Below are 115343 nucleotides of genomic sequence, written 5' to 3'. Positions count from 1 at the left end.
CGCTAATTCGTCAGACGCGCCGGGACGAACTGGAGCGGCTGCGCAACGAGAGGCAGGAGCGTCTAGCGGAAGCGGAAAAGCAGCGGGATGTGTTTGATCGGGTGAAGGTGCTGCTGCAGGAATCCGCTGAACACGCACGCTTACAGGCGAAAGCGCAGTTAGAGGGCTTGGTGACCAATGCCTTGCAGTATGTGTTTGGGCCACTGTTTCGCTTTGAAATCGATCTCTCCGATCATGGGGGAAAACCGGTCGCTGAGTTTTTTGTGGTGACGGATTGGGAGGGAACCCCGGTAAAGACGAAGCCGCAAGAAGCCCGTGGCGGTGGGATTGTGGATATTACTTCTCTCGCATTGCGGGTGGCAATGATAGAAACGTTTCGCCCCCGTCGGTCGGGACCGCTGATTTTGGATGAACCGGGGAAGCATATTAGTGCAGAATATGTGGTTCCCATGTTGGAGTTTTTAAAATCGACGACGGAGATGTTTGGCAGACAAGTGATTCTGGTCACCCATAACAACCATTTGACGGAAGGAGCTGACCAAGCCTTTGAAGTAAGGTTATCCAACGGCGAGACACGTGTGCGCCCGGTGGGTCTTCTTGACAATGGAACAGGTTAAAGATTACAATTGGTGTGCATCCTTCATCCTTAAAATTGTCGGATGAAGGATGTTTTCATGACTAATGTTTGGTGCCGTTTAAACGGGTGTGGAGCTTGCTGCGGGTGACGCGGTTCCGACATCCTTTTACCCAAGAAATCCGTCCGGTTCCGCCGGAAAATGAGCAGATCTTTAGACGGACCGAAGTGAGAGTCGGTCTTGTTTTGTAATTGGAGAAGGGGGGAGGTGGGTAGCGATCAATGGCTGATTTCCTGTCATGGTTACTCCTGTTCCTCCTGGGATCCGGAGCCGGGCTTGCCGTCGGTTACTGGTTACGAAAGTTGACGGCGGAAGCCCGCATCGGAAGCGCGGAAAAAGAGGCGGAACAGATCATGGATAAAGCCCGCCACAATGCGGAAGCATTAAAGCGGGAACAAATTCTGGAAGCCCGGGATGAAACACATCGCTTGCGTACGGAAGCAGAACGGGAAATCCGGGAACAGCGCAATGATCTCGCGCGCCTGGAACGACGCTTGATGCAAAAGGAAGAGACTCTGGATCGAAAACAGGAATCACAGGAGAAAAAGGAAGAAGCCCTCTCCCGCAGGGAAAACCGCATACAGGACAAGGAACGGAAGGTGGAATCCCTGTATCGGGAGCAGGTGGAAGAATTGGAACGATTGTCCGGTCTTACGACCGAAGAGGCCAAGCAGTTGATTTTGGCCAAAGTGGAAAGTGAGATGCGGCATGAAACCGCCCAGCTGATCAAGGAAATGGAGAGCCAGGCCCTGGAAGAAGCGGACAAGCGTGCCCGCAGCATTCTCTCTTTGGCTATCCAACGGTGTGCAGCCGACCATGTGGCGGAAACGACGGTTTCGGTGGTCACCTTGCCCAACGATGAGATGAAAGGGCGTATCATCGGACGGGAAGGGCGCAATATCCGCGCATTGGAAACATTGACCGGGATCGATCTGATCATCGATGATACACCGGAGGCAGTCATACTGTCCGGATTTGATCCCATCCGGCGGGAAGTGGCCCGTGTCGCCCTGGAGAAATTGGTAGCGGATGGGCGCATTCACCCGGCGCGGATCGAAGAGATGGTGGAAAAATCACGTCGGGAAGTGGATGAACGGATTCGGGAATATGGAGAGCAAGCCACCTTTGAGACAGGGGTACACGGATTACACCCCGATGTGATCAAGATTTTAGGGCGGTTGAAATTCCGGACCAGCTATGGCCAAAATGTATTGAAGCATTCGATGGAAGTGGCTCATCTGGCTGGGCTGTTGGCAGCGGAGCTGGGGGAAGACATTCATCTAGCTAAGCGGGCTGGATTGCTGCATGACATCGGAAAAGCGATTGACCATGAAGTAGAAGGCTCCCATGTGGAAATTGGGATTGAATTGGGTAAAAAATATAATGAACACCCTGCTGTGATCAATGGGATTGCATCACACCACGGCGATGTGGAAGCGACCAGTGTGATCGCTGTGCTGGTGGGTGCTGCCGATGCGTTGTCCGCAGCACGTCCCGGTGCGCGCAGAGAAACGTTGGAAGCTTACATCAAGCGGCTGGAAAAGTTGGAGGAGATCTGCGAATCCTTTGATGGTGTGGAGAAATCCTACGCTATCCAAGCGGGGCGCGAGGTACGAATTATGGTTCGTCCTGAGGAGATTTCCGACAATGAATCGGTTAAACTGGCGCGTGACATTAAAAAGCAGATTGAAAACCAATTGGACTACCCTGGGCATATCAAGGTGACAGTGATTCGAGAAACACGTGCGGTTGAATATGCAAAATAAAGCGGCCCTGTCGCCGCTTTATTTTTTTACTATGGACGAATACCTTGATGGGTAACCTTCGTCCGAATGGAGGAAGACGAGATGCGAGTGTTGATGATCGGGGATGTGGTGGGTAAGCCGGGGCAGGAAACCCTTTTTTCTTATCTACCCCGCCTTAAAGGGACTTACCAGCCTGATGCCATTGTGGTCAATGGAGAAAATGCCGCCAATGACGGACGGGGGATCACCCGTGCCATCAGTCGTGAATTTTTTGGTGCAGGCATCGACGGCATTACCTTGGGAAATCATACATGGGCCAAAATGGAGATTTTTGATTTTATCGATCAGGAAGAGCGGATGGTCCGACCCGCTAATTTCCCTGAAGGCACACCGGGGAGAGGGATAACTCGCTTGCCGCTCAGCCAGGGGCGGGAACTGGTGTTGATCAATCTAATGGGCCGTTCCTTTTTATCCACCTTGGATTGCCCCTTTCGTGAAATCGATGCCTTGCTCTCCCAGATTAAGCAGGGGACGCCTGTATTGGTCGATTTTCATGCGGAGACGACTTCAGAAAAGCAAGCGATGGCCTGGCACCTCGATGGACGCGTATCTGCGGTGATCGGGACGCATACCCATGTGCAGACCGGTGATGAACGAATCCTGCCAAAAGGGACGGCTTATCTGACGGATGTGGGGATGGTCGGACCGCGGGATGGGGTTATCGGCATGGATCGAGAGATGGTGTTAAAAAAATTTTTGACGCAGTTACCCATTCGTTTTGAAGTGGAAGCGGGACCCACACAATTGAATGCAGTTCTGATCGATATTGACAACAAAACGGGGCATGCACATGGGATTCGTCGCATACGGATCGATGATGATCATCCTTTTTTCGATTGAAATAAGTGTTCGCACTTCCCAGTAGAGGATCGATGATGAGTTTGTGGCTATATGGCAGGAGTCCTTTTGTTTGCTCTGTTCTCCGCTGTGGAATTGCGATTGGCGGTGTATTGGTGATGGTTGGGCTGGGAGTTTCACCAGCTAGTTCCTAATTAGAAGGAATTTATAAAAGATTGCCGAATATATTAACAGTGGACTTAGTCCAAACCATCGAGGAGGTCACCGACATGGAAGTATTAAAAGTTTCAGCAAAGTCCAACCCGAACTCCGTCGCTGGTGCGCTGGCCGGTGTCCTGCGTGAACGAGGCAATGCCGAGATTCAAGCCATCGGTGCAGGCGCACTCAACCAATCCGTAAAAGCGGTTGCAATTGCAAGAGGATTTGTAGCACCCAGTGGCATTGACTTGATTTGCATTCCAGCATTTACCGACATTATGATCGATGGTGAGGAACGTACGGCCATCAAGCTTATTGTGGAACCCCGTTAAGGGATGAAACAACTGATAAAACCTGTTTATGAAATATAAACAGGTTTTCTTTTGTTTGCAAAAAGGAGGCAGCTCGATGCGCTGGATCGATTTGCATTGTGATGTTTTATCCAAACTGTGGCGGGATCCGGATCTCTCCTTTTATGAAGAGAGGGAGGAGACGGGTTTAGATGTAACTTACCCCCGGGCATCCCGAGCAGGGGTGGGGATGCAGGTATTTGCCATATTTGTCTCTCCCTCTGTCCCGCGAGCGCAAACCTGGGAGGCCGCCTTGGCCCAAGTGGATCTGTTTTATGAAAAGGTGGTCATCGGGGAGCGGCAGGTGTTTCCTGTTTTGGATCGGAGTGATGTTAAGCGATTGGGAACCGATAAACGGCTGGGAGCGTTGTTGTTGCTGGAAGGGGCGGATGCGATTCAGGGAGAGTTATCCCATTTGCGCCTGTTGCACCGTCTGGGCGTTCGTATGGTAGGCTTAACCTGGAACTATGCCAACGAAGTGGCGGATGGGATTGAAGAGGAACGAGGAGGCGGCTTAACCCGGTTTGGCCGTACATTTGTACAGGAGATGGCACGGCTGGGCATCATCCTGGATGTTTCCCATCTGTCGGTACGCGGATTTTGGGAGGTAATGGAGATGACAGAGGTGCCGGTGTTGGCTTCACACTCCAATTGCCGCGCCATATGTCCTCATCGGCGCAATCTGGAAGATGATCAGATTCGAGCGTTGATCCAGCGGGATGGCTTAATCGGTCTCACATTTGTGCCTAAGTTCCTTCATCCTGACCCGGATCAAGCGCGAGTAGATGACCTCTTCCGCCATTTGGATCATCTATTGGAGTTAGGAGCGGAGCATCACATCGCCTTTGGCTCCGATTTTGATGGGATTGATCAAAAAGTCCCCGGTCTAGAGAATACAGGAGATCTACCGGAGTTAGAAAAGTTGCTGGCCCGTCGTTATCCCGAGCACCTCCGTATCGGTTGCCAACGGGAAAACGCCCACCGCTTTCTACTAAAGCACTTATGATCGATTATTTTAGAGCTCGCTTACCGTTCTGCTCTCGCTAAATTCATGGTATAGCGGTTGCTTTTTGCGATAAAGCGGTCTAGAATTGACAATGATGAGATTTAAACTGATCGATGGCGAAACATTCAGCCGAATGGCGCGAATCGGATTGCGCGTCAGGGTGTAGGGTTGGATGTGATCGTTTATCGGCATCTCGAGCCCCGTCAGCATTGATTGTTCTTCAATCAAAGTTATCTGATGGGGACTAGAACGTAGGGGAAAGCAGATGAGAGCGGAGAGAGAACCGCCTCAACACACAGGGACTAGGTTCACCCAGGAAGGTGTCAGGGAAGATTTAAAGGAGATGAGTTCATGATCAAGCAACTTTCGTGGAAAGTGGGCGGGCAGCAGGGGGAAGGAATCGACAGTACCGGTGAAATTTTTTCCACTGCACTTAATCGCCTGGGATATCACCTCTATGGATATCGACATTTTTCTTCCCGTATTAAAGGGGGACATTCCAACACCAAAATCCGGATCAGCACCCGACCGATCCGAGCTGTATCCGATGATTTGGACATACTCGTCGCTTTCGATCAGGAAACCATCGATCTAAACGCTCATGAACTTCACGATCGCGGTATCATTTTAGCAGATGCAAAGTTTAATCCAACTGTTCCTGAGGGTGTTTCTGCGCGTCTGATTGCGATACCGTTTACAAAAACCGCACAGGATATCGGTTTGGCCCAAATGAAAAACATGGTGGCCGTTGGTGCGTCCAGTGCTCTTTTAAGCTTGCCGTTGCATGTTTTTCAAGAGGTGATTGAGGAGAAATTTTTGCGCAAAGGCCAGCAAGTGGTGGAGAAAAATATGCAAGCGATTCAAGCGGGAGCCGATACGGTTGTAAAGGAGACGGGAGGAGCCCAGGCGGAACTGATGCTGGAACCTTCCGACAACAAGAAGCGGCTCTATATGATAGGCAACGATGCGATCGCGTTAGGAGCCGTTGCTGCTGGCGCCCGTTTGATGGCCGCTTATCCGATTACGCCATCTTCGGAAATTATGGAATATCTCATTAAGAAGCTTTCCCAATTTGGTGGCACAGTCGTTCAGACCGAAGATGAAATTGCCGCCATCTCCATGGTGATCGGTGCCAATTATGGTGGTGTGCGGGCGCTGACGGCGTCCGCCGGACCGGGACTCTCGCTGATGACGGAAGCGATCGGCTTATCGGGTATGACCGAGACCCCCGCCGTTGTTGTGGATACGCAGCGAGGTGGGCCTAGCACGGGTCTTCCTACCAAACAGGAACAGAGCGATATCAACGCCATGATCTACTCCACTCATGGCGAGATCCCCAAGATTGTGATTGCTCCCAGCACCGTAGAGGAGTGTTTTTACGATACGATCCAGGCTTTCAACCTGGCGGACAAATATCAATGCCCCGTTATCATCCTGTCGGATTTGGCCCTTTCTCTCGGTAAACAGACGGTGGAACCACTGGATTACGATCGCATCCAAGTTGATCGCGGCAAGCTGATCTCCGATGCAGAGGGACTGGAAGCGTTAGAAAACTCCCAGTTATTTAAGCGATATCAACGGACGGAAGACGGCATTTCTCCACGGGTGCTGCCGGGGGTTAAAAACGGATTGCATCATGTGACGGGCGTGGAGCATGACGAGACCGGGCGTCCCTCAGAAAATGCCGACAACCGCCGGGAAATGATGGAGAAACGGCTGCAAAAGTTGGCTGATGGCATCGATTTTCACGATCCGATCGTCAGCGATATCCGTCATGATGAAGCGGATCTGTTGCTGGTTGGGATCGGCTCCACCCGTGGTGTGATTCAAGAAGGGATGGAGCGGTTGGAAAACGAGGGAACCAAGGTGAATCAGCTTCATATCCGCCAGCTGCTCCCATTCCCGGCGGAGGCGGTAAAGCCTTTGATGGAGCGTGCCAAACGGGTGGTTGTGGTGGAGAATAATGCAACAGGTCAATTGGCCGATCTGTTGAAACTGCATGTCGGTATGAGGGACAAGATTATCCATGTCGGCAAATACGACGGTAACCCTTTCCTACCGTCGGAAATATACAACCAATGTAAGGAGTTGTTGGTTCATGGCCACGTTTAAAGAGTTCCGCAACAAAGTGAAGCCCAATTGGTGTCCCGGCTGTGGTGACTTCTCCGTGTTGGCCGCGATGCAACGCGCATTTGCCAACCAGGGTCTGGAGCCGGAGGATGTGGTCTTGGTGTCCGGCATTGGTTGTTCCGGCCGTATTTCCGGATATATGAACGCATACGGCTTTCACGGCATTCACGGTCGGGCTCTGCCGATCGCACAAGGATTGAAACTGGCCAACCGCGACTTGACGGTGGTGGCTGCCGGTGGTGACGGCGACGGGTTTGCCATCGGGTTAGGGCATACGATTCATGCGATTCGCCGCAATGTGGATATCACCTATATTGTGATGGATAACCAGGTCTACGGCTTAACCAAAGGGCAGACCTCTCCCCGTAGCGATATGGGCTTTAAGACAAAAAGCACGCCCAAAGGTTCCATCGAGGCTACCATCGCCCCCTTGGAGATGGCGCTGACGGCAGGAGCCGGTTTTGTCGCACAAGCTTTTTCCAGTGATCTCAAACAGATGACCCATCTGATCGAAGAGGGATTGAAGCATCGAGGCTTCTCGCTAATCAATGTCTACAGCCCCTGTGTCACTTACAATAAAATCAATACCTACGATTGGTTTAAGGAGCATATCACCAATCTAGAAGAAGATGAAACGTATGATCCATACAACCGCATGACTGCCATGCAAAAATTGATGGAAACGGGCGGTTTGGTAACTGGGCTGATTTATCAGAACAAAGAACGGAAAAGCTATGAGGAGCTGATTCCTGGCTTTCGAGAAGAACCCTTGGCCAAACAGGATCTAAAGTTGTCAAAGGAAGAATTTGATGAGTTGGTAGCGGAGTTCGCTTAAATTTTAACTCGCCAGTGTCCATGTTGGACGCTGGTTTTTTCTTTGGAATCCAGTAAAAAGGGCAAAATCAGAGAAGAACGATCAGTGAAGGAGTGTTACGGATGAAATGGACGGTCTTAGGATGCCATTCTCCTTATCCAGGGCCAGGTGGAGCGACAGCCGGTTATCTTTTGCAAACGGCTAACAAAAATATTCTAGTGGACTGTGGAAGCGGGGTGCTGGCCCATTTGGGGAAGATTATGCGGCCGGACCAATTGGATGAAGTATGGTTATCGCACCTCCACCACGATCATATCGCTGACTTTTTTGTATTACAGTATGCCATTTTAACTGCGTTGCGGCTGAAACGTCGCTCACGTCCACTGCTGGTGCGTACGCCACTTGCGCCCCATGAGTGGGCGGATCGTCTAACTTATCATGATACGATCGCGATCAGGGAGGTAAAGGATGGCGATCATCTGAAACAGGATGGACTATCGGTGCGCTGGTACCGCACGGATCATGGCGTGCCGTGTTATGCGATGGTGATCGCGTCGGAGGAGGGGACAATTCTGTATGGAGCCGATGCAGGATTATCTACTGACTGGGAAGGAATGATACAGCGGCCGGATCTGTTCATCTGTGAGGGCACCTATTTGCATCGGGATAAACCGTCAGCACCGATGGCCCATCATTCAGTGCGTGAAGCGGCGGAAGCAGCAGCTCTCATCGGCGCGCGCACCTTGATGATCACCCATTGGTTTCCTGAATTAGATCCACAGGAGATTGAAGCGGAAGCAGAAGCCTTTTTCCAGGGTAACATACGGGTGGCTCAATCCGGTTTGGCAGTGGAGGTTATTTGAGGTTCTACATACCTTTCTGACGTGGGCTATTTGGGTGGTTGGCACCTCAGTCCATTTCCCTTTCAAACGTCAAATCACTGTAAAATCATGTTATACTAATACTGTAGACCTACGGTGTTATTTCGTTTAGAGGAGAAGGGGCGAATATGCTTCGGATTTTTCAAGATGAAGAGAAAAAGCGAAAAGTGATGAAGCAAGCGAAGCAGTTGTGGGATAAAAGTCTACAAATCGGGAAAAACGGACTGGAAAAAGGGCTAAAAGCAAGCGGAGACGGGGTTAAAAAAGCGTGGAATGGGATGCGGGAAGAACGTGCCCGACGTGAACGGGAAAAAGCATATCAAGAGGAATATGAAGCACAGTTTCGTTATCATGACAACGATCTCACCTTTGAGATGCTGATTTCCGCAGATGAAGCCAAGGTTTACGAAAAAGCGAAGCGGAAGTTGAAAGAGGTGAAGCGTCTACACAGCGATCCCAGGGTACACATGGAATGGGAAGCCAAGAAGTATTTAAGTTTGCATGACTATTTCACCGCCAAAATTGATCATTATATCAAACGTCGCAATGAAGATCCACTGGCGCTCCATCGGGCGATTCGTTACTGTGAGCGTCAAATTGAGTATGCACCGGTGGCAAAAAAAGCGTATCAAATGGACCCATACAACTTTGGACTGCCGCAACACCCCGGCTACAACGGTTTAATCCACTTATATGTAGAAGTGGAAGAGTGGGAGAGTGCGATTCGCTTGTGTACCCAGGCCAAGAAACAGGGGTGGCAAGGGGATTGGGAAACAGAGATTCTCAGGCTTGAAGCAAAGGTACGCGCACAATAAAACGAACAGCCGTCAATAGGCTGTTCGTTTTTATATTGAGGGGCTACTTCAACTTTTTGCGATAACGCTCAATCCGTTGCGACCAATCCCCTTTCCACTCTTGGTCCAACGCTTGTTGACAAAGGCGGATCGCTTCATTGAGGTCTCCCTCTCGTTCTCGGATAATGGCCAGTTGTTTATAACCATAATGTTGGGGGAGTTCACGTGTTTGCGGATCCATGTGATTGACATAAATCGCCATCGGGGCGTATTGGATCATCTTTTCACAATAGGAGACGGCTTGCGCCAATGCGTCTGGGTCTTGATTGCGCTGTTTGTAATAGTGTTGGGCACGGTCGCGATAATGGAGTTGGAGGGACCAGTATCGTTTTGCCTCCCAATGTTTCCGCTGTTTGTCGTTTTCCTCAGTCAGTTGGGTCAATGCTTCTTCCACTTTGCGATCCGTTTCCTGCAACACTTGGCGTTCTTCTTCATCAATCGGCATGGAAAAAGAGAAGTTATCATCTTGGTAGTGAAAATGTCCGTTTTTAATGGAATATGCCGCTTGATGCGTTTTGTCGGTGTCCGTCTTCAGCTCTTCGTTGCCGGAGTTGTCATCAGCAGAGGCAGGAGCTTGTTGCTCTTCTTCCTCAACCGTTTGCTGAGCAGATGTAGCTGCTGTCTCATCCGTCGAGGGTGTGGTGTGTAATGGTACTTCTTTTTCGCTCTCTTGTTCGGTAGCGTTTTCCGGCGAAGGGGTGATCGCTGTAGCGGTATCGTCGGCGGAGGGAGCCGCTTCATCTTTGTCAGGTGTCTCTGTTTGCGATGGGATATCCGTCTCTGAAGAATTGGATGTTGGCGGAGTCGTTTCTTCCGGCGTCTCTGTAGCGAGAGTCTGTTCTTTACTGACAGCGACTTCTTCGGCCACGGAGATGACTACAGGCTCCTGTGATGGCTCCATTTCAGGTTTAGGTGTGGTGTGAGCCATCTCGGTTTGTTTTGGTGTTTCCGACGGGGTATCTGCAGCTGTTTCAACAGTAGTGGATGATTGCTTTTGCTTTGCGGGTTTAAACCATTGGATCGCGTTTTGTAACCACTTTCTGATCAATTGATCAACCTCCCAGTATTGATTTCGACAAAATAATCTAACGAAATGGTATCTCCTCTGCCTCTCCTCTGTCAATTTAAAGGCCACCATTGCAGCGAAAATGAGTCTAATGTCTATTCTGGTCGTACATCTTACCTAATACTAATTGAGGTGTTATAATAAAGGCGGTATTTATAAAGAGTTGTATGAATCGTGCTTAGGAGGGAGTGTCCGCTGTGGGTGGAACCATGCGTGCACTGGTGAAACACTGCGCCGGTTTTGGGGCGGAATTGCGGGAAGTGCCGATTCCAGAACCAGGACCGGGTGAAGTGCTAATCAAAGTAGAGGCGACGACGATTTGTGGTACCGATGTTCATATTTACACCTGGGATGAGTGGGCAGCGGGCCGTGTCCGTCCTCCGTATGTGTTTGGGCATGAGTTTTCCGGTGAAGTGGTGGAAACGGGCATTGGAGTTACTCATGTAGCGGTGGGCGATCGTGTTTCCGCTGAGACTCATATTGTATGCGGTTCCTGCCCCCAATGTCGCCGCGGGGAGGCACATGTCTGCCTAAATACGGAGATTATCGGAGTGGATCGCAATGGCTGCTTCGCCGAATATGCGGTGATGCCGGCGGAAAATCTATGGAAAAATCCAGCGGGAGTACCGGCGGATGTGGCTTCAGCGATGGAACCGATGGGAAATGCCGTCCATACGGCTTTATCCGGCCCAATCGCCGGTCGTACAGTGGCCGTGATCGGATGTGGGCCGATCGGGGTGATGGCAGTGGCGGTAGCGAAGGCCGCCGGTGCAGTTGCGGTGATTGCGCTGGATATCAATGAATACCGTTTGGAGTTGGCACAAAAAATGGGCGCCACTCACTTGGTTCATTCTGGGGAAGAAGACCCGGTGGAGCAGGTACGAACCATTACCACCGGTTATGGTGTCGATGTGGTGTTAGAGATGTCGGGTAATCCGACGGCGATCCGACAAGGGTTTGCGATGTTGACCTTTGGTGGACGGGTGTCAATGTTAGGGCTTCCCACTCGCCCGCTGCAGTTGGATGTGGCAGAGGAGATTGTATTTAAAGGGGCGCAGGTACATGGGATTGTGGGTCGCCGCATGTATGAAACCTGGCAACAGACGGCGGGCTTCCTTGCCTCTGGACAGGTAGATCTCACTCCAATGATTACCCATCGCTTTTCATTAGAAGATTATGAACAAGCTTTTGCACAGATGATGAGCGGAAAATCAGGGAAAGTGGTATTATATCCCTGATACCATCTTGGGAGGGAAGAGCATGAAGGGGTTTGAACATTTGGAAGAAGAGATTCGCGAATGGCAAGAAAACGGCGTTTTTCGACCCTTGACCGAGTTGGAATCCGACCAGGAATCGACGGTAAAAATCGGTGGACGGAAATTAATTCAACTTTCCTCCAACAACTATCTGGGCTTAACTACCCATCCCCGTCTAAAAGAAGCTGCACTAGAGGCTATTAACGTTTATGGTGCAGGGACCGGTTCTGTACGTACCATCGCCGGCACTTTTTCTATGCATGAAGCTTTTGAAAAAAAGCTGGCCGATTTTAAGCACACAGAAGCAGCCTTGGTGTTTCAGTCCGGATTTACCGCCAATGTAGGGGTGTTGGGCACGATCTTGACAGATGAGGATGTGGTGATCAGTGACGCCCTCAACCATGCCAGTATCATCGATGGAATTCGGCTGACGAAAGCGGGCCGCCGTATTTATCAACATGCAGATATGGACGATTTGAAGAAAGCGCTGGAAGAGACGCAGACGGCGCGGCGTCGCTTGGTGGTTACCGACGGCGTATTCAGTATGGATGGGGATGTTGCCCCGTTGCCGGATATCGTCGAGCTGTGTGAGCAATATGATGCCATTGTGATGGTGGATGATGCCCATGCCAGTGGTGTGATGGGGAAAAACGGACGCGGTACGGTGGATCACTTTGGCCTTCATGGTCGCGTCCATATCCAAGTCGGGACGCTTTCCAAAGCAATCGGCGTCTTAGGTGGGTATGTCGCCGGTCCTCAGGTTTTGCGAGATTATCTGATTCATCGCGCTCGACCGTTTCTCTTTAGCACTTCTCACCCGCCGGCGGTGACGGCTGCTTGTAGTGAAGCGATTGACGTATTGCTGGAAGAGCCAGAATTAATCGATCGCCTGTGGGAGAATACGCGTTTCTTCAAGGATGGCTTAACCCGGCTCGGCTTTAATACGGGTAAGAGCGGAACCCCGATTACACCGGTGATTGTCGGCAACGACGCCTTGGCGATGAAGTTGTCCGATGAATTGATAGAAGAAGGCGTATATGCCCAAGGAATCGTCTTTCCCACGGTCCCACGGAATCAGGCACGGGTGCGTACGATTGTGACGGCGGCTCACAGTAAGAAAGAGCTGGAACAAGCCCTGGAAGCTTTCGGACGCGCAGGGCAGAAGTTGGGGATTATATAAAACAGGTATACCCTTCGCTCACGATGGTGGGAGAAGGGTTTTGTTATTTGATGATCCGATCCAAATCAGGTATAATATATAAATTGCAAAGGCAGATCGAAACACCCTAGTAGAAAGGTGTTGAGTATAGATGGATGAAAAAATGGCTCGCTATTTTCAGCCGCCGGATTTAAAAGCGGCAAAGAAGCGTGGCAAAGAAGAGATCTCTGTTCTTCAGTTTGATCAAATCCCGCAGGAGATGCGGGGTATCGGCGAAGGCAAGCGATATATGATCAAAACGTACGGTTGCCAGATGAATGTTCACGACAGTGAAACGATGGCCGGTATGCTGGAGTTAATGGGATATACGATGACAGAATCGGAAGAAGATGCAGCGGTTATCCTGATCAATACCTGTGCCATCCGGGAAAACGCTGAGGATAAGGTGTTTGGGGAGATTGGTCGCCTCAAGACGCTAAAGACGGAAAAACCGGAGTTAATCCTCGGGGTATGCGGTTGTATGTCCCAGGAAGAATCAGTAGTTAATCGCATTTTGCAAAAACATCAGCAGGTGGATTTAATCTTTGGTACGCACAATATCCACCGTCTGCCACACTTGTTGCGAGAAGCGTTGTTCAGCAAGGAGATGGTGGTGGAAGTCTGGTCCAAAGAGGGCGATATTGTTGAAAATCTGCCCAAAGTGAGGGAAGACGGCTTAAAAGCATGGGTAAACATCATGTATGGGTGTGATAAGTTTTGCACCTATTGCATTGTGCCTTATACTCGCGGAAAAGAGCGCAGTCGCCGACCGGTGGATGTATTGGCCGAGATTCGCGAGCTGGCCCGCAAAGGTTATCAAGAAGTAACCCTGCTCGGCCAGAATGTTAACGCATATGGCAAAGACTTTACCGATCATGACTATACGTTTGCCGATCTGATGGATGATGTGCGCCAAATCGGGATTCCCCGTGTTCGCTTTACTACCAGTCATCCCCGCGATTTTGATGATCACTTGATTGAAGTGCTGGCTAAGCGGGGTAATCTAGTGGAACACATTCATCTTCCGGCACAATCGGGCAACAGCGCTATCCTTAAAATCATGGCTCGTAAATATACCCGTGAACACTATCTGGAATTGGTGCGCAAAATTAAAAAGGCCATCCCCGATGTAGTGTTGACCACGGATATTATCGTCGGGTTCCCTGGGGAGACGGAGGAGCAGTTTGAGGAGACACTCTCGCTGATGAAGGAAGTGGAATATGATTCTGCCTTTACATTTATTTATTCTCCCCGGGAAGGGACACCGGCTGCTAAGATGAAGGACGATGTATCGATGGAAGTGAAGAAGGAGCGTCTGCATCGACTCAATCAACTGCAAGATGAAATCAGCCGCAAGAAAAATGAGGCATTGCGTGGTCGGACGGTGGAAGTATTGGTAGAAGGGGAGAGCAAGAAGAATCCCGAGATTCTATCCGGACGCACCCGTACCAATAAATTGGTCAATTTCCGTGGGCCTAAGCACTTGATCGGTCAATTTGTTCATGTCCGCATCGATGAACCCCTCACCTGGACATTAAAAGGGGAATGGGTGGACAAAGTCGATTCCCGTCAGGTGGGTAGCTAAGATGGCGGCGATCGAACCCGGCCATCCGGTGCTGGCACTGGCGCATAACTTGGGACGCCGTCTGGCGCTCACTGCGGAGATCCAACGCTTTCGCCTAGCGGAGGAGCAAGTGGAAAGCAGTCGCCGTGTAACGGAATTGATTGAGACGATCAAACGCAAACAAAAAGAGTTGGTGCATGCCAAGCATTACGAGAAAACGGCGTATATCCGGCAGTTGGAACAAGAGTTGGAACAGATTCACCATGAGTTGGACCATTTGCCGATCGTACGGGAGTATCAACAATCGCAAGTGGAAATGAATGAGTTATTACAGACCTTGCAGCGAGTTGTTGCCGATTCCGTCTCCACCCGTTTGGATGTTGAAGTGGGACAGGACCCCGGTGGAGGCGGCTGTGGCAGCGGTGGTCCCTGTGGCTGTAGCTGAGTAAGCATCTATAGCCGAAATTGATGATAAAGTGGGTCCGTCTCCGCCCTTTTCTCTTTCAACGATGAAGGTCTGTCCGAATTATTCCTTCGACCCCAACCAGCGCCTTATCCCGACTTCGTGTCGGGATTATTTTTTTGCCGCCACAATCAATCTTGAGGTTTTTAGGTGAGAATCACTATTTTATGTGAACGCCCATCACTTTTCTTGCATAGACTTGGAAGGGGATGGGCGCTTTGCCCCCGCCCGGCGACCGGCCGCCCGTGCGGGCCCCTGCGGAAAAGAGAGCGGGGTTTTTGGCACCCAGGACTCCCGCCCTGCATACAAATGTATGGAACGATTGGTTTGGAGGAGGGAGCATCGTGTCCAACACAGAGAGCGGCATGCAAAGCCGGCAAATTATCACCAAAGCGGTTACCGGCAAGGGTCGTAAGTTTTCCCAAGCGACGCACTCCATTCAACCCCCGGACAATATTTCCAGCATCCTGGGCTGCTGGATCATTAACCATCAATATGAAGCCAACCGGGTGGGCGATACGATTGAGGTGTTGGGAAGCTACGATATCAACATCTGGTACTCTTTTAATCAGAACACAAAGACAGAGGTGTCCAATCAGACGGTTCGTTTTGTGGATCAGGTTCCGCTCAGCTTTTATGACAGCAATGCACGGGTTGGTACCACAGAAGTGAGTGCTGTCTCCACCCAATCCCCCAATTGCATCGAGGCTACCATGGCGGGTGATGGATCTGTCCTGGTACGGGTGGAGCGGGAGTATTACGTGGAAATGGTTGGGGAAACCAAGGTAAATGTCCTGGTTGCACCCGGTGAACTGGATGACTGGGATGACAAAGGGCTGGATAGTTCCGCTACAGAGGCGACTGCAGATTTTGAAGATCTGGATCCCGATCTGGTTATCGACGATCTTAACGATTGATCACAGCGGAACACAGCAGCCGAGGAGGCAGGTGCCTCCTTTTTCTTTTTCCCGCTAACCACTTGAAGGTGCCATTCATAACATAACAAGGGACTAAATACAGAAAAGACGGGAAAGGGGAAGGGATATGAAACCGCTCCTGCTTGAGTGTGGCCGGGATGATGTGGAAACAAGGCTTTTAGGGACCGCCACAACCTCTCGCAATCACCTGGCTTCCTCCATTCATCTTCGCTGGAATGGAGATCCCCTTTACGTTTCTTCTATGCTGGGGCTCAATCATACACAACAGGTCGAAAGCGCTCAATCTAGTGAGTGGAAAAAAGAGATCTGGAAATTGCATGGACTCACGGTTGCCGCATCCCAGGCGACTGTGTTGCGCTTATATGTGGTTCCGGTCTTTCAGACACAGGCGCTACTCCTATACCGCTCCAAAACCTCCCCTGTCTGGTTATCGGGGGGAGGCGGCAAGCCGACGTTTCAGCGGGTATCAACAGAAGATCAGTCACGGGAAGTGCGCAAGGTAAAAGCGATGGCGATCCGTGCCTTTTATTCTCTGGGCTTGGATTACGGTGTTGCTAAAATCGGTATCCAGCCTGGTAATCAGATCGTGGTGGTGGATGTAGCCCCCGGTCCACGCATCAATCGAGAGATGGGTGTGCAACTGGCGGAGGCGGTTCAACTGTATATAAAGCGCCTCCCCCGGTTATGGGCTTCTCTAGATCAAGTGATGCTGGGGGCCGATCCTGAGTTTATCATGCAGAAGAGTAATGGTACGCTTGTCATGGCATCCGATTATTTTCCACGGTATGGTAGTGTGGGATGTGACGCTATTTGGCATGGACAAAATCGATCGATTAAACCGTTAGTGGAGTTACGTCCCAAGCCTAATAAAGATCCGCGTCAATTGGTGCTTCGCATGTATAAGGACATGATGACGGCATCACGGCGGGTGAACAACAAACAGGTGGAATGGCTGGCCGGAGCATTGCCCCATCCGAAGTATCCTCTGGGTGGCCATATTCATTTTAGCGGAATATTGCTTACTTTTCAGCTGTTGCGGGCCTTAGACCTTTATCTGGCTTTGCCCTTGATGCTGGCTGAGGATGGAAACGGGGTACAACGTCGTCCACGCTACGGTTTTCTCGGTGATTACCGCTTGCAGTTTCATGGTGGGTTTGAATATCGTACCCTTCCCAGTTGGTTGATTTCACCTACTTTAACCAAGGGATCGCTGGCCGCCGCCAAATTGATCGCTGCCCGCTATCCGCATTTGCCCCTTGATGATTGGTATGATCGCAAGTTACAACAAGCTTATTATCGTGGAGAGAAAAAAAAGGTGCGGGAGAGGGTGAAGGTGTTATGGGAGTCGTTACGATCGCTAAAGGAATACGCATGGTATGAGAAAGATTTGGATCGTTTTTACCAGATGATCGTCTCCGGCATTACCTGGAATGAAAAAGAGGATATCCGTAAGCGCTGGAAGCTGCCCCCGTATCAAAAGTGAGGGGGCTTTGATTTACCCCCATGATTTAGCCGGTGATCGGTTGTTCCGCTCTCAGGGGCGTGGTAAAATAAAAATCAGTTCAAATTCACAATTTCGGAGGGTCTGAGCGGTGGCCAAACATACTCCGATGATACGGCAGTATCTATCGATCAAGGCAGAAGTTCCCGATGCCTTTTTATTTTTTCGTCTCGGTGACTTTTATGAAATGTTTTTCGAGGATGCCGAAAAGGCGGCCAAAGAATTGGAGATTACCCTGACCAGCAGGGACGGGGGTGACGAGCGGATCCCGATGTGCGGGGTCCCCTTTCATTCCGCAGGGGTTTATATCGCTCGGCTGATTGAAAAAGGGTATAAAGTGGCGATTTGTGAACAAGTGGAGGACCCCGCTACCGCCAAAGGGGTGGTTAAGCGGGAAGTGGTGCGGGTGGTTACCCCCGGTACGGTGATGGAAGAGAAAATGTTATTGGAACGGGAAAATAATTTCCTGGCCGCTTTTATCCGTCGCGATCAGCGTTGGGCGTTGGCATCCGGGGATTTATCCACGGGCGAGTTTTATGTGACGGAGTTGCGAGGGGGAGAAGATGCGATCATTGATGAATTAGCAGCTTTTCAGCCGAAGGAAGTCGTGATGCGCGCAGGAGAGGAATTTCCTTCTCCCCGTGAGTTGAGACGTCGGCTGGGCACATTGGTCACAACGGTGCCAGCGGGAGAGATGACGGAGCCCGAATCGTTGGGACGAGTGTTGTCAGAACAATTCCCGGGTCATGAGGATGTTTGGTCTTCTCCCTACATATTGGAAGCGGCGGGTTTGTTGCTCTCGTATCTGCGGCAAACGCAGAAGCGGTCGCTTACGCATCTCAACCGGATTGAACGATATGATGCACAACATTTTATGGTATTGGACCCCGCAGCACGGCAGACATTGGAATTGACAGCTTCCTTGAAGGACGGCAAGCGAAAAGGGTCGTTGTTAGGGTTGCTGGATCGTACGGCGACGGCGATGGGCAGCCGTCTCTTAAAAAAATGGCTGGACAAGCCACTGTTAGATGTCGATGCGATCCGAGAACGGCAGAGTGCAGTGACGGCATTGTTGCAGAATCCTATTTTGTTGGAGGAAGTGAGGGACCGCCTCAAAGAGGTATACGATCTAGAGCGACTCTCCGCTCGAATTGCCTACGGTTCCGCTAATGGACGGGATTTGCAGGCGTTGCGCCGCTCGCTGGAAGCGCTACCGTCACTACAGCAGCTATTGCTGGAGGCAGGTGATGACTCCTTGGTTCGCTTGGCGCAGGAGATGGATCTGTGCCAGGATGTAAGGGAGCTGGTTGAGCGGTCGGTGGCGGAGGAGCCGCCGGTGTCGGTAAAAGAAGGGAATCTATTGAAGGAAGGGTTTAATGACGAGCTGGATGCCTTGCGCACCGTGCAACGGGAGGGGCGAGAGTGGATTGCCCGCCTGCAGCAACGGGAACGGGAGGCGACTGGCATCAAGTCGCTTAAAGTGGGTTTCAACAAGGTGTTTGGCTACTATATCGAGGTGACCAAAGCCAATCTTCGCCATCTACCAGAGGGACGGTATCAGCGCAAACAGACCCTTGCCAATGCGGAGCGGTTTGTTACAGCGGCATTAAAGGAGAAGGAACGTGCCATCCTGGAGGCGGAGGAGCGCTCGGTGGAGCTGGAGTACCAGCTGTTTAGCCAAGTTCGTGAAAGCATCGCCGGTGCGATTCCCCGTATGCAGCGTCTGGCTGATCAAGTGGCCCGTTTGGATGTTTTGCATGGGTTTGCGGTGGTGTCTGAGCGTTATCGCTATGTACGTCCCGACATATTGGGAACTCCTGGTATATCCGTCAAAAATGGTCGTCATCCGGTGGTGGAAGCAGCGCTGGAAGAAGGGATGTTTGTCGCCAATGATACGGCAATCGGCGGGGAGGCCGGGCAAATTCTGTTGATCACCGGCCCCAACATGGCGGGTAAAAGCACCTATATGCGCCAGGTTGCCTTAATTACGCTGTTGGCTCAGATCGGCTGTTTTGTTCCCGCTGACCAAGCTGAAGTGGGGGTTGTCGACCGGATTTTTACCCGAATTGGTGCGGCGGACGATCTGGTGGGAGGGCGGAGCACGTTTATGGTGGAGATGGATGAAACCCGTCTTGCCTTGGCTCAAGCGACCCCCCGTAGTTTGATTCTGCTGGATGAGGTAGGGCGGGGAACCTCCACCTATGACGGGATGGCGTTGGCTCAGGCGATTGTGGAGTATCTGCATGAACGAGTCGGGGCACAAACGCTCTTTTCCACGCATTATCACGAGCTGACCCGTTTAGCGGAAGATTATCCCCGTGTCGTCAATCTACATGCCCGCTGTGTGGAGAAGGATGGGGAAGTGGTATTTCTGCACCGGATGGAAGCCGGAGGGGCGGATAAGAGCTATGGCATTCATGTCGCCCAATTGGCGGGAATGCCGCCACAGGTGATTGCACGAGCCCAGGTGGTATTGGAGTCACTGGAAGCCCGTTCACAGACGGCGGCTGCAGAGCAGTTGGATTTGTTTCAGTATGCGGAGCCGCAGGCCAAGGTGAGACCGGAAGAGGAGGAGGTGTTGCACCGTCTGCAGGAATGGGATCTCTTGAGTCGGACACCGTTGGAGTCGGTCCAGTTTCTGCATGAGCTACAGCGTAAGCTAAAGGGGACGGGAGGGGAGTAAGATGCCGGTAATCCGCGTTTTGGATGACGGATTGGCCAACCAAATCGCCGCTGGCGAAGTGGTGGAACGACCTGCTTCCGTAGTGAAGGAGCTGGTGGAAAATGCGTTGGACGCCCGTGCTAGCCGTATCCAGGTGGCCATCCGTGAAGGGGGAATTCAGTCGATTGAAGTGACGGATAACGGAATCGGGATGGAGCGGGCGGATGCCGAGCTAGCATTTGAACGGCATGCTACCAGTAAGATCCGGCGGGAGCGAGACCTTTTTTCCATCCGTTCACTCGGCTTTCGCGGGGAGGCGCTCCCCAGTATCGCGTCTGTTTCCCGGCTGACGTTAACCACTGCCAGTGACGATGGGACACCAGCCACCTGCATTCGCCTGGAGGGAGGCGTACGCCACCAAGTGGAAGAAGCAGTACGGGCTCAAGGGACAACGGTCCGTGTCGAGGATCTCTTTTTCAATACCCCGGCTCGTTTGAAATACCTGAAAACGGTCAACACTGAAGTTAGCCATGTAGCGGATGGTTTGGGCCGGATTGCGTTGGCTCATCCTACTGTTGCTTTTACGTTAAAACACAATGAACGCGAGCTTTTTCGCACAACCGGTGACGGCAAGCGGGTTCATGTGGTTCACGCCCTCTACGGAAAACAGGTGGCCAAGGCGATGCTTCCCTTTAGCGGTGAAGATGCCGATTTTCGCATTGAAGGGGTGGCGGGCCGACCGGAATTAACCCGCTCCAATCGCTCCTATCTCACTCTGTTGGTCAATGGGCGCTACATTCGTAACATTCCGCTGGCCCAGGCGATCCTGCGAGCTTATGATACGCTGCTTCCCGTGGGACGTTATCCGATTGTGGTGATGGCGATCACGATGGATCCTAAGCTGGTGGATGTCAATGTTCATCCGGCCAAACTGGAAGTTCGCCTCAGCAAAGAAAAAGAGTTATGTGGGCTGATTGAGTCCACTTTGCAGGCGTTGTTTCGACGGGAAGTGCTGATTCCTGCGGTGGAAAATCCGTGGAAACAAAAAAAGGCTCCTGAGCAGAAAAAGCCGGTACAGGAGAGTCTACACTTGGAACGGCGAGAAGTAAAAAAGGAAAAAACGCCGACCCCACCGCCTGTGCGAGAATGGAATTATCCTGCAGGTGTGAAAGAAGCGCAGACGACTTTTCCCGTTTCTGTCGATAGTGATAGAAAAGCTTTCTCCCACTCAGAGACGACTCCCATCGACAGTGGTGGGAAAGTCTTCACCCGCTCAGAGATGGCTTCTCCTTCACCTGAAGCGAAGGTAAGGGAAGAACCGAAGTCTTCCCCCCACCCCCGTGAAGATAAGGGGGAAGTGAAGGTCAACAACGGAGCCGAAACAAAACCATTCCCCGCTCTTCTCCCCCTGGCGCAGATTCATGGCACGTATATTGTGTGCCAGGCGGAGGACGGTTTTTATCTGCTGGACCAGCATGCGGCGCATGAACGCATTTATTATGAGCACTTTTATGAAGGGCTAAAACAGAAGGGAACCGAACCCCAGTCGCTTTTGATCCCGCTGACGGTGGAATGCGGTCCGGGAGAAGCGGAGACGTTATCCGGATGGATACCGACGTTGGTGGAGTGGGGAGTGGAGATGGAACCCTTCGGGCCAGGGGTGTTTGTGATTCATTCGCATCCGCGCTGGTTCCCCCAGGGAAGTGAGGAAGCACTGATCCGGGAGATGGTGGAATGGTTAAAGGCGGGTCAACCATTGGATATGGCCCGTATGCGGGATGAAGGGGCGAAAATGATGGCCTGTAAAGCAGCGATTAAGGCAAACCGCCATCTGCGCCGGGAAGAGATGGAAAGTTTGTTGGAGCAGCTGGCTCATTGTGAGAGGCCGTATACGTGCCCTCACGGTCGACCGATTTTGGTTCACTTCAGCACACGGGAGATTGAGAAAATGTTTAAACGGGTGATGTGATGGTGTTTGTGACAACGACTCGCCGTCCGCGCCCAGATGATGAGCGATGGGCGGCAACGATTGCTGAACGGATCGGTGCTCCGGTTCTAAACCGGGAAAATCGGTCATTAGCTGCCTTGTTCCGTGAGCAGGGAGCAGAGGCGGCGGTGGTGGTGGGACCGGAAGGAGCCCGTTGGGAAAATAGCGCCGGAGATCGATTCCGTTTTCACCCCAATTTATCGGCTCTAAGAGTGAAAGAACTGCGGCAGGGGGGCAGGGATGCGTTGGTTCAGGTAGCGCAGCTGCAACCGGGTGATCAGGTATTGGATTGTACGTTGGGTTTGGGAGCGGATGCGATTGTGGCGTCGTATGTCACGGGCGCATCCGGTCGAGTGGTGGGGTTGGAGAGTCAACCGGTGATCGCCGCGTTGGTGGAATACGGGTTGGATCGATATCCGGCCTCTTCCTCCGCTTTGGCAGAGGCGATGAAGCGAATCGAGGTTAATATTGCCGATTATAGGGAATATCTTTCCCAGTGTCCGGATCAAAGCTTTGATGTAGTTTGGTTTGACCCCATGTTTCGCCGTACGGTGACACGCTCATCGGGAATTCAACCCCTTAAAACCTTGGCCAACCCGGCTCCACTGGATCAGCGTTCGGTCACCGAAGCGTGTCGGGTGGCGCGACGGCGAGTCATCCTAAAAGAGCGACGGGGAAGCGAACAGTTTGAGCGGCTGGGTTTCCGCGTGGAAAAGGAGGCGTCTCACCATGCCTTTGGCGTCATCGATGTTGGGTGATGGTCGCGAAGATCTGTTGGTGATCGTCGGTCCTACGGCGGTTGGAAAAACGGCGCTTAGTCTGGAGTTGGCGCAGGAGTTTCGTGGTGAAATCCTCTCCGGTGACTCGATGCAGGTGTATCGCCATATGGATATCGGTACGGCAAAGGCGACTTTGGCGGAGCGGCGCCGGGTTCCCCACCATCTGATCGATCTGGTTGAACCGGATTTCTCCTTTTCCGTGGATGAATTTCAACGTCTCGCACGGCAGACGATTACGGCGATTCAGTCACGGGATCACCTGCCGATGTTGGTGGGAGGGACAGGGTTGTATATCCAAGCGGTCACCCACGGATATTCGTTGCCGGGGGTAAAGGAAGATCCAGAGTTTCGATACTCGTTGGAGCAATTTGCCGATGATCGTGGAAACGAAGCGCTTCACTACCGTTTGGCTGCAGTTGACCCGGAGGCAGCCCAGCGTCTCCATCCCAACGACAGGCGCCGGATGATTCGCGCCTTGGAAATTCATCGAGCGACAGGGCGGCCTTTGTCCGAAGTGCAGCAACAGGGGGATTCTCCTTATCGCGCATGTTGGGTCGGTTTGACGATGCCCCGGGAGATGTTGTATGATCGGGTGAATCAACGTGTGGATCTGATGATGGAGGAGGGCCTGTTGGAAGAAGTGGCGGTTCTGCGAGAGAGGGGTGTTCCCCGGGATGCGGTTTCCATGCAGGCACTGGGTTATAAGGAATTGTGGATGGCGCTGGAGGGGGAGGTCAACCTGGCGGATGCGGTGGAGATGATAAAACAAAGAACGAGAAAATTTGCCAAGCGACAGCTTTCTTGGTTCCGTCGTCTAAAGGAAATCCATTGGTTTGACTGTACGCAAAAAGAGAGGTTGCAAGAAATTCGTTCTCTGGTAGCAGGAAACTTCCCTCAGTACCAAGAATAGAGTAAACTAATGCCAAAACGCATATGGGAGGTACATACTTTGAAGCAATCAATCAATATCCAAGACACGTTTTTAAATCAAATCCGGAAAGAATCCGTACCCGTGACGATCTATTTGATCAATGGCTTCCAATTGCGTGGGGTGGTGCGGGGCTTCGATAACTTCACGATTGTGATCGATAGCGACGGAAAACAACAGATGGTTTATAAGCACGCCATTTCCACCTTTACGCCGGCACGGGCCGTATCGCTGATGTCTAACGATGATTCCAATAAAGAAAGTTAAAAACCAAGTGTGAACCACTTGGTTTTTCCATATCTTCACCAACGACTGGGCGCTTGCGTATATATAGGGCAGCCAATGCAAACGAGGTGACGTTGATGGCGACCCGTGTAATCACGCAAGAAACCCGGCGCATTCAGGTGGTGCTGGATCATGCAAAAGAATCCGCTGCCATTTCCACCGCGGAGCGTACGACAGGGTGGATGGAAGAGGAGCATCTCCCGTTAAAGCGCTGCATCGAAGAACTGGATCAGTTGGTGGGGTTGGAAGCGATCAAATCCTTCATTCATGAAGTGTATGCATGGCTGACGGTAGGACGCCGCCGGGTCGCGGCGGGGTTGGCATCGGAAAACCAAGTCCTCCATATGGTCTTCGCTGGAAATCCCGGTACGGGAAAAACAACCGTTGCTCGCATTATGGGACGCCTGTTTCACGAGATGGGTGTGCTCTCCCAGGGGCACTTGGTAGAGGTGGAACGGGCGGATCTGGTGGGTGAGTATATCGGACATACCGCTCAAAAAACGAGGGAGCATGTGAAGCGCGCCCTTGGCGGAATTTTATTTATCGATGAAGCGTATGCGCTGTCTCGAGGCGGGGAAAAAGATTTTGGCAAGGAAGCGATCGATACGTTGGTTAAGTCGATGGAAGACCATAAAAATGAATTTGTATTGATCTTGGCAGGATATCCGCGGGAGATGGAGGGATTTATTCGCTCCAATCCGGGTTTGCCTTCTCGCTTTCCCATCCAGCTCTCCTTTCCCGATTTTTCGGTGGGTGAATTGATGAAGATTGCCGACCGAATGGTAAAGGAGCGGCAGTATCGCTTTTCCGGCCCCGCCCGTGACAAGTTGCGCAAACATTTGGATCAGGTGTGTCGCATCCCCGGAGAATCTTTTGGCAATGCCCGTCATGTGCGCAATGTGGTGGAGCAAGCGATCCGCCTGCAAGCAGTACGGCTGTTGAAGAGTCGCTATGTATCGAGGGAAGATTTGATGACCTTACAGTCTGATGACCTCGTTTTTCAAGATTGGCGACAGGGGGCTTTTCTATGATCAATGGCCTGCCGTTTCCCTTGGCGGGCCATTGGCGTTATAATGGAATGATAAGTGAGGTTTTTTCAAGGAGGATGAACAACGATCGACGAGCAGCGTGAACGCGCGATTTTAGTCGGTTGCGGCACAAAGTCGGGGATGTCAGCAGAACAACTTCATGCATCATTGGAGGAACTGGCCCGATTGGCGGATACCGCTCAAGCGCAAGAGGTGGATCGGATCATCCAGTGGCGGGAGCGATTGGATCCCGCGTGGTTGATCGGTCGAGGCAAGGTGGAAGAGTTAATCCGCACAGTAGAAGAAAAAGAGGCGGATGTGGTGATATTTGACCAGGAGCTCTCGCCCAGTCAGTTAGCCCATTTGGAACAGCGGATTCCCTGTAAGGTGTTGGATCGGACGCAACTGATCTTGGATATTTTTGCGATGCGGGCAAAATCAAAAGAAGGGGTACTTCAGGTGGAGTTGGCACAACTGGAGTATCTCTTGCCTCGCTTGACGGGCAAAGGAAAGGAACTTTCCCGTCTGGGCGGGGGCATCGGCACCCGCGGTCCTGGTGAAAAGAAGCTAGAAACGGATCGCCGCCATATACGTCGCCGTATCCGTGATCTAAAGGCGGAGTTGGAACGGGTACGCCAACATCGACAATTACATCAGGTTCGCCGTCGCAAAATGGAAGTGGTGCAGGTGGCGCTGGTCGGTTATACCAATGCGGGCAAGTCGACATTGCTTAATCAATTGACCGGAGCGGGGGTAACCGCGGAGGATCAGTTGTTTGCCACATTGGATCCCACTTCGCGCTTCTGTGAACTGCCGTCAGGGGAAAGGGTATTGCTGACCGACACGGTCGGTTTTATCCGGCAACTGCCGCACCATCTGGTGGCTGCCTTCCGTTCAACCCTGGAGCAGGTGCAGGAAGCGGATTTGCTTCTCCATGTGGTGGATAAGAGCCATCCTGAGGCTCCACAACAGATGCGCGCGGTGGAGGAAGTGCTGACCCAGTTGGATGCTAGTCATATCCCAACACTGACGGTCTTTAACAAGGATGACCAAGCGGAAGGGGAGCTGTTGACAGCCACAGGGGAGTCGATTGCGATTACCGCTTTTCGCCAAGCTGATCTGGAGCGGTTGAAACAGTCGATCGACCAAACGCTCCACCGTGTGCAGGTTCGAGGTTCAGCTGAAATACCGGTCTCTCGGGGTGAGTTAATCTCCCATCTGTATCAAGCGGCCCATGTGACCCATTCCGAGGTGAACGGTTTGACGATGAAGGTGGATTTTCACCTTTCCCGTCGCCGCTATGAACGGATGTCTCCAGAAGTGAAGGCGTTTGTCAGCGATGTGATGCAGCTGGAAACGTAGACAAAGGAACAGAAAATGGTGTGACACATGTATCAATATTTGCGGCATAAACAAACATTACAACGTTGGGCAAAACGAGCGGAGGAACGGATCGCTCCCCGTCTCAAAGCAATCGAGGAACGGGTCGATCTTCATCAGTGGCGCCTTCTACAGGCTTATCGTGAAGCGGGGGTAGACGAGGGGCACCTGACCTCCTCCACCGGTTATGGTTATGATGATCGGGGTAGAGAGGCGTTGGAGGAGATTGTCGCCCGCTTATTTGGAGCGGAGTCAGCACTGTATCGGCCGCAGATCGTATCTGGGACCCATGCCATTGCCTCCGCTCTGTTTGGCATTCTGCGACCAGGGGATCAATTGATTTATCTGACGGGGGAGCCCTATGATACGCTACAACCGGTCATCGGGCGTGAAGCGGACGGTAGTGGTTCCCTGGCCGATCTCGGGGTGAGGGCACAAGCGATCCCATTAACCTCTGCTGGGGATGTCGATTGGGCGACTTTTGCCGCTGCGGTAAGCGCAAATACCCGTTGTGTGGCGATTCAGCGTTCCAGAGGTTATGCGGAAAGGGCTTCTTTTTCCATCGCCGCCATCGGTGAGATGGTAAAGCGAGTGCGTGTGCTCTGCCCCCATGCGGTTATCTTTGTCGATAACTGTTACGGTGAATTTGTGGAAGAGCAGGAACCCCTTCATGTGGGTGTCGATTTAATCGCCGGTTCTCTGATCAAAAATCCGGGAGGCGGTCTGGCCAAATCCGGCGGCTACCTCGCCGGTCGGCGTCAATGGGTGACTCGTGCCGCTGCCCGACTGGTGGCACCGGGCATCTTAGCGGAAGGGGGGGCGACCCACGGTTATTTGCGCGATTATTTTCAAGGCTTTTTTTTAGCTCCCCATGTGGTGGGGGAAGCGCTCAAAGGAGCGGTGTATGCGGCGGCAATCCTGGAGGAAGCGGGGTTTGAATCGACTCCGCGGTGGGATGCCCCCCGAACCGATATTATTCAGTTGATTCGTCTGGAGCACCCCGAACTGCTGCTTGCCTTTTGCCGAGGAATTCAGGAAGCGTCCCCCATTGACGGCCATGTTGTTCCGGAGCCGTCTCCGATGCCTGGATATAGTGACCCGGTGATTATGGCGGCGGGAACCTTTGTCCAAGGCGCCAGCATTGAATTGTCCGCAGACGGTCCGATGCGGCCGCCCTATCGCGCTTATATGCAGGGAGGGTTAACGTTTTCCCATGTGAAGATCGGGGTGTTGACCGCGTTGGATCATATGTTGGCCCATGCTCACCTCTTCCCCGATATCAAAGCAAAAGCAGGTGAATCGTGACAGTGGAACTCTTATGGTGGTTGCTGATCGTCCTCAGTTTTATGATCGGATTTGCGGGTCTGTTTATTCCCTTCCTGCCGGATACTCCGATGTTGTTGGCCGGGTTTGGTATTGCCCATTTCCTTGTAAATCCCGATGCGCTTACGATGTCGTTTTGGGTGGCGGCGGCATTGATCACCCTGGCATCCTTTGCGGTGGATTACATCGCCGGTGGCATTGCCGCGAAAACGTATGGGGGCTCCAATGTGTCCATCTTGGCTTCCGTGCTGGGAGCGATCGGTTTTACCATGCTGTTGGCCCCTTTTGGTATGGGTTTGATCGGCTTGCTGTTCGGTCCGGTGCTGGCAGTGGTGTTGGTGGAGTTGATTCAGGGCAAACCGGCGGAACAAGCCATCAAAATCGGATTCGGTACGCTGGTCGGTTTTCTGGGGGGAGTATTTGTCAAAGGTTTGTTGATGGCGGGCCTTATTATCTGGTTTATTATCCTGATGGTTTAAGTATAAAGGGAAGCGGGGGAGGAAGATCCTTTCTCCCCCGCTTCCCGCAATTGCAGCTTTAAGTTTGGGGTACTGAAGCTAGGAGTTTTTACCTCGCAAATAATATAATGTGTTAAAATTACTTACACGGGTTGACAATGAAAGTTAACATATTTACAATGGAAGAAACCAAAAGGGAGGAGGCACTGCCGATGCGCGATGATATCCGTCGTAACATGCCTCTTTTTTCTATGGGCACGATTACAAAATTGACGGAGCTCACTCCGAGGCAGGTGCGCTACTACGAGCAACAGGAATTGATTAAACCGGCTCGTACCCGCGGAAATCAGCGGTTATTCTCCTTTAATGATGTGGATCGCTTGCTTCATATTAAGTCATTGATGGAGAAGGGGATCAACATCGCCGGGGTCAAGGAAGTGTTAACCGGCAAAAAAGCTGAACAAGAGGTTGCTGCTCCGGCCAAAAAACCGGATATGTCTGACGCTGAATTGCGCAAGCTCTTGAAGCGGCAGTTGACCGAGTTGACCACGCGCCCCAATCAGGGCCACCTAACCCAGGGTGATTTGTCCCGCTTCTTGCATTAATATTTTTACCACTTGGAAGGGAGACGAGAACGAATGGCCAAAGGTCTGACCAAGGAAGACATCCTGCGCTCCGTCAAAGAAAACGATGTGCAATACATCCGTCTGCAATTTACCGATCTCCTGGGGACCATTAAAAACGTGGAAATCCCGACAAGTCAATTGGAGAAAGCGCTTGACAACAAATTGATGTTTGATGGGTCCTCGATTGAAGGGTTTGTACGGATTGAAGAATCCGATATGTACCTCTATCCCGACCCGGACACATGGGTGATCTACCCTTGGGGTGGGGAATCAGGTAAGGTAGCCGGTTTGGTGTGTGATGTGTACATGCCGGATGGTACTCCCTTTGCAGGTGATCCGCGCGGGATTTTGAAAAAGGTGTTGAAAGAAGCGGAAGAATTGGGCTTCAGCGCTTTTAACGTTGGTCCTGAGCCAGAGTTTTTCCTGTTTAAGACCAATGAAAAAGGTGAACCGACTCTGAATTTGAACGATCAGGGCGGATACTTTGATCTTGCTCCCTTGGATTTGGGTGAGAACTGCCGTCGCGATATCGTGGTCACCCTGGACAAAATGGGCTTTGAAGTGGAAGCTTCTCACCACGAAGTGGCCCCAGGTCAGCATGAGATCGACTTTAAATATGCTAACGCTGTGACTGCCGCCGACAACATCCAAATCTTTAAGCTGGTGGTAAAAAATATCGCCCGTCAATACGGCCTTCATGCTACCTTTATGCCAAAGCCGTTGTTCGGTGTAAACGGTTCCGGCATGCATACACATCAATCGTTATTCCGCGGAAAAGAGAATGCATTTTTTGATGAGTCCGATGAGCTGGGTCTCTCCACAACCGCTCGTCATTACTTGGCCGGAGTTCTAAAGCATGCTAAAGCATTTACTGCCGTTACCAACCCGCTGGTCAACTCTTATAAGCGCTTGGTTCCTGGCTTTGAAGCACCTTGCTATGTAGCATGGTCTCCGAAAAACCGCAGTCCGTTGGTACGTGTTCCGGCTTCCCGTGGTCTTTCCACTCGGATCGAAGTGCGTAGTCCGGACCCGTCCTCCAACCCGTATCTGGCCTTGGCTGTAATGCTGAAAGCCGGTTTGGACGGAATCAAAAACAAACTGGAAGCACCGAAGGCGACCGATCGCAACATCTACATCATGGACGAGAACGAGCGCGAAGCAGCAGGGATCGAAAGCTTGCCGGCCAACTTGAAAGTAGCGCTGGATGCACTGCAAAGCGATCCAGTGATTCGCGAAGCTCTGGGTGAGCACGCTTTGGCTCACTTCGTTGAAGCAAAGGAAATCGAATGGGATATGTTCCGCACGCAAGTCCATCCGTGGGAGCGGGATCAATACATCTCCCTCTATTAATCACCATTTGTAAAAACCCTCTCATCTGAGAGGGTTTTTTGTTTTGGCCGGGGGACGATTAGAGCAGAAAGAGAGTAGGGAGAAATAAAAAGTTGATTTTTGATTGTTGACATACGGTATTTGTTGTAACTATAATTGTTACATCACTTTTTAGAAAGGAGGCATGACAGGAGAAACAAGGGTTGTTCTAAGCATCCCCACAAGAGGGTGCCGAACAACGTCGATTCCTCTACGCCAATGAATTGGTGAGTCTCCTGTCGGTAATTTACATGAAAATATTGGTTACTGGTGCAACAGGGAAGCTGGGAACGAAAGTTGTAGAGGCGCTATTTGAATCGGTACCAGTGAGTCTGCTGGCTGTCAGTGTTCGTAATCCGGAGAAAGCAGAAAGTTTTCGCACTCGGGGAGTAGAGGTTCGCCAAGGAGACTTTGATCGTCCGGATACCCTGGATACAGCCTTTGCTGGTATTGACCGATTGTTGATCATTTCTGCGGACGGGGACAACGAGACCAGAATTCGTCAGCATACGAATGCGGTTGAAGCAGCTGCCCGTGCCAAAGTCAGCTTCATCGCTTATACAAGCTTGGGGAATGCAAGTGAAAGCAAGATGTTCCTTGCTCCACCACACCGAGCTACGGAAAAAGCGATTTTGAAAACCGGTATTCCTTATTCGTTCCTGCGTAATAACTGGTACCTGGAAAACGAGACAGCGAGCATTCAAGGTGTGCTAGCAGGAACACCCTGGGTGACGTCTGCGGGATCTGGAAAGGTGGGCTGGGCTCTAAGGCAAGATTATGCGGAAGCGGCGGCAGCCGTACTGGCGGGGGACGGTCACGAGAATACGATCTATGAGTTGTCTGGCAAGCTGTTGACCCAGGATGAATTTGCATCTACACTCAGCGTGGTTTTGGACAGGGAAGTTCCCGTGCAGCAGGTGAACGATGCCACCTATTCAGATATCATGAAAAATGCTGGCGTTCCGGATTCCGTCATCCCGTTTCTTGTAGAGATCCAAAAAGGAATTCGAGAAGGTGGCCTGGAGATCGAGAGTCATGATTTTGAAAAGCTGCTCGGCCGCCCGGCAACGCCAATTGACAAAGCCCTGAGTCAACTTGTAAGTGAGATCTCTTAAAAAGAAGAATGGTGTTCAATCAGTTCCTTAAGGCTGCTGACAAATATCAGCTGCCTTTTCTTGTTAAACCCTCACATGAGAGGTTTTTTTGTTATACAAGGAAATCAATATGATCGGGAAATAATCGTTTGACCATCTTAACCACTATTTAACAGGGGGGGAAGGATTCAAGGGTGATATCAAAGTGAAATGACAAAGTGAAATCGTAAACAAGTTTGTAAAACAAACCATTCCCGCCTTTTTTCAATCCCTCGCCACCATGGCAAGGAAGTTATACGCTTAAGAGCAGGATGACGTATGTAATAGGGTATAAGTGATGGGCTTGAGCTACCCTGATGAGTAGCGTGGCGATCCCTCGCAAAGGGATTCGGTTCCGTTGACCCGATTTTTTTCCAGGGGTATAATGGACAAGTCAACAAACGGATGGGGGTTGTATTGTGCTGACGACCATAAGTAAACTTTCCGCCCATGTAGGAGAAAAAGTGAAGCTGGGCGCATGGCTTTATAATAAACGTTCAAGCGGAAAAATTCTTTTTCTGCAATTGCGCGATGGAACCGGTGTGGTTCAGGGTGTGATGCTGAAGAAGCTGGTGGATACAGAAGTATGGCAACAGGCAAAAGATTTGCCGCAAGAGAGCTCCTTATACGTGGAAGGAACCGTTCGTGCCGATGAACGGGCTCCTACCGGCTATGAGTTGGATGTGACCGGGTTGGAGGTGATCCAGTCCGCTGAGGAATATCCGATCGCGTTAAAAGAGCACGGGGTTGAGTTTTTGATGGATCATCGGCACTTGTGGATTCGCTCTCCCCGTCAACGGGCGATCTTACGGATCCGTGCAGAAATTATTCGTCAAATTCGAGCCTGGTTGGATGGTGAAGGATTTACGCAGGTAGATCCGCCTGTGCTGACTTCGTCTTCTTGTGAGGGTACGACAAATCTATTTCATACCAAGTATTTTGATGAAGACGCTTATCTGACGCAGAGCGGTCAGTTGTATATGGAAGCGACTGCGATGGCCTTGGGACGGGTGTATTCCTTTGGTCCGACCTTTCGTGCAGAAAAATCGAAAACGCGTCGCCATCTGATCGAGTTTTGGATGATAGAACCGGAAATGGCTTTTGTCGATCATGTCCAAAGCTTAGAGGTGCAGGAAGCCCTTTTGACCCATGTAATACAATCTGTTCTCCAAAATTGTGCCGACGAACTGAAGACGTTAGGGCGTGACACAACCGCACTGGCGAATGTAAAGGGACCCTTCCCGCGCATTACTTATGATGAGGCGGTGGAGTTGCTCAAGCGGGAAGGGTTTGAATTTGAGTGGGGGGAAGACTTTGGCGCTCCCCATGAAACGAAGATTGCGGAAAGCTTTGACCGACCGGTGTTTATTACGCATTATCCGACAACGATTAAAGCGTTTTATATGAAACCGGATCCCGAACGGCAGGAAGTGGTACTTTGCGCCGATTTGATCGCACCTGAGGGATATGGGGAGATTATCGGAGGCGGTCAGCGGATAGATGATCCAGCACTGCTGAAACAGCGTTTCCAAGAACATCAGCTTTCTCAAGATGATTATGCTTGGTACTTGGATTTGCGTAAATACGGCAGTGTCCCTCATTCGGGCTTCGGGCTGGGGTTGGAACGAACCGTCGCTTGGATTTGTGGATTGGAGCACGTCAGGGAAACGATCCCATTTCCCCGGATGCTGAACCGACTCTACCCCTGATCACCACCTCTGTGCTTTTAAGCCTCGGTGAGAAGTCACCGGGGTTTTTGCCGCTTTTTCAAGTCTTTTTTTCATATGAGGTGGTTGATATAGTAAAAAATGAGGTGGATGCCAATGGACCATAAATGGTCGCCGCACGCCGCGCTCGTAGACATGTTGCACCAGGGTTCGATTTCGGTTCCGGTGATGTTGTTTACGGAATACCGGCGGTTGGGATTGACGGAGGGGGATGTGATGCTCTTGCTGCATATCTTGGTGTTTCAAGAGAAGGAGGGGACGCCCTTTCCCACCGTCAGCCAGTTGGAGGAACGGATGAGCGTCTCAGCGGAACAGATCGTTCAAAGGCTGCAAAAATTGGTCCGAGGTGGGTTTTTATCGATCGAGGAAACAGTGAGCCATGATGGGTTGAGAAGTGAGCGATACTCATTGGCTCCGCTTCTGCAACAATTGGCTGCATCATACCTGGATCGGGAGCCCGAAGAAGCGGATGAAGCCGCAGATGAAGCGTATGATAACCTGTTTCAACTGTTTGAGCGGGAATTTGGTCGTCTGTTGTCACCGATGGAATATGAGATGCTGACACAGTGGTTACATGAGGACGGATATCCGGAACCGTTAATCGCAGCGGCACTGCGGGAAGCGGTATTTTGTGAGAAGTTGAGTTGTCGCTATATCGACCGGATTTTGTTGGAGTGGCAGCGCAACCAAATAAAAACGCCGGAGGAAGCGGTGGAGTTTTCCCGTAAGTTTCGCAATAAAGGGTTGTTGTATCAATCCACTGACAAAAAGGGATCAGAGGACAACCCACCTTTTCCCTTTTACAATTGGGTTAATCAAGGATAAGCGGAAGCCGTCACGGCTTCCTTATTTTATCGGTGAGTGGGCACTGAATAAATATGAGGGATGAGGAGCCTCCGATTGGAGGCTTTTTTCATGGTTTCGCACATAATCCGACAATAGTTGTTAGGTAAATTAACAAAATAGGTATTGCGCACTACTGTAAGTCCGTGATATTATACATAGCAAATGTAAGGTAATTTTACATGTGAAAGGTCAGGTGATCCATTTTGGAAAACGCTCTATTATCCATCGATGCTTTATGGGTAATGCTTTCCGCTATCCTCGTTATTTTTATGCAAGCAGGTTTTGCATTGCTTGAAGCGGGTTCCACCCGAATGAAAAATGCGGGTCACGTGGCCGGCAAACAGTTATTGAGCTTTTCGCTCGTTGGCCTGGTTTTCTGGGCAGTCGGTTATGGAATCGCATTTGGAGACAGCTTAAACGGCTTTTTGGGTACCTCTGGCTGGCTCCTCAATCTTCCGCAAGCGGAAGGTGAGGTTCCGCTAGAAATTTTCTTCCTATTCCAGATGGCGTTTGCAGCGGTTTCAGCGGCAATCGCTTGGGGCGGATTTGCTGAACGGGCTAAGTTGGGTGTTTACATCATTTTTGGGATTCTGTTTACCGCTATCATCTATCCTGTAGTTGCTCATTGGATTTGGGGTGATGGTGGTTGGTTGGCTGAAGCTGGTAAGCAAGATTTTGCCGGATCGACGGTGGTTCACTTGACGGGTGGTGTTGCCGCACTTGTGGCTACGCTGATGCTAGGCCCCCGAATCGGGAAATATACCAGTGATGGCAAACCCAATGCGATTCCTGGTCATAACCAAGTGTACACGGTATTGGGTGTCGCCATCATTTGGCTGGGATGGTTTGGTTTTAACCCCGGAAGCACGTTGTCAGTAGCAGACGGATTTTTTGGATATGTTGCATTGACTACTTATTTGGCAGCAGCCGCTGGTGCCCTGGCTGCTTTGGGTACTGTGAAGTTGGCACTGGGGAAAGCAGATGTACCGATGATGTTGAATGGTGTATTGGCAGGTCTGGTGGCCATCACGGCGGCTTGTGCGTTTGTTGAACCGTGGGCGGCTGTAATCGTCGGTGCGATCGCCGGTTCATTGACGGTCTTTACATCGGTTTACTTTGAGAAAAAAGGAATCGATGATCCCATTTACGCTTTCTCGGTTCATGGTATTGCTGGGATCTGGGGAACTTTGTCCACTGGTTTTTTCGCATCTCCCCGTCTGGTGGAGATTACAGAAACTGGACAGCCGGGCCTCTTCTACGGTGGCGGCATTCACCAATTGATCGTGCAGGCGGAAGGTGTACTGGCAGCAGGTGCATTTGTGGGTGTTACAAGCTTTATCATTCTGTGGATTTTGAATAAGACGATGGGACTGCGTGTCACAGAAGAGGATGAAGTGATGGGTCTTGACTTGAGTGAGCACGGCACATACGGCTATCCTGAACAGATGGCGCAGGAAACCGGATCCTCCCAAGGACCGACGGTGTGAAACGGAGGGAAGAGGTATGCGCCAACCTCCAACCCCGCCCCTGATTGAAACTGACGATCCCGATGTTTGGTTGAAGCAACATCGCGATTGGGGCGTTTGGGCAAGCCAATGTTTGGATGAGGATGTCGCGATGAGCGATATTCAAAACTCTCTCCAGGAGGGGCATGATCACCTCTTTCGACAAGTATGGAAGCGGGCGGTAACCACCATGAAGGCAAATGGTGTTGCCGTCCCTTCCTCGTATGTATGGTTTGTAATGGGGAGTGCGGGCAGAAAAGAAGCGCCGTTATGGACTGATCAGGATCATGCTCTCTTTTTGGGAGACGATGATCGGGAAACTGTTGTTACGTTTTCTCAACGTTTAGTAAAGGGGTTGCAGCAAGCGGGTTACCCCCGTTGTCCTGGTCGGGTGATGGCGTCGGAGGCCCTGTGGCGAGGTAATCCCGACACCTGGAATAAGCGGTTGAATCGATGGGTTACGGGTAGCAGCCGTGATGATGCCCGTTATCTGATGATTGTAGCCGATGCCCGTGTGGTGGCAGGGGAGACGGATAAGGTGCAAAAATGGCGGCGCGATTTGATCCGTTTGGCAAGGCAGCATCCACAAATCTTGCGGCGTGAGTCGGATCGACGCTCACGCACTCCCTTAAACCCCTGGGGCGGCTTTTACCGGGAGCGATACGGAAAACATGCCGGAAAGGTTCCAATCAAAGAAGGGGGCTACCTCTTGATGGTGGACGCTTTCCGGTTGTGGTCACTCGCTCTCGGGATCGATGAAACATGCACCCGCAGACGTATCCAGGAAGTGGGAAGTTCACTGAAGTGGTCACAACAGCGGGTGGATACTCTGTTGGAGGCGTTGGATACGTTTTTGGAGTTTCGGTTACGCAACAGTCTGCAATACGGGACAGATACCAATCATGTGGATACGAGTGAACATCCTGTTTCTCGGATCCGGCGTTTAAAAGAAGCATTGGTCGTGTCAAAGCAAGTTTGGCGGAGTGTTCGTCGCGATATGGAACGATTGGCTGCACATTCCGATAAAGGGGATCGGAAACGGTGAGGGAAGGGAATGTTTGGTTCCGAAGGCTACGTGACAGGGGATGGATTGGTGGGGCAAGCCAAAGCTTTCAGCAGGAAGCGTGGGTTCGCTCACTGATTAAGGACGTAAAAAATCAAGAACAGTTGTCCACTCCACTCCAAGAGCTTACATTTGTGGTCGTCGATTTAGAGACCACCGGTTTTCGCCCACATCATGGGGATGAAATTATTGCGATCGGAGCGGTAAAAGTGGAAAATGGGAAGGTATTGCCCGATTCACCGTTCCATACTTTGGTGCGGCCACAAGGTGGCATTCCCGATGTGGTGGTTCGTTTAACCGGAATTACGGAAGAAGACGTTCAGTCTGCTCCATCCTTAGCCGAAGCGCTTCAATCTTGGTTGGAGTTTACAGGTTCCAGTATTTTGGTCGCTTACGGGGCAGGTCTAGACTCTTCATTTCTCAAGGTGGGTCTAAAAAAAACGTGGGGAATTACACTAGAGCATCGCTTTTTGGATGTTTGGCAATTTGCCCGTTGGTTTCACTCCGAGTTTTCCGATCACTCGCTGGAACGGCTACTCCACCATTATAAGATTCCGATTCGAGGGCGCCACACAGCAGACGGGGATGCCTGGATGACGGCGCGCCTGTGGGAAGAAATGTTGCAGGGGTTTCAACGTCATCAATTACAAAATTTGAGCCAGCTTTATGCGGCACTCAATCAAGTACGATGATACACATTTTTCTCAAGGGGATGTTTCAATATAAAAAAGCTTGAGTTATTAATGCTCAAGCTTTTTTATATTGAAACAGGTTCCCGCTTTAAACGGATGAGCGGGCTAATTCGTTCACTATTTTTTCCATTTTCAACTTGCGAGAACCTTTAAAATAGAGAATGCTGTTTTTGGGGGCGCTTTTTAAGAATCGGAGTAAACGGGCTCGGTCAGAAAAGTGAATAACCCGATTTTGATTCATCCCGTTGTTGATGGCTGAGGTGGCGATTTCGCGGGAATACTTCCCATATGTGACCAATAGGGACAATGAGGAGTGGGAGGTATAGCGACCAATTTCCTGATGAGCAGAACGGGTATATTGCCCAAGCTCCATCATGTCGCCAAGTACGGCGATTGCAGTGCGTTTGGTTCCGGCAGCTATATTTTTTAGTACGGTTAAACCGGCTTTCATGGCACTGGGATTTGCGTTCCAGGCATCATTGATCAACAGGCGACCGTTTTTGGAACGGATCAACTGCAGGCGCATACGAGGAGGTTGTGATTTGGCGAGACCGGATTGAATGGTTTTCATGCTGTAGCCCATTGCTCGACAGATACCGATTGCCGCTAGTGCATTAAGAACATTGTGATTACCCCAATGGGGAATCGTAAAGGAGAAAGATTGATTGCGAATTCGGACATCGAAGGTCATACCACGAGTGGTGTAGCGTATATTTTCCCCTTTAATATCTGCGGATCGTGCAATGCCGAACGTCCAGACTTTCCCTTGGAATCGTCGCGTTGTTAGTTGGCGGGAACGGGTGCAATCGGCATTTAAAAACAATGTTCCACCTGCATGCATACCGTCGATCAATTCTTGTTTCGCTTTTACAATGGTTCCCAGGCTTCCTAGGCTACCCGCATGGGCTTCTCCTACATTGGTGACAACGCCGATATCGGGACGTACTACTCGACATTGTCTAGCGATGTTGTTTAACGATTTCATACCCATTTCCAACAAAAGAACACGGGTACCCGGACGCAACTGCAACAGATAGGTAGGCAAATAGGTAAAGGTGTTCAAATTCCCTCTTGTGTGTACCAGCTTACTTTTCTGTTTTAAAACTGCATACACCATGTCGGTGGTTGTTGATTTGCCGGCGCTGCCGGTGATGGCGATCACTCGGTTAGGTGAGCATTGTCTCCAATTCCAGTTAGCCAATCGCCAATAAGCGTCGGTGAGGGATGGAACCCTTATAACCGCTATTCTCCCCGGAATACTGGAGGGTGAAAGATGATGCGGCAAAACAACAGCAGCAACAGAGTGGTGACGGAGTGCATTAAGTTGTTTGTCCGCCTTTTGTCGGGGGTCGATAAAATAGACCTGATCCGCTGCCAGGCTCTTGTAACGGCCCCGGTTAGCGGAGCGGAGAACTCGTTGGGGATTACCCCGAATTAAGGTGCCCCCGATTAAGCGGACGCACTCCTTTAGGGTGACGGGTTTCGTGGTTACCGCCTCCTCTGCTATGCGTTACCATTCGATTCCTTTCCATCGTATTCGGAAGAACGGAAGTCGGGACAGGTCATTGGCCCATTTAAAAACCCATCCGCGCGGAAAGCGGATGGGTGATTCCGTTTTAATTTAGTGCTTGTTTTTTATTTCGTGTGAAACGACCCGCGAAAAGTACACCGATAATGATCAGGAGAATCAGTCCCCATTTTAGAAGGGGTTCGTGGAAGTATTCTTTAAGAAAAGGCTCTCCCACGATCATTTTGCCTGCAGTCCATGCTAACACCCCAGAGCCAATATAAATGATAATCGGGTACTTTTCGATGAACTTCAAAATCAGGGTGCTACCAAAAATAACGACCGGCACACTGATCAATAAGCCGAGAATGACCAGGATATAATTATGCTGAGCAGCCCCGGCGATTGCCAAAACATTGTCCAACCCCATTACGGCGTCGGCGATGATAATGGTTTGGACGGCCCCGCGTATACTTTGGCTGGCTTTTACATTCTCATGTTCTTTTTCTTCCACTAACAACTTATACGCAATCCAAATCAACAGGACTCCTCCTGCCAACAACAGCCAAGGTGTTCAAATTCCCTCTTGTGTGTACCAGCTTACTTTTCTGTTTTAAAACTGCATACACCATGTCGGTGGTTGTTGATTTGCCGGCGCTGCCGGTGATGGCGATCACTCGGTTAGGTGAGCATTGTCTCCAATTCCAGTTAGCCAATCGCCAATAAGCGTCGGTGAGGGATGGAACCCTTATAACCGCTATTCTCCCCGGAATACTGGAGGGTGAAAGATGATGCGGCAAAACAACAGCAGCAACAGAGTGGTGACGGAGTGCATTAAGTTGTTTGTCCGCCTTTTGTCGGGGGTCGATAAAATAGACCTGATCCGCTGCCAGGCTCTTGTAACGGCCCCGGTTAGCGGAGCGGAGAACTCGTTGGGGATTACCCCGAATTAAGGTGCCCCCGATTAAGCGGACGCACTCCTTTAGGGTGACGGGTTTCGTGGTTACCGCCTCCTCTGCTATGCGTTACCATTCGATTCCTTTCCATCGTATTCGGAAGAACGGAAGTCGGGACAGGTCATTGGCCCATTTAAAAACCCATCCGCGCGGAAAGCGGATGGGTGATTCCGTTTTAATTTAGTGCTTGTTTTTTATTTCGTGTGAAACGACCCGCGAAAAGTACACCGATAATGATCAGGAGAATCAGTCCCCATTTTAGAAGGGGTTCGTGGAAGTATTCTTTAAGAAAAGGCTCTCCCACGATCATTTTGCCTGCAGTCCATGCTAACACCCCAGAGCCAATATAAATGATAATCGGGTACTTTTCGATGAACTTCAAAATCAGGGTGCTACCAAAAATAACGACCGGCACACTGATCAATAAGCCGAGAATGACCAGGATATAATTATGCTGAGCAGCCCCGGCGATTGCCAAAACATTGTCCAACCCCATTACGGCGTCGGCGATGATAATGGTTTGGACGGCCCCGCGTATACTTTGGCTGGCTTTTACATTCTCATGTTCTTTTTCTTCCACTAACAACTTATACGCAATCCAAATCAACAGGACTCCTCCTGCCAACAACAGCCCCGGAATTTTCAACAACCATACCACAGCCAGGGTAGCGGTGGCACGTATCACAATTGCACCAGCAGTTCCCCAAATAATTACGGTTTTTTGTTTGTCTTTGGGTAACCTACGAGCGGCCATCCCGATAACAATGGCGTTGTCACCCGCCAACACCAAATCAATAATGATAATGGCGATAAGTGCTTGAAAAAACTCCGCTGAAAATAAGTCCATAACTGAATACCCTCTCTTTACGCTGTAGTCTTTGTTAAGAAAAGCAAAAAGACCCTCACCAAATAACGGTAAAGGTCTTGCTTACAACGTGGTTGTTGCCAATAAAGCCGGGGATAAAAATCCCGTAGTGACGACTTTATTGTTTAACAGCTACTCCCCTTTAACAGAGATGAACTATTCAATTTGCTTCCAATTCATCATATTCGATGTCCGCCCATCCGTCAAGTAACGAAAAAGAAGCACCACCCGCTCATTCAAGGGAGTATTTTCAGCAGTGCCGACGAGTTCGCCGATAAATAGAGAGCCAGGGTATCGAAAGGAACGGGGGGTACCCTCGCGGGGCCTAAACCCGAACCTGTAAACCAGTTTGCAACACAAACGAATTCTTTTCCTTCTTTCAGTCTGCTCTTCAAGCAAACTCTCCCGCAAGGAGTTGGATGGGTTCAATCCGGCGACTAGAGATCATTTACTATAGTATACGGCGATAAGGAAAAAGTGTATGGACTTTATTAACATTCAATCAAAAACTAATACAATACCAGGCAAAATTCGTCCGGTATTGTATACAGTAAACTGCTTAACGTTCTTTCCCGTTATTGGCACCTTGTTGGAGAACTTTTTCTTGAATCGCACGAAGTCTCTTCCAATGATTCTCCACTGCTGCACGTCCTTCAGAAGTGATGCGAATAGTCGTCTGGGGGATTTTTTGTCGGACAAAATGTTTATCGACAGCGACGAGTCCCGCATTTTCTAATTTCGTCAGATGGGAAGAAAGATTTCCTTTGGTTAACCCGGTTAAATCCTGCAAAAACAAGAATTCTGCCATTGTACAGGCGGATAATGCTGTCAAAATCGATAGACGGGCCGGTTCGTGAACCAATTTATTTAATTGGGCCAATTCTTGATAGGGCAACATATCCGAATCCTCCCGATCGTCGCAATAATACAGAAAAATTATATCACAAATGGTTTTAAAGCAACGACTAGTTTGCGATATAAACTGACTAAAATAGAAAAAAGGCCTTCAATTTCGAAGACCTTTCATTTCGCCCAGCTACTGCTTACTTTATAATAAAGGGAGCATCTAATCTTCATGATCCACGAGGCGAATCTGATTTAACTGGTTTTTAACTGATCCACGAATCGCCTGCAAGTATTGTTGTCGCAACTCCGTCTGCTCTTTTTGTTCTTGTGGGGTTAATCCTTCGCTTTTCTTTTTTCTTGCTAATTCGTTAATCCGTTGGATCATCTCGTCGGTTATCACTATCATCAACTCCTTCCAACACACTGTAGCGAAAAGTAGTGTTGATCGCAACCCGCTCCGATCGAGCGAGCAGGTTTGAGCGAGCCGACGATATGGGACAATAAAAGAACGGTAATGTGGAGAAATGGAGTTGGATGCCGATAATCCGCTGTAGCGAGTACATAACTGACAATGGAGTGTGACCGAGATGGACTGGAAGCGGTTTGAAGACTTGACACAATTGCCGGGGGTTCCGGGGGCAGAGTCGCTGGTGAGCCGGGAGCTGGAAAAAATGATTGCCCCAGTGGCCGATGAAGTGGTCCGGGATCGCCTCGGCAGCTTATTCGGTAAAAAAAGCGGAGACGAGAAGGGACCGCGGGTGATGGTTGCCGGTCATATGGATGAAGTCGGTTTTATGGTAACCCGAATCACGGATCAGGGCTTTCTACGGTTTCAGCCCTTGGGTGGGTGGTGGAGTCAGGTGCTATTAGCCCAACGGGTGGAAGTGGTGACGATGAAAGGAAAACGGATTCCTGGTGTAGTTGGTTCTGTGCCACCCCATATTTTAAAAGAAGAAGAACGTAACAGGCCGGTTTCGATCGATCGTATGTTTATTGATATCGGCTTGGATAGTGAGGAAGAGGTGCGAAAAGCGGGCGTCGGTCCTGGCGACTATATCGTCCCAGTATGCCCTCCCGTCGAGATGGAGGGAGGGAAACGGCTAATGGTAAAAGCTGTCGATAATCGCTTTGGTTGCGCTCTCGCAGTGGAGCTATTGGAGGATCTTAAAAAGACTTCTCATCCCAATGTGGTGTTTTCCGGAGCAACCGTGCAGGAGGAAGTGGGTCTTCGTGGCGCGGCCACCGCTGCGAATCGGATTAAACCGGATGTCTTTTTCGCCGTTGATGCCGGTCCAGCAGGGGATATTCCTGGAGTGACCAACGGATTTGGTGAGTTGGGTCGAGGGGTGTTGATCCGATTGATGGATCGTTCGATGATCGCTTTGCCGGGAATGCGCCGCTTTTTAGTAGAGACGGCGGAAGAAGAGGGGATTCCTTATCAATTTTTCATTTCCCCAGGTGGGACCGACGCCGGTGCGGTTCATCAGACGGGAGAAGGGGTCCCATCGGCAGCATTGGGAGTATGTGCCCGTTATATCCATTCCCATGCAGCTGTGGTTGATCGCGGGGATGTAGAGGCTGCCAAAGCATTTCTGAGTGCATTGGTCCGCCGCTTGGATCAGGAGCGTTTGCAAGCGATCCAACAGGGATGAAACAATTGAAGATGGAAGGGGGAGAATCCTTGGAACATGAAGCATCCCCCTTACGACGATGGGGGTTTTTAGAAATTATCGATGGTACTTTCCAAGTGTTTCGCACCCGGTTTGTGCCATTGTTTTTCAGTGTGTTTTTGCTGATTGGTCTTTTTCAGTTTGTGTTTAATTTGTTGAATCTACAGTTGTCGGAAACATTGGAACCACTGTCCGATCCCTTTTTAGATCCGATGCCGGCTGATGCCTCACTGGAACCCTTTGGCTGGGGTGAAGCCGTGCTGATGGCCTTGATGACGGGAGGCGTATTAGTTACCTACATTTTCCTTTATCCGCTGATGCGGGTGGCGGTTTCTTGGATTACCGTACGAAATTTGATCGAAGAGCAGGCAGTAACGACGGGAGAGGCGCTAAAGCGAGCCTGGAAAACAGCAACGTCGGCTTTATTGACCCATTGGCTGGCGGGAGCGATCGTTTTGGGAGGACTGGTGGTGATCGCGGCTTTGGTCTTTCTTCCATTTTCGTTGTTGGGGATTATAGCGGGAGAATGGGTCGTGACACTGATTCTGTCCGGAATTGTCTTTCTGTTATTAATACTGCCGCTGTTGTTGTGGGTATTGATCCGGCTCTCTCTGTTGTTTCCGGTGATAGTGGAAGAACAGACAAGCTATTTTGCCGCACTCAAGCGATCCTGGAGCTTAACACGGCGATCGTTTTGGCGTTTGTTCGCTTTTTTTCTGTTTGTGGGGACGATTCTTTTTGGTGTTACCGGTATCATGGGGGTAGTATTGCAGCTACTCCTTATGTGGTGGGCTTCGATTGACTGGACTTATCTATGGATCGGCAATATTATCGTCGCCCTCGTGCTAACGGGGCTCACTTGTTTGCTGGAGGCGGGATTGGGTGTATTAGCGACTGTCCTATACGTTGATCAGCGAATACGCCTGGAAGGAGTGGACCTGGAACTCGCCTTCCGTATATCAGCTGGAAAGGAGGATGGCCGCGTTTGACACGGGAATATGAAGAGTCGAGACGACAACTGTCTGACATTCTACAACAGGATGAATTTCAGACATGGTCCTGGTGGCAGCGTTTATTGGATCGGATTGACCAGATACCTGTCATTGGCGAGTGGAGCATCGGCGCTTGGTTAAATGACCTTCTCTCATCACTGTTCCGAGCAGGGGAGGGGAGTGGAGTCGGTTGGCTGCTCCCGGTGGTATTGGCGATAATCCTGGGTTTGAGTATGTGGTTCGTCCTCCGGCAGATTTATTTTAGCCAACCACAACAAGAAAAGGATACGGCTGCCGCATCTGGAGAAAGCATGGCGGTGGTATGGTGGGAACGAGGAGAAGCATACGCCGCTCAAAGGGAATATCGCGAAGCGATTCGGTGTTTGTTTCGTCATGCGTTGGAAGTGTTAGATGAAAGGAAAATACTAGATCGACGGGAGCACAAGACCAATCGGGAATACCGGGAAGAGATCGCGGTTCGCTCCCCGGCGTTGTTGCCGGTTTTTCAGTCTTTGATCATGCGATTCGAACTTGTCTGGTACGGGATGATCGACCCGGAGGAAGCGGATTATGATGATTACCGGCGTCTGTGCCAGCGTCTGACAGGAGGTGGGGCCGTTGAAGCCGGGTAAAATCGGCCTCATTGTTGTTTTAATTGCGTTGCTAGCAGCAGGCACCCTGTTTTTAAGTTCGTGGCTGCCTGCGGAGGAGCCGCGCTACTCCAGTACGAATGCTCAGTCCGACGGGACCAAGGCGCTTTATCTGCTATTGCAAGAACGGAATGTACCGGTGGCACGTTGGCGTGATTCATGGGAACAGCTGCCTCACTCAAACGGACATGTACTTTTTCTGTTGGAACCGGATCGTTGGATCTATACTGAAAAGGACAAAGAGTCGTTGCTGGAGTGGGTGGAATCCGGTAACACCCTGGTGCTGTTATCGCATCCCCTCGATACGCTTGCTAGTCAGCTCGGCTTTTCCGCAATTGACGGCATACGAGATGCATCGATGCCAATGGAAGTTTCCGACGAGGTATGGCTGCAAGATATGAAGGAGTTGTATTTTCCACGGGATCGTCGTTTACGGAATGAAACCGAACTGGATCAAGTATGGAGAGATCAAAACGATAGCGCCCGGATCGGGCGTCTCACGTCCGGCCAGGGAAATATTTATTATATTCCTGAACCTGCCTTATGGACGAATGCCTATATTGAACAGGGGGACAATCTTGCACTCGCGCTATATCTGACTTCCTTGACTGAAGGAGAAGGGAAGGTTTGGTTTGACGAAAGCTTGCGTGATCAAAGATGGAATCCGTCATTCCTAATGGATGAAGCGGAAGAGCCTCCCGCCTATTCCGATCTGATTCCAACTGGGGCAGGATGGCTTTTATTGCAGGGAGTGTTTCTGTTTATCTTGTGGCTCTACCTAAAAGGCAAACGATTTGCCGCTCCCCGTTGGGAAACAGTGCGGGAAGTGCGGCGAGGAGAAGAGTGTGTTTATGCAATGGGTTCGTTATATCAATGGGCGAATTTAAATAAAGAAGCCTTGGCCATCCAACAACGGGCGCTTTTTCGGGAAACGGCAACCTTATTGGGATTGTCCCGACGCGCGGATGCTGAAGAGATCAGTGAGAGGGTAAGCGTTCTGGTAGATCCAGCCTTGGCAGAACGATACCGGCTTTTACAGCAGGTGGTTAACCGCTCCGTCAAATTGACAGGAAAAGAATTGGTGAAATGGAGTCGTGAGATCCAAGATTTACGGGAGGAGATGAAACAATGGAAAACCAAACCCTTGACACGACACAAATCGCAACCCGGTCCGAACAAGTGATCAACCACCTAAAAGAGGTGGTCGTCGGCCAGGATCGAACGATTCAGTTGATGTGGGCAGCCATATTGACAAAGGGACATGTGATGGTGGAAGGAGTGCCTGGGCTCGGAAAAACCTTATTGGTTCGCTCGCTTGGCCAAGTAATCGATGCCTCTTTTGCTCGAATTCAGTTTACTCCTGATCTGATGCCGGCGGATGTGACCGGTACCAAGGTGTTTGATTTACAATCCGGCCGTTTTAACTTTAAACAGGGTCCCCTCTTTACACAATTATTGTTGGCGGATGAAATTAACCGTACACCTCCCAAGACGCAATCGGCCTTGCTGGAAGCGATGGAGGAAGGGCAGATCACAATCGACGGCGAGGGACGTAAGTTGCCAGATCTGTTTTTTGTCGTAGCCACGCAAAACCCGATTGAGTATGAAGGGACTTATCCGTTACCGGAAGCACAACTGGATCGATTTGCGCTTCAACTGACGATGGATTATCCCGGTGAAGAAGAAGAGTTGGAAGTGTTGCGCGGGCATCGGGTAACTACACGACGGGAGTCTACCCTCACTCCGATGATCACGGCGGAGGAGATTGTCGCCTTTCGCCAGCAGGTGGAACAAGTGCGGACGGAAGACTCGGTCATTCGCTATGTCGCCTCCTTGATCCGTGCAACCCGCGCTCATCCGCAGGTATTGCTGGGTGCCAGCCCCCGGGCAGGAACCAGTCTGCTGGCATTGAGTCGGGCGATTGCGGCCATGGACAATCGGGAATATGTTACTCCGGATGATGTGAAATGGGTGATCCAGCCAGCCTTACGCCATCGTCTCATCATGAGCCCGGATGTGGAACTGGAGGGATTCAAAACCGATGACCTCATCGAAGAGATCACCCGCACCGTATCGGTTCCGCGATAATGCTTGGCTACCCGGACCGCGCCTGTTTTTTGCACTGGGTGTCGGCGTGGTTGTCACACTCGTATTTGCTTTCGTGGGACTTCATATCTGGATGGGAATCCTCTTTCATCTCGCCTTAGCCTGGGTGGTAATGCAAGAGTTTCGGCGCATACGCCGCTATGGCTGTGTTCAAGTGGAAAGAGAGAGCGAGCGCATTCTGGAATTGGGAGAGTCTAACCCAATTCGAATTCATCTTCACAACCCGGCTCCATGGCCAGTTATCTGTATCGTCAAAGATGATTATCCGGAAGGATTTCAGCTGGATCAAAGAAGGATGATTATCACAGTCCCGCCTCAGGAAACTACAACACTGGTCTACCATGTCCGCCCTCATCGGCGGGGTCGTCATCGTTTTGGCCGCATCCACGTCCGGCAACGGCTGCCGCTGGGATATCTGATACGTCAGCACGCCATTGATTGGAGTGAGGATAAGACGGTCTATCCCCGTTTAAAAGAAGTGCGTCGGGTTCGGGGCGGGGTTTACAAGCGGAAATTATCAGCAGAAGGCCCTCATAGCCGCCACGGATTAGGGCGGGGGGCGGAGTTTGCACATATTCGCGATTATGTGCCGGATGATGAGCCGCGCTGGATCAACTGGACAGCAACGGCTCGGCGGGGCAAACTGGCCACAAACGTCTATCAACCGGAACAAGGGCAACATGTCGCGATCCTACTGGACTGCGGTCGGATCATGGGCGTGCGAGATGGAGAATTGACCCGCTTAGACCGGGCGATCGAGGCGGCACTTGCTTTTTCCGCCATCGCGATCGAGCGGGGAGACCAGGTGAGTCTGTTGGCCTTCTCCAGCCAAGTGAAACGGTGGATTCCGGCGGGAAGGGGAGCGCCACACCTACAGCGCATCATCGAAGCCGTGCACGACCTGGAACCCGACTACGTGGAGTCCGGCTACCGCACAGCGATGGAAACCCTGGCATTTCACCATAAGCGGCGTTCGTTGGTGGCCTTGTTTACCGATGCCAGCAATCTCACCTTTGCCGATGAACTGATCCAGCATATCCGTATCTTGCAACGGCGCCATTTGATCATGACGGTTACAACGGAAGATCCCCAACTACAACGGGATCGCAACCTGCGACCACGAGAGGAAAAGGAAGTCTTCCACAAAGCGATTGCACAGCAGATGACGGAAGAACGTGATGATCGCCTCAATGCTTTAAAGCGCCGTGGTGTCGTCACCCTAAACGTCGCCCCGGACCAGCTGGCGGTCCATGTGATCCATTCGTATATCGATATCAAGAATCGGAGCTTACTTTAGGGTAGTGACGATAAGGTTCGATTACATTTTCTGAGATGGTTTCAAACAAACAAACGGGGGCGAAAACTGCCCCCGTTTGTTTGTTGCTGTATGTAACGGCTTAACTACTAATTGCCGGGCAGTCGGATTTAAGCCTGACGGTATGAGCGCAACCCGCCGCAACCGCCACCATATCACGCCATCCGCTTACATCGCATTGGTCATGCTTATTCCAACCCACAGCTGCCACCGTGCCGTCCAATTTAAGAGCAACGGTATGACGACGCCCCGCTGCAATGGTATCTTTAGGCCACCGTTTCACCTTCTAAAAAGTCGTGGAACGCCCCGCTATCTATCATTGAAGATTAATTTTTAAAGCGGGACGCACACCATAACCAGCAATACTGTTATTTGCATAGCTGCGAATACTGCCACTTGTACCGATAAAAAATGCACGCGAAGGCTTGTTTCCTTGTGTTCGCAGCCACCACCAAGAACAGCCAAATTCTTCGCCGTTTCTGATGATATAGTTATCTTTGTTTGTTCGATCGTACACATATAATTTGCATCCATCGGTTTTTTTTGTTTTGGCAAAGTCGGTTCCAACGGCGTGTCGCAAATCCTTGCCGTATATATCAGATATATCCTTTATCTCGGTAACGCTAAGCAAAAAAACCTTGTCCTCCGTATCTGGAGTTCTTTCTCCGTTGTCCGTGCAATGAGTCGGCTTTATATATTCCTTTTGGGCGGCATTGAATGCGGTGTTATAGAATTCGTTGTTCAGCCACTTGCGCAAATCACAGTTAAGCCACGTAATATCCACGCAATCACGCCACGTAATGTCCGCAGACTCGCCGTGATACCGCCTGCAGTCCAAAATGTACTCGCTCAAAATGAACAGCTCTCTACCTGAATTTTGCAGCACCCGCCACTTTATTGGCGTTCTGTCTGCGCCGTCCGCCGTCTGCGGATAAGTGCCAAAAGTAATGATTTCGCCGGGCTTTGCGCTCCAGTCCGGCGTGGAAGCAGGATTATTATTTTCCAATAAGTTCTCCTCCCTTTCGTTTCTAGTTTAATTCTACAACATTTATGCAAGTGCTAAGATAAAGCCGGCATACCCTTGAATTTAGCCAATATCGATATAAAAAGTCTATCAATCTACTTTAATGTTTTTCTATAAGAAACTTAAGTTGCTCAAAAGAACATCACTAAAAGCGGGAGCTAGCCTGTTAATTTATCATTTGGAAGAGTTATAAAAAAAGCTACCGAGATTTCTCGACAGATCGCCGACAACGACTACATGATTAGTATTTGAATGGGCCCAGATTCAAACACATCGATCTCTCAGTTCTCCGGTAATGATCATGAAAAATCCGTTTTATGCCCATAATCATCTAGAGGCGAATTTTTTCCTTTTTAACAATGTCAACAGACCCATTGACAAAAATGCGCTTTCATTTTGTTGAGTCACACTTGTAACCGTTTTATTCTTAAGCTAAACGGTATTAGAAAGGTGAGAAAGAGTCATGGATGCCAATCACAACCACTCCCAACCCTGGCGGGTTAAAATCCAGCGGATGGGGAGTAATCTCAGTGGTTTAATCATGCCTAACATCGGGGCATTTATCGCATGGGGATTAATTACGGCACTCTTTATTCCGACAGGATGGATACCGAATGAGCATTTGGCTCAATTGGTTGATCCGATGATTAAATTTTTGTTACCGCTTCTGATCGGGTTTACCGGAGGTAACATGGTATACGGCGCCCGCGGGGGTGTGGTGGGAGCGACGGCGACGTTTGGTGTCATCGTTGGTGCTGATATTCCCATGTTCCTCGGAGCGATGGTGATGGGGCCCTTGGGCGGTTGGGCGATTAAACGGGTCGATCGCCTGTTTGAAGGAAAAGTACGATCCGGTTTTGAGATGCTCGTTAACAACTTCTCCGCCGGAATTGTGGCGGGATTGCTTACGATTGCCGCGTATCTGGCGATTGGACCCACCGTCTTAGGCTTAAACAAAATACTGGCGGCGGGAGTGGAAATGATCATTGCGGCGGGATTGCTACCGCTAGCCAATATCGTGATTGAGCCGGCAAAAGTCCTATTCCTCAACAACGCCATCAACCACGGAATCCTAAGCCCCATCGGGGTGGATCAAGCGGCAAAGACTGGACAATCGATTCTGTTTTTGTTGGAATCGAATCCGGGTCCGGGGCTGGGGATCTTAATCGCTTATTGGTTGTTTGGTAAAGGAATGGCGAAGCAATCGGCACCAGGTGCGGCTATCATTCACTTTTTGGGTGGTATTCATGAGATCTACTTTCCTTATATTTTGATGAAACCAGCCCTGCTCTTAGCTGCCATCGCCGGTGGTGTGAGCGGAGTATTCACCTTTACGCTTTTTGGAGCAGGATTGGTGGCGGTCCCTTCGCCAGGGAGCATCTTTGCACTATTGGCGATGACACCTCGTGGTGGTTATATCGGTGTACTGGCAGGGGTTTTGGTTGCTGCGACAGTTTCCTTCCTGGTGGCCGCACTCTTTTTAAGATGGAATGCATCTGTTGATGAAGGTGATCTGGAGGAAGCTACCCGCAATATGGAAACGATGAAAGGCAAAAAAAGCGCGGTTGCATCCGCTCTTGCCGAGAATCTGGAGTCCGCAGAGGAGAAAATGGAAGCGGAACAACCGATCAAAAAAATCGTATTCGCTTGTGATGCTGGGATGGGTTCCAGCGCAATGGGCGCTTCCATTCTGAAGAACAAAGTGAAAAAAGCGGATCTCGACGTTGAAGTAACCAATACTGCCATCAGTAAATTGCCTGATGATGCGGATGTGGTATTCACCCATAAAAACCTGACCGACCGGGCGAAAGCAAAGCTTCCCAACGCCCGCCATATCTCGGTGGAAAACTTTATGAGCAGTCCGGAATACGACGCCCTCATCGAGCGCTTAAAAGCGGATCGAGAGTAAACAATAAGCAGGTGACTCCATGTATTTTACAGCCAGGGAACGCAACCTCCTATTTTTGCTGACGGGTGCTGAGCAGCAGTGGAGCGTTAAAGCGTTGGCCCAGTCACTCGCTGTCAGTGAACGGACGATTCACCGGGATCTCGCCGGTTTAGAGCGGATAATGGACGATTTTGGACTTTCCTTACGCAAACGGGCAGGAGTAGGTGTTTCTCTGGAGGGGAATGCAAGTGGGTTCGAGTCCCTTCGCGCTGCTCTGGCAGCGACGGCAGGAGGGGAATTTACGCCGGAGGAGCGAAAAATCTATCTTCTGTGCACGTTACTGGAAAGATCGGAACCGGTTAAACTGGCTGCGTTGGCGTTGGATCTCCGAGTGGCTTCTGCAACGGTAAGCTACGATTTGGAGCATATCCGCGACTGGTTGGAATCCTTTGGACTCACCTTGGTTAAAAAAAGAGGCTGGGGTATCGCGGTAACAGGTGAAGAAAACAGGCGCCGAGCAGCGATGAGGAGTTTGTTGGCGGAGCACTTTGATGAAGCGGAAATCCTCAGTCTGCTGAAAAAAAATCTCAACCGGCAAACGGCGGATCCATCGGGACTCGTGATGGAACGACTGTTGGGACTGGTGGAGAGGGAGAAGATCGCACAAGTAGAAGAGACCGTGAAACAAGCGATTAGCAAGTTGCCGTATTCACTTGCCGCCGCAGCTTATATCGGTTTGGTGGTTCATTTGGCCCTTGCGCTGGAACGGATTGAAAAAGGGGAGACGCTTCGTTTCGATCCGGCTCTACTGCAAGAATTGCAACAAACGCGGGAATATGAAGTCGCACAGAAAATCGCCGCCGGCTTACGAACGGTTTTTGGGCAGGAATTTCCGGAAGCGGAGATAGCCAATATTGTTTTACATCTGCGTGGGGCCAAACGGGGAACCGATCGGGGTTATTGGTTTGAAGAAGGGACCGGAACCGTGATGAAGGAGACGGGGGAGCTGATACGGTACGTCGAGAATGAGACAGGAGTCCCTCTCAGCAAAGACCCCTCCCTGATTCAAGGGTTGCTCGCTCATCTGGAACGGGCGCTCTATCGGTTAAAAGAGAATCTGCCAATCCATAATCCGCTTTTACACCGAATTGAACAGGATTACCCAGGGCTGTTTGCGACGATAACAGCAGGCATGGCGGAAACATTTTCCGGCTATCGCATCCCACGGGAAGAGATCGGCTATCTCGTGATGCACTTTGGGGCTGCTCTGGAACGGTGGCGACGCGGTTCCCCTATACGCGCCTTGGTGGTTTGCGCTAGTGGAATCGGCACTTCTAAGCTGTTGGCCAGTCGGTTGCAAACAGAATTTCCGGAGATCGCCCGGGTAGAAGAAGCCGCTTTTGATGAAGTGAGGCAAATGGATTTGCACGCTTACGATCTGGTTCTCTCTACGATTCCGCTAGAACGGGCGGAGACGGATTATATTCGGGTTCATCCGTATTTAACGGAAACAGACGCTGACCGAATTCGGGCCCACCTCAACGAAAAGCAGCGAAAACGGGCACAGGAACCGGAACGGGATGAGTGGATGTCGAAGGGCGAATCAACTGGCATAGAAGCGATCGAACGGATCCAAGAGGTGACGGAAGCCATTTTGACGATTCTGCGGGGATATTTTTTGTCTTTTCTTTCTGCACCCTCACTTTCACCCGTTTTGGATGAAGCCTGCAAACAACTAATAGCGACAGGAGTCCTACAAGAGACAGCGACTGTAATCGAAGCGTTGGAGAAAAGAGAGCGGTTAGGAGGATTGGGTATCCCCGGAACAGCGATGGCTCTCTTTCATGCTCGATCGGAGGCGGTGCAAAAGCCTTCTTTTACGATGTACGATCTGGATCAACCGCTTCAGGTGGAAGGAATGGACGGAAAACCACTGTCGATGTCCCGACTGCTCTTGCTTCTGGCTCCAATGGACGGGAATGAATTCACCCCAGAACTGTTGAGTCGAATCAGCGTCCTTATCATTGAGTCCCCTGTGTTATTCCAGTCCGGAAGTGAAGAAGAGATTCGGTCATTTCTGGCGGAGCAGTTGAATCGCATCTTGCATGAAGAGATGAAATAAAAAAAGGAGCGAATCCACCATGGATCATACCATTCTAAACGAAGACCGCGTTCTTTTAAACGCTAAAGCGACCAACAAGGAAGAAGCGATTCGGCTGGCAGGACGCATATTGGTAGACGAGGGCTGTGTTGAAGACGCCTATATCGATCGGATGTTGGAACGGGAAGAATCGTTAACAACCTACATCGGCAATCATGTGGCGATTCCTCACGGCACGGAAGAAGGGAAGAAAGAGATCCTTCGCTCAGGGATCTCCATCGTTCAACTGCCTGAGGGTGTCGATTTTGGTGACGGGCAAACGGCCCATATTGTGATCGGAATCGCCGGCAAAGACAATGAACATATGGATATTCTCTCACAAATCGCATTGGTGGTCTCCGAAGAGGAAAACGTGGCCAAAATGGCACAGGCCAACTCTGCGGCAGAACTCCTATCCTTCTTCCAAGAGGAGGAGTAATGATGCGGGCCGTTCATTTTGGCGCTGGAAATATCGGGCGGGGTTTTATCGGTGAACGATTGACCCGATCGGGGTATGAGGTATGTTTTGTCGATGTTCAAGCTCAGTTGGTGGAGGCACTGCAACAACGGAAAGGTTACGATGTTCACCTATTGGGGGAAGAGGTGGAAGCCCTCCACATCACGGGCGTGACAGCCTTAAACAGCCAGACTGAACCGGAGCGTGTGCAAGCGGCGATCGCCCAGGCGGATCTGGTTACGACTGCCGTTGGACCGACAGTGTTAAAGATGATCGCTCCACTGCTCGCTGCAGGTTTGCGTCGCCGTTTGCTATCGGGGACTCACCCCCTCAATGTCGTAGCCTGTGAAAATATGATTGGGGGCTCCAGTTTCTTAAAGGATGAGGTGACGGCTCATCTCACCCATGAGGAGAGACAAGAGCTGGAACGTACCATCGGGTTTCCGGATGCTGCTGTCGACCGGATCGTCCCGGTGCAGTCCGGGGCGGATTTGTTGCAAGTATCTGTAGAGCCCTTTTATGAATGGGTGATCGAGCAAAGCGGGATCAAAGGGGGGACTCCCGCGATCGATGGGGTTACCTATGTGGATGGCCTCACCCCGTATATTGAACGTAAACTATACACGGTAAACACCGGTCATGCGGTTTGTGCCTATGCTGGCCGTCTCCTCGGATACGATACCATCCGGGAGGCGATGGTTGCTCCCCGAGTAGCAGCGCTAGTTTTCGGCGCATTGGAGGAAACTGGGGCACTATTGGAGGCTAAACACGGTTTTAACCGGCGGGAGCACCAGGATTATATCGCTAAAATCTTATCCCGTTTCACCAATCCGCGCCTCACGGATCCCGTCGCACGGGTGGGTCGCTCTCCCATCCGTAAACTGGGGCAATCAGACCGCCTTGTAGGTCCCGCCCTACAGATGTTGGAGCATCAGCTTAAACCGGATCGACTTGCGTCAGGCATCGCCGCTGCCCTCTTTTTTGACGAGGTAGATGATCCCGAGGCGATCAAGCTACAACAACTGCTTTCGCAGGACGGCATCGCCAAAACGTTACAAGCCATTGCAGGCATTCCAGAGGAATCTTCCCTCACGCATCTGGTTTTACAGCGATATCGGGAGTGGGAAGAAGAGATCGATCAGTAAAAGTGGCGCTAGAGAATCCCGGCAATCCAATTAGGGTTGCGGGGATTCTTTTTATGGCAGAAAGCAGGATGTACCGGATTGCACCATACCCTATTTTTGTGAATTATAGGAGTTCGCCTGCTCCCTCGCAGAAACATTTCAATATAATGGGACTACCGTTTTTGCTAATCTCACTGAATCTATCCATCCCATAACGAAAGTGGTCTTGCAAAACTCTCAAGAAAATGGGTGGAAAAAAATGAGTCAGACACCATTACTCGCAATAGACGGAGGGAAACCAACCCGGGAAACCTTCCTCCCATACGGCAGGCAGTGGATCGAAGATGACGATATTCACGCGGTCGTCGAGGTATTAAAAGGAGATTTGATCACGACAGGGCCAGTGATTGAAGCGTTTGAGCAGAAATTGGCTCAATACGTGGGTGCCCAATATGCGGTAGCATTTTCAAGTGGAACTGCAGCCCTTCATGCCGCCTGTTTTGTTGCCGGCATTCGTTCCGGGGATGAGGTGATCACCACTCCCTTGACATTTGCAGCGACTGCCAATTGCATTCGTTATCAGGGGGCGCAGCCGATTTTCGCCGATATTCACCCTGATACTTACAATATAGATCACGCCGAGTTGGATAAGAAGATTACCCCTCAGACAAAAGCGGTTATTCCCGTCCATTTTACCGGTCAACCGGTACAGTTGGATGAAATTCGTCAGTTTGCGAAAAAACACCGTCTAGTAGTGATTGAGGATGCAGCCCATGCGTTGGGAGCGATGTACAAAGGAAAAAAAATCGGTAGTGACGGCGACTTGACGATGTTTAGTTTCCATCCGGTTAAGCATATCACCACTGGAGAAGGGGGGGCCATTACTACCAATCGGCGTGATTATTATGAGAAACTGTTGCAGTTCCGCTCCCATGGAATTACCCATAAACCGGATGAAATAAAGGAACGGGAAGGATTTTGGTTTTACCAAATGCAATTTTTAGGATATAACTACCGCCTGACCGATATACAAGCGGCGTTGGGGCTTAGCCAAATGAAAAAATTGGACCGCTTTCTCCATTTACGCCGAAAATATGCTTCCATGTACAATGAAGCGTTTCAAAGCAGAAGGGAGGTCGTCATCCCCTTCCAAAGAAACGAGGTTCAATCTGCTTGGCATCTATATGTCCTTCGTTTGCGTCTATCAGAGTTGACAGCCGACCGCAAAACGATTTTCCAAGCGCTGCGGAAAGAAAATATCGGTGTCAATGTTCACTATATTCCTGTTCACCTTCACCCGTATTATCGTCAGTTGGGATATTCTGAAGGGTTATGTCCTCAGGCAGAGCAATTTTACCGGGAAACCTTAACCATTCCACTGTTTCCACGAATGTCAGAACAAGATGTTCAGGATGTCATACAAGCCGTCAACAAAGTACTGCGATACTACTCCGTAGGGGGTGTCAGTAATGGCCGCAGCTAAATGGGCTCTGGGAACCGCTCAGTTGGGACAATCTTACGGGATCGCCAATCAAACGGGGAAACCCTCCAGAAAAAGCGCACAAGAGATTTTAGAGACGGCTGTGGCTGCGGGGGCTACTTATCTCGATACTGCTCCCGCCTATGGAGACAGTGAAAAAATCATCGGGGAGTATATTCAAAAACAATCGTCTGCATCCAGGGTTCCATCCATTGTAACGAAGTTGCCGCCGGTTCCACCTTCCGCTGACCCCCAAGCGATCGATCAATTGGTTCGCCAATCGGCTTTATCCTCTATTCGCCGCTTGCATGTTCCCCATATCGATGTCTATTTGCTCCATCACCCTGCCGACTTAACATCCCACCAAGAAAACGTCATCTCCGCGCTAGCGACAATCCAAGCAGAAGGATTGGTCAAACGAATCGGAGTGTCGGTTTATACCCCAGAAGAAGCGGAAGCTGCGCTTACACTAGATTGTCTCGATGCTATTCAGGTTCCTGTAAACATCTTGGATCATCGTTTTTTGCGCGCCGATCTCTTAAAACGATTCGCTTCCAAGGGGATGGCTGTGTTTGCCCGTAGCATTTACTTGCAAGGGTTGATGTTGATGGAGCCGGAACATGTGCCGCCATCCCTATATACGGCACGGGAACCGCTGCGAAAGTTGCGCCGATTGGCGAAGGAATTGAATATGACACCTGCCCGATTATCGCTATGCTTTGTTCGAGATCAACCTGGAGTCGACTGTATACTGATCGGTTGTGAAACTATCGAACAGCTTCGTAAAAACGTGCAAATGATTGGTTCCCCCAGTCTTCCCCCAGAAGTGATAAAAACGATTGAACAGATGTTTAGAGACCTGCCCGATGCTGTCATTAATCCGTCCCAGTGGAGGTAGAAGGGGATGTTATTCAGTTTAAAAGGAAAAACCGCCATTGTTACCGGGGGCGCCGGATACTTAGGTAGCGCCATATCCGAAGGTTTTGTGCGGGCGGGTGCCCGAGTGGTGATTGCAGGAGTGAGCGAAGAGAAAAACAGAGAAATGGCAGAGCACCTGTCCCGCCAGTATCAAGCTGACTGCCACAGTGTGTATATCGACATCGGCAAAGTGGACTCGGTCGAGAAGAAGATAAGAGAAATTTATTCCTGGACCAATTCCATTGATATTTTCGTTAACAATGCTTATTTCGGAACATCCGGAGATATAGAGGAGATGCCGGAAGAAGACTGGAAAGCCGGGATCGACGGGTCTATTAACGGTGTTTACCGCTGTACCAAGGCGGTACTTCCTTATATGTTGGCTCAAAACAACGGATGTATCATCAATGTGGCGTCGATGTATGGGGTGGTTTCTCCCGATCCGGCTATCTATACCGGATCCAAATGGAAAAACCCGGCCAATTATGGAGCGGGAAAGGCGGCGATCATCCAGTTTACACGCTATGTCGCCTGCCATTATGGAGCGAAGGGAATTCGGGCCAATGCGGTATCCCCCGGTCCGTTTCCCAATCGGCGTGTACAAGAAGACACAGACTTTATCCATCGACTGGAGCAGAAAGTTCCTTTACGCAGAATCGGAAAACCGGAAGATTTGGCGGGAGTGATGGTTTTTCTTGCTTCCCCGGCAGCAGCCTATGTAACCGGACAAAATATCGGTGTCGACGGTGGCTGGACGGCTTGGTAGGTCGTTCTCGGCGGCTATGCTTCGAATACGCAGAGAGGAAGGTGATCCCAATAACCGTCAAAGTGAGTGCAAAGAGCGAAAGCGCGCATCAAGGAAACCCAACATTGATCCAAAAGGTGGTAGACGGCCATACGGATGCCGTCAAGCGTTACCCAAAGAAACCGGTTGTCGCAATTGCAGTCATTTGTCGCCTCAAATCCACCCGCTTGCCAAAAAAAGCGCTTCGACTCATCCATGGTGTCAGCGTCATCGAGCGTTGTTTGCTTAATTGTTTGGCTGCATCCTGTGCGGATCAAGTGGTTTTGGCCACGTCTGATCTACCCCAAGATAATGAACTTGAAATGTTTGATATGGGAGGGAGAGTACGTGTTCTAAGGGGAGATGCGGAAAATGTAGCTAGACGATTGGAAGAAGTGGCCACCCTAACACAGGCGGATATCCTCATCCGAGCCACAGGAGATAATCCCGCTGTATCACCGGAAATTTTAGACATGTTGGTTAAAAGTCATCTGCGGGGAGGATTTGACTATAGCTTACCGACGGAGAACTATGCGATTGGAACCGGCGCGGATGTGATCACAGTAGAAGCTCTCAAACGATTGTTAAATCAACCGAAGCCGTTGACACAAACGGAATACTTGACGTTTTATTTTACTAACAACCCTCACTTATTCTCCATAAACAGAATGGAACTACCGGCTGAATTCCAATATCCGCAGTGGCGCTTAACGTTGGATGAACCAAAGGATCTAACATTGTTTCAACGTTTATACAGCGACCTGGATGTCGGATATGAACCCCTTCCTTTCGCCCGCATTCGCTCTTATCTGCAAGCAAACCCGGATATCAGTTCCATTAACACCGATGTCCAAATCAAATATAAGGATGATCGCTCGCTTGTGCGTGAAATCCAGCGGGCAACCCGGTTGACTTAAACCGATCTGTGATGGAGGAGTCTTCATGTATCAAATGCATCCCCATGCGTGGGCACTGTATTTCGATTTTTTACATGAATTTCGATCGTTGTCTTACCGGGGGGTTCCGCTCGGTCTCTTTTGCTACTTTCCTGATTATACAGGCGGTATGGCTTCTACGATCGAACTACCTACATTTCGGCAAACTCTGAGACATGACCCTGATCGGGCACAAATCCAACCTCAATTTGAGCAATTTCTGCCCCGATCTGATCAGGGAACGATGGTGAAAACGGAAAACAAACCGATCGTCTTCTTGGGAGGAACCTATTTACATCCGTTGGATCCCACCAAAGTATTGATTGTCGAAGCGGATGATTCTAGTTGTTGTCATCTGCCTACCTGCAATCTACGATCCTACCAATCGGATGTAAGTGCCTGGATCAAAGAGGCTCAGTCTCAGGCGCAAAATATCTTTTTGAGGTTGGATGATCACCCCGTTTTTAGTGGTCCTACCTTTAAACAACAGCTGATTGATGTCGATATTCCCCTCATTCTTCCGTGTTTGGACGCGGTTTTAAACTTTCTTGAACAGGTTCCGGTTGCATGTGTGGTGGTAGAGGGTTCTAATGCCACTAACAAGTTAAGCTGTATTCTGCCTACGGTGGCAGCGATGAAAGGGATTCCCAGCCTCTCTTTGCAGCACGGAATTATCGGCGCAGACAGGGGGTGGCTGCCTCTTTATACCACCAAACAGGCGGCTTATGGTGATTTTGAATTACAATTTTTCCGCGATGCAGGTGTTCCAGTAAACCGTTTGGCGATCGCCGGTCACCCCCGTTTTGATGCTATCTTTGAGCGGACGCATATAAACAGAACCCACTTTTGTGCCCAATATGGAATGAACCCCGATAAAAAATTTATCCTGATTCCTACGCAACCGATCTGGGATCTCACCTCCATCAGTGACCTAATCCATCACCTTCTTCGCTATTCCGAGGCTGAAGTGATGATGAAGCTTCATCCGACTGAGATTCAACACGATTACTGGAAGGAACGGTATCGATCACTTATTCAACAATACCCCTCAATTCAGTGGTTTACGACAGAGTGTCATCTGTATGATCTAATGGCGAATGCAGATGCTGCCATCTCTCTACTTTCTACTACCGGGTTGGAACTATTGTTAATGGATAAGCCGGTTGTTTACATGGGAAAGGGTACGGGAGCCTCCTATCCATACAGTTCGCGATTAACCCATTCCGATCCCAAGGTGGCGGCCGCTTTGGCCCATCGTTTGGTTGTTGATGAAGCATTTCAGGAGTTTGCCCGCAACGAACGGGTTGATTATCTGAAAAAGGCATACCCTGTCAAACAAGCCAAAATGAGCGTGTTCCAATTGATTGAGGAGATGACGGGTATCAATCCGGAAGCATTGTAAAAGGAGGGGAGGCATTGTACGTATCGATTCGAACAGATTCTTCCATTGAGATTGGCACTGGACATACCATGCGCTGCTTGACCCTAGCAGAAGCGCTGCAAAAGATGGGGGCGGAAGTGAGTTTTATCTGTCGGGATGGCCCTGGAAACATCAATTCTTTTATTGAGAAACGCGGATTTATCGTTTATCGGCTTCCACCCATCCAAATGGAAAGAAGCCAAGAGGAATGGAATGTTCAAGATGCAGTCGAGAGTCTTACCATCATCAAAAAGCATGCACCTATCGATTGGCTAATTGTGGACCATTACACGCTCGACTGGCGCTGGGAACAGTCCATGCGAGGTTACGCCAAAAAGATCATGGTAGTTGATGATTTAGCGGATCGGCGTCATGACTGTGATCTTTTATTGGATCAAAATCTACACCACCAGATGGATACACGTTACCAAACACGGTTGATGCGGGACTGCCGACTCTTACTTGGGCCCAAATACGCGATGTTAAGACCACAATTTTATTTTCAAAGACAAAAGATGAAGAAACCGAATGGTGAAGTGAGACGGATTCACATCTGTTTCGGAGGGTCTGACCCTACCAATCAAACATTGAGGGCGTTAGAGGCTATCGCCTCCCTTGATGACAAACGATGGTCCATCGATGTAGTGGTGGGTCGTGCCAATCCCTTCAGTGATGAAGTGAAAAAGGCTTGTTCCCGTATCCCTGGGGCATCGTTTTTTGGCCATGTGGATGATATGGCGACGCTTTTGGCCGACTCCGACCTGGCAATCGGCGGTGGAGGCAGCTCCACTTGGGAGAGATGCTGCTTGGGAGTACCGAGTCTAATCATTTCCATCGCAAACAATCAAACAGCAGCCAGTCAGGAGTGTCATCGTCGGCAACTTATCCGATACTTGGGGGCTTATGACCAGGTGACCACTCAGCAAATAAATAAAGAACTGATACGGATGGCAACAGATAAAAAGGAATTGCTCTCCTTGCGAGCACGCGGGATGGAGATGGTAGACGGTCTCGGCGTTACAAGGGTATGTCTTTTATTGCTGGGGGAATCGTTGCAGTCAAAAACAGATGTAGAAGTGGAGCAACAGTTTTTCCGAATTTACGACATCTCAAAGAACAAATGCGGGAAGGAAGGGATAGGATGACGGATCAACTACCGGTAATTCAAATCGGACACCACAAGATTAGTCGCAAACACCGGCCGTTGATTATCGCCGAGATGTCCGGAAATCACAATCAATCCCTGGAGCGTGCATTGAAGATTGTAGATGCGGCGGCCTCTGCCGGGGTCGATGCCGTCAAATTGCAAACATACACGGCTGACAGTATGACATTGGATGTAATGAGCGGCGAGTTTTATATCGATAATCCCGATAATTTATGGCAGGGAACCTCCTTGTATGAGTTGTATCAAAAAGCGGCGACACCTTGGGAATGGCATGAGCCGATCCGGAAGCGATGTGAGGAACAGGGGTTAATTTTGTTCAGCTCCCCTTTTGACGAGTCTTCAGTGGATTTTTTGCAGAAATTAAATGTTCCTTGTTTTAAAATTGCATCCTTTGAAAACATCGATATCCCCCTGATCAAAAAAGTAGCCGCAACGGGGAAGCCCATAATCCTTTCCACCGGGATGGCCCGTGCCTCTGAATTGGATGAAAGTATCCGAGCCGCCCGAGAGGCAGGTTGCCGCGATTTGATTCTATTGAAATGCACCAGTACGTACCCTGCTGACCCCGCTCATTCCAACCTGCTGACTATCCCTCATATGCGGGATCTTTTTCAATGTCAGATCGGTTTATCCGATCATACTCCCGGCATTGGGGCGGCGGTTGCCGGAGTGGCATTAGGTGTAACGGTGATTGAGAAACATTTAACCCTTAATCGCGCCGACGGTGGAGTCGATGCTGCCTTTTCTCTGGAGCCGGATGAGATGGCTGCGTTGGTTCAGGAAGTTAGCCGGGCATGGCAGGCATTGGGACAGATTCAGTATGGACCCACGGTAGACGAGGAAAAATCGGTTTACTATCGCCGATCACTTTATGTTTCACAAAATATAAAAGCTGGAGAGAGGTTTACAAAAGAGAATTTAAGGGTCATACGGCCGGGATATGGCCTGTCTCCAAAATATTATGATATTTTACTCGGGAAAAAAGTGAGCCAAAATGTAAAAAAAGGAACTCCTGTCGGGTGGGATTTGATTTGATTATAGGAAAGGGGGGTGTATATGCCTCGATATGCGGACTGTCGCTTACGGCCGATGACGGAAGACGATTTGGCGATGGTTCTTGATTGGCGAAATTCGGAGCCGATTCGTAAGTTGTCCCTCTCAGATCGCGCGATTACAATGGAAGAACATCGACAGTGGTTTCAGGGTGTCTTTGACACCCCATGCCATCCGTTGCTGTTTGAATATCAGGAGGAACCCGCCGGTGTTGTTACCTTCTCCAGGTGGGATCCGTATCATCATCGTTGCTTCTGGGGGTGTTATCTGGGGCGAACCGATCTGCCAAAAGGGACAGGAACAGCGATGGGATATCTGGCGCTGGAGTATGCATTTGACCGTCTGGGAGTCCGAAAACTATGTGGGGAGACCCTTGCCTGCAACACTCGAGCACTCCGCTTTGAACGAAAGTTAGAAATCATCGATGTAGAGGGATATCTAGTAGAACACATCTTACGGGATGGACGATATGAGGACCTGATTTGTGTCAGGGCGTTAAATCGGGATTGGCAAGAACGAAAAACGCTTTTAAAGTCACGCCTCTTTTCCGATTGAAGTAATAAAAAGGACCGCCATCAGCGGTCTTTTTTAAGTCTGTAGCACTTTAAGTAACTCTTTTGACCGATAGATCTCCCCAAAGTGGGGTTCGTCTGGGGCAGGGGTTTGCCTGAGTTGAATCGGAGCTTTTTCATTGGGAACATAGTGAACAGAGAGAAAGGATTTTGCAGCATGTTGACGAGCGTAGAGAACCAGCTTTTGCATATAATCCCATGTTACAAGCGGAGGCCAGACGGTGCGAAGGCCGTGGATCATGGTATATGGCGTTTCGACATGGGGGAGATATTTACGGACTGCGTCCTTTAAAGTTGCATGTGGCAACGGGATGATTGTCGTACGGGGATCTTCGATATGTTTAAGCACTGCTTCCCCGGTGGAACGGGGGGAGAGATCGACCACCAGCAGTTTATAGTTACTATAATATTGCTCCAACAATGTTTCCATGAGATCGGTTTTGTTTTCAATCCGGTCGTCGACAGGAAAGATAACAGTTGTTTCAAAGGGGATATTTCGCCGTTGACGCGCCTGTTGCCGTGCCAGCTGAAAGGCATAGCGCCAACGGCGATGTTGTTGCTTGGATTTACGCAGACGGGCGGAGACGCTATGGTCGGAATTCATCCGATAATCCATCAACTCTTCCGGGATGTAGTCAATCTCGCACAGCTCGGTTAGGCGAAGCCAATACTCAAAGTCTTCTACGGGTTCCAGGTGATAGCCATTGATTTTTTGAGCAAAGGATTTCTTATACATAAAAGAAACCCCGACAAAACAAACATCGAGAAGCTCTTCTTTCGGCTTTCGTTGAAACTGGCGAAACTTGATCAGATCGTTCTCGGTCTGGATCGAGTTGCCTTCACCGTTTATATGGCGGAAACTGCTATAGACGAATCCCAGCTGAGGCGGTCCCGTATGGAGCTTTGCACGCAGCGCTTCTAAGAAGCGAGGGTAATAAATATTATCGCTGGAGATCCATGTCAGGTATTGGATATGGGGAAGGGAGAAAAGAAGCTGAAATCCGGTATTAAGGGCTTGTGAAACCCCACGGTTTTTCTTATGAAAAAGTAATTTGACCCGTGGATCGGCGGCGGTTTCTTCGTGGACAGTCTGAACGGTTTGCTTATCCGCTCCATCGATCACAATCACAAGCTGAAACTGTCGATAAGTTTGGCGAAATATAGACTGAAGAGCAGCACGGAGGTATGACGGATGTTGGTTGTATAACGGCATGACGATTCCTACATCATGCATATGGATAATTCCTTTCTGTGTGTGATTCCATCCATTCTTTCAGTTCTCGTAACATGGCGATATAGGGAGGGAGTGGATAAGTGAAGTCCGCCCGCGTATTGAGCAAGGTTTTATCCGATCGAATATCGTCACGGGGATGGATTGTGACTCCACTTCGGTTAAACACTTCGCGAAATAGATAAAGAAGTGTATATTTGGAGATCTTTTGCGGAGTTGCTAGATGAATTAACCCACTGACGGGCTGGGGGAGAAGCCACTCAATCGCTTTGGCCAGTTCCAATGTGGTCACTCCATTCCAGAAAACACGCCGATATCCTTGAATCATATCTACTTGTTGCATAAACCAATGAAATAGACCGATCCCGTGTGGCTTTAGTTCAGGTCCGACGATGGACGTACGGATAGTGACATGCTGCTCAACGGTTATTTCCCCCAAATTTTTGGTTTTACCGTATAAGGTGGGGGCATCGGTGGGGTCTTTTTCCATATATCCGCCACGAGTGCCGGAAAAAACACAATCGGTACTGATATGGATCAAACGAAATCCATGTTGATTGCCGAAGCGAGCCAACTGGTGAGGGAAAAGACTGTTTACTCGGATGGCTCTTCCGGTCGACGGGTGGCATCATCATTTAAAATACCGACAGCGTTAATGACGACTTCCGGCCGCACCCGCTCCAGTATTGCTGCTACCTCTGTCTCAGTATTCACATCCAGGGTGAGCGCCAGCGGGTCGGTCGTTTTTTTACGTGTGGTCCACCATACTTCGTGATTGTTTGCGTTCAGATAATCCCGGAGCATGTGGCCCGCCATCCCGCTACCACCAAATATCAGGATCTTCACACGGTATCCCCCCTTGGATTACGGAAGCATTCCGCCTTGCCGCAGCAATGCTTCGATCTCATCATGGGACATCGGGTCGGCATTAGAGGAATAGGTTTGGAAACGAACCTTTTCCAACGACCCATATTGTTGGCTGAGCTCCGCCGATGGGTGGGAGGGCAAGATGACGTAATACTGGTCGTTATAGCGATAGGTGCGGGGGGATTCATGGGCAGATACCAGTACTTCATGCAATTTTTCACCGGGCCGGATTCCTATCTCCTTGATGGCAACAGAGTGAGTAGCATGGCGCATTAGCACTTCCGCCAAATGAAGAATGCGGCAGGTTTTCATTTTCATAACGAAGGTTTCTCCTCCGATCGATTCGATTGCTGCTTTAATCAGTAACTCAATCGCCTCGGAAATCGTCAGAAAAAACCGGGTCATCATCTTAGAGGTGAGGGTGACTTCGCCACCGTCCTCAATCTGTTTTTTAAAGAAGGGAACAACGCTGCCGTTGGTTCCCAGAACATTGCCGCCACGGATACAGACAAAACGGGTTGACGGGGTAAGGTCGTTGGCCCGGATCATCAGTTTTTCACCAAAGGCTTTAGTCATGCCGTAAAAATTAACCGGGTCGACGGCTTTATCGGTGGAAACATCGATCACCTTTTTTACTTGATGGTGAATGCTGGCCTGGATCACATTTTCCGTTCCGAGGACATTGGTTTTTAACGCTTCATCCGGTTGCATTTCACAGATGGGAACATGTTTGAGCGCAGCCAGATGAAAAACGGTATCGACTCCGCGGCAAGCTTGTTGTACCGACTCCCGATCTCTGACGTCACCGATGATAAATTTTAATTTGGAAGAGCGAATAAAGCGCCCCATTGTCACCTGTGAAAATTCGTTGCGAGAAAAGATGCGAATCTCCTTAGGCTGATACCGAAGGAGGTGACGTGTCAGCTCATATCCCCACGATCCGGTGGCACCGGTGATCAAAATCGTCTGTCCTTTAAACATGATTGATCCCTCCTAATATCATATTGACTACTTTGGTAGAAACGAGGGGATCGAGATACCCTTCGGGACATTGCCACTCCTTCGCATGAGTCATGAATTCCACACAGGCGGCAATGCGCGTTGGATCTAGACCCGAAACCGTGTTGCTTCCACAGGTGACCGTTTCGGGCCTTTCGGTACTTTTGCGAATGGTGACGGCAGGAACACCGAAGATGCAGCTTTCTTCTTGCACTGTACCACTGTCGGTCACGACGACACGGGCATTTTTTTGCAGTTTCACAAAATCAAAAAAGCCGAAGGGGGGATGGAAAATCACATTGGGATGGGAGGAGGTGATTTGGTTTTGGGTCAAACGGGCACGGGTACGGGGATGAACACTACAAATCACCGGCATCTCCGTCTGATCGGCAATTAAACGCAAGCTCTCTACAATTTTTTGCAGGTGATCGCTGTTATCCACGTTTTCAGCGCGATGGGCTGTTACCAGGGTGTATGTCCCTGCTTTCAGCCCCATTTCTCGTAAAATATCACTTTTATCGATCTCATTCCGGTAATGCTCTAATACTTCATAGATGGGATTTCCCGAAACCCAGATTCGGTGAGAGGGAATGCCTTCGCGCAACAAATTTTGTCGGCTCCATTCGGTATAAGGCAAATTAAAAGAAGAGACAGTATCGATGATTTTCCGGTTGAGCTCTTCCGGTACAGCCGCGTCATAACAACGGTTTCCCGCTTCCATGTGATAGACGGGAATCCCCATCCGCTCGGCCACAATGGCACAAAGTGCGCTGTTGGTATCACCCAGCATCAAGATGCGGTCGGGCTTTTCTTGTAAAAGAATTGCTTCTACTTCGGCAAACATCGTTCCCAATTGCGTGCCAAAGGAATAAGAGCCGACTGGAATTTGATAGTTGGGTGCCCGGATTCCCATCTGCTTAAAAAAGATATCGCTTAGGGACTTATCGCCGTTTTGCCCGGTGTGAACGAGGACATGCCGGGAAGCGTATCGATCCAATTGATGAATGATCAGGCTTAATCGAATGATCTCGGGGCGCGTCCCGAGAATCGTCATGATTTTCACATTTTGTCCTCCTTTATCACGATTGACCGGGCAAAAGCTGTGGGGCGATCGTTTTATACAAGCGATTCGCCTCTTCAAAATCTTTCGGCCGACCGATATCCATCCAAAAAGCGTCATTATGATAATGGCGCACTTTTTTGTGGTCCTTTAAAAGTGCGCGGATTAAGTCCGGCATATCAAAAAAATGTTGATCGGGAATGTAGTCCATGATTTCAGGATTCATCATATAGACCCCCATATTGACCAGAGCCGGTTTCGTCGGTTTTTCCAGAAAGTCGGTCACCCGATCCGCTTGTGTTTGTAATACACCTAAATCGATGGGAACGTTTTTGGTTTGAGAGGCAATGGTGAGTACGCTATCCCCTGCACAATGGAAATCATAAAACTTTTTCATATCGAGGGTGGTCAGCACATCGCAATTCATCACGAGAAAGGGTTGTGCAAGGGATGGTAACCCTTTTAGCGGTCCGACGGTTCCCAGGGGGTGTTTTTCGATTTGGTAGCGAATGGAAACTCCCCAAGCGCGTCCGTTCCCAAAATAGGTTTGGATCAGAGGAGCCAGATATCCGCACAATAGGGTGATATCTTGAAACCCGTGATACTTCAGCTGTTTAACAATCAGTTCCAATGTCGGTTGTCCACCGATGGGGAGGAGCCCCTTGGGTAATACCTGGGTAAATGGGGCCATACGGGTACCTTTGCCACCGGTTACGATCACGGCATCCACGAGTAAGCCCCCCTCCTTCTTGATTACTGCACAATTAGGTCATTTTCCGTTAAAGCAATCTATTCACCCTCACCGGGCTTCGTATAGTCGAATGAATGAAGGCTTTTAAAATAGTTATTGGCACAAAATGGATTGGCTAGGCCGGTAAAAGGGTCACCTATATTTCTGCTTTGTATAATAATCGGGAGCATGTAGGGAGGGAGGGTGGCTATGAAAATTGTAATCCCAGTTGGATCCTTGGAGACCGGGGGCGGATGTCGGGTTTTAGCTGATATCGCCAATGCCTTGGTTGCTAAGGGTTATGAGACAGAGATCGTTCTCCCACACTGGTCCCCAGTCGCCTACCCGATCGATGCAAAAATAACGCGGGTCCCATTCCTCAAAAAAGACAATATCCCTTATGGAGACATTGTCCTGCCTAATTTTTATATCACTTTTCAACCCGCTTTTGCCGCATGGCCGAAACAGTGCATCCGGTTGTGCCAAGGGTTTGAACCGGATTGGCTGACGGGGGAGAACCGCACCGTTGCCCTGTGGACGTATCAGCAGAGGGTTCCGGTTATCAGTGTCTCCCATTGGTTGGATAAACGGATTCAAGCACATGTGGGACAGCGGTCGACGGTGGTCAATCTCGGGATCGATCCACACGTTTTTAACCCTGGAGCCGGGCAGGAAGATATAAAATCACACCATCCCAAGGTAATCCTCTACATCGCCCGTGATCCCAAGGTAGGGTATGCCTTGAAGGGATACGATGATTTTGTCAAAAGCATGCACTTGTTTAAGCAAAGCTATGAGGGAGATTTTATTGTTCACATGATCTGTACGGAACGGGAGTTACCGTTGCCCGGAATCCCACATCGGACATTCCAACCGACTGATGATATAGAAATGGTGGAATTGTACCGTGCGGCTGATGTGTTTGTTTCCACCTCTTGGATTGAAGGGTTTGGCTTACCACCCTTGGAGGCGATGGCCTGCGGAACCCCTGTCGTCACTACGAATTCCGGTGGGGTGATGGATTTTTGTCGTCATCTGGAAAGCGCCTATGTTGTACCGCCTAAACATCCTGAGGCAGTAGCTACAGGAATCCGTTCGATTCTTTCCAATCCCAATTTAGCCCGTAGGCTGGTTCGGGGAGGTGAAGAGACGGCAAGTCGCTTGACAAAACGCTCTTTTGCCGAAAACATCGTGGTCGCCCTGGAACAAATCGAACGCGATCGTCATGCGGATTCTAAGGAGTAGAAAAGAAAGGTGGTGCCGTGATGGCAATGAAAAAAAGAGGAAGACGATTGGTAAGGAAGAAACCGCAACGGAGCCGAGATTGCCAGTGGGTCAAATTATGCCCGCCAAAAAAGCGAAAATGTCCACCTAAGCGAAAAAAACGCCTTCGCTTCCGAAAGCCGAAAAGGGTTATCCGTTTTCCGAAAAGAGTTGTCCGCAGATGGCAAGGCCAGCTTAGGTTGCTGGAGCGAAGGATTCTACAGCGTGCTTTATTTATTTTAAGAGCGGAGCTTGCACGGTTGAGACAGGAACTTCTCGATCTGTTGAATGCGCGATACCAGGCGTTGCGTGAACAATTGTTACCATTTCTCAATCAAAATGTAGAGGTTACCACTCGTTATGGAACGGTACAGGGTGTTTTGGTTAGTGTAGGTAACGATTATCTAGAAATCCGGGAGGCTAGTGGAAATATCGTGCTCATCCCATTCGAAAACTTCGTCAGTATCAGCAGAATCTGATAGGGGGTGGATAGATTGCTTCTTTATCAACGTTTGCGCCAGTTTATCGGTTCCCAGGTAGAAGTGATGACTGCAGCGGGGTTGACAACAGGAAGGCTTCTCTCCGCAGGTCCAGCTACGATTGTTGTGCAAGTATCGGTCACTCCCGGATATCCACCCGCTACGGTTACCATTCATAATTTTGCCATCGGGTTTATCCGGATCATCGTCGCTTAAGATCGATTGCTTGAATAACGGCAGAGAAGCCACTCTTTCCAGGCGGAGAAATGGTTGGCGTTTTTATGGGAGACGCTGTCAGCTCGAAGTCGGACGTGGTAGTGGGAGCCTGGGACATATCGGATTTGGTGGGTTTCCAGCAGTTTTAACACTACCCGGATATCTTCATACAACCTCCCTTCCCCATAATCATCTACCGGCCATCCGCCGATCTGGCAGATGGCTTCCCGCCGATAGATGCGCGGGCCGACCGGGGTCAGATCGTTTAGATAATGTTGAAACGATTGGATTGGATACCCCTTTCTGTAGGTTCGACAAATGAGTCGGCCCGTCGGATCTTCCTGCCAGAATATCCGATCTCCATAAAGGAGAGCGACTTCTGGCGGCACTTCCTGCACGGAACGTTGTACCCATGCGAGTGCCTCTGGACTGAGCCAATCATCGGCATCTAACTCCAACAGCCACTTTCCCCTCGTCTTTTGCCAAGCCTCGTTTAAACAATACACCTTCCCCCGATTAACGGGACGGGGTAACCACCGAATCCGTGGGTCATCAAATTTACGTACTTCCTTCGCCGTGGTGTCGTTAGAACCGTCATCGATCACAATTAGCTCAAAATCGGGATGGGTTTGGTAGAGAGCGGAGGTGATGGTCCACGAGATGGTATCAGCTCCGTTGTAGACGGGCAGCAGGATGGATATTGTCGGTTGGGTGGTAGCGGTTTGTCGAGGCTGCGCCTGTTCCAATCCGCCCAAAAAATGATCGATCCACTTCTGTTTCTCTCGCTCCCATACGGATCCCCCTGGATGGAGGGGGTTCCAGTCTAGCGTCACTCTCGTTTTCGCGGAAAAAGGAAGCGTGGACCAAAGAAAATCATCCGCCTGTTCAGAGAAAGGCCATTCTTTTTTTGACGGCCATCCCCCATGCTTTTTTACATAAGGTCCGTTCCAGCAGCAAAAAAGAGGGCGTTGGTTCTTACCCTCTACACGAATACTTGCGCCTTGAGGGAGCATTTGGATCTGTTGTTTTAATTTTATTAATGTGTCTTCAAGAATGGTAGGATGGCTTAGCCAATCGGTTGAAACAGAACAAATCCAGTGGGATGACAGCTGGTTGAGAGCGTTATTCATGGCATCTCCCCAATGATTGCCGCTAACGTCCGTCCTTTGAATCCCATGCGTCCATTCTAGTTTTGGGGGAGTCGGAGATCCGGAGGCAGATCCAATCAAAAGTACGATATCCTCAACCAACCCTCGCTTCATCCATATGCTTAAATTTTGCGACAAGGCTTGCCGCAATTGCAAAATGGAACCCGCATGGCGCAATATCATCCCGAACAATGGAGCACCTCATTCCGGATTGCGTTTGATCCCTATTTATTGTATGAGTTAGGGTAGGGGCTGTTACTTCCGATAATGGTACCGTATCGGAAGTTATGGCTATGGGATAAATCGCTACGAACTTATCTACAGCATAAGTGCTGATTCGTTCAAATTGTAAAGTGCAAAAGTTGACGCTTCGCGATCACTATAGTGTCGACGATACTCCTCTGTAATGGAAAAGAAAAAACCGACCGCGGTTTGATCCCGCATTGCGGTTTTTTCTGCGTTGTTAATGATTGGGCTTGTACAACTCTAGTAGCTGCCGTTTATAAAAAGGATCGTTTACTGCCCGCTCAATCTGTCTGTATAGTAGGTATGACGGAAATAATCCGCCATTTTAATGGCCAATCCAACCCGAGAATTAACCCCCAACTTTTGGATGGCTGAAGTAATATGGTATTCTACAGTTCTACGGCCTATATAAAGGCTGTCAGCGATTTGTTGATTGGTTTTGTCTTTCAATAGTTCCTGAATTACCCGCAACTCCATATTGGTGAGCGATAATTCGGTATCTTCTTTATTTTTATCAATTACTTGAAAAAATTTATATTTTAGATCAGAGCAAAAATACCAACCGTTGTTGCTAACTACAGAGATAGCAGTTTTCAACTGGTTGATATTCTTGTGCAGTATCATACCACACCCTTCTAAATGAAGAAATTTAAAGAAATTTTTATCAAATCTATTCAGCAAAAAGATCAATTTTGGTCGGGGGAGGGGGTGCTTCCAAATTATCTGGTTCATACTGTTCAGTAGCTTGAAATCCGATCCATCCAAAATGATCAAAACCCGATTCCCATGTATTCCTAATAATTTCTTTAGTTCATCAAAGTCTTTAAACCACTTCACTTTTTCAATAGAGGGGATTGAGTCAAATACATCTTTTGACAGTCGCTTATACATAAGAGAAGAAACCAATAAGGTATGGTGATTCACGATTATCACCTCAGATGTTAATTTGCAGGGAATACAGGCAATTGCATATTAACACGAAATGTGTGATTTTTTTAAAAGGGTTCCTTCCCATTTCGAATGTTTTTCGTATAGTTTGGTTTATTATGTAATGATGTACGATATGTTTGGTATGAGGATCGTTTGCTAATTCTACAGATACCTGTTCGAAAAAGTGGTTTAAAGCTGCAACACATTCAGATTCATATGGGAAGCTAAAGGGAGGCCCTTTTAAAATCGATCTCGCTGAACCCTTTTCCCACTCCCCACTAAGATTGATGACGCTTTCCAACGATGTGAATGACCCTAGGTGTTCTGATATTCCGTTTTGTTAGAATCAGAATTTGATTCATATTTCTGTTTACCCGGCGATGAAAGACGGGTTTATTTTTTTGAGAGAGTACACCCTTGAATATTCTGTACAGATTCCTGTCATAAGACACAACTAATCATCGCAATAGAGTCACTAGGCATGATTATTCTTCACGCTTTCAACACCCTTCAAGCCCCCTTTCAACATTTCGGTATATACTGAAAATCTATATACGTAGTATATGCATTGTAACTCACTCAGACTGGAACTTCAATGAATTTTTTATAAAAAGAAGAAGATGATACTGTAAAGGTGTTTATTGGGTGATTTTAGGCCCACTTATACTTTGCGTGATATACGAGTGTCATTATATAACTTCTGTTTTAAAATCGGGGATGAATTGATATGACTTTAAATTTGATAGGTGGTTAGGGAGATTGGAACTTGAAGGGAAATTGATTTTGGTCACAGGAGGATCCAGTGGAATCGGCAAGTCCATATGTTTGCAATTGGGGCGTTTGGGAGCTAATGTCATCGTTGGATACAAGTCTAACAGACAAGCTGCTCAAGATGTAGTGGACGAGTTAAAGTCGGATCGGCCTGATGCGGTTACGGCCAAGTTTCAATTGAACATTAAGGATTACGAACAAGTTACCTCAGTTGTGAACGAAATCATTGAGAAATATGGAACGATCGATGTACTGGTAAACAATGCAGCAGTAGGGGTTGAGGGCGCAGTCATTCCAACAAATCCTGTCGAGGACTGGGTTGATGTGATTGAAACGAACTTAATTGGGGCTTTTTACTGTATTAAAGCAGTGTCACTCCATATGTTGCTCGCTCAAAAGGGTTCGATTATCAACATTGCATCGGTGGCAGGTATATCCGGAATTGAAAGATTGAGCAGCTACTGTGCAAGTAAAGCGGGGTTGATTGGACTGACAAAATCCCTCAGTAAAGAATTTGCTCCTTATAAAATTAGGGTAAATGCAGTTGCACCAGGCTATACGTTGGATACAGGAATGATTGAGAGAATAGATGAAATGGAGTTGCAACGAATAAAAGAACGAGTGCCGATGGGTCGCTTTGCCCTTCCGGAAGAAATTGCTGAAGTGGTGTCCTTCTTGTCATCAGACCACTCCAGTTATATCAATGGGCAAACATTGGTGGTCGATGGAGGCTTGACAGCGTGAAGGGGTGGGTTTGATGACAAAAACAGCTGTTTTATTTCCGTCACAGATGAATATCGATCCCAATGAATATCGAGCGTTGTTTGATCAAGTTCCAATTATGCAAAATAGATTTGCCGAAGCGTCACAAATTTTGGGTTTTGATTTAGTTGAAGCATTCTTCTCCGATGACCTCGATGAAGTTAATAGGGGGATTGTGGCCAGACCAGCCATCGTGTCCATTAGTGCCGCACTGTATGAATGGGCACAAGATTATATACCGTCACCTTCCTACTTAGCGGGTTTAAGTTTAGGGCAGTTGACGGCAGCACATATCAGTGGAGCGTTAACCTTTTCTGATTTGGTTCGGATGACTTATACCATGGCTTCATTGGAAGAAAAGCACTTTGCGGACAAGGATTATGGTGTACATTTTTTTTACAACATTGACATCGATAAGTTGTTGGGTGTCATGGAAGAGATGGAATCCAAAGGGCACTATCTCAAGGCTTGTGCTTATACGGCAAGTAATCAGATGATTGTCTGTGGATCCCTCTCCAGTATGGGAGAATTGAATCTGAGAGTATTGGAATTAGGCGGGATCGGAGTGGAAATTCCATATGGACCTCCTGCTCATTGTCCGTTGATGGAAGCAGTGAAGCGCGAATTTAGCCGCAATTGGTATTATGCGGATGACGTAAAGAAGCCGAAGATCCCTTTAATCTGCAATATATCGACTAAGGTATTGGATCATCCGAATAAGATTTGTAACGCACTGATAGAGCAGTACACCATGACGGTAAAGTGGACCCAAACAATCGAGAAAATGGCTGCACTGGGAGTAAAGCGACTGGTAATAATCGGTCCGGGCAATTTTATTTATAAATCACTGGGTTTTATACCAGTTTCTTTTGAAGTGGAGTGTTACTTGGGGCTGCATGATATGTTGGAAAAGAGTGCGGCTAGGAGGATGTCGGAATGAGTGTGGCTGTGATATTTCCCGGTTTGGCACCTTCTGATTATGAAAGCGTGAAGGATTTTGTAGAAAAGAGCCCCTACGCCCATAGGCGCTTTGAATACGCCAGTGAAATATTAGGTTTTTCATTGCGAAAGTCTTTTCGGGAGGCAACGGAGGACCAATGGGAAGTCTTCCAATGTGCTTTCTTAGCCAATTCTTTAGCACTGTCCGATTGGGCGGAAGAAAAACTGGGAATGAAACCATCCGTTTGTGTAGGAGCTAGTTTTGGAGGTTTCGGCGCTGCTATTTACACCGGGAGTTTAAGCTATAATGAAACGTTGTTGTTAACCTATGAAAGTACACTGCAAGAAAAACAGAATTTTTCCGGCTTTGACGAGGAAATGGGAACCCATTTCTTTTATCGGCTCACACTTAACCAGGTTCAAGACATGATACACAACCTTAGAGAGCAAGGACACTGGGTTGAATTTTCTTCGTATCTATCCGAGGATATTCATGCTGTTTGTGCTACTGTTGAAGCGATTGAAATCATAAAACAAGAGATACGCAAACAAAAAGGGATTTCGTTACACACCATGAAACGCCTGGTTCATTCCAGTAAGTTGAAGAACTTTAAAGATCACACCCTAAAGACCGTTTATAATCGCTTTTCATTTCGGGATCTAACAATTCCTTTTGTGTCGGATGTCGATGGAATGATCCTTGAAAAAGGGGAGGATCTGAAGAATGCTTTACTGGACGGGTACGATCATCCAGTAAGATGGCCGGAAACGGTTAATACGCTGAAGCGTCTCCAGGTTAGTAAAGTGTTTGTCGTGGGTCCACGAAACCTGTTCGGTCCACTAAGCAAGGAACATTTTGAAGTCGCTATCGTCAGCCCTGAAATGACATTGGAGAGTGTGGCAAATTGAATCCGATCCTCGATGTACAAAATCTAACTGTTTCCTTCAAAGATAAAAAAAGCAAAGAAATCATTCAAGTGGTGAATGATGTTAGCTTTCAAGTTCAACAAGGGGAGATTTTTGGACTTCTAGGGCCGAACGGCGCCGGTAAATCATCCATTATCCGGATGATATGCGGATTATTAAAACCAGAGTCCGGCAACGTTTTTATAAACGGAGTCAATCACCAAAATCGGGTTAAATCCCTTCAATATATCAGCGCTGTTCTAGAAGGAAACAGAAACTTATACTGGCGCATGACGGTTCAAGAAAATATTTCATACTTTGCAGGAAACCGTGGGATGCAGTTTAAGGAGATTAGGGATCAAGTCGATGAATGGCTACATCTATTCGGACTGGAAGAGAAAAAAAGTGAACTGGTCGGGAATTTATCTAGAGGGATGCAACAAAAAGTGGCTATTATCGTGGCCCTTTGTCTGAATACAAAAGTGATTCTACTGGATGAGCCTACACTGGGGCTCGATGTTAAGACCACGAATGACTTGAAGAAGATTTTGGTGAAAATACGAGAAGAGTTTGAGAAAACCGTGATTATCAGTACACATGACATGAAATTGGTGGAAGAAATTTGTGAACGAGTGGTAATCATTGATCGCGGGAAAAAAATTGTAGAAGATACCGTTGAAAAACTGATGAAACTGTTTCAAATCAAATCATATGTACTATCCGTAAAAGGAGGGCAAATACCGATAAAAAAAATGGATAGTATCGTAAAACAATTCCCTGAATTCTCTTATGACGGTACTATTGGTTCCTATACCGTAGATATCTCGGATAGTACATCATTCTATACCTTTATTGAACTATTAAAAAAAGAGGCGTTGTACATCGAAAGTATCCAACCGGCTCGCCTGGATTTTGAACGAATCTTCACTATTTTATGCGAAAGGGATCAAGCGGATGTTGTTCATGTTTAAAAGTAATATCTTTAAACAATACATCGAATTTAGAAGATACCTGACGAATACTCTTCTTGAGCTGTTTATCTTTTATGTTATTCTGATGGCGCTTTTTCTAGGATTTAATACTTTTGCCGGGCAAATGGATCACTTTGGGGAGAAAATTGAATATGTTGTCGCCGGTTATCTCATTTGGATTTTCGCTCTGACGGCCATGCAGTCGATTGGCTGGGAAGTCTATACAGACATGCAACGGGGAACGATGGATCAACTGTATATGACTCCGATCTCGGTTTGGAAAATATTGTTGAGTAGAATGATCGGAAAGGTGCTCATCCAATCATCCGGCGTAGCGCTGTTAACGATCGTATCCATGGTGACGACAGGTGTATATCTAAATACTGATTTAATTAGCATTATTCCGATCCTTCTTTTAACTCTGTTTAGCATGTTTGGAATCGGCTTTATTGTAGCGGGGATATGTATCTTGATTAAACAAGTGGACAATCTCTTGATATTGTTTCAATTTCTACTCATGTCCTTTGTTTATATACCGATAGAAAAAGCTCCATTCCTCAAATATTTCCCCTGTATCTACGGAGTCGACATGTTAAAACAAACGATGATTAATCATGTTTCCCTTTGGGAGTTTTCCGTTGGAGATTTTGCGTTTTTGCTTGTAAACTCATTCGTCTACTTTTGTTTAGGGGTTGGATTATTTCGCTTGTGTGAAAACACCGCAATAAAAAAAGGGATACTAGGAAAATATTAAAATCTTGCCTTTTAAAGAAATGGTTGAGGAGTGGGTCCGGATATGACCGCTAAAGTGATCACGCCGAGGCAGTCTTATACAAAAGGAGAGTTTGAGCGTGATGTTGTTGGCTTGGCCGGATATCTTCGCAACAGGGGGGTAAAAAGCGGTGACCGGGTATTGCTAAAGGGAAAAAATTCGTACCCCTTTGCTGTAACGCTCTTTTCATTGATCCACTTGAATACGTCTATCGTTCTTGTCGATCATCAGCAAACTCAAAAGCAAACCGATGAGATGCTTTTGCGAGCGAATGTTAGATGGAAGTTGCTAGGAAGCTTAGATAAGGAGAATTCCGGAGATAGCCATTCGTTTTTTTATGAAGAATGGATACGACAGTCTAAAGCTCTACCCGACTCCTCAGAAACACTTTCCTTTCATGAGTGGCGAGAAAGGAGAGATGCAGCGATTCTGTGGTCGTCCGGATCGACGGGTGAACCAAAGGGTATCGTTAAATCCGGTCGATCGATTTGGGATAATATCGAGAAAACACGGATGGCTATGGATTACCGCGATGATGATGTGCTAATGCCTTTGCTTCCGTTTTCTCACTATTATGGGCTTTCCATCCTGTTGATTTGGTGGCAACAACAGTGTTCCTTAGTCATTCCTCAGTATCACATGCTTAATCAAGTGGCGAATCTTATTATAAGGGAGGGTGTAACGGTCATAGATGCTGCCCCTTCTACTTACTATTCTCTGTTGAATCTGGTGCAAAAAAAGTTGGAATTGGTTGAACAGATGAGGCAGGTAAGAATGTGGTGCGTTGGAGGGGCACCGCTTTCCAAGCAACTCACGGATCAATTTTATCAAGCCTTTGGTATGTTGCTTCTCGATGGATACGGTTTAACCGAGGTAGGCAATGTAGCTGTTAGTAACCTGAATACCCCAAGTGCGTGCGGTTATCCATTGAATGATGTAGACGTTCAAATTAAGGATGATAGCGGAAAGGAGATTCCTGTCTGCGAAACAGGAGGTATTTGGGTGCGCTCTCACGGCTTAATGGAGGGCTACCTGGATTCGGATGGAACCATTGTACCACAGCAATCCAAGTGGTATGACACTGGTGATATAGGCTTTTTTGATACTGATGGATATCTTCACGTGATCGGTAGAAAGCATGCCGTACACCGAATGGGGTATACACTGTATCTCGCCAGTCTGGAAAAAAAAGCGGAGGAATGCGGGTGTCCAGTAAAAGTAATTGCACTAGATGAAGAAAGAAAGGGTTGTTCTCTTCATTTTTTTATTGAAGATCATGAAACACGATCATTTCACTTTTGGCAAAAACAAATCTATCCCTTGCTATTTTCTTATGAAAGACCGGATGAAATTTGGGTATTGGAACAATTTCCGCTAAATCATAATGGCAAGGTAGACCTGGTAAAGTTGAGAGAGTTTGCGGTCAATAAAAGGAAGGAATCTCATCTCACTGCTAATGTTGATAGGGGGGAAATGCAGTATGTCATACCTAGTTCAAAGTTGGACTGAACAGAAACGAAATCAAGTACCTTTTCCTGACCGGGTAGAACCTTTGGAAAGAACAATCCAATTCATGAAAGAAAACCCGTCAGCTGTCATGAATATTTTAACGGAGATCTCGCTCCATCGTTCCGCATCGTATGAGCTAAGCGCAGCCATCTCCACATTAGAAGGTGCCCTGCATGAGGTATCGACTCACCGTCCGCCGCAACTGAATCAAATGGCGGTCTTTATGCCTTCAAATGTGATTTTATACTCCTATGTGCTCTACCTGTTGGTGCCGTCGTTATTTGTGCAGGAAATACACTTTCGCCCCTCCAGCCAGATTAAAGACCAGCTTATTCGACTCCATCAACTTCTTAAAGATGTACACGGTTTACCGATTGAGATCCAGCCGATCTCTCAACGGAAGTTCCTCAAACAATATGTTGCTCAAGCCAATTTGATTGTGTTTACAGGTGCTTACAAAAATGCGGAAGAGATTAAATTACAGCTGAATAAAGAGCAAATCTATCTCTTTTTCGGTCAAGGGGTCAATCCGTTCATTGTTGCTCCCGGTGCTGATCTTCAATCAGCCGTTTCCGGTGCGATTGATATACGATTACTTAATTCGGGTCAGGATTGTTTGGGCCCAGACGCCTTTTTTATTCATGAGTCCCATTTGCCGATGTTTACAGAGATGCTTACCCGTCAATTGGATTCCTTAAAATTCGGCGATAATACTGACGCTGAAGCCGATTGGGGTCCGATCTATTATGATAGCACATTAGAGATGGCATCTCAGTACTTACATCGACACCATTCCGATATCATCCGTGGCGGCTCTGTAAATTTCCGTAGTCGCATTGTTGAACCAACTGTTTTATTACGGGATTTTGAAGAAAACTTTGAGATTGTCGAATTTTTTTCACCGGTGTTTAATGTTGTCCGCTATCGTGATGAGGGTAAGTTGATAGACCTACTGCGTTCCGGTTTTTTCATGGAAAGGGCATTAGGTGCCAGTGTTTACGGTAAGGCGGATAAAGTGGTGGAAATATTAAAAAAGAGACATACCGTTACGATAAATACAACGCTTCTGTCGATCGATGACGGCAATAGTCCATTTGGCGGGTATGGGCCAATGGCCAATTATATCAGTTATAACGAGAAGCTTTCTTTCAAACCGATTTTAGTATCCCAAGCAGTGGGTGAATGTCTCAGAGCAGAAAGGTGAGTCAATTGTTTGCGTATGAAAATCCCTGGGAAGCGGTTGTGGACTATCTGGATCATATCGGGGTTCAGGAGGTATTTGGGTTACCCAGTGATGATTTAGGTTTTTTAGAATCTTTGGAAACAAAATCAAAATCACGCATGATCTTATGTAAAGATCAGCGCAATGCTGTGTTTATGGCAGTTGGACATGCCATGGAATCGGAAAAACCAGGAGTTTGTGTAGTAGGAAAAGGGCCGGCACTCACCAATGCGCTTACGGGTTTATTGGAGGCCAAATCGCTGGCAGCACCGCTGATTCTCATCGCAACGGGAACCCGCATTAATCGCTTGGGAACAAAAGCATTTCAGGAACTTGATCAACGATCCCTCGTCCAACCACTGGTAAAGTGGTCGTATCGGGTGGATCATCCTGACCGATTGTGTTGGGCTTTGGAAAAGGGGGCTCTTTTGGCTGTCAACGGTACTCCCGGTCCGGTTTATATTGAAATTCCTGAACAAATGTTTGAAGAAAAAATACCTAGAAAAAAACCTTGGGAACCCTTGATTGTAAGACGGTTTCTTCCTGATGAAACCAGCATGGCACAATCTCTTCAACTGATTCGAGCTAGTAATCGTCCTCTGCTTCTGTTAGGGGGTGGTATGAGAAAATCAAAGGCAAGAAGTGAAATCATTCGTTTTACCGAACAATGGGGGGCCGCTTTATTTGTGACAGCTTCAGGGAGGGGAGCGGTTCCAGAAGATCATCCTCTTTTTTGCGGGCTGGCGGGTTTGTATGCAACTGAACCGATTCGCCGATTATGGAAAGAGACGGACTTGGTAGTCGTGTTGGGGAGTCGTTTGGAGGAGACCGCAACATTCGGTTGGGAGCAAATGAATCCGAAAGCGACCTTGATCCAAGTGAATATCGAACCCGATGACTGGTCCTTGGAATACCCGGGGATGCACATGTTAGGGGACGGTGGATTGGTAGTGGAAGGATGGCTAAAGGAGATAAAAGAAGAACCATTGGTTCAAAACCAAGAGTGGATTAAAAACATTCAGGTGTATAGAAGAGAACTTTTTCAAAAAGCGAATGAACATTTGAAGAATGCCCGTACTGACCCTTTCATTCATGTGGCAGAGATATTGGATGTAGTGGATCGGATAGTGACCAAAGATCGGATTCTCGTTCAGGAAAACGGGTTGCAAGATATGTGGTCCTATTTTTATCCCTACTATTCCTGCGGAGGGGAAGGAGGGGCGGTATTACCGAGTGACCAGACCAGCTTGGGCTTTGGAGCAGCTGCTGTGGCCGGCGTGAAATTAGCTGTTAAGGAAAGACCTGTCATTGCTTGGATAGGAGACGGCGCTTTCCAATTGTTTAAAAGTGATCTAAAGACCGTGGTTGAGCAGAAAATCCCGATCATGTACATCGTTTTAAAAAATGGTGGGTATGGTTGGCTTCAGCACCAATGGAATCAACAAGAACATCACTCATCAGAACATTCCAGATATCACTTTACTTCACCACCGGATCACTTTCAATGGGGAGTAGATCATCCCCAAATCGAGTGCCTGGAAATTATCGGGAAAACTCAATTGGAACAAACCCTGCAACAGGCATATCAGTTTCAGTTAAAGGGGAAGACAGTGGTGGTGGAAATACCGGTTCAACTTGGCGATATACCACCTGGAATGCAAGCAATCGAAGGCGATTTTCCGGGAAAGGAGCATGTCACCATTGGAAACTAATGTGATGGGGAACGCAGTTTCCCCGCTGACATCCAGTGGTCTCCAAGTTCCAGTAAGCTTTTTAGGAACGGGTATGTATATTCCGGATGCGATTGTTTCCAACCGGGATATGACCAACTGGCTGGATACAACGGATGAGTGGATCGTCACAAAAACTGGGATCAGAGAGCGGAGATTTCTAGAAAAAGGAAAATATACGTCGGATATGTGCATCGGTGCGGCTAAACAAGCTCTCTATAACGGTGGGATCCATCCGAAGGATTTGGATGCGATCGTGGTATCGACTTTTACTTTTGACCAACTCCTGCCTTCAACCGCTCTGATCGTGAAAGATGCACTGGGAGCGGATCAGGCGATTCCCATTGATTTGAACCAAGCTGCATGCGCAGGCGGTATATATGGGATTTGGTTAGGTTGTCATCTTTTGCAAAACGAAAAGATCAAGAATGTGCTGGTGATCGGGGCAGAGTGTATGTCTCGTATAACCGATCCGCTTGATCGCACGACCAGAGTATTTTTTGGGGATGCAGCGGGAGCGTTAATTTTAGGAAAAGCTGAGGAAGGATATGGGCTTTTGTCTTGGGATATACAATCTTCTCTTTCGTACAGTGTGGAAGTTCCTTCGGGTGGTTCTAAACACCCGACCAGCGAATCGTCTGTGGCGGCAAGAGGGCAATATCTAAAAATGGATGGTCGTACGGTTTGGAAGGAAGCAACAAAGCAACTGCCGAAAACGATGTTGACAACGGCGCAGCGGGCTAATCTAGAGATCGGTGATATCGACCACTTTTTTATCCATCAAGCGAATCTCAATATTCTTAAGAAAGTAATGGAAAGCCTGCAGCAGCCGATGGAAAAAACCATTGTCAATGTAGAACGATTGGGAAATACCGGGGCGGCCACTGTATTTACGGTTCTGCATGAAGCAATGGAAAGAAAAGTGATCCATCATGGAAACTATATGATGATTGCCGGGATTGGAGCCGGGTTTTTATGGGGTTCATTATGCTTACGTTATTTTAATCAAACATAACTGGGAGAGTGCTATAAAGATGAATGAACAAAGAATGAAAGAGTTGTTTGTGCAAACGTACGAAATGGATATTAAACCGGAGGAAATCGAATCCAATCAAGTGTTGTTTGGACCGGAGTCCTCGTTTAGCTTGGATTCGATGGATGTGCTTCGTTTTATTTCTGTTTTAAAAGACGAGTATAATCTTCAACTCGGATCGGTTCGAACCGATACGTTTAAAAGTATCCAATCGATTACTCAGTTTGTAGAGGAACAGAGTTAGACTGGATTTTAGGGTACTTTAAAACCCTTTCATATGAACGGAAAACGATCGTTCATATGAAAGGGTTTTTTAAATGAGGAAGCTTTTCATCTTATATGATATCCTGCGTCGACGTGAAGCACTTCACCGGTTATTCCTCTGGACAATGGACTTAGCAAGAATAACGTTGCGTCACCGACTTCGCTTTGATCTACGTTTCGCCTTAATGGAGCTTTTTCTGCTATGGTACGCAATAGATCATTCATACCGGAAGTGCCTTTTGCTGAAAGGGTACGAATCGGTCCAGATGAGACAGCATTGACCCGAATATGATATTTGCCAAGATTCTCTGCCAAATACTTTACATTAGCTTCTAAAGCCGCTTTTGCAGCACCCATTACATGATAGTTTTCCACAAAACGCTCAGCCCCGATATAGGTTTGAGTAACGATACTCCCGCCATCGGTCATAATTTTTTGCGCTTCCCTGGCAACAGCAATAAGTGAATAAGAGCTGATGTTCTGGGCTAAAAGATATCCTTCCCGCGAAGTATCTATATACTCCCCCTTTAAATCCTCCTTTTCAGCATATGCGATGGAGTGAACAAGTCCTTGAATGCTTCCCGCTTTTTGTTTTATCTCAATAAAAGCGTTTTTAATACTGTCATCGTCGGAAGCATCACATGAGAACACATGAAGGGGGGGAATATCAAACTGAGAAAGTAAAGCGGAAATCTTTCGGTAAGACCGTTCTTTTCGATATGTAAATATTAGATTTGCACCTGCTGCATGAAGTGATCTTGCGACACCCCAAGCTAGACTTCTATCATTTGCAACCCCCATAACCACTACATTTTTTCCTGACATTAAGTTCTTCATTGGCATTCCTCCCTCAAAGTTGTAGATAGGTATATTATAATCAGCTGGGTATATATCGTTGACTAGCATATTCCACAAATATTTTATATAAAATGAATGCCCTAAAATAAAAAAAGCGGTTTCCTAACCGTTTGTCACGGTATTGGACAAAAGCCGGAAACCGCTAGTAAAAAAATATGATCAGCCTTCCTTGAAGTCGGAGAAAATCGACTTTAATTCTTTGTTCCTATTTCCTTTTACGAGGGAAGATCGTAAAAGAGAGGGAGTAAACACCGTCAACCACCAATATGATGGTCCATATGGACGAAATGTTGGAAAGCGTTTCAAAAGAGATTGCTTCCCATTGAAATGTCATCATAAGAAAGTAGATTCCATGGGCAATGGCATAAATGAGTAGGTGTTTGAACCAACCATTTCTCTCTCTACGAGCATGTTCCCAATCTGAACCTCCGTCGGCGGACTTTTCTTCTCCTTTATGGGTATGGCGAGAAGGATTTTTCCACTTTTCCACCTTTTCCTTCAGGTATGCGTCCAACTTCTTAAAATCTTTTTTTCCGTACGTAAGAGCGTAGATCAGAATTATGGCGATGATCAGTTGATAATTGGAGAACTCACCGGTTTGCATGTAATCCAATATGGCAAGAGATAAGATGAAAAGGTCATTGACGATAAAGAGAATCAAGAAAATCAAGCTTAGACGATGAAGCTGAAACCAGTACCTTACAATCACAAAGGATATACTGAAAACCCAGAATAAAACTTCGGCAGCAATCAGGATGTACCATTTGTATTCTGCCAGAAGAGACATGCGTTTCCCTTCCTTTATCTTCGTGTATTTTTGCCCAGTGCCCCTACACTGACTTTTGAAAAAAATGATGCAAGGGAAGTCTACTCAATACATACGTACTGAGTATATAATCAGGTTCTTCATTTTGCAACCCTTTTCGCCATTCGGAAAAATATTGAAATATTCAATCCAAATACGCGAGATCTATTGGTCGGAAGCCCTATTGTTGCGGGATATACGGATGACCCAGAGGGGATGATCCTTGTAAAATTGAGAACGAATCATTGGTACCTTATTCCCAAAAGGTGGAATGACATTGAATAGAAGAGTGGTTATTACCGGTTGTGGACTGATCAGTCCCATCGGTGTTAACACGATTGATTATTGGAACAATCTCATTTCCGGTAAAAGCGGTATTGGCCCGATTACACGCTTTGATACAGAGGATTTTTCTGTCAAAATAGCGGGTGAAGTTCGTGGGTTTGATCCATTAGCGTACATATCCAAAAAAAATGTGCGACGCATGGATTATTTTACGCAATATGCGGTTGCAGCGGCTTTACAGGCTATCGATCAAGCAAAACTTGAGATTAGCAAACAGTTGTCGCCCAGAGTAGGGGTTTTTGTCAGTTCCTGCAATGGCGGATTCAATTACATACAAGAAAATGTGAAAAATTTACTTGAAAATGGCCCAAAGCGTGTAAGTCCATACTTTTCTTCCGCTACACTGGTCAATATTCCATCCGGTGAAATTTCCATTCTCATTGGAGCCAAGGGACAGTCGGGGGCAATCGTTACCGCTTGTGCTACAGGAACCAGCTCTGTGGGGGAAGCGATGAGACTCATTCAAAGTGGTCGAGCCGATGTTATGTTGGCTGGAGGAACAGCCGATGCGATTACCCCTTTGGATTTAGCCGCCTATTCGAATGTAAAAGCCTTGTCCCGACGAAACGAGGAACCAGAAAAGGCGAGTCGTCCGTTTGACCGTGATCGGGACGGATTTGTCATTGGAGCCGGAGGCGGAGTATTGGTATTGGAAGAAGCAGAGCACGCCATCGGGCGGGGAGCAAAGATTCTAGCGGAATTGGTCGGGTACGGTGCTACAACGGACGCATACCATATCACAGCACCGGATCCGTCTGGATCTGGCGCTGTGAGGGCTATTCGTTTAGCTCTGGAAGAGGCAAAGATTCAGCCTCGTGATGTAAATTATATTAATGCGCATGGCACAAGTACCCCGTTTAACGACCAGATGGAGACTAAAGCGATTAAAACGGTTTTTGGAGAAGATGCGGGGCGGATTCTAGTCAGTTCCAACAAGTCGATGATCGGACATTTGATGGGGGGAGCTGGTGCCGTAGAGTTGATTGCCACGGTATATTCCATACTGGAAAAAAAGGTTCCTCCTACCATCAATTGTGACCATCCCGATGATGAGTTGGATCTAAACTATGTTCCACATCAGGCACAATCCTGCGACATTGAATACGCGATCAGCAACTCTTTTGGATTTGGTGGGCACAATGCGGTACTGGTTGTTCGTCGGTGGAATGAATCTTCATCTAACCTCCTGTAGCGGAATCTTACAATCTTAGAAGGGGAGCAGACAGCCATGAGACGCTGACAAACACGCCGTTCAATTCTAGCGGCTAAAACCATGCCCCCTTTACCTCCACTGTCGGACAAGCAGGTTTATTGGAACTCCTATACTCTTCCAAAGGAGGGATGTGGAATTGGATTCTGGTGTTGATTTTAAAGGCTTGACAGGTCGTATCAAGGAAAGCCCCCATAATGCCTGGAGGGAAGAAGTGTTGAACCCTCAACTCCGGTATGAGGCTCGTCATCTTCTTCCCTATTATCTTTGGATTGAAAAAGCACTTCTAGTCGAGCACCAACGATTAGGGTTGATCAATCGTAATGAAGTTGTCGATATTCACTCCGCAATTGATCAGTTACATCCAGATGAGGTGTTAAAACAAGCGGAAGCTCATTTATCAGACATGGCCTTTACGATTGAAGGAATGATCACCGCCAATCTACCCCAACCTGTTATAGCATGGCATGTAGACCGGAGTCGCAACGACTATCAAGCGACTGCTCAGATGATGCATATCAGAGATTCTCTATTTGATATTGCCGCACAGTTGTCCGAGTTGGTTCGGGTTACTCTCCATTTGACGGAAAAACATGTGGATACGGTGATGCCGGGGTATACACATCATCAAGCGGCACAGGTGATCAGCCCAGCTTTTTATCTAACCGCTTTTTTGGAGTTTTTGATTCAAACGTCTCGTCGATTGTTATCGGTCTACAACGAGGGAAATGGCTGTCCATTGGGAAGTGGGGCGATGGCGGGGCAGGAACTGGCGTGGGATCGGGATCGACTTGCTGAGTATCTCGGATTTTCATACCCAGTCCACAACGCTCTAAGCGGTGTTGCATCAAGGGAATGGATTTTGCGTATTTCCGGGGAGATATCAATCTTTGCTACCTCCTTGAGTCGCTTTTTAACAGACTTTACTCAGTGGGGAAGTAATGAATACGGGTTTATCGATTTACCAGACGAATTAAGTGGGATTTCGTCTTCGATGCCGCAAAAGAAAAACTTCCCCATCTTGGAACGGATTCGGGGAAGGACATCCCACTTGATCTCGATCCATATGGGAATGATCGTGGCTCAACGAAATACGCCATACAGTAACCTGGTAGAAGTATCGAAAGAAGCAGGGGCACCAATACCTTCGCTTTTCCAGACGATGAAATCACTTCTTCGGCTGTTAACCGTGTTTATGAGTCATCTACGCTTTCAAGAAAAGAGAATGCGTCAAGCCTGCGAGAAGGAATTTCTGGGAGGTTTTTCATTAGCAAATGCCTTGACATTAGAAGCAGGAATTCCATACCGCACAGCTCAGGTGATCGTAGGAAAAGTGATTGTTTCTTCTATTAATAAAGGGCTTATTCCCGCAGACATGAAAGCCAAAGATGTCGGCGAAGTGTGTATGGAGTATGGTTATAAAGTGTCTATTTCCGATGATTGGGTTCAAAGCTATTTTGATGTGGATCAAAATCTTCTACGAAAACGATCATTGGGATCGACTCACCCTGAGCAAGTACGAGAGATGGTGAATCGATTTCAACAAGTATTCGTTCAATTAGAAAATGATTGGTCGCAGTACCAAATCGAGCAGCAGAAAGCGAAGAGGACGCTGGATAATATTTTAAAAGATTAAGGAGGTGAAGGGTCGGTGAGGTTGGCGCAATCCCGCTCTTATAAAAATCGAGGGGTGATTCCGGCTACAGGGAAGGGGAAAGCGTTTGGCACATTTGGGGAATTATTGCAAGGGGTTGATGGCGAAAATGGCCTGGATTTCTTGGTTACGTTTCCAATTCAAACGCATTCTTATGCCACCTTCTATTTTGACTCGGAGATGGATTCATTACAAGTAAACCCTTCCCATAAAAAAAAATCCTTTCAACTCATATCTCAAATACTAATGGACCATGGGTATCCTCCTGTAGGCAGGTTGGAGATATTTAGTGAAATGCCAGAAGGAAAAGGGTTAGCCAGCTCCTCTGCGGACTTAGTGGCTGCTGCTCGTTCGATTGAAAATTGTTTGAATTTAAAAATGTCTACAGATTACCTACTTTCTTTGATGAGAACGATCGAACCGACGGATGGTGTCATGTATAAAGGGGTTGTTTCCTTTTTCCACCGCAAGGTGGAGCTGTGTCGGTTTTTAGGAACGCTCCCCCCACTAACAGTGGTGGGGATCGATGAAGGTGGAAAGATCGATACGGTTCAATTCAATAATACTCCCAAGCCTTTCACTCAAATAGAAAAAAAGGAGTACCATTTTCTTCATCAAAAGATTGTGAAGGCAATAGCCGAACAAGACGTAAAGTCCATTGGAGAAGTGTCCACTCGAAGTGCCCAGCTGAATCAGAAGATTCGGCCAAAACGATTGTTGGACTCAATCATTTGCATATCTGAAGAAGTAGGAGGAATCGGTGTGGCTGTTGCCCACAGTGGAACGTATTTGGGAATTTTATTGGACCCCCGTCGACAACCATATCCGTTGCAGTTGGAACAGGCTCAAAAATTGATGGGTCAACTATCGGATAATGTGACGCTGTTCCACTCACTTACTTTTGAATAGAAGGGGACCTATATGCTATATCAAAACTTGATACAAAGTATTGGAAATACCCCTTTAGTGCGTTTAAAAAAAGAAAGTTGTTCACCTGGAAATGTTTTCGCCAAGATGGAGTTGCTCAATCCATTTGCCATGAAAGATCGTGTAGCCAAACAAGCAATCTTGGAAGCTAAGCGAACGGGGCGTTTAAAAGAAGGAGCTCCAGTCATTGAAAGTTCATCCGGAACATTGGCTCTGGGGGTTGCGATGGTGGGCGGTTTTTTGGGCCATGAGGTTCACATTGTAACGGATCCGCGCATCGATCTCATCACTTTAAGTAAGTTACAGTCTATGGGGGCATGTATCCACATTGTTAAGGAAATGTCGCAACACGGATGGCAGAGCGCTCGCTTGGAAAAGCTGAAGGAATTACTAAACCAGTATCCCAATGCCTACTGGTTACGTCAGTACGAAAATCCCGAAAACCCCAAATCATACAGAATGTTAGCGGAAGAGCTACAGCAGGATTTAAAAGACATCGATATCTTGGTAGGGTCTGTGGGAAGCGGTGGATCACTCTGCGGTACAGCCCGTGCTTTAAAAGAGAGGGGTTATTCTCCTAAAGTGGTTGCGGTTGATGCAGTGGGAAGTGTACTGTTTGGCCAACCAGACAAACCAAAGCGATTGCAAGGGGGACTAGGAAACAGCCTTCATCCTCCCAATGTAGACCACTCGATTATCGATGAAGTTCATTGGTTAAACGATCGAGAAGCCTTTAGTGCGACTGTCGAACTTGCCCGAGTAGAAAAAGTTTTTGCCGGTAACAGCTCGGGTTCCGTATACGCGGTGGCCCGATGGATCAGTCGACAAGTCCCGCCTGAAACCAATATCGTAGCTATTTTCCCTGATCGCGGTGATCGTTACTGTCAGACTATTTATGATGATTCTTATCGGTTGCAAAATAATGTTACATTACCAGAACATCTCGTTCCCCAAGAGGTGCCTTACGGTACGGTGGTAGACTGTTGGTCATACTCCCGACTAAATCAAGGAGCCAATCATGGGAAATATACTGCTATTTATTGAATCAAATACGACAGGCTCGGGAATGCAGGCTCTTCATCAGGCAAGGAAAATGGGGTTTTCACCTATATTCACAACTGGAGATCCTTCCCGCTATCGGGGACTAGGAGAAACTTCCGCCGAGGTTTTAACGTGTGACACCAATCGATTGGAAAGTTTGATAAAAGCGATAGAAAAGCGACTGAATCCACAAGAAATATCCGGAATTACTACAACTTCAGATTTTTACCTGGAAACAGTGGCTGCCCTAGCCCAAAGGTGGGGATTTCCGGGGAATACTCCGGAAACGGTTCGGATCTGTCGTAATAAAGCGGAGACGAGAAGGGTGCTTCAGCAAGCTGATGTTCCACAACCGAAATATATGATTATTCAAAGCGGAAATTGGCCAGAAGTGTTGCCAGTGGACTTTCCGTGCATCGTCAAGCCAGCGGATGATAGTGGTTCCAACGGTGTGTTCATGTGTCGGAATCAAGACGAAGTGAAAAATCAAGCAGCCCGATTGCTGGAGATCACCCACAATATACGTGGACAACCCACAGTTCAGACGGTTCTGATCGAAGAGTATATAGAGGGGCAAGAGTATAGTGTCGAAATGTTGACTTATAAAGGGGAAAGCGTATGTATTGGCATCACGGAGAAAAAAACAGTTGGAATTCCTTATTTCATCGAATCTAGACATATGTTTCCGGCTCCTCTAAACAAAGCGAAGAAAGAGGAATTGGAGAAAGTGGTAAGAACAGCGCTTAAAGCAGTAGGGTTTGATAACGGTCCAAGTCATACCGAAGTGAAGTGGACCAAAAATGGATGTCAAGTGATTGAAATGAATGCTCGCTTGGCCGGCGGCATGATTCCCCAGGCGATTCAATTGGCAACCGGAATCGATTTATTGCAGGAACAAATACGGATTGCGGTTGGGCAATCACCGAGAGTAACTTGGTCGAAAAAAGGTTGTGCAGGGGTAAAGTTTCTGATGGCCGAACGCGAAGGCGTTTTGTCTGGGATAAATGGCATAGAGATTGTGCGTCAAATGAAAGGAGTTCATTGTGTGGAGATGACATCCGATTTTTTCAAACGGATTCAGCCTCCGGAAAATTCATATCATCGTCTTGGGTTTTTTATCGCTTATGGAGAGGATTATGGTGGGGTTTCTAAAGTCATGAAGGAAGCGGAAGCCCGGTTAAAAATAGAGTATTGGAATGGAGGGGAGTGGGATGATCGACCTGCGCAGTGACACATTTACACAGCCAACTCCAGAGATGAAGGAAGCGATGTTTCGAGCCAAACTGGGTGATGATGTCTACGGGGAAGATCCTACCGTCAACCGATTGGAGGCTCTTTCGGCAGACTTATTGAAGAAAGAAGCTGCATGCTTCATGCCAAGCGGTACCATGGCCAATTTGACATCCATTTTGACTCACTGCCCCAGGGGGGCAAAAGTGCTTGTTGGAAATGAATCGGATATTTATATTTACGAAGCTGGTGGAGCTTCCGTTTGTGGAGGTGTGGTGTATGAACCGATCCCCACTCAATCTGACGGGCGCTTGTTACTAAATGATTTGGAGCATGCATTTCCCGAAGATATGGATGATCCTCAGTTTGCGTTGCCTGCTCTGATTTGCTTGGAGAACACCCATAACCGTTGTGGGGGGGTTGTTCTTTCTCTTGAGTATCTGGATGAGATACAGATGTTTGCAAGGAAAAAGAAAATACCTATCCATATGGATGGAGCCAGACTGTTTCACGCATCGGTTTCTATGGGAATACCGGTCGATGATATTACCCGTTATGCCGATTCGATTCAATTCTGTCTATCCAAGGGTTTGTGTAGTCCGATCGGGTCGATGGTTGTAGGAAGTGGGGAATTTATTGAGAAGGTTCGTCGTTGGAGGAAAATGTTGGGGGGTGGGATGCGCCAAGCAGGAGTGGTGGCTGCAGCGGGGATATATTCCCTGCAAAACATGATATTTCGCTTGCAAGAGGATCATCAAAAAGCACGAGGTTTTGCAGAATCTTTATCCCGACTTCCCGGCATTAAGGTGAACCTGGAGACAGTACAGACCAATATCGTTTTGTTTGAAATTCTAGATCCCCGCTTTACCTGGAGAACATTCCAGCACATGTTACAACAGAAGGGATTACTGGTAAGTGAGATGGGCTTTGGGCGGCTCCGAGCGGTGTTTCACCATGATGTGACCTTCACCGAAGTCGATGAAGCCTTGACCGCGGTGAAAGAAGTATTGGCGGAAGGACCTACTTTAATGGAAGGCGATTTAGTAGTTGGAGGCGACAAACCAATTGCGCGCTGATATGAAGATTCATACCGGTAATTGGATAAAAAAACTCAACCATCCTCTTAATCCGTCATATCACCTATTCTGTTTTCCATATGCGGGCGGAGGAAGTTGGGCTTACTACTCCTGGAAAGAACATCTCTCTTTACGGGTGGGTCTCTATTCAATAATGTTGCCCGGTCGGGAAGAGCGAACGGCGGAACCTCCCGTAACTTCTATACAAGAGCTGGTAAATAAATTAGGTCCGGCCATGTTATCTTACCTTCATCAACCCTATGTTTTTTTTGGTCACAGTATGGGGGCTTTAGTTGCTTTTGAACTGGCCAGATATCTGATGAATGTAGGGGCTCCTGCGCCAGTGCATCTCTTTTTGTCCGCTTTTCCGGCCCCTCATCTTCTTCTCCCCAAAGACATGGATCAATATCGTTTGTCTGATGATGACTTTATTGATCACGTGAAAAAGCTGGGAGGAATACCAGAAGAGGTCTGGCGTCATCGGGAGCTTGTCGACATGGTTCTCCCGTTGATACGCTCTGATTTTCGGTTGTTTCAGACATACCAATACCAAGAAGGGACTCCTTTGCCCTGTGGAATTACAGTTTTCGGAGGGATGGACGATCAGGAGATCCCGATGGAAAATCTGAGCGCATGGGAGAAGCATTCCGGGGAAGCGTTTAAGCTGCAGATGTTTACGGGGGGGGCATTTCTACTTATATGACCACCGCTTGGAACTGTTGTCGATTTTGGAAGAAACCTTGAAAGGATTAAAAAGGAGAGAGGGTTGTTGAATGAAATATTAGAAGTGCTTCCTTACCGTCCGCCTTTTTTACTGGTGGATCAGATCTGTGAGTACCAATCCGGTTATTGGGTGAAAGGATATAAGAACTTAAGCTGGTCTGAATGGTTCTTTGATCAGAAAAGTGAAAAACCTGCCATGCCTTTTATGTTGGTAGTGGAATCCATCGCTCAACTTAGTGTATGTCTTGATGATCCTCAAAATGGTCTGGGATTTCTTGCTTCATTTAAAGGGGTTCGTTTTGAGAACCACGCTTATCCAGGGGATCGCTTGGATTTATTTTTTGAAATAATCAAGAAGAAACGGACATTTATGATTGGATATGGTGAGGCACGCGTAGAAGGAAAAAGCATTGTTCAAGTGGAAGAAATGTCGATTTATCTGAGCGCAAATGCAGGATAAGGAATGAAGTGATTTGCGGGTGATTCTATAACTAATGAAATATATTGAAATTATAAATTTAACATTGTCGGGTTTTTGAGAGGTGTTATTATACATGAAAAGGGAATTATGGGCTTTATTTTTAGTGTTTCTGTTGATCACTTCATTGTCGATCTCATTGTGGTCTCCGACAACTGTGGAATCAGCTACGTCGGAATCGATTGAAAAGCGTCTGATCGTGAAATATAAAACGAAAACCAGTGAAAACGTCCGTCAATCTCTGGTTCGTAAACGCGGAGACCAGATCATTCTTGAGAGTCATCAACTAGATTTCCTGGTTGTTGAAATACCAGAGGGAGAATCTTCTTCTTTGGCTGTAGAACAGTATCGCAAACATCCTGATGTCGAATATGTGGAGTTGGATCGTCCTGGAAATGTTGATATTGTAACGAATGATCTGTCCACTCCTCAATGGAATCGGCAAAAAGTAAAAGCGTTTTTACCAAATGATCCCCTTTTCTCCACTTACCAATGGGGGCTACAAAAAATTAAGGCTCCAGAGGCCTGGGATCTTACAATGGGATCTTCGGATGTCACGATAGCCGTTGTCGATTCTGGTGTTCAGGATGATCATCCCGACCTGGAAGGAAGAGTGATTAAAGGCTACGACTTTGTGGAGAATGATTGGGATCCTCAGGACGAATATGGACATGGAACCCATATTGCAGGGATTGCGGCGGCTACCACCAACAACGGGATCGGCATTGCGGGTATTGCCCCTCACTCCAAAATCCTGTCCGTTCGCATCTTTAAGAACGAGACAGATAGCGGATACACTTCTTACTTCGCTCAGGGTATCATCCATGCTGCCGATCAGGGGGCCGATGTCATCACCTGTAGCTTTGGTATCAATGAGCATAGTCCAACGCTGGAAGCTGCCGTCTTGTATGCTTGGGAGAAGGGAGCGGTGGTTATAGGCTCAGCTGGGAACAATCCTACTTCCAAACCGCGTTACCCTGCTGCTTACAAACCTGCTATTTCAGTAGCAAACACTGATTCAAACGATGAAAAAGCGGAGAGTTCCAACTTTGGGGAATGGGTCGACATTGCAGCGCCAGGTACAGATATCATCTCGACAATTATCGGTAGCCAATACTATGAGGTGAGCGGTACATCGATGTCTGTTCCCCATGTTGCAGGAGTGGCGGCATTGCTCGCTTCAGAAGGATATAACAACGAAGAAATTCGGCACATCATTATGGAGACGGCCGACAAAATTCCCGGGACAGGCACCCTATGGACTTCCGGAAGGCTTAATGCGGAGCGTGCGGTCCGATACGCTCAATAAAAAGATTGATAGACTGGAGTTTCATCAGAACTACCGTAGCACATGGAGCAATTAGTTAAATCTGGTTTTAAAGAGCAAAACACATGGCGTTTTGCTCTTTTTTTGTTTGAACAAAGATCAGGTTGCTTTTTGAAGGGGCCATGCATATACTCAGTATATAGATAACGAGTATATATTACAAAGGGGACAGGTGGACAATATTTTTATTGGGGCCACCCGTTGACTCCAACAGATATCAGAAGATTATAGGGGTGAACGCAATGGGTAAAAAGATTATTTTTCCTGTATTTTTTCTTTTTGTAATGACGGTAATGATATCGGGGTGTGCCCTCGTCAAAGGGGATCCGATGACCGAAGAGGATTCATTGGATGCAGGTGATGTTAACAGTATTTCAGTGAATTATGGAAGTGTGGATGTCGTTGTTGAGGATGGTTCCTCGAACCAATTGGAAGTGGTGTTAGATACCTTTGAACGAGGACCGAGGCTTTCCATGAATCAGAGAGGAGATCACGTCGATATCTCAACAGAATGGGAGGGGCTTCGAATAGGAATTATGAAAATCGGCGGTTATTTAACTGATCCCCCCAAAGTGACGGTCAAGGTTCCGAAAGACTACAATCAAGACTTGAATCTCGAAGGATCCTCGGGAAATATTGAGTTGCGAAATCTTAACCTGAATCAACTCCAATTCTCCGCTTCGGCTAGTAATGTGAACGGAGAGGGGATTACTGCAAAACGGATTAATGGCAGCACTACCAGTGGAGGTATATCTATCGCGTTTGGAAAATTTTCCACCCATATGAATCTATCGAGTACTAGCGGAAATATCGACCTAAATCTGAATGATGAAAGTCCGGATCTGACACTACGAATCGCCACAAAATCCGGCTCCAAAAGTATTGATTTTCCTGTAAGCGGCAATGAAGAATCGGGCACCATCGGTGACGGTACCCATCAAGTTCAACTAGATACAACTTCAGGCGGCATCTCAGTTGCACCATAAAAATAACAGAATTACTGGGTCAACAAAGTATATAGTGTTGATCGGATCGAAGGGAACCTCAGGTTCCCTCTTTTATTTCGACGGACTGTATCTTAAGTGTGATGAGTGAGAGCCTGTCTATCCGTTCAGAAAATTTTTGCGTAAAATACTTAATACTTTTTTTGATTCATTTTTTATAATCGTGAGAGAAGAGAAGGCATTTATGTCGAATGCTGGGGGTTAGCTAACCGTATATTTTCACTCTAGGGGGTATTATATGAACAACTTATCAGCAGGAGACGGGGATGTTCAAAAAGATGTTTATGTGTTACCTGCTTCATATGGACAGGAACAGCTGTGGTTTTTTGACCAACTGGAGCCGAATAATCCTGTTTATAACCTGGTGTTCGGTTATCGGGTGACCGGATCGTTGGATTCTGGAGTGTTGTGGGAGTGCTTGAATGAACTGATTCGGCGCCATGAAACGCTACGTACCACGTTCACCAAGCAGAACGGAAAGCCGATGCAAGTGGTGTGGCCGCCTTTTACCGTATCCATGCCGATAGTCGATTTGACATCCGTGCTTCTTCGGGATCGATTCAACCGCGGGATGCAAGAGGCGAAAGAAGAGGGCGCCCGCCCCTTTAACCTTACGGAGGGGCCGTTGTTTCGAGTCAAACTGATTCGGCTGGAGGATCATGATCACCTATTGATATTTAATGTTCATCATATTGTATTTGACGGCTGGTCGGTGGGGGTTTTCATGAGCGAGTTGGCGGAATTGTACCAGGCCAACTCCCGGGGAGAAACCTCTCCGCTTCCGGAATTGACTCTTCAGTATGCAGACTTTGCCCATTGGCAAAAGGAAGAGATGGAAACAAAGGAATTTCAACACCGTCTTTCCTATTGGGAAGAGAAGTTGAAGCCGAATCCTCCTCGTCTGGAATTACCGCCCGATTATCCCCGTTCGGTGAAGCAAAGCTTCTCAGGAGCGATTGAAACATTTACACTTCCTAAGTTTGTTGCCGATAAATTGAAAGAAATAGGGGAAAAAGAGGGAGCTTCTCTGTTTATGGTTCTTTTGGCCGGGTTTAAGGCGTTTCTTCATCGTTATACGGGCCAAACCGATCTGGTTACAGGTGTTGCTGTGACGAATCGCAGCCGTAGTGAGCTGGAAAAAATGATCGGGTATTTTGTCAATCAGTTGGTGATCCGGACAGATGTCTCGGGAGTGTTTGGTTTTCGTCAATTGATTCAAGAGGTTAAAAAGGAGTTCCTCGATGCTGCTCAACATGATATTCCATTCGGTAAACTGGTAGAGCACCTGAAACCGGAGCGGACAGTCAATCATACGCCCTTTTTTCAAGTGATGTTTGTTTATGGAGATGAATCCGACCAACAAGAGAAACTAGCCCCCGGGATCGAGATGGAGTCCCTAGAAGTCGATAACGGAAAATCCAAATTCGATATGGGAATGCGTTTTAATAAGAATGGGGATTCCATTGTAGGAGAGGTAGATTACAATACCGGTTTGTTCCGTCGGGAAAGTATCCTAAACATGATTGAGCATTTCATATTAATACTGAAAAATGCCGCAAATGATCCGGATCGTTCCATTTCGAAATTGCCCATCTTAACCGAGAAAGAGCAGCAGTTGCTGATGAAAGAGCAGCATAAGGCCAATTTTCAGTATCCGGATCTTCGATTGCCACAGCAGCTCCTGCAGGAACAGGCGGAACGGTTACCGGAAGCGGTTGCGATAACCGGTGAACAAGGAAGTCTTACCTACCGTGAATTGAATCAACGGGTGAACCAGCTTGCTCGTTATTTGAAGAAAAAAGGGATTGCTCCCGGCGAGTTGGTAGGTGTTTATCTGGAACGATCCTGGGAATCCATCATCAGTCTGTTCGCAATTTGGAAGGCGGGTGGCACCTATCTCCCGCTGGATCTATCCTACCCGAAAGAACGGATTGCCATGATCGCGGCAGAATCTGAGATGGCACTGTTGGTGACCACCCGACAGGTTAGCGGGCCCCTTTCTTCCCGAATAAAGGTTCCGTTTCTCTATATTGATGAGGAATGGAATGCCGTTACACAGGAAGCGCCGGAAAACGGGACATTAAGCCGGGACTGGAGTTTGGATCACTTGGCCTATGTGTTCTTTACTTCCGGCTCTACAGGAAGACCCAAAGGGGTCAGTATGGCTCATCGAGCCCTCATGTACCATATGGAATGGTCCCTTCAAGAACATCCATTGGGAGTGGGAGACGGAGTATTATTGAAAAACTCGGTCAGCTTTGACCCCTGTCTGAAGGAAATGTGCAATCCACTTCTTTACGGTGCCCGGGTGGTATTAGGACCACCAGAGGTAGAGATGCGTCCAGAAAAGCAGGTGGAGATGATCAAAAAAGAAGGTATCTTCCGCCTGTTTACAGTTCCGGCCATTCTGGATCGGCTGCTGGATTTCCCTGGATTTTCTGAATGCAACAGTCTGAAGGAAGTTTTTTGCGGAGGAGAAGCTTTGCCCCCGAAACTGGTGCAAAAGTTTTTCTCCAAGATGAATGCTAAATTGATAAATGTATACGGCCCTACAGAATGTTGTATCTATATGACATCGTGGAATTGTAACCCGGAGAAGATCGATGGCCGAGTTCCGATTGGATATCCGGCTCCTTTTGCGGATGTTTACGTGCTGGATAAGAATCAGCAGCCGGTTCCTACGGGAGTGCCAGGTGAATTATATATCGGGGGGCGGACACTAGCCGAAGGCTATATCAATCGACCGGACTTGACAAAAAAAGCATTTATTCCCCATTTATTTTCACAACAACCCGGCGCCCGCCTGTATAAGACCGGAGACTGGGTTCGTTACCGGGAGGATGGAAGTTTGGAATTCCTAGAACGGATCGATCACCAAGTCAAAATACGGGGAGTTCGTATTGAACTTCAGGAAATAGAAGCACTCTTAACACAACATCAGTCTGTGAAAAAGGCAAAGGTGTTAACCCGAAAAGATGATTCCGGTGGATCCAGTTTGGTGGCGTATATGATTCCCAGCAAAGAACCGGTGGCAACAACGGACATTCGATTGTATCTGGGAGAGCATCTGCCTGCCTTTATGTTACCGAGCTATTTTGTCTGGATGGATGCTTTCCCTGTCCAAGAAAGCAGCAAAAAGATCAATTACAAGGCATTCCCTTCTCCAGAATCAGCTCGGGGCCAGGAGCTGAATTTGGTTGCTCGAGATCGGATAGAGTTGGAAATGGTCAAGCTGTGGGAAGATGTACTTCAAACCAAGAACATCGGATTAACCAATAATTTTTTTGACGTAGGCGGCTATTCCTTAAAAGCGGTTGAGTTGTTGGATGCGATTAATGAAACATTTGGGGTGGAATTACCCCTCTCCACATTATTCCAAAAATCTACAGTAATAGAGATGTGCGATCATATCCGGGACGTGACTCCTACTTCCAGTAATCTACTGGTTTGTATCCAACAAGGGAACGGTTCTGAAGTTCCCTTTGTTATGGTTCATCCCGGCGGGGGCGGTGTTTTGTGTTATTACCATTTAGCGAAAGCGCTCGGAGAACATCAAACGGTATACGGTATTCAAGCAATGGGATATGAATCGGAGGATTCTCCCCTAACCGACATTCATGAGATGGCGGACCTTTATGTGGAACAGCTGCGACAAAAATTACCCAAGGGACCTTATCGTCTGCTGGGCTGGTCTTTTGGAGCGACGATAGCTTACGAGATGACCCGGCGGTTTGAAAAGATGGGAGAAAAGGTGGAGTTTCTGGGGCTGTTGGATGCCCATCCCATCGATAGTCGAGAGGAAGACTCCCTCGCTGTTACACGAAATCGGGATTCATTGGTAGCTTGGGCAGAAAGGCTTGGAATGGATAAAAACGAACTGGAAGGATTGGATCAAGAGCAACAACTTTTGAAAGTTCTACGTCAAGCACAGGAACGTCAGGTCTTGCCTTTGAGTGCTGATGTGTCAACCGTTAAAAAGTATCTGGGTATTATGATAGCTAATCGCACGGCCACCCTTGACTATACAGTCAAGGAACCAATTCAGGCGGACTTGCATTTGTTCCTGGTGAATGAAGTATCCCCGCAGGATCCGATTCCCTTGGTAGACCCGGCCCTGTGGTACAAGCGAACCACCGGTCAGGTGCGAAAGTATTTCATCCAGGGGCACCATCATAATCTGGTTGACCCTCCACATGTGCAATATTTGGGAGAAAAAATCCGACAGGTGATGGTGAAAATGGCAGTAAAAAGCTGAAATACAGATTTAGCTGCTAAGAAATAAGAAGCAATCCTTACTTGGTGAACTGGAGTGACCTTGTCACGTCTGGTTCCTAGGAGGAACCAGACGTTTTAACATTGAAAGTTGCGGAGAATACGGTGGTTGATCGAAAAAAGGTGTTTTATGATGGCTTTGAATTCTAGTTTTACAGGCTCTATAGAGTAGGCGCGGTTAACCTTGCAAAATGGAGATCCAAAAATGGGTGTTGTATTTTGCAGAAAACTCCTTTGTGCGGGTTGGGAAGTTTGACCCCTGGATCAGAGGAGTTTTCATATTCGGAAAGAGGAAGAAAACGAATTTACGACATTCAGAGATGTTGAGTAGATGAAAGGAGCCGATAAGATGAAGACTTCACGGAAGAGTGGATATGAAGTGATTGAAGTCGTTGAATTTAATGACTATTATCCTGCTTCTTCCCAACAAAGACGGTTGTACGCTCTACAGCGTTTGGAGGAGGAAAGTACAGCGTACAACATGCCACATATGATGGTTATCGAGGGAGACTTGGACCGAATTCGGATGAAAGAAGCTTTTAAAGCTGTAGTCCAACGGCATGATTCACTACGAACGTCCTTTGAGATGGTTAACGGGGAGCCGGTGCAACGAATTCATCCTAAAACTCCCCTCCCTCTTCAATTTGAACAGGGGAGTGAGGTAGAGGTTTTACATAAGGCTGATAAGTTTGTCCGTCCTTTTGATTTAGAAGAGGCACCGTTGTGGAGGGTGCAGGTGGTTCAGACTGGTCCTCTTCAACATGTCCTGATGATCGATATGCATCATATTATATCCGACAGGGTGTCGGTGAGTTTGTTGGTTCGCGAATTTCAAACATTGTATGAAGGGAAAGATTTGCCGGAGTTACGGATTCAGTACAAAGATTTTGTTGCTTGGCAGCAAAAACGTATGGATTCAGACGAAATGAAGGAGCAGGAAAAATATTGGATGAAGGTTTATAAGGAAGAGATACCAGCACTAAATTTACCCACTGATCATCCAAAGCCTTCCCGGATGGGATATGAAGGGAAATCGCTCCGCTTCAAGTTAGAACCGGAGTTGACGGAAGCGCTGTATCGTTTCTCCGCTGAACAAGGAGTAACCCTGTATATGACGCTCTTGGCAGTATATAACGTATTGCTGTATAAGTACACGGGCCAAGAGGATATCGTGGTGGGTTCGCCGATGGCTGGTCGGAAAAACCTAGACTTGGAAAATGTGATCGGTACGTTTGCCAATACTTTGGGTATTCGGAATCATCCACAAGGGGACAAAAAATTTACGGAGTTTTTGATTGAAGTAAAAGAACGGACATTACAGGCGTACGAGAATCAAGACTATCCTTTGGAGCAATTGGTGGATCGACTGGGAATCCAGTGGGACTTAAGTCGCCACTCGTTATTCAATACCGTGTTTGTGTTGCAGAATATACAGGATGAAGTGGGGATGGGTTCAAACCTGGAAGTGGGTGGATTACGGTTTACGGAATGGGAGAGGGAACAGACTAGAGTGAAGTTTGACTGGGAAGTTACTGTATTGAAAGATAGGGATCAATTGAGGGTGCAGTGGGATTATTCTACTCAGTTATTTAATTGTGATACGATGAACCGACTAAAAAAACAATTTATACACTTACTATGGAATATATCGAAAAATCCCAAGCAAAAGTTAAAGAGCATTGAGGTGATTTCCGAAAATGAGAAGGAGCAGCTAGCTGAATTCAACCAAACGAAGGTACCATATCCAAAAGAGAAGACGGTTCACCGATTATTTGAAGAGATGGCCAACCGTTATCCGGATCGGGTGGCAGCGGTTGCGGAAAACGGTGAGGTAACCTACCAAGAGTTAAATGGAAGGGCCAACCGGATTGCCAGAGGGTTACGGGAAGCTGGACTGCAAACGGGAGAAGTAGTGGGGATCGTTGCAGAGCGCTCACTAGAGATGATGGCGGGGATTTTAGCAGTATTGAAGGCAGGGGGGGCCTATCTGCCGATTGATCCGAAAGCCCCGGAGAGTCGTGTTTCCTACATGCTGGAGAATAGTGGGGCGCGATTGGCTCTCACTCAACAACGATTTGTACAGAAAGTGTCTGTCGTGGAACGGGTGTTGGAGTTAGAGGAGGAAAGATGGACCAGCGGGGATGACTCTGACCTGGATGTGAACGGAGTCGACGATCCCGGTAATTTGGCTTACGTCATCTATACATCCGGTTCAACAGGTAAACCGAAGGGGGTTATGGTGGAGCATAGGTCAGTCATAAACCGGGTCAACTGGATGGTCCGGCAATATGAAATTGATGAAACGGATGTTTTGTTGCAAAAAACACCCTATGTATTTGATGTATCTGTTTGGGAATTGTTTTTGTGGTTTTTTGTCGGTGGCAGAATCTGTTTCCTTGCAGCAGAGGAGGAAAAGAACCCGGAGGCCGTTGTTCGGGCGGTGGAACGTTACGGTGTGACGTTGATTCACTTTGTTCCGTCGATGTTTACGATGTTTCTCAATGAGGTAAGGCAACACGGTAGGTTGGAGCAGCTGGTCAGCTTACGCCGTGTGTTTACCAGCGGAGAAGCATTGCATGCTGAACAGGTGGAGCAGCATAACGCAACACTGGGGAGAGCAAACGGGACCCGATTGCACAATTTATACGGTCCGACCGAGGCGACGGTTGATGTGACCTATTACGATTGTCCGGTGACGGAAAGCCCCCGAACGGTGCCTATTGGAAGACCGATTGACAATATTCGTCTCTATATTGTAGGCGATGATGGTCATTTGCAACCGATTGGGGTGCCAGGAGAGCTTTGCATTGCAGGTGTCGGGTTGGCACGGGGATATATCAACAATCCTGCGTTGACGGCGGAGAAGTTTGTGCCAAATCCTTTTGAGTCTAGAGGAAGAATGTACCGAACCGGAGATCGTGCCCGTTGGCTGGCGGATGGGAACATCGAATTTTTGGGACGGTTGGATTACCAGGTGAAGATCCGGGGGTACCGAATCGAGCTCGGAGAGGTCGAGTCGGCCCTGCTGGAGCATGAGGGTGTACAGGAGAGCGTGGTAACAGGGTGGAAGCGTCCGGACGGAGAACCGTATCTGTGTGCATACATCGTCGGCAGGAAAGGATTGACGACACCCGAACTGAGAAAACATTTGAGTGAGATATTGCCGGAGTACATGATTCCAGCACGATTTATGTTTCTGAAGTTTTTGCCTCTGAACACCAATGGAAAAGTAGACCGCAAGGCGCTGCCTGAACCGGTAGGATATAAACCGAGTGAAAATTATGTTCCGCCGACTCATCCGGTAGATGCGAAATTGGCCGGAATTTGGGCTGAAGTTTTAGGCGTTGAACAAGTTGGAATTTACGACAACTTTCTCGATTTGGGAGGACATTCGTTGTTGGGGGTTCAAGTGACCACCAAAGCCCGTCAACATTTCGGAATTCATATTCCGATCCAATGGATATTTGACTATCCAGTCCTGCGGGATTGGGCAAAGGAGATCAAGAAACAACAAAGTGTTGGGAAAGCCGTCAAACGACCCTCCCTGCAATCACTTGCTCGCAGGAATCAGTCGATCCCTCTGTCTTTCTCACAACAAGGTTTGTGGTTTATTGAACAATTGGAGCCGGGGTCACCGCTCTATAATGTTCCACGCCTTTATCGTCTGGCAGGCGAGTTGAATCGTGATGCGGCCGAAAAAAGCTTCTTTGCACTGGCTAATCGGCATGAAATTCTTCGTGTCACCTTTCAAGAGAAAGAGGGTATGCCCGCTCAAATCGTCAATTCTTCGCTCCCAGCAGTTACTTTCCATGAGATGTCGGAACAGGAAGCAAAGCGACAAATTGATATAGAGGCACGGGTGCCTTTCGATTTGGAAAAAGGCCCACTGTTGCGGGTTGATTTTTTCTCATTGGATAGCAAAAATCATCTGATGCTTATCAATATGCATCATTTAATCTGTGACTTATGGTCCATGGGTATCTTAATCAAGGAATGGTTGAGTTTTTATCAGGCGTACCAGACCGGCCAATCTGCTGCCATGGAATCACTACCTGTTCAGTTTACCGATTATGCCTGTTTGGAAAAGGATTTGCTCACTTCCGGCGAGATGGAGCGACAATTGGATTTCTGGAAGAATAAGTTGGGCGGAGAGTTACCCACCCTCACACTATTTCCGAACCAATCCCATCGTGTTTCTCGTTCTTCCCATGGAAAGGAAGAACGATTCCGAATTCCGTCGGATGTGGTTGATAAGCTGCAGGGTATCGGCGGACGGCAGAATGCAACATTGTACATGACCGTGATGGCCGCTTTTCAAGCCCTTTTACATCGGTATTCCCAACAGAATGACATTGTGGTGGGAACCCCTGTTGCTGGGAGAATGGATGCGGAAAAAGAGAATTTGATCGGATGCTTTGTCAACACGGTCGTCGTTCGTACGGACCTTTCCGGTGAACCTACGTTTAATACCCTATTGGACAGAGTAAAATCGGAGTTTTTACAAGCCTTTAATCACCAAGATGTTCCCTTTGAAAAGGTTGTACGAGCATTACGCCCGGATCGGGACCAAAGTCATTCTCCTTTGTTTCAAGTGATGCTTTCCTTCCAAAGTCGCCCCTATTCTCCTAAGGGAATACCGGAACTTGAAATAAAAGGGGATAAATACATTCACACGGGTACTTCAAAATTTGATTTGACGCTTTATATCGAGCTAGAAGAGGATGGATGGATCGGCTATTGGGAATATCGTACAGATCGGTTTGAAGAAGATGCGGTTAAACGGATGTCCAATCACTTTCTCAACCTTCTCAAGGCGATCGCAGATGATCCGGATCAACCGATCAATCGGATGGATATGCTCACGGATACTGAAAAACGGCAACTTCTTGATGAGTGGAACGATACAGATGTATCCTATCCGTCGGATAAGTGCTTACATGAACTATTTCAAAAACAGGCGGATTTGACACCGGATGCAGTAGCCGCCATCTACAAAAATAAGGAAATTACCTATGGCCAGTTGGAGCAAGAGTCGAATCGTCTGGCACATTTCCTGCGGGAACGGGGGATACGGGAAGATACTTGTGTAGGTGTATACATGGATCGTTCCCTTGAACTGGTGACAGCACTGCTGGGTATTCTCAAAGCGGGTGGCGCGTTCCTGCCCTTGGATACCGAAGCGCCGAAATCCAGGGTGATGAAAATCTTGCAGGATGCCAAGGCTCCACTTTGTTTGACACAGGAGCATTTGGCCAAGGGATTAGATATCGAATCTTCGGTTGTATTTGTTTCTCTGGATAAAGAAAAGGATGAACTGAAGAAATATCCGGTTTCTCGGGTTCAGTCACAAGTTTCTCCTGATCATTTAGTTTCCGTTTACTATACTTCAGGTTCCACCGGTCAACCAAAGGGAGTCGCGAGTACTCACAGGGGCTGGGTCAATCGGATGCATTGGATGCAACGGCAACACCAGCTACAACCTGGTGAGTCGGTCTTGCAAAAGACCACACTAACGTTTGATGATGCTGCCGTTGAATTTTTTTGGCCATTAATGGTCGGCGGCCGCATTGCACTGATTGAACCGGGCATGCACCGAGATCCCCGTGCAATTCTGGATGCAGGAGTCGATTACAAGGTTTCTGTCATACAATTTGTCCCCAGCATGCTGGGAATGGTAATCGATACAATTACAGAGGAAGACAAACAGTCGCTAAATTGCCTTAGAGTGGTGATTTCCAGCGGGGAAGCCCTCCATGGGGATCTAGTGAAACGATTCTTACAACACATGCCGGGAAAACTGTTTAATACTTGGGGTGCAACGGAGGTTTCGATTGACTCTACCATGCATGCTTGTTCGGAAAAAGATGTTCAGGATGCTGTCGTATCGGTTGGGCGCCCCATTGACAATAACCAAGTCTATATTTTGGATCGAAATCTACAACCGGTTCCCCTCGGTGTGGCCGGGGATCTTTATATCGGTGGAATCGGAGTGGCTCGCGGATATCTGAATCAGCCGGAACGAACAAAACACGCTTTTATGGATCATCCGTTCCGTCCGGGTCTTCGGTTGTACCGAACAGGTGACCGTGGCTGCTTTAAGAAGGACGGTGCGATTGTTTTCCTAGGCCGAGAAGACAATCAAGTTAAAATCAGGGGCATGCGTGTAGAAACTGGGGAAATCGAAAACACGCTTCTTGAACATGAGGCAGTCAAGGAAGCCGTAGTCATTCTACGGGAAGATCAATCCGTTAAGAGATTGGTTGCTTATCTTGTCAGCACCGACAATACGCTGTTGGATACCGGTGAGTTGCGGATGTATCTTCAGAACAAGCTCCCAGAATATATGATACCCGCATACTACATTGTTCTGGATCGCATCCCGTTAAATGCCAATGGAAAAGTGGAACGTTCTGCTCTTCCAGCACCAGATTCCTCCCATCTAGCTTTACAAGAGGATTTTGTTGAGGCGAGAACGGATACGGAGAAAACGCTGGCGAAGATCTGGTCTGAATTGCTCGGGTTAGACAGAGTTGGAGTACATGATCATTTCTTCAAATTAGGCGGCCATTCACTGCTGGCTGTCCAGGTGATTTCCCGTATTTTCGATGAAACAAGGGCCAGGATTCCACTCCGATTCATCTTTGAGAAACCCACCATTGAAGATCTTGCTGTCTGTATCGATCAAAAAAAGGGGAGGGATGACGACCAAAAAGGTATTGAACCGACGAATCAAACCACCCACTTGCCCCTTTCCTTTGCACAGCAACGACTGTGGTTTTTACATCAGCTCAACCCGGAAAGTTCGGTTTACAATATGCCGAAATGTTATATCGTTCGCGGTACATTGGATTTGGAGGCGATACAAAAGAGTTTGAAGCAGTTGATCGAACGGCATCCGACCTTACGTACGGTATTTGAATCAAATGGGGAAGGATATCCGGTTCAATCCGTTCTGACGCAATGGGAGTTGCCTTTTGAGTACAAGGATTTATCTCACCTCCCATCGGAGGAAAACGAAGAATTGGTACAGGAAATTTTTCGCAGAGAAGCCCGTCGTCCCTTCCATTTGAGTGAGGGTCCATTATTCCGGGTGCAGTTGATTCGTTGTCATGAGCAAGAGCATCGTCTGATCTTCAATATGCACCATATTATTTCCGACGGTTGGTCTATCGGCATCATGATTCGGGAGATATCGGAAATTTACACGAAAATATGCGCTGGAGTAACTGTAGAGTTACAGCCTCTTCCTGTTCAGTATGCTGATTATGCTCTCTGGCAGAAAGAACTTCTCACAGACGAATCGTTAAAAGAACCGTTGGCTTACTGGAAAAGGCAGTTGGGCGGGGAAATCCCTTCGTTACAGTTGCCCATGGACACGAGCAGTGAGTCGCGGAATCAGGGGAACAACCGAATCACATATCGTTTATCGGAAGACTTGGTAAAGCGGTTGAAAGATATCGGCCACAAAGAAGAGGCTACTCTGTTTATGACGCTACTGGCAGCATTTAAAGTTTTGTTACACCGAATGACCGATCAGGATGATATTCTGATCGGGACGCCAATTGTCAACCGGAACCGAAAAGAATTGGAATATCTGATTGGACTGTTCCTCAATACATTGGTATTGCGGACGGATCTGTCCGGTAATCCGTCCTTCATGGAACAACTGCGACGGGTACGCCAAACATCCATGGATGCTTATTCCTATCAGGAGGCTCCCTTTGAGCGAGTGGTGGAGGAAGTCCAACCGGAACGTTCGTTGAACCGGAACCCCTTGTTTGATGTAATGATCAACTATATCACCAAAGAAGAGGTCGATGATCATCTCTGGAACATTCCCGGAGCGGATGTGGAAGAGCAAGACTTTCTTGAATTTGAATCCAAGTTCTTGATGACTCTCTATATCTTTGAAAAAGAGCAGGGATTACAGCTGGATCTGGTCTATCGATCGGACAAATTTTCTGATATACGAATGAAAGAAATATTGAACCAGTATCACAGTCTGTTGAATCAAATCGTCCAGGATCCGCAACGGGAAATACATTCCTATTCCTTGTTAACCCAGGAAGCTGAACAAATGTTGCCGGACCCTGAAGCACCGATAAAAGAAGTCGATCTAAAACCGGTGACGAAGATGTTTGAACGCCAAGTGGCAAGTTCACCTAAACACGTCGCCATCATTCGAGGGAAAGATCGATGGACTTACAGCCAGCTGAAAAAATACTCTGATCATCTAGCTTGGAAGCTTCACAAAGAAGGAGTACAAAAAGGTCAAATTGTAGCTGTAACTGGTGGGAAAAGCTTTAAATTGATTGCGGGTATTTTGGCAGTCTGGAAAATTGGGGGCGTATTTTTACCCATTGACGAAAATCTGCCTTTGAAACGGAAAAAACAGCTATTAACGGAAGCGGGCGCCGATGTGTTATTGGATTTGTCGGAAAACGGATTGCCTGATGATGAGACACCCGCTATTCAGGTGTTCTGTCCGGAGGAAAATGAGAGTGATAATCTTTATTCTCCTGATTTTGAAGGGTTGAGCGATCATCCGCAACTGGAGGATCCGGCCTATATCTACTTTACTTCTGGAACCACGGGACGACCGAAAGGGATTCTAGGGAAACATAAAGGGTTAAGTCATTTCCTCGACTGGCAGAAAAAAGAGTTCCAAATTCAGCCGAATGACCGTTTTGCTCAATTAACGCATATCTCCTTTGATGCATTTTTGCGGGATGTGTTTTTGCCGCTAGTCTGCGGAGCATCCGTATGTTTGCCGGAGGAACCGGTCAATTATGAAGCTGATCACATTTTGCCCTGGTTACAGCAGGAAAATATCAGTGTATTGCATCTCGTTCCTTCTTTAATTCAGTCTTGGCTGACTGACAGAGTACGACCAACATCATTACCATCACTGCGCTATGTCTTCTTTTCAGGGGAAGCACTGACCTCCTCCTTGATTCAGCGTTGGCGCAGTAAATTCTCGTCGAACATTCAGTTGATCAACCTTTACGGCCCGACGGAAACGACTATGGTGAAATGTTTCAGCCGTGTACCCCCGATCCCTTTGGCTGGTGCTCAACCGTTGCAGCATCCAATGCCTCAAACGCAAGTCCTGATCCTAAACCGGAAAGATAGTTTATGCGGGATCGGTGAAGTGGGAGAAGTGGTTATTCGTACGCCTTACCGAACCAAAGGTTATATCAACGACCCGCAGAAAAATGAAGATTCATTTATTCGGAACCCGTTTACGGGTCTGGAGGAGGACTTGTTGTACAGGACGGGAGACCTGGGAAGGTACAGACCGGATGGTTCCTTGGAGATCTTGGGGCGCCGAGACCACCAAGTAAAGATTCGGGGGGTTCGGTTGGATTTAAACGAGGTAGTTTCAACTTTACATCAGCACCCGAAGGTTGCCTTTTGTGCTGTAAAACTTTGGGAAAACGATGGGGAACCTTTTCTTGCAGCCTATGTCATCCCTGCTGAAGATCATTTTGATGAAACCGCCCTTCGGAGTTATCTTGGCAATCTCCTTCCGGCGGCGATGATTCCTTCCGTCTTCCTCTGTCTGGACCACATGCCGGTGACGGCCAGTGGGAAAGTGGACTACCGCCGGTTGCCAGAACCCAAAAGGAAAATCAGTCATACTCGTGAACACAAAACTTTTTCCACACCAGAGGAGAAAATGTTGTCAGAGATTTGGTCTGATGTTCTTCGGAAAGAGAATATCAGTGTCGATGACAATTTCTTTGAACTTGGTGGTCATTCGTTAATGGCATTACAGATCATATCGCGAATTAAAAATATCTTTGGCATCCATTTGCCGCTCAAGTGTATTTTTGAAGCTCCGACGATTTCCGGCTTGGCCGCTATGATTCAAGAGAGAGAGGAAAATCCCAAGCCGTCCCCTCCTGAATCGGAAATAAAGGCACTCCGCCGGGAGCAGTATCAAAAGAGTATTTTGGTCAAAAAATAAGCGGCTTTTACCTGTTTGATGCTGTTGGATGATCACACAAAGGAGGCCAAGTCGGCCTCCTTTGTGTGAACTGTTACCAGGGAGAGAAAAGAACGATCCGGAGTTTGCGTAAATTACGGATGTAATATCGAAATGGTCTGTTAGTTTAATAGTAGATAAAAAGTTGAATTGGAACTGCCAGAAAGGGTTGATTGTAATGAAAGGACATATGGTTCAGATTGCTCCTCTTGAGGAGGAAGATTTCAAACTTATGTCTCAATGGTTGCGGCCATCCGCGGCCAGTGCTCTGGGGAGTGGGAAACAGGATTTTTTCAGAGCGGATCAATTGAAGGAAGAAATTACGAATGACTCAACGACTAACTATGTTACGATTCTCACTCATGATGGGGAAAAGATAGGCTTTGTATCATGGAAAAAACTACAATATGAAGGCAGCTATGAGTTGGGCGGAATTGTAGGAGATCATAAGCTCTGGGATTCCGGTTGTGGAGCAGAGGCATCGGTACTGGTAATGGATCATCTATTTCAATATAAAAACGCGCATCGAATTCAATTTATTACCGGATTATTCAACAAACGAACAATGAATATGTTAATGAAAAATAAAAAGGTTGTGATGGAAGGAATTTTAAGAGATTACAATTTCGTAGACGGACAGTATTATGATGCTGTGGTATGGTCAGTGCTAAGAGATGAATATTACGCTATTGATGAGTTTGGCCAGCCTACAACAATGATACCTGAACAGGAAAAGAAGCAAATTGAAGAGGAGTTTCATAAATTTTTGCAGGAAAATTGGAACTCTCAAATATATAACCGATTAGTACAGGCAAGGAGGTGAAGTTTTGTTGAAATGAGGTGGATATTCTTGAATTAACATTTTATAAGAATAAAATCCTCCCTGGATGTGTGCGCGGTCCAGGGGGGATTTATTCTATCTGTGTCATCGAGGGAATATGCCGGTTTCCTCAAAACCTGTTTTTTAAGTGGATTTCTGTTATACTCAGTATATATATATCCGGTATTTAAAGTGGAGGGGTCGGGTTGATTACGGTAGAGGGATTAAGTAAAAGGTATCCACTTGGAGAAAGACCAGCGGTGGATAAAGTGGATATACACGTAAGGCAAGGAGAGTTTGTGGCCGTTATGGGACCTAGCGGATCCGGAAAAAGTACACTGTTAAACTTGATAGGGGGGCTGGATGTTCCGGATCACGGCAAAATTAGCGTGGACGGGCTGTCTCTACACAACTTGTCGGAAAAGCGGCGAACGTTGATCAGACGGAGAAAAATCGGATATATATTTCAAAATTATCAATTATTGTCTGAGTTGAATGTGAAGGAAAATATCGCTTTTCCTATGGCTATGGACCGTTGTCCACGAGAGGAAATCCAGATGCGCGTCCAACAATTGATCCATGCACTGGATCTAAAAGGGAAAGAAAATTCTTTTCCGGCGGAACTCTCGGGTGGGCAGCAACAACGGGTAGCTATCGCCCGCGCCTTGGCCATGCAACCCAGGGTAATTCTGGCCGATGAACCCACAGGAAACTTGGATCGCCGTCGTAGCTACGAAGTGCTGGAGATCTTATCGCGGCTTCACCGGGAAGAGCGACTAACCATCATCATGGTAACCCATGATCTGTCCGTTGCCGGTTGTGCAGAGAGAGTTCTTCTGTTTAAAGATGGTCGCATCGAATCGGACATCCGGCAGACGGAGGTGAATTTACAGCGTGCTCTTGAAGATTTCCTGGCAGAACTTCAGGCGTAAGCCTCTTCGTAACTTTCTCACTCTCCTAGGAATCGCTGTTGGTGTTGCTTCCCTTTTGGCTGTAATCAGCGGAGTGGAAACAACGGATCGGTTGATCCGTGAAAAAACGCAGGAGTCTATAGGAAATTCAGACCTATTGATCCATCCAACAGAAGAACACATTCCGGAAGAAGTATTATCTGAAATAAAAATGATTTCCGGTATCCATGATGCTGTGGGAGTAATCCAGCAACCGGCCCAACTACAGCCTTCTGAGCAGGAAAAAACTTCGTTAGCGGCACGATCGGTTCAGTTAATCGGCTTGAGTCATATGGATACTTCCTTGTTTCCTTTGAAAGTGATACAAGGGCAACTGGGTCAATCCGGATTCATTGTTCCAAAGACCACTGCCGAGGTGTGGAATGTAAGACCAGGAGATAAACTAACTCTGAAGGTCGGCGAACAGCAACACACTATGTCAGTAGCGGCAGTGGTGCAGGACACCTCGTTTTTGGAAGGTCCCGGAAAATGGGAGGAGGCTGGCAACCGGAATTGGCGGATCGCACTCACGATCAACCAATTGGAACAATGGACTGGTGAAACAGGGTCACTTCAGGAAATTCGTTTAGACATCATGGATTCCGAGCGAGTGGACGTTATTCAAAAAAGACTGGAAAAGCGGTTTAAACAAGAAAATAGGCCGATCTATGTGGAACCGGTATTGGCCGATCCTCGTCAAAGTAACCGGTTAGATGAATTGTACTTTCTATTGATTGCAATTGGCGGAACCGCTCTGTTCATTAGTTGCTTGATTCTGTTTCAAACCTTTTACACCAGTGTGACCGAGCGGGAGAAAGAATTTGCTGTCATGAAGTCTCTTGGAGCCACGCCAGATCAGATTCGGGGAATTGTTTTGTGGGAAGCCATCCTTTTGTCCGGGTTGGGAACGTTATTGGGGATTTTTCCGGGAATTTGGATGGCTACAATATTACAAAGGGGGATTTTTCGCTCGTTTCAGATGGAAATTGATTATGAGTTGCAATTGGGGATGGCCTTGCCGATTACGTTAATTTTAGGAGTTTTACTCCCAGTGATCGCATCCCTGCTGCCAGTACAACGAGCCAGCGGTGTCAGTGTGGCGGCGGTACTCGGACAACATCGCATTAATAGAGCAGTGTCTATTTCAAAATGGCGAACCCCGGTTGGATTTGTTTTATTAGTGGCCTCTTTATCCGGTCAACCCTGGTCATACTTTCTTGCAATTCTAGGCGCATTTTTATTGTTACCTTTGTTCTTAAGAGGGGTTGCAGGATTAATTCGGGGTTTATTCCGACAATGGACGGAAAGTGAAGTGGCGTGTCGAAACGCTCTTCAACGGATGTATCGTTCGTCCAATATGGTAGCAGTCCTAACATTGGGAGTCGCCCTTTCGCTGATGATGTTCTCCGCTTTTGAACATCAAAAAATGTTCTTAGACCAGGAGATTACAGCGACTTTCGGGGGTGAATTGCTTGTTGAATCGATCAAGCCCATCCAAGAGAAGGACATGAATACCATGCGACAGATTGAAGGTGTGCAAGATGTGTCCAGGATCAAGAAAGCATCCGTTAGATGGCAGTCTCCCAACCAGTTGCATCAGATGAACGTATTGGGAGTCAACCCGAAGTGGCAACAGTCCCATCCTTTATTCACCACGGAAAATACGAAGGGATTCGATTTAAATACCCCAGGGAGTATTCTGCTGGGAGACCATGCATTTCAGCAATGGGGAGGGGAAGTCGGGGAATCCATTATTCTTGAAACACCATCGGGGCGAAAGAAATTTCAGGTTGACGGAGTCGTCAAGACGCAATTTGACGGCGGTTATGTCGGGTTTGTTGCGGAAGATCGGATGAAGAATGAATTTGGCGTTCATACTGCTATCCGAAGTCTGGTTGCATTGGAAGAAGGAAGTAGTCAACGGGCTTTGAAAGAGAATCTTTTCCACAAGATGGGAGATCACCTGATTCGGGTGCAAACCTTAGAAGAGGAGATTCGCTGGCAGCAGCGTACCTTTCCGGGTCTATCTCTCCTCTTTACGGGATTGTTGGCAGTCACTCTCACGACAGCTGGGATCGGCATCGTCAATCTCTTGATGATAAGTGTAACGGAACGATTGCAGGAATACGGAACGATGAGGGCTCTCGGAGCCAGCCGTGCTCAAGTCTACGGCATGGTATTCGGAGAAGGAGCCGTTATCGGGGTTACCGGGATTGTGGTTGGGTCTGCTTTGGGACTGTGGTTGATTGGCCTCAATGTTCTTTCAGATGAGGTGAACATGTATTTTTTGATTCCCTGGTCTGAATGGCTGATTACTTGTCTGACTAGCGCTCTGGTTACTTTTCTAGCTACTTGGATTCCGGCTCTTCGCGCCGGCAGGGTCAATGTGCAAGAATCCATTCGCAGTTGAACGATAAGAGCGGTTTGTAATCCTTTCTCTTACGGAGTCTATTCATCCGTCGGGGGATTGCCCCAAATACAGGCGGTGGAACTGAGGAAAGAACGATGTCTGTGAAGCATGCCATATTAGCCCTGCTGCATCAAAGAGAGCGGCATGGGTATGAAATTAAGACCAAATTTGAGAGCATGGTGCACGGCCAATGGCCCTTAAATACAGGGCAAGTGTACACCACATTGGATCGCTTAACGCGGGACGGATTGGTCGAACCTTTGAAAGAAGGGGGGAGTAGGGAGCGTAGAGAGTATCGACTCACGGAGGACGGTCGGAAGGAGCTGCACCAATGGTTGCTGGAACCAGTAGAACGTTCACTTCTAAAAGATGCCTTTTTCTTTAAACTCCTCTGTGCACAAGAAATCGATTTTCGGCAAGAGACAGAGATGCTGAACCGACAACGGGCGTCCTTGGTTTATCACATGATGCAGTTGCGCCAGTTACGAGCTCGCCTTGATCCTGAGCAACACCGTTCCATGATTTATCTGGTGGAAGGTGGGATTCTTCATCTGGAAGCCGATATGAAATGGGTGGAGATGTTGTTGGAAGAGGCAATGGAGTCATAAAAGATCAGAATGTATTTTTTAAACTAGTTTGCATTACAAACTTCAAATAAAATCTCTATATAATACGTCGAAAAACAAACCCAAAAACAATGTTAGGTCAAGATTTCTTACCTTTAGGCTTATCTCAATCCGTTTAAAGATCGAAAAAAGGGAGATGAATTTGTTGGAGAAGCAAAATTATAAAAACCATCGGAAATTGGATCCTACCTATCACTTTATGTTGGCGCCGCTCAGCTTGATTATCTTCATAACAACGCTCGTCTTATTGATCTCTTCCCTGCAATCGGGAGAGATGATCGGGTGGGCTGTCATCAGTTTAATGATGAGTATCGCGCTTCTCTTAACTGTAACATTGGTACGAATTTACCCTTTAAAAATACAGGATCGGATCATCCGATCCGAACAACAGCTCCGACATTATATCTTGACGGGAGAGCTCCTCGATCCACGTC

100 protein-coding genes, 3 pseudogenes and 1 riboswitch (2 of these 104 running past the window's edge) are annotated in these 115343 nt (G+C 48.1%); of the genes and pseudogenes, 83 read left to right on the top strand and 20 right to left on the bottom strand.

From position 1 onward, the window contains the following. The 5 genes from C8J48_RS07330 to C8J48_RS07310 all read left to right on the top strand — a co-directional run. On the top strand, positions 1-617 hold the 3' portion of the coding sequence (locus C8J48_RS07330) for an ATPase (RefSeq protein WP_107727634.1). It extends 64 nt beyond the left edge of the window; only the last 617 of its 681 coding nucleotides appear in the window; the start codon falls outside the window, past its left edge; the stop codon is at positions 615-617. Positions 618-856: 239 nt separating this feature from the next. Then, positions 857-2401: a ribonuclease Y gene (gene rny, locus C8J48_RS07325; protein ID WP_107725656.1), complete on the top strand. Its 1545-nt coding sequence runs from the start codon at positions 857-859 to the stop codon at positions 2399-2401. An 81-nt stretch (positions 2402-2482) separates the two neighbouring features. Continuing rightward, the gene (locus C8J48_RS07320) at positions 2483-3280 is read left to right on the top strand and encodes a TIGR00282 family metallophosphoesterase (protein ID WP_107725655.1); all 798 of its coding nucleotides are present in this window, start codon (positions 2483-2485) and stop codon (positions 3278-3280) included. A 227-nt stretch (positions 3281-3507) separates the two neighbouring features. After that, positions 3508-3768, top strand: a complete 261-nt coding sequence (locus tag C8J48_RS07315; RefSeq protein ID WP_107725654.1) for a stage V sporulation protein S — start codon at positions 3508-3510, stop codon at positions 3766-3768. Positions 3769-3844: 76 nt separating this feature from the next. Continuing rightward, a complete protein-coding gene (locus tag C8J48_RS07310; RefSeq protein WP_170105265.1) occupies positions 3845-4792 on the top strand; it encodes a dipeptidase in 948 nt (315 codons plus the stop codon). Positions 4793-4801: 9 nt separating this feature from the next. Here C8J48_RS07310 and C8J48_RS18535 read toward each other — a convergent pair whose 3' ends face one another. After that, positions 4802-4984, bottom strand: a complete 183-nt coding sequence (locus tag C8J48_RS18535; RefSeq protein ID WP_146160461.1) for a hypothetical protein — start codon at positions 4982-4984, stop codon at positions 4802-4804. Between the two features lie 159 nt (positions 4985-5143). Between C8J48_RS18535 and C8J48_RS07305 the strand changes: the two genes are divergently transcribed. From C8J48_RS07305 to C8J48_RS07290, 4 genes are all read left to right on the top strand, one after another. Further along, positions 5144-6904 (top strand): 2-oxoacid:acceptor oxidoreductase subunit alpha, encoded by a 1761-nt coding sequence (locus C8J48_RS07305; protein WP_107725652.1) that lies wholly within the window; start codon positions 5144-5146, stop codon positions 6902-6904. Further along, a complete protein-coding gene (locus tag C8J48_RS07300) occupies positions 6891-7757 on the top strand; it encodes a 2-oxoacid:ferredoxin oxidoreductase subunit beta (protein WP_107725651.1) in 867 nt (288 codons plus the stop codon). The genes C8J48_RS07305 and C8J48_RS07300 overlap by 14 nt, the downstream gene beginning before the upstream one ends. A 101-nt stretch (positions 7758-7858) precedes the next feature. Then, positions 7859-8599: an MBL fold metallo-hydrolase gene (locus tag C8J48_RS07295; protein WP_107725650.1), complete on the top strand. Its 741-nt coding sequence runs from the start codon at positions 7859-7861 to the stop codon at positions 8597-8599. A 146-nt stretch (positions 8600-8745) separates the two neighbouring features. Next, entirely contained in the window at positions 8746-9432 is a 687-nt protein-coding gene (locus tag C8J48_RS07290) for a hypothetical protein (RefSeq protein WP_107725649.1), read from the top strand. A gap of 43 nt (positions 9433-9475) precedes the next feature. Here C8J48_RS07290 and C8J48_RS07285 read toward each other — a convergent pair whose 3' ends face one another. After that, a complete protein-coding gene (locus C8J48_RS07285; protein ID WP_107725648.1) occupies positions 9476-10519 on the bottom strand; it encodes a hypothetical protein in 1044 nt (347 codons plus the stop codon). A gap of 215 nt (positions 10520-10734) precedes the next feature. Between C8J48_RS07285 and tdh the strand changes: the two genes are divergently transcribed. The 24 genes and pseudogenes from tdh to C8J48_RS07170 all read left to right on the top strand — a co-directional run bounded on the left by tdh (position 10735) and on the right by C8J48_RS07170 (position 37247). Then, the gene (tdh, locus tag C8J48_RS07280) at positions 10735-11775 is read left to right on the top strand and encodes an L-threonine 3-dehydrogenase (protein ID WP_211316600.1); all 1041 of its coding nucleotides are present in this window, start codon (positions 10735-10737) and stop codon (positions 11773-11775) included. Between the two features lie 22 nt (positions 11776-11797). After that, positions 11798-12973 (top strand): glycine C-acetyltransferase, encoded by a 1176-nt coding sequence (locus tag C8J48_RS07275; RefSeq protein WP_107725647.1) that lies wholly within the window; start codon positions 11798-11800, stop codon positions 12971-12973. Positions 12974-13103: 130 nt separating this feature from the next. Then, positions 13104-14576 (top strand): tRNA (N6-isopentenyl adenosine(37)-C2)-methylthiotransferase MiaB, encoded by a 1473-nt coding sequence (gene miaB, locus C8J48_RS07270; RefSeq protein ID WP_107725646.1) that lies wholly within the window; start codon positions 13104-13106, stop codon positions 14574-14576. A gap of 1 nt (position 14577) precedes the next feature. After that, positions 14578-15000 carry a YlbF family regulator gene (locus C8J48_RS07265; RefSeq protein WP_107725645.1) on the top strand — a complete coding sequence of 141 codons (423 nt, stop codon included), beginning with the start codon at positions 14578-14580 and terminating at the stop codon, positions 14998-15000. A 362-nt stretch (positions 15001-15362) separates the two neighbouring features. Then, a complete protein-coding gene (gene cotE, locus C8J48_RS07260; RefSeq protein WP_245891089.1) occupies positions 15363-15935 on the top strand; it encodes an outer spore coat protein CotE in 573 nt (190 codons plus the stop codon). Positions 15936-16062: 127 nt separating this feature from the next. Continuing rightward, positions 16063-17439 carry a putative amidoligase domain-containing protein gene (locus C8J48_RS07255; protein ID WP_107725644.1) on the top strand — a complete coding sequence of 459 codons (1377 nt, stop codon included), beginning with the start codon at positions 16063-16065 and terminating at the stop codon, positions 17437-17439. Positions 17440-17548: 109 nt separating this feature from the next. Beyond that, positions 17549-20140, top strand: a complete 2592-nt coding sequence (gene mutS / locus C8J48_RS07250) for a DNA mismatch repair protein MutS (protein WP_107725643.1) — start codon at positions 17549-17551, stop codon at positions 20138-20140. A 1-nt stretch (position 20141) separates the two neighbouring features. Continuing rightward, entirely contained in the window at positions 20142-22088 is a 1947-nt protein-coding gene (gene mutL, locus C8J48_RS07245; RefSeq protein WP_107725642.1) for a DNA mismatch repair endonuclease MutL, read from the top strand. 2 nt (positions 22089-22090) lie between these two features. Further along, a complete protein-coding gene (locus tag C8J48_RS07240; RefSeq protein WP_170105263.1) occupies positions 22091-22864 on the top strand; it encodes a class I SAM-dependent methyltransferase in 774 nt (257 codons plus the stop codon). Then, positions 22836-23795: a tRNA (adenosine(37)-N6)-dimethylallyltransferase MiaA gene (gene miaA, locus C8J48_RS07235; RefSeq protein ID WP_245891088.1), complete on the top strand. Its 960-nt coding sequence runs from the start codon at positions 22836-22838 to the stop codon at positions 23793-23795. The genes C8J48_RS07240 and miaA overlap by 29 nt, the downstream gene beginning before the upstream one ends. Before the next feature lie 39 nt (positions 23796-23834). After that, positions 23835-24080 (top strand): RNA chaperone Hfq, encoded by a 246-nt coding sequence (hfq, locus tag C8J48_RS07230; RefSeq protein WP_107725640.1) that lies wholly within the window; start codon positions 23835-23837, stop codon positions 24078-24080. A 148-nt stretch (positions 24081-24228) separates the two neighbouring features. Further along, positions 24229-24369, top strand: a pseudogene (locus tag C8J48_RS19345) (hypothetical protein); the annotation flags it as partial. 73 nt (positions 24370-24442) lie between these two features. Then, a complete protein-coding gene (locus C8J48_RS07225; protein ID WP_425430475.1) occupies positions 24443-25129 on the top strand; it encodes an AAA family ATPase in 687 nt (228 codons plus the stop codon). 84 nt (positions 25130-25213) lie between these two features. After that, on the top strand, positions 25214-26488 hold the full coding sequence (gene hflX / locus C8J48_RS07220) for a GTPase HflX (protein WP_281261217.1): 1275 nt from the start codon (positions 25214-25216) through the stop codon (positions 26486-26488). 27 nt (positions 26489-26515) lie between these two features. Continuing rightward, complete coding sequence (locus C8J48_RS07215) at positions 26516-27811, top strand: methionine gamma-lyase family protein (protein ID WP_107725637.1); 1296 nt, start codon at positions 26516-26518, stop codon at positions 27809-27811. Between the two features lie 2 nt (positions 27812-27813). Continuing rightward, entirely contained in the window at positions 27814-28308 is a 495-nt protein-coding gene (locus C8J48_RS07210; RefSeq protein WP_107725636.1) for a DUF456 domain-containing protein, read from the top strand. A gap of 191 nt (positions 28309-28499) precedes the next feature. Continuing rightward, positions 28500-28892, top strand: coding sequence for a MerR family transcriptional regulator (locus C8J48_RS07205; RefSeq protein ID WP_107725635.1), 393 nt, complete (start codon positions 28500-28502; stop codon positions 28890-28892). Positions 28893-28925: 33 nt separating this feature from the next. Further along, entirely contained in the window at positions 28926-30263 is a 1338-nt protein-coding gene (gene glnA / locus C8J48_RS07200) for a type I glutamate--ammonia ligase (protein WP_107725634.1), read from the top strand. Positions 30264-30532: 269 nt separating this feature from the next. Beyond that, positions 30533-31396, top strand: a complete 864-nt coding sequence (locus C8J48_RS07195; protein WP_107725633.1) for an SDR family oxidoreductase — start codon at positions 30533-30535, stop codon at positions 31394-31396. A 437-nt stretch (positions 31397-31833) separates the two neighbouring features. Further along, positions 31834-33123, top strand: a complete 1290-nt coding sequence (gene asnS / locus C8J48_RS07190) for an asparagine--tRNA ligase (protein ID WP_107725632.1) — start codon at positions 31834-31836, stop codon at positions 33121-33123. A gap of 114 nt (positions 33124-33237) precedes the next feature. Continuing rightward, positions 33238-33966, top strand: a complete 729-nt coding sequence (locus C8J48_RS07185; protein ID WP_170105261.1) for a DnaD domain protein — start codon at positions 33238-33240, stop codon at positions 33964-33966. 224 nt (positions 33967-34190) lie between these two features. Further along, positions 34191-35474, top strand: a complete 1284-nt coding sequence (locus C8J48_RS07180; RefSeq protein ID WP_281261192.1) for an ammonium transporter — start codon at positions 34191-34193, stop codon at positions 35472-35474. 16 nt (positions 35475-35490) lie between these two features. Continuing rightward, positions 35491-36537 carry a DUF294 nucleotidyltransferase-like domain-containing protein gene (locus C8J48_RS07175; RefSeq protein WP_107725630.1) on the top strand — a complete coding sequence of 349 codons (1047 nt, stop codon included), beginning with the start codon at positions 35491-35493 and terminating at the stop codon, positions 36535-36537. Then, on the top strand, positions 36534-37247 hold the full coding sequence (locus C8J48_RS07170; protein WP_107725629.1) for an exonuclease domain-containing protein: 714 nt from the start codon (positions 36534-36536) through the stop codon (positions 37245-37247). Before C8J48_RS07175 ends, C8J48_RS07170 begins: the two co-directional genes overlap by 4 nt. 88 nt (positions 37248-37335) lie before the next feature. On the opposite strand, the gene C8J48_RS07165 is transcribed toward C8J48_RS07170, so the two are convergent. Continuing rightward, entirely contained in the window at positions 37336-38532 is a 1197-nt protein-coding gene (locus tag C8J48_RS07165; protein ID WP_170105259.1) for a UDP-N-acetylmuramoyl-tripeptide--D-alanyl-D-alanine ligase, read from the bottom strand. Between C8J48_RS07165 and C8J48_RS18695 the strand changes: the two genes are divergently transcribed. Beyond that, positions 38521-38685 (top strand): hypothetical protein, encoded by a 165-nt coding sequence (locus C8J48_RS18695; RefSeq protein ID WP_170105255.1) that lies wholly within the window; start codon positions 38521-38523, stop codon positions 38683-38685. The two genes, C8J48_RS07165 and C8J48_RS18695, sit on opposite strands and share 12 nt — an antisense overlap. A gap of 178 nt (positions 38686-38863) precedes the next feature. Here the strand turns inward: C8J48_RS18695 and C8J48_RS07160 are convergent. Both C8J48_RS07160 and C8J48_RS19340 read right to left on the bottom strand, forming a co-directional pair. Next, positions 38864-39325, bottom strand: a pseudogene (locus tag C8J48_RS07160) (YjbE family putative metal transport protein); the annotation flags it as partial. Then, positions 39276-39431 (bottom strand): Mur ligase family protein, encoded by a 156-nt coding sequence (locus tag C8J48_RS19340; protein ID WP_170105257.1) that lies wholly within the window; start codon positions 39429-39431, stop codon positions 39276-39278. The pseudogene C8J48_RS07160 and the gene C8J48_RS19340, both read right to left, overlap by 50 nt. Before the next feature lie 111 nt (positions 39432-39542). Between C8J48_RS19340 and C8J48_RS18685 the strand changes: the two genes are divergently transcribed. Next, entirely contained in the window at positions 39543-39707 is a 165-nt protein-coding gene (locus tag C8J48_RS18685; protein WP_170105255.1) for a hypothetical protein, read from the top strand. A 178-nt stretch (positions 39708-39885) separates the two neighbouring features. Here the strand turns inward: C8J48_RS18685 and C8J48_RS07150 are convergent, their stop codons facing one another. From C8J48_RS07150 to C8J48_RS07140, 3 genes are all read right to left on the bottom strand, one after another. Next, positions 39886-40557 carry a TerC family protein gene (locus tag C8J48_RS07150; RefSeq protein ID WP_107725625.1) on the bottom strand — a complete coding sequence of 224 codons (672 nt, stop codon included), beginning with the start codon at positions 40555-40557 and terminating at the stop codon, positions 39886-39888. A gap of 41 nt (positions 40558-40598) precedes the next feature. Then, a riboswitch (yybP-ykoY riboswitch) is annotated at positions 40599-40728 on the bottom strand. A gap of 406 nt (positions 40729-41134) precedes the next feature. Then, positions 41135-41473 (bottom strand): transcriptional regulator, encoded by a 339-nt coding sequence (locus C8J48_RS07145; RefSeq protein ID WP_107725624.1) that lies wholly within the window; start codon positions 41471-41473, stop codon positions 41135-41137. 168 nt (positions 41474-41641) lie between these two features. After that, complete coding sequence (locus tag C8J48_RS07140) at positions 41642-41821, bottom strand: DUF896 domain-containing protein (RefSeq protein ID WP_211316599.1); 180 nt, start codon at positions 41819-41821, stop codon at positions 41642-41644. A gap of 187 nt (positions 41822-42008) precedes the next feature. Between C8J48_RS07140 and C8J48_RS07135 the strand changes: the two genes are divergently transcribed. Genes C8J48_RS07135 through C8J48_RS07110 form a run of 6 tightly spaced genes read left to right on the top strand, consistent with a single transcriptional unit; the run spans position 42009 to position 48136 of the window. Further along, a complete protein-coding gene (locus tag C8J48_RS07135; protein WP_107725623.1) occupies positions 42009-43073 on the top strand; it encodes a M42 family metallopeptidase in 1065 nt (354 codons plus the stop codon). Positions 43074-43102: 29 nt separating this feature from the next. Next, complete coding sequence (locus C8J48_RS07130) at positions 43103-44080, top strand: glycerophosphoryl diester phosphodiesterase membrane domain-containing protein (protein WP_170105253.1); 978 nt, start codon at positions 43103-43105, stop codon at positions 44078-44080. Further along, entirely contained in the window at positions 44077-44715 is a 639-nt protein-coding gene (locus C8J48_RS07125; RefSeq protein WP_107725621.1) for a DUF4129 domain-containing protein, read from the top strand. Before C8J48_RS07130 ends, C8J48_RS07125 begins: the two co-directional genes overlap by 4 nt. After that, entirely contained in the window at positions 44702-45916 is a 1215-nt protein-coding gene (locus C8J48_RS07120; protein ID WP_170105251.1) for a DUF4350 domain-containing protein, read from the top strand. Before C8J48_RS07125 ends, C8J48_RS07120 begins: the two co-directional genes overlap by 14 nt. Next, positions 45862-46821 (top strand): AAA family ATPase, encoded by a 960-nt coding sequence (locus C8J48_RS07115; protein ID WP_107725619.1) that lies wholly within the window; start codon positions 45862-45864, stop codon positions 46819-46821. The genes C8J48_RS07120 and C8J48_RS07115 overlap by 55 nt, the downstream gene beginning before the upstream one ends. After that, positions 46775-48136 (top strand): DUF58 domain-containing protein, encoded by a 1362-nt coding sequence (locus C8J48_RS07110; RefSeq protein ID WP_170105249.1) that lies wholly within the window; start codon positions 46775-46777, stop codon positions 48134-48136. Before C8J48_RS07115 ends, C8J48_RS07110 begins: the two co-directional genes overlap by 47 nt. 121 nt (positions 48137-48257) lie before the next feature. Here C8J48_RS07110 and C8J48_RS07105 read toward each other — a convergent pair. Then, positions 48258-48437 (bottom strand): annotated as a pseudogene (locus C8J48_RS07105) (hypothetical protein); the annotation flags it as partial. A 33-nt stretch (positions 48438-48470) separates the two neighbouring features. Further along, entirely contained in the window at positions 48471-49160 is a 690-nt protein-coding gene (locus tag C8J48_RS07100) for a DUF6273 domain-containing protein (protein WP_107725616.1), read from the bottom strand. 481 nt (positions 49161-49641) lie between these two features. Here C8J48_RS07100 and C8J48_RS07095 point away from each other — a divergent pair, with 481 nt between their 5' ends. The 12 genes from C8J48_RS07095 to pseH all read left to right on the top strand — a co-directional run bounded on the left by C8J48_RS07095 (position 49642) and on the right by pseH (position 63100). After that, positions 49642-51087 (top strand): PTS mannitol transporter subunit IIBC, encoded by a 1446-nt coding sequence (locus C8J48_RS07095; protein WP_107725615.1) that lies wholly within the window; start codon positions 49642-49644, stop codon positions 51085-51087. Positions 51088-51106: 19 nt separating this feature from the next. Beyond that, a complete protein-coding gene (locus C8J48_RS07090; protein WP_107725614.1) occupies positions 51107-53188 on the top strand; it encodes a BglG family transcription antiterminator in 2082 nt (693 codons plus the stop codon). A gap of 19 nt (positions 53189-53207) precedes the next feature. After that, positions 53208-53645, top strand: coding sequence for a PTS mannitol transporter subunit IIA (locus C8J48_RS07085; protein WP_107725613.1), 438 nt, complete (start codon positions 53208-53210; stop codon positions 53643-53645). A gap of 2 nt (positions 53646-53647) precedes the next feature. Then, the gene (locus C8J48_RS07080; protein WP_107725612.1) at positions 53648-54808 is read left to right on the top strand and encodes a mannitol-1-phosphate 5-dehydrogenase; all 1161 of its coding nucleotides are present in this window, start codon (positions 53648-53650) and stop codon (positions 54806-54808) included. Between the two features lie 238 nt (positions 54809-55046). Beyond that, complete coding sequence (pseC, locus tag C8J48_RS07075) at positions 55047-56270, top strand: UDP-4-amino-4,6-dideoxy-N-acetyl-beta-L-altrosamine transaminase (RefSeq protein WP_107725611.1); 1224 nt, start codon at positions 55047-55049, stop codon at positions 56268-56270. After that, positions 56257-57165 (top strand): aldo/keto reductase, encoded by a 909-nt coding sequence (locus tag C8J48_RS07070; RefSeq protein ID WP_107725610.1) that lies wholly within the window; start codon positions 56257-56259, stop codon positions 57163-57165. Before pseC ends, C8J48_RS07070 begins: the two co-directional genes overlap by 14 nt. 6 nt (positions 57166-57171) lie before the next feature. Further along, the gene (locus tag C8J48_RS07065) at positions 57172-57951 is read left to right on the top strand and encodes an SDR family NAD(P)-dependent oxidoreductase (RefSeq protein ID WP_107725609.1); all 780 of its coding nucleotides are present in this window, start codon (positions 57172-57174) and stop codon (positions 57949-57951) included. Between the two features lie 104 nt (positions 57952-58055). Further along, positions 58056-58886 (top strand): cytidylyltransferase domain-containing protein, encoded by an 831-nt coding sequence (locus C8J48_RS07060; protein WP_245891087.1) that lies wholly within the window; start codon positions 58056-58058, stop codon positions 58884-58886. Between the two features lie 25 nt (positions 58887-58911). Beyond that, positions 58912-60306 (top strand): capsular polysaccharide export protein, LipB/KpsS family, encoded by a 1395-nt coding sequence (locus tag C8J48_RS07055; RefSeq protein ID WP_107725608.1) that lies wholly within the window; start codon positions 58912-58914, stop codon positions 60304-60306. A 14-nt stretch (positions 60307-60320) separates the two neighbouring features. After that, positions 60321-61469 carry a UDP-2,4-diacetamido-2,4,6-trideoxy-beta-L-altropyranose hydrolase gene (gene pseG, locus C8J48_RS07050; protein ID WP_170105247.1) on the top strand — a complete coding sequence of 383 codons (1149 nt, stop codon included), beginning with the start codon at positions 60321-60323 and terminating at the stop codon, positions 61467-61469. Further along, entirely contained in the window at positions 61466-62527 is a 1062-nt protein-coding gene (pseI, locus tag C8J48_RS07045) for a pseudaminic acid synthase (RefSeq protein ID WP_107725606.1), read from the top strand. Before pseG ends, pseI begins: the two co-directional genes overlap by 4 nt. 21 nt (positions 62528-62548) lie before the next feature. Further along, positions 62549-63100, top strand: coding sequence for a UDP-4-amino-4,6-dideoxy-N-acetyl-beta-L-altrosamine N-acetyltransferase (gene pseH, locus C8J48_RS07040; protein WP_107725605.1), 552 nt, complete (start codon positions 62549-62551; stop codon positions 63098-63100). A gap of 33 nt (positions 63101-63133) precedes the next feature. On the opposite strand, the gene C8J48_RS07035 is transcribed toward pseH, so the two are convergent. Genes C8J48_RS07035 through C8J48_RS07015 form a run of 6 tightly spaced genes read right to left on the bottom strand, consistent with a single transcriptional unit; the run spans position 63134 to position 68004 of the window. Beyond that, complete coding sequence (locus tag C8J48_RS07035) at positions 63134-64351, bottom strand: glycosyltransferase family 2 protein (protein WP_107725604.1); 1218 nt, start codon at positions 64349-64351, stop codon at positions 63134-63136. After that, positions 64344-64922, bottom strand: coding sequence for a sugar nucleotide-binding protein (locus tag C8J48_RS07030; RefSeq protein WP_342748226.1), 579 nt, complete (start codon positions 64920-64922; stop codon positions 64344-64346). The genes C8J48_RS07035 and C8J48_RS07030 overlap by 8 nt, the downstream gene beginning before the upstream one ends. 20 nt (positions 64923-64942) lie before the next feature. Beyond that, on the bottom strand, positions 64943-65194 hold the full coding sequence (locus tag C8J48_RS19275) for an NAD-dependent epimerase/dehydratase family protein (RefSeq protein ID WP_342748225.1): 252 nt from the start codon (positions 65192-65194) through the stop codon (positions 64943-64945). An 18-nt stretch (positions 65195-65212) separates the two neighbouring features. Next, positions 65213-66196 carry a polysaccharide biosynthesis protein gene (locus tag C8J48_RS07025; protein ID WP_107725603.1) on the bottom strand — a complete coding sequence of 328 codons (984 nt, stop codon included), beginning with the start codon at positions 66194-66196 and terminating at the stop codon, positions 65213-65215. Further along, positions 66189-67277, bottom strand: coding sequence for a non-hydrolyzing UDP-N-acetylglucosamine 2-epimerase (wecB, locus tag C8J48_RS07020; protein ID WP_107725602.1), 1089 nt, complete (start codon positions 67275-67277; stop codon positions 66189-66191). Before wecB ends, C8J48_RS07025 begins: the two co-directional genes overlap by 8 nt. A 16-nt stretch (positions 67278-67293) precedes the next feature. Continuing rightward, positions 67294-68004 (bottom strand): sugar phosphate nucleotidyltransferase, encoded by a 711-nt coding sequence (locus C8J48_RS07015; protein ID WP_107725601.1) that lies wholly within the window; start codon positions 68002-68004, stop codon positions 67294-67296. Positions 68005-68214: 210 nt separating this feature from the next. Here C8J48_RS07015 and C8J48_RS07010 point away from each other — a divergent pair, with 210 nt between their 5' ends. The 3 genes from C8J48_RS07010 to C8J48_RS07000 all read left to right on the top strand — a co-directional run bounded on the left by C8J48_RS07010 (position 68215) and on the right by C8J48_RS07000 (position 69962). Beyond that, a complete protein-coding gene (locus tag C8J48_RS07010) occupies positions 68215-69249 on the top strand; it encodes a glycosyltransferase family 4 protein (protein WP_107725600.1) in 1035 nt (344 codons plus the stop codon). 278 nt (positions 69250-69527) lie between these two features. Continuing rightward, entirely contained in the window at positions 69528-69746 is a 219-nt protein-coding gene (locus C8J48_RS18680; RefSeq protein WP_170105245.1) for a DUF2642 domain-containing protein, read from the top strand. 15 nt (positions 69747-69761) lie between these two features. Next, the gene (locus tag C8J48_RS07000) at positions 69762-69962 is read left to right on the top strand and encodes a hypothetical protein (protein ID WP_170105243.1); all 201 of its coding nucleotides are present in this window, start codon (positions 69762-69764) and stop codon (positions 69960-69962) included. On the opposite strand, the gene C8J48_RS06995 is transcribed toward C8J48_RS07000, so the two are convergent. Both C8J48_RS06995 and C8J48_RS19185 read right to left on the bottom strand, forming a co-directional pair. Further along, complete coding sequence (locus tag C8J48_RS06995; RefSeq protein ID WP_245891189.1) at positions 69959-71293, bottom strand: glycosyltransferase family 2 protein; 1335 nt, start codon at positions 71291-71293, stop codon at positions 69959-69961. The two genes, C8J48_RS07000 and C8J48_RS06995, sit on opposite strands and share 4 nt — an antisense overlap. 333 nt (positions 71294-71626) lie before the next feature. Further along, complete coding sequence (locus C8J48_RS19185) at positions 71627-72280, bottom strand: helix-turn-helix domain-containing protein (RefSeq protein ID WP_107725596.1); 654 nt, start codon at positions 72278-72280, stop codon at positions 71627-71629. A 765-nt stretch (positions 72281-73045) separates the two neighbouring features. Between C8J48_RS19185 and C8J48_RS06985 the strand changes: the two genes are divergently transcribed. From C8J48_RS06985 to C8J48_RS06940, 10 genes are read left to right on the top strand one after another with little or no spacing between them, the layout of a single operon-like run. Next, the gene (locus tag C8J48_RS06985) at positions 73046-73801 is read left to right on the top strand and encodes an SDR family NAD(P)-dependent oxidoreductase (protein ID WP_107725595.1); all 756 of its coding nucleotides are present in this window, start codon (positions 73046-73048) and stop codon (positions 73799-73801) included. Between the two features lie 13 nt (positions 73802-73814). Then, positions 73815-74759, top strand: coding sequence for an ACP S-malonyltransferase (locus tag C8J48_RS06980; protein ID WP_107725594.1), 945 nt, complete (start codon positions 73815-73817; stop codon positions 74757-74759). Next, entirely contained in the window at positions 74756-75667 is a 912-nt protein-coding gene (locus C8J48_RS06975; protein WP_107725593.1) for an ACP S-malonyltransferase, read from the top strand. Before C8J48_RS06980 ends, C8J48_RS06975 begins: the two co-directional genes overlap by 4 nt. After that, positions 75664-76635 carry an ABC transporter ATP-binding protein gene (locus C8J48_RS06970; RefSeq protein ID WP_245891086.1) on the top strand — a complete coding sequence of 324 codons (972 nt, stop codon included), beginning with the start codon at positions 75664-75666 and terminating at the stop codon, positions 76633-76635. Before C8J48_RS06975 ends, C8J48_RS06970 begins: the two co-directional genes overlap by 4 nt. After that, positions 76628-77389: an ABC transporter permease gene (locus C8J48_RS06965; protein ID WP_170105241.1), complete on the top strand. Its 762-nt coding sequence runs from the start codon at positions 76628-76630 to the stop codon at positions 77387-77389. Before C8J48_RS06970 ends, C8J48_RS06965 begins: the two co-directional genes overlap by 8 nt. Positions 77390-77431: 42 nt before the next feature. After that, complete coding sequence (locus C8J48_RS06960; protein ID WP_107725590.1) at positions 77432-78916, top strand: class I adenylate-forming enzyme family protein; 1485 nt, start codon at positions 77432-77434, stop codon at positions 78914-78916. Further along, entirely contained in the window at positions 78888-80120 is a 1233-nt protein-coding gene (locus C8J48_RS06955; protein WP_170105239.1) for an aldehyde dehydrogenase family protein, read from the top strand. Before C8J48_RS06960 ends, C8J48_RS06955 begins: the two co-directional genes overlap by 29 nt. After that, a complete protein-coding gene (locus tag C8J48_RS06950; RefSeq protein WP_107725588.1) occupies positions 80099-81850 on the top strand; it encodes a thiamine pyrophosphate-binding protein in 1752 nt (583 codons plus the stop codon). The genes C8J48_RS06955 and C8J48_RS06950 overlap by 22 nt, the downstream gene beginning before the upstream one ends. Next, positions 81840-82883 (top strand): 3-oxoacyl-ACP synthase III family protein, encoded by a 1044-nt coding sequence (locus tag C8J48_RS06945; protein WP_245891085.1) that lies wholly within the window; start codon positions 81840-81842, stop codon positions 82881-82883. Before C8J48_RS06950 ends, C8J48_RS06945 begins: the two co-directional genes overlap by 11 nt. 19 nt (positions 82884-82902) lie before the next feature. Beyond that, positions 82903-83145: an acyl carrier protein gene (locus C8J48_RS06940; RefSeq protein WP_107725586.1), complete on the top strand. Its 243-nt coding sequence runs from the start codon at positions 82903-82905 to the stop codon at positions 83143-83145. Between the two features lie 86 nt (positions 83146-83231). On the opposite strand, the gene fabI is transcribed toward C8J48_RS06940, so the two are convergent. Together fabI and C8J48_RS06930 are read right to left on the bottom strand one after the other, a co-directional pair. Further along, positions 83232-84002 carry an enoyl-ACP reductase FabI gene (gene fabI, locus C8J48_RS06935; RefSeq protein WP_107725585.1) on the bottom strand — a complete coding sequence of 257 codons (771 nt, stop codon included), beginning with the start codon at positions 84000-84002 and terminating at the stop codon, positions 83232-83234. Positions 84003-84228: 226 nt separating this feature from the next. Continuing rightward, on the bottom strand, positions 84229-84810 hold the full coding sequence (locus tag C8J48_RS06930) for a hypothetical protein (RefSeq protein ID WP_107725584.1): 582 nt from the start codon (positions 84808-84810) through the stop codon (positions 84229-84231). A 295-nt stretch (positions 84811-85105) separates the two neighbouring features. Between C8J48_RS06930 and fabF the strand changes: the two genes are divergently transcribed. From fabF to C8J48_RS06845, 17 genes are all read left to right on the top strand, one after another. Then, positions 85106-86365, top strand: a complete 1260-nt coding sequence (gene fabF, locus C8J48_RS06925; protein ID WP_425430449.1) for a beta-ketoacyl-ACP synthase II — start codon at positions 85106-85108, stop codon at positions 86363-86365. Between the two features lie 157 nt (positions 86366-86522). Beyond that, positions 86523-88019: an argininosuccinate lyase gene (locus C8J48_RS06920; protein ID WP_107725582.1), complete on the top strand. Its 1497-nt coding sequence runs from the start codon at positions 86523-86525 to the stop codon at positions 88017-88019. Between the two features lie 15 nt (positions 88020-88034). Continuing rightward, on the top strand, positions 88035-88946 hold the full coding sequence (locus tag C8J48_RS06915; RefSeq protein WP_107725581.1) for a GHMP family kinase ATP-binding protein: 912 nt from the start codon (positions 88035-88037) through the stop codon (positions 88944-88946). A gap of 12 nt (positions 88947-88958) precedes the next feature. After that, entirely contained in the window at positions 88959-90008 is a 1050-nt protein-coding gene (locus C8J48_RS06910; RefSeq protein WP_107725580.1) for a cysteine synthase family protein, read from the top strand. After that, entirely contained in the window at positions 89983-91236 is a 1254-nt protein-coding gene (locus C8J48_RS06905; RefSeq protein WP_107725579.1) for an ATP-grasp domain-containing protein, read from the top strand. The genes C8J48_RS06910 and C8J48_RS06905 overlap by 26 nt, the downstream gene beginning before the upstream one ends. Continuing rightward, the gene (gene ltaE, locus C8J48_RS06900; protein ID WP_107725578.1) at positions 91217-92311 is read left to right on the top strand and encodes a low-specificity L-threonine aldolase; all 1095 of its coding nucleotides are present in this window, start codon (positions 91217-91219) and stop codon (positions 92309-92311) included. Before C8J48_RS06905 ends, ltaE begins: the two co-directional genes overlap by 20 nt. After that, positions 92283-93014 (top strand): thioesterase II family protein, encoded by a 732-nt coding sequence (locus C8J48_RS06895; RefSeq protein WP_146160458.1) that lies wholly within the window; start codon positions 92283-92285, stop codon positions 93012-93014. The genes ltaE and C8J48_RS06895 overlap by 29 nt, the downstream gene beginning before the upstream one ends. Positions 93015-93080: 66 nt before the next feature. After that, the gene (locus C8J48_RS06890) at positions 93081-93494 is read left to right on the top strand and encodes a 3-hydroxyacyl-ACP dehydratase FabZ family protein (RefSeq protein ID WP_170105235.1); all 414 of its coding nucleotides are present in this window, start codon (positions 93081-93083) and stop codon (positions 93492-93494) included. A gap of 94 nt (positions 93495-93588) precedes the next feature. Then, the gene (locus C8J48_RS06885; RefSeq protein WP_107725575.1) at positions 93589-94821 is read left to right on the top strand and encodes a S8 family peptidase; all 1233 of its coding nucleotides are present in this window, start codon (positions 93589-93591) and stop codon (positions 94819-94821) included. Positions 94822-95081: 260 nt separating this feature from the next. Next, a complete protein-coding gene (locus tag C8J48_RS06880; RefSeq protein ID WP_107725574.1) occupies positions 95082-95825 on the top strand; it encodes a DUF4097 family beta strand repeat-containing protein in 744 nt (247 codons plus the stop codon). Positions 95826-96081: 256 nt separating this feature from the next. Beyond that, a complete protein-coding gene (locus C8J48_RS06875) occupies positions 96082-100098 on the top strand; it encodes a non-ribosomal peptide synthetase (RefSeq protein ID WP_107725573.1) in 4017 nt (1338 codons plus the stop codon). Between the two features lie 366 nt (positions 100099-100464). Beyond that, on the top strand, positions 100465-110085 hold the full coding sequence (locus C8J48_RS06870) for a non-ribosomal peptide synthetase (RefSeq protein ID WP_170105233.1): 9621 nt from the start codon (positions 100465-100467) through the stop codon (positions 110083-110085). Between the two features lie 196 nt (positions 110086-110281). Beyond that, a complete protein-coding gene (locus tag C8J48_RS06865; protein WP_107725571.1) occupies positions 110282-110926 on the top strand; it encodes a GNAT family N-acetyltransferase in 645 nt (214 codons plus the stop codon). A gap of 203 nt (positions 110927-111129) precedes the next feature. After that, entirely contained in the window at positions 111130-111855 is a 726-nt protein-coding gene (locus C8J48_RS06860; RefSeq protein WP_107725570.1) for an ABC transporter ATP-binding protein, read from the top strand. Continuing rightward, complete coding sequence (locus tag C8J48_RS06855; RefSeq protein WP_146160457.1) at positions 111818-114283, top strand: FtsX-like permease family protein; 2466 nt, start codon at positions 111818-111820, stop codon at positions 114281-114283. The genes C8J48_RS06860 and C8J48_RS06855 overlap by 38 nt, the downstream gene beginning before the upstream one ends. Before the next feature lie 95 nt (positions 114284-114378). Beyond that, positions 114379-114891 (top strand): PadR family transcriptional regulator, encoded by a 513-nt coding sequence (locus C8J48_RS06850; RefSeq protein ID WP_107725568.1) that lies wholly within the window; start codon positions 114379-114381, stop codon positions 114889-114891. A gap of 163 nt (positions 114892-115054) precedes the next feature. Then, positions 115055-115343, top strand: the 5' portion of a protein-coding gene (locus tag C8J48_RS06845; RefSeq protein WP_107725567.1) for a DUF6526 family protein. It continues 146 nt past the right edge of the window; 289 of the gene's 435 nt are visible here — the first part of the coding sequence; its start codon is at positions 115055-115057; the stop codon falls past the right edge of the window.

The organism is Desmospora activa DSM 45169 (assembly GCF_003046315.1).
GTDB classification, from domain to species: Bacteria; Bacillota; Bacilli; order Thermoactinomycetales; family DSM-45169; genus Desmospora; species Desmospora activa.
The sequence above is the reverse complement of the archived record's forward strand: the minus strand, read 5'-3'. Positions and strand labels throughout refer to the sequence as shown.

Bases quoted from the DNA above. Each gene is read 5' to 3' on its own strand.
- C8J48_RS06950 (WP_107725588.1), top strand. From the start codon at position 80,099: ATGTCTCAGAGCAGAAAGGTGAGTCAATTGTTTGCGTATGAAAATCCC.
- pseI (WP_107725606.1), top strand. From the start codon at position 61,466: ATGACGGATCAACTACCGGTAATTCAAATCGGACACCACAAGATTAGT.
- C8J48_RS06940 (WP_107725586.1), top strand. From the start codon at position 82,903: ATGAATGAACAAAGAATGAAAGAGTTGTTTGTGCAAACGTACGAAATG.
- C8J48_RS06905 (WP_107725579.1), top strand. From the start codon at position 89,983: ATGGGAAATATACTGCTATTTATTGAATCAAATACGACAGGCTCGGGA.
- C8J48_RS07290 (WP_107725649.1), top strand. From the start codon at position 8,746: ATGCTTCGGATTTTTCAAGATGAAGAGAAAAAGCGAAAAGTGATGAAG.
- C8J48_RS07255 (WP_107725644.1), top strand. From the start codon at position 16,063: ATGAAACCGCTCCTGCTTGAGTGTGGCCGGGATGATGTGGAAACAAGG.
- C8J48_RS06850 (WP_107725568.1), top strand. From the start codon at position 114,379: ATGTCTGTGAAGCATGCCATATTAGCCCTGCTGCATCAAAGAGAGCGG.
- C8J48_RS06870 (WP_170105233.1), top strand. From the start codon at position 100,465: ATGAAGACTTCACGGAAGAGTGGATATGAAGTGATTGAAGTCGTTGAA.
- C8J48_RS07185 (WP_170105261.1), top strand. From the start codon at position 33,238: ATGGACCATAAATGGTCGCCGCACGCCGCGCTCGTAGACATGTTGCAC.
- C8J48_RS06965 (WP_170105241.1), top strand. From the start codon at position 76,628: ATGTTTAAAAGTAATATCTTTAAACAATACATCGAATTTAGAAGATAC.
- C8J48_RS06880 (WP_107725574.1), top strand. From the start codon at position 95,082: ATGGGTAAAAAGATTATTTTTCCTGTATTTTTTCTTTTTGTAATGACG.
- C8J48_RS07095 (WP_107725615.1), top strand. From the start codon at position 49,642: ATGGATGCCAATCACAACCACTCCCAACCCTGGCGGGTTAAAATCCAG.
- C8J48_RS06955 (WP_170105239.1), top strand. From the start codon at position 78,888: ATGTCATACCTAGTTCAAAGTTGGACTGAACAGAAACGAAATCAAGTA.
- miaB (WP_107725646.1), top strand. From the start codon at position 13,104: ATGGATGAAAAAATGGCTCGCTATTTTCAGCCGCCGGATTTAAAAGCG.
- mutL (WP_107725642.1), top strand. From the start codon at position 20,142: ATGCCGGTAATCCGCGTTTTGGATGACGGATTGGCCAACCAAATCGCC.
- C8J48_RS07295 (WP_107725650.1), top strand. From the start codon at position 7,859: ATGAAATGGACGGTCTTAGGATGCCATTCTCCTTATCCAGGGCCAGGT.
- C8J48_RS18695 (WP_170105255.1), top strand. From the start codon at position 38,521: ATGATGCGGCAAAACAACAGCAGCAACAGAGTGGTGACGGAGTGCATT.
- C8J48_RS07205 (WP_107725635.1), top strand. From the start codon at position 28,500: ATGCGCGATGATATCCGTCGTAACATGCCTCTTTTTTCTATGGGCACG.
- C8J48_RS06980 (WP_107725594.1), top strand. From the start codon at position 73,815: ATGACAAAAACAGCTGTTTTATTTCCGTCACAGATGAATATCGATCCC.
- C8J48_RS07035 (WP_107725604.1), bottom strand. From the start codon at position 64,351: ATGCATGATGTAGGAATCGTCATGCCGTTATACAACCAACATCCGTCA.
- pseC (WP_107725611.1), top strand. From the start codon at position 55,047: ATGAGTCAGACACCATTACTCGCAATAGACGGAGGGAAACCAACCCGG.
- C8J48_RS07320 (WP_107725655.1), top strand. From the start codon at position 2,483: ATGCGAGTGTTGATGATCGGGGATGTGGTGGGTAAGCCGGGGCAGGAA.
- glnA (WP_107725634.1), top strand. From the start codon at position 28,926: ATGGCCAAAGGTCTGACCAAGGAAGACATCCTGCGCTCCGTCAAAGAA.
- C8J48_RS07055 (WP_107725608.1), top strand. From the start codon at position 58,912: ATGTATCAAATGCATCCCCATGCGTGGGCACTGTATTTCGATTTTTTA.
- C8J48_RS07300 (WP_107725651.1), top strand. From the start codon at position 6,891: ATGGCCACGTTTAAAGAGTTCCGCAACAAAGTGAAGCCCAATTGGTGT.
- C8J48_RS07315 (WP_107725654.1), top strand. From the start codon at position 3,508: ATGGAAGTATTAAAAGTTTCAGCAAAGTCCAACCCGAACTCCGTCGCT.
- C8J48_RS07010 (WP_107725600.1), top strand. From the start codon at position 68,215: ATGAAAATTGTAATCCCAGTTGGATCCTTGGAGACCGGGGGCGGATGT.
- C8J48_RS06995 (WP_245891189.1), bottom strand. From the start codon at position 71,293: ATGATATTGCGCCATGCGGGTTCCATTTTGCAATTGCGGCAAGCCTTG.
- C8J48_RS06910 (WP_107725580.1), top strand. From the start codon at position 88,959: ATGCTATATCAAAACTTGATACAAAGTATTGGAAATACCCCTTTAGTG.
- C8J48_RS07215 (WP_107725637.1), top strand. From the start codon at position 26,516: ATGTATCAATATTTGCGGCATAAACAAACATTACAACGTTGGGCAAAA.
- C8J48_RS06865 (WP_107725571.1), top strand. From the start codon at position 110,282: ATGAAAGGACATATGGTTCAGATTGCTCCTCTTGAGGAGGAAGATTTC.
- C8J48_RS07085 (WP_107725613.1), top strand. From the start codon at position 53,208: ATGGATCATACCATTCTAAACGAAGACCGCGTTCTTTTAAACGCTAAA.
- C8J48_RS07080 (WP_107725612.1), top strand. From the start codon at position 53,648: ATGCGGGCCGTTCATTTTGGCGCTGGAAATATCGGGCGGGGTTTTATC.
- C8J48_RS07305 (WP_107725652.1), top strand. From the start codon at position 5,144: ATGATCAAGCAACTTTCGTGGAAAGTGGGCGGGCAGCAGGGGGAAGGA.
- C8J48_RS06960 (WP_107725590.1), top strand. From the start codon at position 77,432: ATGACCGCTAAAGTGATCACGCCGAGGCAGTCTTATACAAAAGGAGAG.
- C8J48_RS07110 (WP_170105249.1), top strand. From the start codon at position 46,775: ATGACCTCATCGAAGAGATCACCCGCACCGTATCGGTTCCGCGATAAT.
- C8J48_RS07065 (WP_107725609.1), top strand. From the start codon at position 57,172: ATGTTATTCAGTTTAAAAGGAAAAACCGCCATTGTTACCGGGGGCGCC.
- C8J48_RS07195 (WP_107725633.1), top strand. From the start codon at position 30,533: ATGAAAATATTGGTTACTGGTGCAACAGGGAAGCTGGGAACGAAAGTT.
- miaA (WP_245891088.1), top strand. From the start codon at position 22,836: ATGCCTTTGGCGTCATCGATGTTGGGTGATGGTCGCGAAGATCTGTTG.
- C8J48_RS07265 (WP_107725645.1), top strand. From the start codon at position 14,578: ATGGCGGCGATCGAACCCGGCCATCCGGTGCTGGCACTGGCGCATAAC.
- C8J48_RS07175 (WP_107725630.1), top strand. From the start codon at position 35,491: ATGCGCCAACCTCCAACCCCGCCCCTGATTGAAACTGACGATCCCGAT.
- fabI (WP_107725585.1), bottom strand. From the start codon at position 84,002: ATGAAGAACTTAATGTCAGGAAAAAATGTAGTGGTTATGGGGGTTGCA.
- C8J48_RS07275 (WP_107725647.1), top strand. From the start codon at position 11,798: ATGAAGGGGTTTGAACATTTGGAAGAAGAGATTCGCGAATGGCAAGAA.
- C8J48_RS07070 (WP_107725610.1), top strand. From the start codon at position 56,257: ATGGCCGCAGCTAAATGGGCTCTGGGAACCGCTCAGTTGGGACAATCT.
- C8J48_RS07090 (WP_107725614.1), top strand. From the start codon at position 51,107: ATGTATTTTACAGCCAGGGAACGCAACCTCCTATTTTTGCTGACGGGT.
- C8J48_RS07115 (WP_107725619.1), top strand. From the start codon at position 45,862: ATGGAAAACCAAACCCTTGACACGACACAAATCGCAACCCGGTCCGAA.
- pseH (WP_107725605.1), top strand. From the start codon at position 62,549: ATGCCTCGATATGCGGACTGTCGCTTACGGCCGATGACGGAAGACGAT.
- C8J48_RS07135 (WP_107725623.1), top strand. From the start codon at position 42,009: ATGGACTGGAAGCGGTTTGAAGACTTGACACAATTGCCGGGGGTTCCG.
- C8J48_RS06875 (WP_107725573.1), top strand. From the start codon at position 96,082: ATGAACAACTTATCAGCAGGAGACGGGGATGTTCAAAAAGATGTTTAT.
- ltaE (WP_107725578.1), top strand. From the start codon at position 91,217: ATGATCGACCTGCGCAGTGACACATTTACACAGCCAACTCCAGAGATG.
- C8J48_RS07150 (WP_107725625.1), bottom strand. From the start codon at position 40,557: ATGGACTTATTTTCAGCGGAGTTTTTTCAAGCACTTATCGCCATTATC.
- C8J48_RS06885 (WP_107725575.1), top strand. From the start codon at position 93,589: ATGAAAAGGGAATTATGGGCTTTATTTTTAGTGTTTCTGTTGATCACT.
- C8J48_RS07145 (WP_107725624.1), bottom strand. From the start codon at position 41,473: ATGTTGCCCTATCAAGAATTGGCCCAATTAAATAAATTGGTTCACGAA.
- C8J48_RS07025 (WP_107725603.1), bottom strand. From the start codon at position 66,196: ATGTTTAAAGGACAGACGATTTTGATCACCGGTGCCACCGGATCGTGG.
- C8J48_RS18685 (WP_170105255.1), top strand. From the start codon at position 39,543: ATGATGCGGCAAAACAACAGCAGCAACAGAGTGGTGACGGAGTGCATT.
- C8J48_RS06975 (WP_107725593.1), top strand. From the start codon at position 74,756: ATGAGTGTGGCTGTGATATTTCCCGGTTTGGCACCTTCTGATTATGAA.
- C8J48_RS06930 (WP_107725584.1), bottom strand. From the start codon at position 84,810: ATGTCTCTTCTGGCAGAATACAAATGGTACATCCTGATTGCTGCCGAA.
- C8J48_RS07225 (WP_425430475.1), top strand. From the start codon at position 24,443: ATGGTCTTCGCTGGAAATCCCGGTACGGGAAAAACAACCGTTGCTCGC.
- C8J48_RS07310 (WP_170105265.1), top strand. From the start codon at position 3,845: ATGCGCTGGATCGATTTGCATTGTGATGTTTTATCCAAACTGTGGCGG.
- rny (WP_107725656.1), top strand. From the start codon at position 857: ATGGCTGATTTCCTGTCATGGTTACTCCTGTTCCTCCTGGGATCCGGA.
- C8J48_RS18535 (WP_146160461.1), bottom strand. From the start codon at position 4,984: ATGCCGATAAACGATCACATCCAACCCTACACCCTGACGCGCAATCCG.